Genomic DNA, 113577 nt, shown 5'->3' on the forward strand with positions numbered 1-113577 from the left:
GCCGAGATCTGGCGCGAGCATTGCCGGCTGTCGTCGTATGAGAATAACGGCACGCGGCTGTTCGCGCTTCCTGGTCATGCGGCGAAGGGCAATGCGGAATATGATGCGATGACGCCGTTCCGTTGGGGTGGCGCGCCCTTCGCGGACGGCCGGTTCTCGACGCCCGATGGCCGTGCGCGCCTCGTGCCGGTGGCGCAAAAGCCGGTTGCCGCCCCCCTTACGCAATGGCCGATGACGCTCAACACCGGGCGTTACCGCGACCAGTGGCATACGATGACGCGCACCGGCCTGTCGCCCAAGCTCGCGCGCCACCGCGAGGAACCGCTGGTCGAGATTCACCCCGACGACGCGGTGCGGCTGGGAATCGTCGATGGCGGCTTGGCGCGCGTGACGACGCCGCAGGGCGACAGCGTCTTCCGCGCGAGCGTCGTCGCAACGCAGCGGATCGGCGAGCTGTTCGTGCCGATCCACTGGACCGACCAGACCGCGACCGGTGGCCGTGCCGGGCTTCTCCCTCGCCCGCTCGCCGACCCTGTCTCGGGTCAGCCGGGTTTCAAATCCACGCCGGTGCGGATCGAGCCCGTCGCGACCGAATGGCGCGGCTTCGTCGTGATCCGCGGCGAACTGGCGACGCGCCCCGATTGCCTGTGGGCGACACGCGTCGCGGTGTCGGGTGGAACGGCGTGGGACATGGCGGGCAACGGCGCCGCCGCGGCACTCGACGCGCTGCTCCCCAAGGGCCAGCGGATCGAGGCGGTCGATGCGGCTCGGGGCTCGCGCCGGATCGCGATATTGGAGAGCGGCAGGCTCGCCGCCGTCCTGTTCGTTACCCGGGACGGCATGCTCCCGCCCCGCGACTGGCTCGTCGCGCAACTGAGCGAGGCCATCGCTGCGCCCACCTTGCTCGCCGGCCGCGCGCCGGGTGCTCAGGTCGATCGTGGCCCGATCGTCTGCGCGTGCTTCGACGTCGGGCTGAAGACCATTCTCGCCGCGATCGCCGACCAGCAGCTCGCCAACGTTCCCGCAATCGGTGCGGCCTTGAAAGCCGGCACAAATTGCGGATCGTGCCGCCCTGCCCTCGCCAAACTCCTCGTCACGCAAGGATCAGCAAATGTCGCATGATTTTCCACCCGGTTCGGTCTGGCTGGTCGGTGCCGGGCCCGGCGATCCCGACCTGCTCACGCGGAAAGCCGAGCGACTGATCGCGGCGGCCGACATCGTGTTCTACGACGCGCTGGTCGGCGCAGGCGTCCTTGCACTCATTCCTGACGGCATCGAGCGGGTAAGCGTCGGCAAGCGATCGGGGCGACATTCGAAGGACCAGGTCTCGATCAACGTCCTGCTCGCCAGAGCAGCGCTCGCGGGCAAGCGCGTCGTCCGGCTCAAGGGCGGCGATCCGTCGATCTTCGGCCGCTCGACCGAAGAGCTCGACCACCTCGCCGCGCAAGGCATCACGGTACGGATTTGCCCCGGCATCACCGCCGCCAGCGCCGCAGCGGCCTCGGGGGGCGCCTCGCTGACGCTGCGCGGCCTCGCACGAAAGCTGACGTTCGTCACCGCGCACGCCCGCGCCGACGAAGCGCTCGATCTCGACTGGACCGCGCTCGCCGCGCCCGATGCCACGCTCGCCGTCTATATGGGCCGCGCCGCCGCCGGCGAAGTCGCGCGCAACCTGATCGCGGCCGGGCGGGCGCCCGACACGCCGGTCATGGTCGCGGTCAACGTCTCGCTCCCCACCGAGCGCATCCTGCGCGGCCGGCTGTCGGCACTCGCGTTCCTGGTCGAGACGATCAGCGATCACGATCCGGCGCTGCTGCTGATCGGCGAGGCGATTGCGGTATCGTCGATCACGGCTGCGAACACTGTGGCGCACACGCGGGACTTCGAGGCCGGGGTGGCATAACGCCCATACGGGTATCAACGGACGTCGCCTGCGTCGAAGCTCGAGCGGTTCCGGCGCGGCTACGCGGCAATGTCGTCCCAACTGCATTCGCGCAGCCGTGCCGCTACTGGCGTCAGTCGTTCAACGTCAGCACCTGCCCCTCGCCGTCCAGACGGGCGCGCAGCGCGGGATAGGGTACGTCCTGCACTGCGACTTTGCCTCGGATGGCGAGGTCTGCGGCGGCGGCGGCGGACTGGCCGAGGATCATGAAGACGGGCTCCATGCGGATCGTGCCATAGGCGATGTGCGATGCGGAGAGCGCGACCGGTACGAGCAGGTTCGTCGCCTGCCCGCGCCTGGGTATGATCGCGTCGTAGCCGATCGGGTAGGCCTGCTTGACCGGCACCTCGATATTGCCCTCGTTGCGCGCGAAACCGCGGGCGTCGACGGTGCGCTGCACGTTATGCGAGTCCATCTGGTACGATCCCATGCCGATCGGTCTAGGCGTGGACTTGATGCCGCGCACGTGCGGTTCGGCCATCACGAAGTCCGACACCATCCGCCGCGCCTCGCGGACGTACATCTCGCGCGGCCAGCCGCCGTTGGCGACGAACTCGTCCCTGCACAGTCCCCAACTGGACATCGTCGTGCGCGTGTCTTCGGGAACGCCCGGATCGTTCGCCATGAACCAGAGCAAGCCCTGCTGGTAGCGCGTGTGCTCCTGCGCGATCGCGGCGCGTTCGGCGTCATTGCCCTCGGGATAGCCGTAATTCATGCCGATATCGTCCATCGAGAACGCACTGAAATTGTTCACGTCGGCCTTGCCGTTGGGAATCCGGTCGAACTTCCCAAAAAAATCGCGATACCCCGCATCCATGTAGCGCTTGAGCAGCGCATACTGGCCCGGATCATAGCCCGGCGGCTTGGGCAGGGTGATGCGATTGCCGGGCACGTCGGTCAGGCACAGTCGATAGGTGTACGCCTGGATCTTCGTATCCGCGCTGCCGTCCGGCGCGGTCTTCGCGGCACTGATCCTTGGCAGCAGCCCGCTCTTCGGATCGCCCGCCACGCGGTAGGGATCGATATCGAGCATGAACTGATGGCTCTCCGCATTCTTCGCCTGCACGCCGTTGAGCGTTTCGCCGTACGTCGCATTCGCCTCCCGCCCGGTCGTGAACGAGACGCCGGCGCCGGCCATCAGGTCGCCTTCGTAGCTGGCGTCGATGAACACGTGCCCGGCGAAGCGCTGCCCGCCGATCGAGCGAAACGCGACGATCCGCCCGTCGTGCAAGTCCACGCCGCCGGTCCGATCGAGCGGCCGGTTGCGAACGACGGTCACCCCTTCGGAGCGAACCCAGTCCTCCAGGATGCGTTCGGCGACCTTCGGTTCGAACTGCCACATCGCCTCGTTATCGACGAAGTTCTCGCCGCGGGCCGGGCGCGGTGCCTGTACCCATGCGGCAGGATCGTCATAATGATGCTTCACCCGGCGGTAGAATTCGAGCGCCAGTCCGCCGATCGCGCGGTGGTTGCCGGTGTCCGACCAGCTCAGACCGTTGGTCGTCATCCCACCGAGATGACCGTCGCGACAGACCAGAGTGACGGACCGCCCCAGCCGGCGTGCCTCGATCGCGGCGATCACCCCGCCCGCCGTGCAGCCGTAGATGACGATATCGACTGTTTTCGGAGCGATGGGCCCAGCGGACTGGACAGAAGCGGACTGGGCCGGAAGCGCCGTGCCGAGCAGGACAGTGATCGTCGCGAGGAAGCGGATACGCATGGGGCTCATCCTCAAAACGTTGCCGCGACGCCGAAGAACACGCGGCGGTCCTCACGCGCCGAGTAGAACAGGCGTTGCGGCGTCTGCAGATATTGCCGATCGACCTCGCGCGTCAGGTTGATCCCTTCGATCGTCAGCCTGACGGTCTTGGTCAAATTGACCTGCCCGGACATGTCGAGCTGCCCCCGTGCCGCGGCGTAGGGGCTGCCCCCCGAGTTCGCGCCACCCTGGCCGATCAGATACTTGCTGCGCCGGATATAGGCGACCCGCAGCATGAACGTCTTGTCCTCGTAGAACCCGATCAGATTGTAGCTGTTCTTCGAAAGCCCGGGCAGTGGCCGCGCGGTCTTCGTCGCTTCGTCGATCAGCGGCGTCTTGCTGTCGACATGGGTATAATTGGCCTGGACACCGAGATTGTCGAACGGAGCCGGGAGAAACCGCAGCGACTGTTGAAACGCGACCTCGAACCCCTTGATCTTGCCCGAAGACCCGTTGATCGGTTGGGTGATCTGGAACAGTCCGTAAGGTTGCCCGGTGCTGGGCTCGATCTGGTCGGAGAGTCCGCCGATGAACTCGCTCTGCGTGACGTTGATCGTGAAGGAATCGACGTTCTTGTAGAAGCCGGCAACCGTCAGCGCGCTGGACGGCGCGAAATACCATTCGAGCGTGGCGTCATATTGCGTCGCCTCGAACGGACGCAGCGTCGGATTGCCGCGCGATCCGGTACGCGAGACCAGCAGGGGCACGAAGCTGACCCCGACATCGTTCAGATTGGGGCGCGCCACCACCTTGGCCGCTGCCAGCCGAAAAATCAGGTTGTTGCGCAGGTCGAGCGAGGCGTTGGCGCTCGGCAACCAATAGTCGAACCGCGATTTCGCCAGCGTCGGCTGCGTGTCCGAAAGGTACCCGGACGATATCCGTTCGAACGTGATGTAGCGCACGCCGGCATTGCCGGCGAGCGGCAAGCTACCGATCGTCCCGGCGACATTGGCGCGTGCGTAGAAGGCGAGCGTGTCCTGTTCGACGTCCTTGATCGATACCCGCCCGAACGGGATGGCATCGGCGCGCGGCACCGGCAGCCCGAAGGCATCGCGTGCAACATTCTTGTCGACCGTGCCGCCGAGGATATCGCGCGGGAAATCTCCGCCCACCCCGGGGAAGAAGCTGCCCTGCCTGCCGTTATAGTCGAGCCCCGGGAGTTCATCGACGGTGATGATCCCGTCGCCATTGCGATCGTGTTTCCCGACCAGGCTCGCGGCGGAAGGCAGGCTTTGCGGGGTCTCCGAATAGAATTGGATCTTCTCGTAGCGACTGCCGACCTGGATCGATTGCAACGGCCCCCATCTGGACAGGATCGTGAAATCGACGCGTCCGTCATACCCGGTGTTGTTGGTGACGTTGTCGCCGTCGAACACCGACGCAAGCTGATATTGCGCGGGATCGTTGACGTCGAAGTTCGACGTCAATGCGAGGTTCGGGACCGAATTCCCCTTGCTGAAATCGATCGCGGCGCTGGCGACCCGTCCCGCGCGCGGCACGACGACATAGGTGAACGACGCCCCCGGCCCGCCATCGGTGCCGCGTCCCTTGCTGTAGGACGCATCCGCGCTGACCTTGACGATGTCGCCGTCGTACTTCGTCGAGGCGCCGAGATTGGTCGATCGGAATTCGGTCGGTTCGTCGTAGACGAGCGGCCGGACGATGACGTTGTTGAACGTCCCGCTGACGATCGTGCCATCCTTGTCCGCGACCGCGCCGACATCGTTGTCGTTGAGCAGCACCTGATAGTTCGCGCTCTGCCGCTCGCGCTTCAGCCGCGAATAGGTGCCGTCGAGAACGATCTCCCATTTGTCGGCGGGACGATACTGGATCGAACTGTTGAGTGTCAGCCGCTGCTCCGCGCGGTCGAAGATCCGCGCCATGAAGCGGTTCGGCCGGAACAGGCCGGGATCGTTCACCCCGTCGCCATTGCCGTCGATATTGTTGGTCCGCGACCAGCCGCCGGAGTCGAACGAATAGCCGCGCGTGTGCGTGTTCGAATAGGCCGCACTCGCGAGCACCCCCAGCGTATCGCTGAAATTCTTCGAGACCAGCGCCGACCCGCGATAGCCCCGATGATCCGCCTGATCGGTATAGGCGCCTTGCAGCCGACCGCTCACGACCAGATCGGCGAGATCGAGCGGTCGCTTGGTCTTCAGATTGACTGTCGCGCCCAGCGCGCCCTCAGGCATGTCGGCGGTCGGCGACTTCGAGACGACGATACTCGATATGATCTCCGGACTGATCGATTCGAGCGACGCGTTGCCGCCCGCGCCCGGCCCCAGCAGCGTACGACCGTTGATCTCCAGCCGGTTCTGCGAAATGCCGCGCACGGTGAAGGTCGATCCGTCGCCCTCGCGCCGCGTGATCTGCACGCCGCTGATCCGGCTCATCGATTCCGCGACGTTCTGGTCGGGCAGCTTGCCGATGTCCTGTGCGGTGATGACGTCGACGATATTGCTCGCCGCGCGCTTGACGTTGATCGACTCCTGCAACGAGGCGCGGATACCGGTGACGACGATGTCCTGCTCCGTGGTGGGAGAGACGACCGCGGGCTCCTGCTGCGGCGGTGCCGCGATCTCATTCACGGGCGCGGCGATCTGCTGCGCCACGACGGGCATGAGGGCGATCCGCGACGCGACAGGTTGGCGTCGCTTGAGCGTGATCGCCCCGCCGGTCTTGACCGGAACCAGGTTCGTACCGGCGAGAAGCATCTTCAACGCGGCGGACACGTCCATCGCGCCCTGCACGCGATTGGTCGTGACCCCGGCGGCGACCGGCGTGGAAACGAGGATCTGGATGCCCGCCTGATGCGCGAACAACAGGATGCCCGAGCTTGCGGGTTGCGCCGGGACGTCGAAGCGGCGCGTCTGCGCGCTTGCCTCGACGCTGGTGGCAGAACAACAAATTGCTGCGGCGCTTGCGCCGAACAGCCACGACCGTACGATTCTCATCCCGGCATCCCCCTAATATGGAGGCGCCTGTTTCCGGCGCTCTCCACCATAAGAGCCTGACACCGGCGGTTTCCGTCAGTGCGTCGGCAGTTTGGTCCGCTCGATCCGTATTTCATCGGGCGAAACGGTCACCGCGACGCCGAGCGAGGCGGCCAGCGTCGCCGCAAAATCCTCCGGCTTGTCGATCTGGAACAGCCCGATCAGCCGTTCGCGGGCAAGTGTCGGATCGACGACCACCAGTTGCTGGCGATTATACCGGTTGAACTGCTCGACCGCATGACCCAGCGTATCGTTCTCGAGCGATATTTCGCCGTTCCGCCACGCCAGCGCGCGCGTGATCTGCACCGGCGCGGTCCCCACTTCGGGCGATACGCCGCCGGCATGGAAACTGGCATATTGCCCCGCCTGCAGGATCGTCAGCGCGCCGCTCTCCCCGCTTGGCCAGACGGCGACGACGCCCTCCGTTACCGTCACCTGCACGCCGCTTTCGCTGCGATCGACCGAAAAGGCGGTGCCGACCGCACGCACCTGCGCGATGCCGGCATCGACGATGAAGGGACGCTTGCGATCCTTGGCGACCTGGAACCAGGCCTGTCCGCGATCGAGCACGACCCGGCGGCTGTCGCTCACGAACGCGACGCGCAGATCGCTGTCGGTGTTGATCGTCGCCACCGAGCCATCGACCAATGGCAGACGTCGGATCTCGCCGCGTCCGGTCGCCACGTGCTCGCTCGTGACGCTCGACCAGCCGATCAGTCCGACCGCGGCCGCCGCGATCGCGCCGCCCATGCCGATCAACATCCGACGCCGAGCCGGGCGCGCTTCGAACGCATCGGCGATATCGTCCGGCGCAGGCGCCAGCGCAGTATCGAGCGCGCTCAGCGCGGCCATTGCCCGCAACAGCATCCCCGCATGACGGGGGTCGCTCGCCAGCCATGCCTCGAGCTCGTGCTGCCGGCCGGGGTCCAGCGGATGGCGCAGCGCCCATGACGCTGCGGTCTGTTCAGCGCGATCGGACACGCGTCTCTCCGTTGGGCAGGAGGAAATCATTCTCCGCGGGCGGGTCTGTTAGCGTCTTCAGGATCGCGCGCAGGCTCCGGCTGGCCTCGTTCTCGACGATGGTCTCCGAGATGCCGAGCGTGTGGGCGATATGCTTCTGGCTGAGACCGTCGACCCGGCGCATCACGAATATACGTTGCGCGCGCTCCGACAGCTTGGCCAGCGCGGCCCGAACGCGCGCAAGTTCGTGCCGGGCCGCCACCGCGCGCTCGGGCGACGGCAAATCGCTTTCGAGCGTTTCCGCCAGTGCATCGGACATCGATTCGATCCGGACGACGCGCGTCCGTTTACGTTGCGTGTTCAGCAGGTTGCGCGCCATCACGAAGACATAGGCGCGTGGCGAGGTGATGTGCGAGACATCGGAAAGCTGCGCGAGCCGGCAGTAACATTCCTGCACGATGTCCTCCATGTCCTCCGAAACGACCAGCCGACGGCGCAGCCAAACGCGAAGGTCGCGTTCATGCGGCAGGATCTCGCGTCCCACCCATTCGGCCAGCACCTCGCGTTTCGTCGCCCGTCTCCTCTCCCTATACCATGAGCTTCGACGACGCCGTTTCCGTCAAACTCCCTGATCTCACGCCCGACCATGGTCCTCGAATACGAGGTAAGTCGAATCTGCTTGTTGCACACTGCGCCCCGAAACCAGCCGATGCTCCGTCTCGATTGATCACTACCGGTCATGCCAACTCATGATCAATTGCCGGCTGATGCGTGAAAACAGCGGCACGCGACGGGGCGCGACTATCATGAAGACGCGATCCGCACTCTGCACCGATACGGTGTGAAGAAGGTCGAACGACCAGACCATCGTGTCGATCCTTACACGACAAGCTGACGTCAAAACCGCATCCGAACGGTTCGACGACCGCGAACAACGCCGATTGAATGATGAGCAAGACTCATCATCGCATCAATTTCACGGCAAATTGTCCGACCCGTCGAACTCCCCTATTTGGGACGTATCGGCCTCGACACGGGGCCGTCAGTACCCAGCGAAAACGCGGGCCGCCGATGATTATCCTTCGGCTACATTCCAGATCGAACAAGGACTGCCGCATGGCCACCCTCGTTGCTGCCCCGGCGAACACATCCGACACCTCATCCGATGGCGCCCGCTCGGCGCATTGGGGCGCCGTCTACGCGATGGCGCTGTGCAGTTTCGTGCTGGTCGCCTCTGAATTCCTGCCCGTCAGCCTGCTCAGTCCGATCGCGGAGACGCTGCGCCTGACCGCGGGCCAGGCCGGACAGGCGATCGCCATTTCGGGCGTGTTCGCGGTGGTCACGAGTCTCGGCCTCTCCGTGGTGCTCGGGCGCATCGACCGGCGCCGCGTCGTGCTGGCGCTGATCGCGGTGCTGATCGTGTCGGGGGCGATGGTCGCGTTTGCCCCGAGCTACCTCGTGTTCATGACGGGGCGCGCGCTGCTCGGCACCGCGATCGGCGGGTTTTGGTCGATGTCTGCGGCGATCGCGATCCGGCTTGTCCCCGCGGAGGCGGTGGGCAAGGCACTGGCGATCATGAGCGGCGGCACCGCGCTCGCGACTGCACTCGCCGCCCCGCTCGGCAGTTTCCTCGGCACCATGATCGGCTGGCGTGGCGCATTCTTCTGCGTGGTACCGGTCGCGGTCGCCGCACTCGTCTGGCAGGCGATCGTGCTGCCGAAGCTGCCCGTCGCCGAACGTCAATCGGCGCGCGCGATGCTCGGTTTGCTGCGGAACCGCGCGGTCCTGCTCGGGCTGTTCGCCGTCGCCATGCTGTTCGTCGGGCAGTTCGCCCTGTTCACCTATCTCCGGCCATTCCTCGAACAGGTCACGCACGTCGGCGTCACGATGCTGTCGGTCATGCTGCTGATCGTCGGCGCATCCGGCTTCGTCGGCACGGTCGTGATCGGTCGGTTCGTCGTCAAGCGCCTCTTCCTCACGCTTTGGCTGCTGCCCGCGGCGATGGCATTGGCCGCGGTTGGACTCGCGCTGGCGGGGGCATCGACAGCCGCGACCGCAGCGCTGCTCGCGGTGTGGGGCTTTGCCGGAACCGCGGCGCCGGTCGGCTGGTGGACGTGGCTCGCCCGAACCCTGCCCGACGATGCCGAAGCGGGCGGTGGCCTGATGGTCGCAGTGGTCCAGTTGGCGATCACGCTCGGCGCCACGGTCGGCGGCGCGGTGTACGACACCATCGGCGCAGGGCCCGAGTTTCTCAGTAGCGCCGCATTGCTGGCCATAGCCGCGATCGCAGCCCTCGCCGTCGCACGGCATGATCGCCCTGCGCAGGCTTGAAGGGACAAAGTTGGCAGTAGAGAACGAACGATCCACCGCACCCGCACCGATCGCTCTTCTCCCACCGCCGGGTGCGGGAACGCGCATGCTTTCCGGAACGAAGCGCCCGAACGCAATTCATCGCGCGCTCCAGTGCAGCGAGCGCATCCGCGCCCGGCATAGTCTGGACGCTTGATCGCGGACACGCCAGCACGGCCGCCTACCGGGGGCCGGAGACAGTGATTGTGTTGAAAACCATGTGGAACATGCCTGCCGCGTTGTTGCGGACGAGCACCTCGAACGACGGAACAGCGTGCGGCGACGAGCAACTCGCGTCGGGATCGCTCGAACAGATGATCGGGGCTTTCGACGCGCACGACGGCACCGATGTCGACGCGATCGTCATCAAATGCGCAGGCCGCGATCGACCGATCACGGCACAGGAAATTCGAGACCTGCGGCGGGACCGCGTCACGACGAAGGCGGCTTGAGCTGCGCCGCCAGGTCTAGCCACGCTCGCCTGAACGCGCGGGTACATCCGTCTGGCGCAATCGCTGTTGAACACAATGCAGTTGCACCCCGCCGGGTGGACGACCACGTGGAGGATTGATGCTGCGACGCAGCAATGTTTCTCCCGAGGTTTCCATGTTTTCCCTGATCGCCCTCTACTTCGACTATCGCCGTCTGCAGGCCGCACGCGCGCTCACGCCCGCTACCGGTGCTGCGCAACCGATCCAGCCGGCGAACGATCGTGGATCGAACCGAACCGTGGCAAGCGCCGCTTAACGCGACGTTGCCACTGGTGCGCTCGCCCCGCTGAGCTATGCAGGGTGGAAAGCGACATCGAGGTACACATGGCAGCAACGATCATCACCCCGACCGGCCCCGGCGCAATGGAAGCCGGCTTGGTTCTCGACGAAGACGGCGGCCGCTTCGTCGTGCTGACGTTCAAGGAACCCGCGGGCGAACCGACGCTGGTCACCTTCACGGTCCCGATCTTCCGCAACTATGTCGAGCACCTCGTGCGCACGGCAAAGGCGGCGGATGACGAAGCCAATTGGGGCATACCCGGCTGACAATGCAGACCGGCTGGGTATGCGCGCATTCCAGCAGTCGAAACCGCGGCCATCGGCGGGGCGCAACTATCGGCGGGGCGCAATTATCGGCAACACGATATGATGCGACGAGCGTCGAGCGGCAGGCCGCTCAAACAGTCGAGAACGACGACGCCGGCGACGCGAGATCAATTGCTGTCGGCGTCGTCGTCTTGACTGAAAAGCAGCACCGCAACACCGACGACCCCCGCCAGGATACCGCCGGCAATATAGCCCCCTCCCGGCACCCCGCGTGCCGGGCGAGCGGTGGTGCCCGAGGCGACCGTGTCCGGTGCGGTCGCAACGCGAAGTGGAGCGGCGACCAGCCCGGGATCCGCCATCGCGGCGCCCGAAACGCTAGCGAAGGCGAACGCCACTATGATCCGGATAGTTCTCTGCATTTCGCTCCCCTTTCGGCATGGTCGAAATGTTGCACGGCATACGCATAGAGTCCAGCGTACCGGGCAATAGATTTTGAGACCCTCGGACATCCTCCCGATTATATCGAGCATTTATACGAAGCTACGCGGAGCTTGATGATAATCATCGGTGCCGCAGTACACCGACGAACTTATCCATCAAATCAGAGAATACCCCACTTCGAAGACGCTGCTTTCTTTTCCGCTGCAGCAGATATCTGAAAGCCATTTTTTTCAGGATCGCGAGCGAATCTCAACGATCCTCCCGTCTCAACGCTTACGGGCGACCTTGCCCGGAATTGGCGCAGCGCCGTAGACCGCATATCCGACATCTCGCGCCGCTTTCCATTCACCGGGTATTCGGCCAGAAACGCCTGGATGATCGATCGCCCGACCCCGCTGCACGTGCGCGCATACCCGTGACGACGACAACCGAACTGAAGGCACGGGCCGTGCGGGCGCTGCGGGCCGGGCAAGTTGACGACGGCATTGCCGCGTACGGCGCACTGCTTGCGGTGGCGCCCGGCGACGCGGATTCCTGGTATAATCTCGGGTATCTATTGCGGTGCGCGAGGCGGTTCGAGGAGGCGGTGGCGGCGTATGCCACCGCGCTCGAGCACGGAATCGCGCGCCCCGAAGAGGTGCGACTGAACCGCGCGATGATCCTCTCGGAATTTCTCGAGCGAACCGATGAGGCAGAGGCGGAACTGCGCAACGCGATCGCGATCGCGCCGCGGTTCGTGGCAGCGCGATTGAACCTGGGCAATTTGCTCGAGGACCGTGGCGAGGCCGGCGCCGCGCGCGCGGTGTACGGCGACGCGTTGGCGATCGATCCGCGCAACGGGCGAGCGCTGGCACGACAGGCGGCCATCGACGTCTTCGAGGGGCGCGCGGCGTTGGTTCCGGAGCGGTTGCGCACGGCGCTTGCGGATGCACGGTTACCGGTCGATGCACGGACGGAGATCGGGTTTGCGCTGGGTGGCGCGCTCGACGCCGGGGGTGCGTATCCGGATGCGTTCGCAGCATATGCCGAGGCCAATCGGGCGGCGGCGGCGGGCGCGCATCCCTCGCTGCGCTATGACCGTGCGGCGCATGAACGGTTGGTCGATGCGTTGATCGCCCTGCCACCAAGTTCCAGCAAGACACGCGGTGAAGCACCGGTATTCGTATGCGGGATGTTCCGATCGGGGTCGACTCTGGTCGAGCAGATCCTGGCGCGGCACAGCCAAGTGACGGCGGGTGGCGAGCTGGACGTCATTCCAGCAATGGCAGCGGCAATCGACGGGTATCCGGGTGCGCTTACAACCATGGACGACGATGCGTTCGGCATGCTTGCGGCACAGTATGTAGCAGAAACGCGCGCGCTACATCCGGACGCTGCGATGCTGACCGACAAGCGACCCGACAATTTCCTGCACATCGGCCTGATCAAGCGGATGTTCCCCAATGCGCGGATCGTCCACACCACCCGCGCACCGCTCGATACGATGCTGTCTGTCTATTTCCTCTATTTCGACGACAGCATTACGTATGGCCATCAGCTCGGCGACATTGCGCATTGGTATGGTCAGTATCGGCGGCTGATGGCGCATTGGCAGGCCTCGTATCCAGGCGATATCCACGACGTGTCGTATGACGACGTCGTCCGTGCGCCACAGCCGACGATCGCCGCGTTGCTCGAATTCTGCGGATTGCCATGGGAAGACGGGGTGCTGTCGCCAACGCAATCGCGGGCGACGGTGCGCACCGCGAGCGTGTGGCAGGTCCGCCAGCCGCTCCACCAGCGATCGTCGGGGCGATGGCGAAACTACGCAGCCGAGTTGAGAGCGCGTCGGCCCGAGCTGGGAATATTTGCAGCGGATCTCGACGACTAGATCGCCATGCAGCACCCTGTTTGGCCGACCTCAGGGGGCGACGCCCCCCTGCCCCGTGATGCGAAATACGTCCTTCAGCATGGCCTGCTCCGCAACGGTGAGATGCGGGTTCCAGACATCGAAGATCAGCACGATGCGTGCATGGTCGCTGTCGTTCCAGGCTTCGTGCTCGATCGTGTCGTCGAACCCGAATGCCTCGCCTTCGCGCCATGCACGCGTCTCGCCGCCGACGCGAAAGCGGCAATCCTCAGGGACGACGAGCGGCAGGTGGACGATGGTCCGCGTGTTGGTGACGCCGGTGTGCGCGGGGATGTGGGCATGCGGGCGCAGGATCGAGAAGAACGCGGTAGGCGCCTTGCCGGGGATGTCGGTCTGCGGAACCGAGGCGAGCGCAGCGGCGGTCTCGGGGCAGCGTTCGCAGACCTCGTCATTGCGAACCCCGTATTCCCAGAGGAAACACGCGCTCCAATCGAGATTGTTGTCGAGCGCGGTCCAGCGGTTGTGCGGCGTACCACTGTCCATGCGGACATATGGGCGGATCGCGGGAATGCCGTCGGCAACGAGCGCGAGTGCCTCGGCGCGGATTGCCGGAACGCGTGCTTCGAGATCGCCGAACCACGGAAACAGCGCGCGGTCGAAGAACTCGTCGGCAGGCAGGAAGGGGAAATGCAACCCGGTGCACTGGTTGGTGTAGATCGCGCGGCGACCGAGCATGTGATCGACGCAGGCGGCCATCCGTCGCGATGCGGAGCCGGCCAGCGCGGTGTCGATCTGACGGCCGAGAGCAGCGGTGTGTTCGGCCAGGAACGCACGTCCGCGGGCCAGCGCGTCCTCGATCGCCGGCGGGCGATCGGGCATCGCCGCGGCCATCTGGACGACGCCAGACCAGCCCGTCGCTGCCGCGATCATATCGCCGCGGCGCTGATGAAGTTCGGTCATCCGCAGATGCGCCGTGAAGTTGAGACGATCGATCGACAGCGCACGCGCGAGACTGTCATGCTCGGCATCGTCCGCGCCGCGCGCACGGTGCACTGTGGCCTGATTGATCCACAGCACGGGCTGGCCGGGATCGGCGGCGGCCGCACCGGCAAAACAGCGCAAGGCGAAGTCGAGATCCTCATCCGCAAGGGCGCGCATACCACGGGCGTTGAGGATTTGGGGGTGGTCTGGTGCAGCCTGAAGCGCCTCGTCGAGCAGGCGGCGTTCGTCCGCGGTCCTTCCCTGCTGACGCGCGGTCATCGCCGCTCCGATGAGCGAGTGCGCGCGGGGGGGAAGCGAGGCCATGCTTCGCGCTATCGCCAACGTCGGGGCGGTGCAAGCAGGAGTGCGGATCGTTGCACGGGGGCGATGCGCATCGGGCCGATCGTCGGTCGAGCCGCTTCTGGCGCACATCATGCCGACGAGCGTGTGGCGTCGAGTATCAGGATCAGCGTTCGCTATCCCGGAGCCTCTCGCCGCCGAAAAAGACCGGCAAAATCCATCGGTCCGTCCTGCCTTCACGCCGCGCCGGAATCGCCAGCAGCCTCTGGACGCAGCGTTACCGTTTCCGTCGGGGCCTTATCTTCACGACACGGGATCTTCTCAACACGGGATATCGCGGATGCAGTGCCTTTCGTCGAGCGCGGCAAAGTGATTTGCGGCGTTCGTTTTGCTCGGAAGTAGCCTGGACGACGACCCAACGAAAAAGGGGGCGGCCGCGAAGCCACCCCCTTTCCGATAGTTTGGATCAAGCCGCGATTAGAAGCGGAGCTTGCCCGACACGGTGAACAGACGACCGATCGCGTCGTAGGTTGCCGGGTAGGTGTTGCCACCGTTGTACGCGGTCGAACCAGCCGACGAACCAACCAGCGGCGCGTCCTTGCCAGTCAGGTTGCGGACGCCCGTCGTCATCGTGAAGTTGTCGTTCACTTCGAACTGAACCGACAGATCGAGGTAGTTGTAAGCCTTGATCTTGTTGAAGTTGTACGACTGGCCTGCGAGCGGCGAAGGTCCGGTGACCGTGCCGTTGAACAGGTTGCGCGACGTAGCCGAGAAGCCACGTGCGGCGAAATCGTCCGCCTGGCCCTCATACTGTACCGCACCCAGATGGCGCCAGAGCAGCGACACCGTGCCAGGCCCGAACGACAGGCTGGTACGCTGGTTCCACTGATATTCCGGCTGGATCGATGCGCAGTTGGTGCTGAAATAGCCTACGCAATCGCGGTTGTAGCCGGTCGGCGACGCCTGGAACTTGCGATGCGCGGTCCAGGTCCCCTGGAAGCCGATGTTCAGACCGAAATCACCGAACTCATGCGCGTAGTTCGCAGTCAGATCAATGCCGTCGGTCGACAGGCGCCCACGGTTGGTGAGCGGCTGAGGCAGGCCGGGGATCGTTGCGCTGGATCCGCTCAGACGACCGTTTCCACCACGACGGATCGAGGTACATGCTGCCGACGCAGCCTGTGCCGCGGTGATCGCCGTCGGGTTCGTCCCGAAGCACTCGCCGAGGATGTCGCTCGGCACAGCCGAAGTGATCGCGTTCTTCACCTTGATGTTGAAGTAGTCGACCCCGATGCTCAGGCCCGGAACGAGACCACGCGGCTGGATGAGGACACCGAACGTGTAGGTGTCGGCCTTCTCCGGCAGAATGTTCGGGTTGCCACCACCGGTGACGTTGACCTGGCCCGACGACGGCTCTTGGATCAGGCCGATCGAACCAGCCCCGGCACCCTGGCCGATGCAGGCTGCGGTCAGGTTGGCATTGCCGAGCGGACGCGCACCGACGCAGGGGTCGAGACCAGGTGCCAGATTGTCCAGGCCGGTCGAGACGGGCGAGAACAGCTCCTCGATGTTCGGCGCACGTACCGCACGCTGGTAGTTGCCGCGGAACTTCACTTCCTTGACGGGCTCGAAGCTACCACCGAACTTGTAGGTGGTGGCGTTGAAGCTCGGGTTGTTCGCAGCCTGGACCTTGTAGTCCGAGTAGCGGACGCCGGCTTCGAGCGTCAGCGAATGGAAGAACGGACGATCGGCGACCAGCGGCGCGATGATTTCGCCGAACAGTTCGCGAACGTCGTAGCTTCCCGAGAACGGCAGGACTGCACCACCGGCACCACCCAGCTCGCCTGGCGAAAGGGCATAGGCGTCGGGGATACGATCGTAGCTGTACTTGCGATACTCTGCACCACCAGCGAACGCGATCGGTTCGTTGGCGAACGGCGAGGTCGTGCCGAAGTCACCGTTCAGAACGGCCTTTGCCTGCGACAACGCGGTCTTGATCTGGATCGTGCTGCGCGCGTTCAGGAACGCGGCCTGACCAGACGAAATCGAACCGGCTGCACCGAACAGGTTCAACGGTACGCAGCCATTGGTGATGACGTTGCAGGTCGTCGTATTGGTCGCGTTCAGCGCCTGCTGGACGCGCGACGTGAGAACATAGCCCGACTGGGTCTGGTTCAGTTCGCTTTCGCCATATGCGCCCGAAACGTCGAGCTTGACGTGATCGGAGAAACGGAGACGCAGGCCAGCCTTATAATCGAAGATGGTCGTCGTGTAGTCCGAAACGCGCGGTCCGAGCTCGACCGAACGGCGATACACTGCAGGCAGCAGGATCGCAGGGTTGGTGTTGCATGCCGCACCCAACGCGATGCCGTTATTGGTGCAAAGCTGATCGCGGATGCCCGCAGGCAGATACGGATTGTTGCCGGGGATGGTCAGCTCTTCACCGAAGATGCCCGACGGTGCGATGATCGTGCTGACCGTGTTCTTCGAGAACAGGCCACGCGTGTAGACTTCGAGATTGTCGTTAATCTCGTAGTTCGCCTGCGCGAAGATGTTGTAACGCTTAAACGGCGTCTGGAAGATGTTGTACGGGTTGAAGTTGAACCCCTGGTACTGCGGGACCAGTGCGGTGCCGCCCGGATTGACCTGGAGATCGGCGGTCGGGAACGAGATCGTGGTCGGCACCGAGGTGAACGACGAGCCTGCCGCGACACCGGTTGCCGAGTTGATGCCGAATACCGAGACGTCGCGTGCGCCCTGATACAGGGGATCGGCTTCCTGGTAGCCGACGCTCAGTACGGCGTTACCGCGACCGTCGTCGAAGTTGGCGCCGATCGTGAGATCCGCACGGAGGTAGTTCGTATCACCCTGCTCGCTGATCTGCTGGCTGGCCGAAGCCTCCATACCCGCGAAGTTCTTCTTGGTGATGAAGTTCGCGACACCCGAGACGGCGTCGGCACCATAGGTGGTCGATGCACCGCCGGTCAGGACGTCGACGCGCTGGAGCAGCGCGACCGGGATGTTGTTCAGATCGACGGTGCCGCTGGCGGCTGCCGGGACGAGACGATCGCCGTCGAGAAGGACGAGGTTACGCTGCGTACCGAGGTTGCGCAGGTTGATCGATGCGAAGCCGCCATTGCCGTTGTTGGTGGCCGACCCGATGCCGGCGACCGCACCCGGAAGCTCGCGGATGACCTGCTCGACATTGTTGATGTTGCGCAGCGTCAGCTCGTTCTCGGAGACCACGTTGACCGGGCTCGACGAAACGAGGTTGGGATTGCTGATGAGCGTGCCGGTGACGACGATGTCCTGGCCTTCTTCAGCAGGCGCAGGCGTGTTGGCGTTGTTCGAAACCTGCTGGGTTTCCTGCGTCGCCGGAGTGACCTGCGCGAGTGCTGGCGTGGCGGCCAGCGCGGCACCGGCGAACAGCGTCGTGTTCAGCAAATGAGAACGAAAGCGTAGCGTCATGATAAAACCCCTTAGTGCTGCCCCTGATCGGCAGCCGCATGTAGCCCGGACGTACGTGCGCCCGGTTCTGCCCCGTGTGTAAGCTGGGAACCATTTGGTCCGCAACGGGCGTTTACTGCGCTGCAACGCTTTACGACACATTGTTGCGAATAGGACACAGCACGACGCCGTGCTGCTGCGTCGCTCTTGCGCGCCAGCAAGATCCGGTCGAAGCAGCCGATGTTGATCGCGCCCGTCGCGATGCCGATCGGTTGCGCAGCGGGTCGATCGAACCCCGATAGGAATTGACAAATGACCGACCGACCGATCCGGATGCCGACCTTGCTCGCATCGGCGTTCATGCTGCCATTGGCCGCGATGGGGCTGACCGGATCGGCGCACGCCGCCCCCCGCGGCGCGGAATCGGTCAAGGCTGGCGGATCGGCGTCGACGATGCTGATCGATCAATTGACCGATTGCCGTGCGCAGACCGTCGACGCGGACCGTCTCGCCTGTTTCGATCGTACCGTCGCTGCGGTTGTAGATGCGCGGCGCAAGAAGGATATCGTGATCCTCGATCGCACCGAGGTCCGCAAGGCCAAGACCTCGCTGTTCGGATTTTCGCTGCCATCGATCAAGCTGTTCGGCGGCGGCAAGGACGACGAGCAGTTGAAGCAGCTGGTCGGAACGATGCGCAGTTCGACCGTGTTGCAGGGAGGCCTTATCAGGTTCGAACTCGGCGATGTCTCGACGGGCGAAGGCACCGCGAAGGACGCCGGCAATACGAGCCTCTGGGAAACCGTAGAGCAGGTGATGCTGCCGCCACGCCGCGGCGACACGGTGACGATCAAGGCCGGCGCGCTGGGCAGCTATGTCGCGACCGCACCGGGACGGCGCTCCGCTCGCGTTCGCCGCATTCGCTGATACGGCGAACGTCGCCGTCCGCCTCGCCGACGGCTCAACGGTGGGCATATCGAGATTTCGCGAACAGGACCCGATTGCGATCGGGCCGCTCCACCACCGAATGGAGGAACAGCCCAAACGCTACATGACTCCCCGTCCGTTCGTCCGGAACCGCTTCAAAAAAGCAGCTCCGGACGAACCATCGGGTTTCGATCAGGCGGCGCCAACCCCGCCGCGCGTCACCAGATATGCACGCGCTGCGCTGGCGCCAGATACAGCGCCGCGCCGGGCTTCACGTTGAACGCGGTGTACCAGGCGTCGACGTTCCGGACGATGCCGTTAACGCGGTAGAATGGCGGCGAGTGCGGGTCGGTCAGCAACCGTGCCCGCGCTGCGCCCTCGCGCAACTTCGCCTGCCACGCCTGTGCATAGGACAGGAAGAAACGCTGGTCGCCGGTCAGCCTGTCGATCACCGGTGCCTTGCCGTGCACCGCCTGATATTTCTGGTACGCGGCATAGGCCGTCTCCACGCCGCCGAGATCGCCGATATTCTCGCCGAGCGTCAGCGCACCCTTCACGTGCACGCCGGGAATCGGCTCATACGCGTCATATTGCTTCGAAAGCGCCGCCGTACGCTGCGTGAACGCGGCCCGAGCCTCCGGCGTCCACCAGTTCTCGAACTTGCCGGACGCACTGAACTGACTGCCCTGATCGTCGAAGCCGTGGCCCATCTCGTGACCGATGATCGCGCCGATCGCGCCGTAATTCACCGCGGCATCGGCCTTCGGATCGAAATACGGCGGTTGCAGGATCGCCGCCGGGAAGGTGATCTGGTTGTTGAGCGGATCATAATAGGCGTTCACCGTCTGCGGCGTCATGCCCCAGAGCGTACGGTCGACCGGCTTGCCAAGCCGCGACAGTTCGAGCTGATGCTGGAACTCGCCCGAACGGATCGCATTGCCGAGCGGATCGCCGCGCACGACCTTCAGCGATGCATAGTCGATATACTTGACCGGATGACCGATCCGCGGATCGAATGCAGCGAGTTTCGCCAGCGCCTGCGTCTTGGTCGCCGGATCCATCCAGCCGTTCGCGCCGATCCGCTCCTTGTACGCGGCGCGCAGATTGGCGATCAGCTCGCCCATCTTCGCTTCGCTCTCAGGCGGATAATGGCGCTTCACATAGACCTCGCCGACGGCCTCGCCCATCGTGCCGTTGACCATCGCGATGCCGCGCTTCCACCGAGCACGCTGCTGCGGCTGGTCGGCGAGCGTCTTGCCGAAGAACTCGAAGCTCGCCTGGTCGAATGCCTTGGGCAGCACGTTCGCGCTGGACGACGCGAGGCGGAACTTCATCCAGTCCTGCCACGTCGATACGGGCGTGCCGGCGAACAGCTTGCCGAGTTCGGTCAGCGCGGTCGAATTGGTCATGTAGACGATCGGGAAATCGCCATAGCCCGCGGTCGACATCAGCAGCGGCCAGTCGAAGTCCGGCGCGAGCGCCTTGCGACCAGCGGCATCCATCGGCTTGAGCATCGCCTTCAGGTCGCGCGACTGGACCGGCGACCATTGAACCTTAGCCATCGCGGTTTCGAGCGCGACGATCCGGTCCGCCCTCGCCGACGCATCCGGTATGCCCGACAACGTCAGAATCTTCTCGACATACGCGCGGTACGCGGTGCGGAAAGTGTCGTACTTCGGACCCTGTTCCAGATAATAGTCGCGCCCGCCCATGCCGAGCGAGCCCTGCCCCGCGGCAACCGCATACCGCTTCGGATCTGCGGGATCGGGCAGCTGGCCGACCTCGACCGGCGCGGCATAGCCGACCGTCGAGAACAGCACCTGAAGCTTCTGCTTGTCGGTCGCCGCGTCGATCTTTGCGAAATAAGGCTTCAGCGGTGCGGCACCGGCGCGCTCGATCGCCGCCTCGTCCATGAAGCTCGCATAGAGATCGCCGAACTGCTTGGCGCCGGGGCCGACCGCCGCCGGATCACGCGCCGCATCGTCGAGGATCGTGCGGACCTGCTGCTCGGCCTGGTCGGCCAGGATGACGCTGCCGCCGGCCGATGTGCGATCCGCCGCGATCTCGGTCCGCTTGTTCCAGCTTCCGTTGGCGTAGGTCCAGAAATCGTCGCCCGGCTTCACCGACGTGTCGGCGGCGGTGAGATCAATCCCGAAACTGCCGTAGCGCGTGCCGGCCGGCGCGGGCGGGGCAGCCTGTGCGAACGCCGGCACCGATAGCGTCAGCGTGGCAACGCTCAGCAACAACCGCGAGATGGATGTGATCGCCATTAAAACTCCTTGAGGACCGAAAGAGAGAAAGCGGGTTTGCCAAAAACAGGGCAGATCGATGCACGGTTCGCGCGTCGATGAGACGAGCAAGCGTTGCGATCGGCCAGTTGGAACAGGTCGGATACGAAATATCCAGAGCAAACTGCAAAGGCTCCCGAACGAGCGATGACAGCCCTCTGGCCGGGAACGATACATCTCCCTTATTTTCATGAGCATATGTAAGCGTTTGTGCCTGTTGCCAGACTCGTACGAGCAAACCGACGTTGCCAAAAACCGCATCACGGCGTCAAAATGCAACCGATTGCAGAAAATGTGTTGCAATCGGTTGCAGTGGAAATATGGAGGCCTTGCAGATCGCGTGGCACGCGACGATTCCAAAGGGAGAGGCATAATGCGGATCACGAATTTGCTCACGGGTACGGCACTGATGCTGGTTGCTCAGGCGGGCGCGGCACAGTCTGCCCCGGCCGTTCAGGCGGGGACCACGGACCAGGCGACCAGCCAGACTGCAGCGCAACCCAGCGACCAGTCGGCTACCACGGACAATAACGCCGACATCGTCGTCACCGGCGTCGCGCGCGGCACGAACCGGCTGGACACGTCGGTATCGGTCAGCTCGATCAGCGGCGACCTCACGACCAAGCTCGCACCGCGCAGCACCGCCGAAATCCTGCGCAACCTCCCCGGCATCCGGGTCGAGGCGTCGGGCGGCGAAGGCAATGCGAACATCTCGGTGCGCGGCCTGCCGGTCGCGTCGGGCGGTTCGAAGTTCCTCCAGCTTCAGGAAGACGGCCTGCCGATCCTCGAATTCGGCGATATCGTCTTTGGCAACGCCGACATCTTCCTGCGGACCGACCTGTCGCTTTCGCGGATCGAATCGGTGCGCGGCGGTTCGGCGTCGACCTTCTCGTCCAATTCGCCGGGCGGCATCATCAACTTCATCTCGAAGACCGGCGAGGAGGATGGCGGCGCCTTCCAGATCTCGAGCGGGATCGACTACCGCGAATTCCGCACCGATTTCGCCTATGGTGGCCATATCGATCCGTCGACCCGCTATGAGCTCAGCGGGTTCTACCGGCTCGGCGACGGCCCGCGCAACGTCGGCTACGACGCGATGCGCGGCGGGCAGATCAAGGCGAACATCACCAAGGAATTCAACGGCGGCTATGTCCGTTTGTACGGCAAGTATCTCGACGACCGCGGTATCGCATACCTGCCCAACCCGGTCCGCGTTACGGGCACGAACAGCGATCCGACCTATACCAACCTGCCGAACTTCTCGATCAACGAGGATACGCTCCACAGCCGCTATATCCAGAACGTCCTGACGCTCGATGCCGACAACCAGCCTACCCGTCGCGACCTTTCCCAGGGCATGCACCCGGTCGTGAAGTCGGTCGGGTTCGAGGGCCAGGTTGAGATCGCCGACGGCTGGAACCTGACCGATCGGTTCCGGTATTCGGATATCTCGGGCGACTTCACGTCGCCCTTCCCCGCCAGCGTCGGCGATGCACAAACGACCGCCAATGGGCTGGCCGGCGCCGGTGCGCAGCTGTTCTACGGCAGCGGCCCGCTGGCGGGACAGCGGATCACGACGCCGTCGACGCTGGGCGGCAACGGCCTGCTCGCCAGCGTTGTGCTGTTCGACGTCGACCTGAAAAGCCTGAACAACATCACCAACGATCTGCGCCTCAACGGCGATTTCGCGCTCGGCGGCGGCAAGGTCAGCGTCACCGGCGGCTTCTATGCCTCGCGACAGGACGTGAAGACCGACTGGCTGTGGAACTCGTTCTTCCAGTCGGTGCAGGGCAATGGCGATTCGGTGCTCGTCGACGTCCGCACCGCCGCCGGCGTTCCGGTCACGCAGAACGGCTCGCCCGGCTATTCGGCGACGTTCTTCGGCAATTGCTGCCGCCGGTCGTACGACATGCAGTACGACACCTACGCCCCGTTCGCGCAGCTCGGCTACGAGATCGGCAAGTTCAACGTCGACGGCAGCGTCCGCTATGACTTCGGCCGGGCGCATGGCAGCATCTCGGGTGCGGAAGTGACGGGGGTCAGCGGGCTCGAAACGCTCGATCTGGACGGCAACGGCGTCATCAGCGCACCCGAACGCTCGGTCGCCTTCATCCCGGCGAACACGACCGCACGGATCAAGTACGACTATGGCTATCTGTCCTACTCGTTCGGCGCCAATTATCGCCTGTCGCAGACGATGGCGCTGTTCGCACGGTACAGCCGCGGCGGTCGCGCCAACGCCGATCGCCTGCTGTTCGGTCCGCTCGTCAACACCACCACCGGCGATCTGGTCGACGGCGCCAAGCCATACGATTTCGTCCGTCAGGCCGAGGGCGGCGTGAAGATCAACGTCGGTGCCGCCGCGTTCTACGCCACCGTCTTCCACGCCAAGACTCAGGAAACCAACTACCTCCTGTCGCAGCAGCAGTTCACCAGCCGCGACTACAAGGCGACCGGCGTCGAGCTGGAGGGCCGCGTGCGGCGCGGGATCTTCTCGCTGGCGGCGGGTGGCACCTATACCGATGCCAAGATCACGCGCGACGCGACCGATGCGACGATCGACGGCAACCGTCCCCAGCGGCAGGCGAAGTTCGTCTATCAGGCGACGCCGCAGATCGATCTGGGCCGCTTCACGATCGGTGCCAACGTGATCGGCACCACGTCGAGCTACACGCAGCCGGTCAACCAGCTGAAGATGCCCGGCTATACACAGGTCAACGGCTTCCTGTCGGTGCGCCCGACCGACGGCGTGACGCTCAACGTGAACGCCAACAATCTGTTCAACGTAAAGGGCATCACCGAGGCGGAAGACGCAGCGATCCCCGCGAACGGCATCGTCCGCGCGCGTTCGATCAACGGTCGCACGATCTCGGCGTCGGCGCGCTTCGACTTCTGAACCGACCACCACCAGGCCGGCCCGCGCGTTTCGAGACTTTCGATCCGCGTGGTGCCGGCCTAGTGTACGGCATGGACGAATTGACGCTCAGCGTGGTCGGCATCGACTTTCCGAACGCAGACAAGAGCAAGAGCAACCGACGGATGCAGCTGTTGCTCTGTCAGCCCGGCGAACCGGTCGACCTGCGGCGCGAACCCAAGAACCCGCACGACGCCAACGCCGTAGCCGTCTTCAGCCTGCGCGGCGTGCAGATGGGATATCTGTCGGCCGAACGCGCGCCGCTGATCGGGCGGCGCATGCAGCAGGAGGAGCATGTCGCAGTCTTCCAGGCGCTGACCGGCAGCATGGGCTATGTCCGTATCCGCTTCGGCGGCGGCGCGCCTACCCTGCCGGAACCGGGCGAGTCCCCGCCGCCCTCACGCTCCGCGCCATACGATCCCGACGTCTTTTATCCCGATCCCGACGGACCCGAATGGGGCGCCTGAGCCGCGTCAGATACCCTGTGCGGTAACGACCCGACCGGTCGCTTCGAGATCGCGCGTCAGGTCCGCGAGGCAACGATCGACCAACGCCTCGTCCGAACTCCGCACCACGAAGTTCGCGCCCGTCCTGCCATCGCGGAAGAACGGATAGCTCCCGATCGCGACGCCTTCGTGCGTCTTTTCGGCGTCGCGCAGGATATCCGCGACCTCGCTCTCCGCGACCCAGCACCCGATCGTCTTCGAGACCACCGGACGCCCACCCTCCAGCGTGCCGGTCAGCGCATCGAGCATGCCTGCGGTAATGTGCGGCACGCCCGCCATGATGAAGATGTTGCCGATCCGGATCCCGGGCGCGCCCGACACCTTGTTGTCGATCAGGTCCGCGCCGACCGGCACCCGCGCCATCCTCGCACGCGCTTCCGTAAGCCCGCCGCGCGTCGCGTAATAGGCCTCCAGCACCGCCATCGCGCGCGGATGATGCTCGACCGCGACGCCCAACGCCTCGGCGATCGCGTCCACCGTGATATCGTCGTGAGTCGGCCCGATCCCGCCGGTCGTGAACAGGTAATCGTTGCGTGTCCGCAAGATGTTGACCGCCTCGACGATCGCCTCGGTCTTGTCGGCGACCACGCGCACTTCGGCCAAGCGGATGCCCTGCACATTGAGCCACGCCGCGATCTGCGCGACGTTCTTGTCCTGCGTGCGGCCCGACAGGATCTCGTCGCCGATGATCGTCAGCGCGGCCGTCCAGATGCGTTCCTCTACCATGCCCCTCGCATAGCCTCGCAAAACCGCGCCCGCCACGCTATATCGCGCGTCATGACCGAATATGTAACCGTCACCTCGGACCAGCCCGACGCGCGCACCGGCGCGATCAAGCTGCACGGCCCCGCCGCATTCGCCGGTATGATGAAAGCGGGGCAGCTCGCCGCCGAGACGCTCGACATGATCGTCCCGCACATGGTGCCGGGCGTGACCACCGCCGAGATAGACCGGCTGATCTACGACTTCATCGTCGCCGGCGGCGGCGTCCCCGCGACGCTCGGCTATCGCGGCTACACGCACAGCGTCTGCATCTCGATCAACCACGTCGTCTGCCACGGCATCCCGAGCGAGAAGACGCTCAAATCGGGCGACATCGTCAACGTCGACGTCACGCCGTTGCTCGATGGCTGGCACGGCGACACGAGCCGGATGTACCTGATCGGCGACGTACCCATCAAGGCGCGCCGGCTCGTCGAAGTCACCTACGAATGCCTGATGATCGGCATCGAGCAGGCGAAACCCGGCAACCGCATGGGCGACGTCGCCAACGCGATCCAGCGGCATGCGGAAAAGCACCGCTACGGCGTGGTCCGCGATTTTTGCGGCCACGGCGTCGGCCGCCTGTTCCACGACGCCCCCGAAGTCGTCCATGTCGGCAAGCCCGGCACCGGCCCGGAACTCCGCCCCGGCATGATCTTCACGATCGAGCCGATGATCAACATCGGTCGCCCCGACGTGAAGCTGCTCGACGACGGCTGGACCGCGGTCACGCGCGATCGCTCGCTGTCCGCGCAGTTCGAGCATTCGATCGGGATCACCGAGACGGGGTGTGAGATCTTCACGCTCAGCCCCAAGGGCTATACGCAGCCGCCTTATGTCTGATGCGAACGGGGCGGATCGATTGCTCGACCGCCCCATATGGTCGGCGCTGACGACGCGCCAAAGCGCTGTGAGCCTCGGCGGTCCGGACGCGAAACGCATGTCCGCCGATATCGGCATATTCGCAGCGTCGGTGGATGCGTCGCTCGACAGTCTCGTAGCTCTTGCCGCGCTGGTGCCCGCTGGCGGCGAGATCGCGTTGATGGAGGCGGAGGAAAGCCCCCTGCCCCCTGGCCTGACCGTCCATAAAAGCGCGCTCGGTTGGCAGATGATCGCGCCCACCATAACTCCCGGCGAACCTGCCTTCGAAATCACCACGCTGACCGACGCCGACGCGCCCGCCATGCTCGCGCTTGCGACGCTGACCGAGCCCGGTCCGTTCTTTCCGCGCACGAATACGCTCGGCCGCTTCGTCGGGGTAAAGCGAGACGGTCGCCTTGTCGCAATGGCCGGCCGACGCCTGTCAATGTCCGGCCATTGCGAGGTCAGCGGCGTGTGCACGCATCCCGATCACCGTGGCAACGGCTATGCCGCCGGGCTGATGCGCGTGGTCGCGCGGTCGATCCTGGCGGAAGGCGACACCCCAATTCTCCACGCCTACGCCAGCAATCGTGGTGCCACCGCTCTGTACGAGACGCTCGGCTTTGCCCTGCGCCGCGAAATGCACATCACGATCCTGGGCCGCGCTTGATCCTCCCCGGCACGGGGAGTGGGACCAGCGCAGCTAATGGAGGGGGGCTTCCACTAAGGGTACGAGCGCGGCGATCCCCCTCCACCCCGCATCTGCGATGCGCGGTCCCCCTCCCCGTCCCGGGGAGGATCGACGCTGGCAAGTCCGGCGTCACCCCGCTAAAGCCCGCCCCATGACCGAGATCACACCGCAGATCGTCGCCGACCACGGCCTGTCCCCCGAAGAATATGAGCGCGTCCTGCGCGCCATCGGCCGTGAGCCGAACATGGTCGAGCTCGGCATCTTCTCGGTCATGTGGTCCGAGCATTGCAGCTACAAATCCAGCAAGATCCACCTGATGAAGCTGCCCACCAAGGGTCCGCGCGTCATCTGCGGCCCGGGCGAGAATGCCGGCGTCGTCGATATCGGTGACAACCAGGCGGCGATCTTCAAGATGGAGAGCCACAACCACCCGTCCTATATCGAGCCGTACCAGGGTGCTGCGACCGGCGTCGGCGGCATCCTGCGCGACGTGTTCACGATGGGCGCGCGGCCGATCGCCAACCTCAACGCGCTCCGCTTCGGCCGCCCCGATCATCCCAAGATGCGCCACCTGATCTCGGGTGTGGTCCACGGCATCGGCGGCTACGGCAACTGCGTCGGCGTCCCGACCGTCGGCGGCGAAGTGAACTTCCACTCGGCGTATGACGGCAACATCCTGGTCAATGCGATGACCGTCGGGATCGCCGACCAGGACAAGATCTTCTATTCCGCAGCCTCGGGCATCGGCAATCCGATCGTCTACGTCGGCAGCAAGACCGGCCGCGACGGCATCCACGGCGCGACGATGGCCTCGGCCGATTTCGGCGAGGATTCGGACGCCAAGCGCCCGACCGTGCAGGTCGGCGACCCGTTCACCGAGAAGCTGCTGATCGAGGCGTGCCTCGAACTCATGGCGACCGACGTCATCGTCGCGATCCAGGACATGGGCGCGGCCGGCCTCACGTCTTCGGCCGTGGAAATGGCCTCGAAGGGCGGCGTCGGCATCGAGTTGACGATGGACGACGTGCCACAGCGCGAGACCGGCATGACGCCGTACGAGATGATGCTCTCGGAATCGCAGGAGCGCATGCTGATGGTCCTGAAGCCCGGCCGCGAAGCCGAGGCCGAGGCGATCTTCAAGAAGTGGGAACTCGATTTCGCGGTGATCGGCCGCGTTACCGACACCGGCCGCATGGTGCTGAATTTCAAGGGCGAGACCGTCTGCGACATTCCGCTCGGGCCGCTCGCCGACGAAGCGCCGCTGTACGATCGCCCGCACGTCCCGACGCCGAAGCCCGCACCGCTCGCCAACGCGCCGCACAGCAGCGACATCGCCGCCGACCTGCTCACACTGATGGGCTCGCCGGACGTTGCCTCGCGCCGCTGGATCTGGGAGCAGTACGACCACATGGTCGGCGCCGACACGGTGCAGCGCCCCGGTGGCGACGCCGCGGTCGTCCGCGTCCACGGCACGCAGAAGGCGCTGGCGATGACCACCGACTGCACGCCGCGTTACTGTTTCGCCGACCCGGTCGAGGGCGGCAAGCAGGCGGTCGCCGAAGCCTGGCGCAACCTGACCGCGGTCGGCGCGCTGCCGCTCGCCGTCACCAACTGCCTCAACTTCGCCAACCCGCAACGCCCCGAGATCATGGGCCAGATCGTCGGCTGCCTCGAAGGCATGAGCGACGCCTGCATCGCGCTCGACTTCCCGATCGTCTCGGGCAACGTCTCGCTCTACAATGAATCCAAGGCGACCGGCGGCGGGTCGGCGATCCTCCCGACGCCGGCGATCGGCGCGATCGGCCTGCTGGCGGACTGGCAGAAGAATGCGACGATCGCGTTCAAGGGCTCGGGCGACATCATCCTCGCGGTCGGCACGCGCGGCGGCCATCTAGGCCAGTCGCTGTGGCTGCGCGAATGCCATGGCCGCGAACAGCTCGACGCCGGCCCGCCCCCGCCGGTCGATCTCGCCGCCGAGCGCCGTGTCGGCGACCTGATCCGCGAAGCGATCGCGCTGGGCCAGCTGACCGCGGTCCACGACGTCTCCGACGGCGGGATCGCGGTGACGCTCGCCGAGATGGCGCTCGCCGGCGGCATCGGCGCGATGATCGACCGGAAGCAGCCCTTCGACTGCGCGCGCTCGTTCTTTGCGGAGGACCAGGGCGTCTACATCGTCACCGTCGACGACCATTCGCTGCTCGACTTCCTCGGTGCAGCGCATGCGGCGGACGTCGAGGCCGAACCCTTGGGTCGCACCGGCGGCAAGCGCCTGATCTTCGAACGCCCCGACCGTGACGACGTCATCGCGTTGGATACGTTGCGGACTGCGCACGAGGGGTTCTTCCCGAAGCTGATGGGGGTCGACGCGGCGCTGGCCTGATGAATTCGGGAGCGGTGGCCTGCCGTTGCTAGATCGCCCCCGCCCCGCTCCGCCCCAACGCAAAGCAAATTAAAGCAAAGCAAAGCAACCACCCCGGCGAAGGCCGGAGCCCAATTGGGATGGCCGCAGTAACGAAGCGATGCCCGCAGCCATGATCGTCCCCCAATTGGGCCCCGGCCTCCGCCGGGGTGGTCGCCCTTCTGGGTGAGGCAAGAATACGAACCATGTTTCCCCGCGAAGGCGGGGACCCAGTCTGGGCTCCCGCCTTCGCGGGAGAACAAGGAGCAGAGAGTTGTCGTGCGACCAAGCTCAAGTAGGACACGGCGACCTCCCCCCTCTCTGTCATCCCAGCGAAAGCTGGGATCTCCCGCACCGGGCCGCAGCGCTCGCCAACAGAGATACCCCAGCGTTCGCTGGGGTGACGGGGGCGGATCGGCTTCGGGTGCGACAGCCGAGAAGGACAACAGGCGAGGTACGGCAGAGTATTGCGCAGGGATGGCAGGTCAAACAGATGACCTGCCGACTGGCCCACACACCAATCCGCAAGGCATCTGACGCCTAGATGCCCCTCAAAGTGGCCTGTCCTACACCACCTCGATATGCCAGCGTCGAACCATGACCGAAGCATTCCAAGCCTACAGCGCTATCAAGACGCGTCGACCGGATCCGAGCGTAGATCGAGCGCCACCTGTGTCGGCCAGCCTCCGCCGAGGCCGCCACTACCGCAGCGGCGCCGAGCTCAATCATGCCGTCTTCCAGCATGTACGACGGTCTCACCGAAATGCTGCGCGAGCGTCTGCACTTCCTATACTTCACTTTTCCCGCAAGCCCTCTGCCCCCGCCAGAACCGCCACGCTCGACCTCGTCCGCGGCGTCGCCGTCAGCAGCATGCTCGCCGTCGAATTCGACTCATGTCAGGCGATGCGACGCTCCCACGAAACGCCGCGCGAGCGTCTGCACTTCCTATACTTCACTCTGCCCGCATGACCCCCGCCCCCACCCGGATCGCGACGCTCGACCTCATCCGAGGGGTCGCCGTCATGGGCATCCTCGCCTCAAACATCGCCGCATTCGGCTTCCCCGAATTCGCCTACATGACCCCCGCCTCGATGGGCTGGCCAAGCACGCCCGACCTCATCGCCTGGACCACCACCTTCATCGTCATCGACGGCAAGATGCGCGGGCTCTTCTCGTTCCTGTTCGGTGCGTCGATGCTGCTGGTGCTCGACCGCGCGGAGGCGAGCGGCGAAGACCCCGCGACCGTCCACCTGCGCCGCATGGCGTGGCTGTTCGTGTTCGGCGTCGCGCATCTGTACCTGCTGTGGTGGGGCGACATCCTCGCGCACTACGCGCTGGTCGGCGCGATCGCGTACATGTTCGCGCGGTTGCCGGTGCGCTGGCTGATCGGCGTCGGGCTCGCCTGCATCGCGTTCCAGACGGTCGAGCTGACGACGCTCGTCGCCTACACGTTCGACCTCCACGGCGCCGCGCACCGGCCCGGCGCAACGGCACGAGTCATCACGAACTGGCAGCTGTTGGCGGATCAATTCGGCCAGCCCTCCCCCGCCTCCGTCACCCGCGAACTTGCCATCGGTCGTGGCGGATGGCGCGATCTGGTCGCGTGGCGCTGGACGCACGCCGCTGGGCCGATCACGTCCCTCACCGCCACTGGTCCGGAAACGCTAGGCTTCATGCTGTTCGGCATGGCGGGGCTACGATCGGGGTTCCTGACGGGGGAATGGTCGCGGCGACGCTACACCGTGATTGCAATCGCAGGGATCGGACTCGGCTGGATCGGCTATGCGGCCATCGCGGCGTTCGACATCGCCCACGGGTTCGACGCGCGCTATGTCGCGCTGTCGTGGCTCGCGCTCGCAACCCCGCTTCGGCCACTGACGATCATGGGGTACGCCGCGGCGATCGTCCTGCTCGCACGGCCCGGCGGCTGGCTGACGACCCGAGTCGCGGCGGCAGGTCGAATGGCGTTCTCCAACTATCTCGGCACGACAATCCTCTGCACCATCCTGTTCTACGGGTACGGCTTCGGGCTGTACGGCACATTGTCCCGAGCCCAGCTCTATCTCGTGGTCGTACCAATCTGCCTGCTGATGCTCCTCTGGTCGAAGCCTTGGCTCGATCGATTCCGCTACGGGCCACTCGAATGGCTGTGGCGCAGCCTGTCGCGATTCGCGTGGCAGCCGATGCGCGGTTCGGCGTTCACGACGAACCGATCGGACTAGTTGCGAATAAGACGCAAAACAGCTTGCGAGTGGTTCGCATTATCCGTATCCCGTGCTTACAGCTAGGGAGTTCCCATGGTCGTCTGCGTTTGCAATGCCATACGAGAATCCGACGTTCGCAACTGCGCACGCGGCGGTTGCACTACACCGTGCCAGGCCTTCCGATCGATGGGTCGGAAACCCAAATGCGGCCAGTGCACATCGATAGCGCGAGCTATTATCGACGAGGAACGCGCCGCTGCATAAGCGTCGCAACAGCTAAGAAAGCCCGGAAAACCGCCATTTTTGGGGGTTGTGCTAATCTGTGTCAGGCCGCTACATGACCGTCAGAGGTGACGGAGATATGGCCATGCGCGGCGACCCACAAGTAATCGAATTCCTGAACGAGGCGCTCAAGAACGAGCTGACCGCGGTCAATCAATATTGGCTCCATTACCGGATGCTTGAGCATTGGGGCGTCTACAAGCTCGCTCAGTACGAGCGGATGGAATCGATCGACGAGATGAAGCACGCCGACTGGTTGTCGGAGCGCATCCTGTTCCTCGACGGCCTGCCGAACTTCCAGCTGCTCGGCCGCCTCCGCATCGGCGAGACCGTCGAGGAGGTCCTGAAGTCGGATCTGGCGCTCGAAGTCGAGGCCACCGTCCAGCTCAAGGGCGCGATCGCGTATTGCGAAGAGGTCAAGGATTACATCAGCCGCGACCTGTTCGCCCGCATCCTCGCCAGCGAGGAAGAGCATGTCGACACGCTCGAGCGCCAGTTCGAGATGATCGCGCGGATGGGTATCCACAACTACATCCAGCTCAACTCGATCTCGGAGCATGATTCGCCAAAGGCTGGCGCGGCGCCGTATCTGAAGGGCTGATCTATCCCCCTGTCATCTCGCTGAAAGGCAGGGTGACAGGGAAATCAGCGGTATTCGCTGCATTTTTTGCGCCAGTCTGGCGCCGAATTTATTCCTCGCCGAACCCGGTGGGGACGGCACGACGACCAAACCCGCCCCCCGCGACGGGCTTGCGCGCCACGATTGGGTTGGCTTCACGCTCCAGCAGCGTCAGCGTCTCGACGAACAACGGCCGCAACCGTACGATATGCTCCAGCGCCTCGTCCGGGGTATCCTGCATCTCGACACAGTCGCGCGCGATGACCTCGATGGCTTCGGCCAGATCGGCGAGCGGCTCCGCCCCGAACTGCCGCGCCTCACCCTTCAGCGTATGCGCCGGGATCACCATCGCCGCTGCATTGAGCGCGCGCATCGCCGCCTCGATCGCAGCGACCGACTTCACGCCGTCCTCGCGAAAATATCCGAGGATGCGGCCGAACCCTGCGCCCAGTTCGCTACGCGCCTGCAGGAACGCGGGCCAATTGATCAGGGTGCTTCCCTCGAACGACACAGTCGCCTTCTCCCGTTCGGCAACCGCGCCATGAAGGTCAGGGCTGCATTTATACAGCTAGAGTAAATACAACGTTGCGGTTCTACCGGCGGGTAATCCGGAAGGCAGGGTAAATCGCATCCAAAACGATCTCTATTTCCGCATCGGCCTCGGTCGCGACCACGGTCAATTCCGCCTGCGCACGCGGATCGTCGGCGAATACCTCGATCGTCGTGGCACCGTCGCGCAAGGCCCGCGCGAGCCGCACCGCGGGCCAGGGACAGCGCATGCCCCTGGCATCGATGCGGACCACGCTTGGCATCACCGCCTTAGTTGCCGCCGCCGCCGCCCCTGCCGTTGTCGTCATACGGATTCTTCGGTGCGCGGAACATCAGGCGCACCGGGACCGCGCCGAAGCCCAGGTCCTTTCGCATCGAATTGACCAGATAGCGCTCGTAGCTCGCCGGTAACTGATCGACGCGCGTGCCGAAGATGACGAAGCTGGGCGGACGCGTCTTGACCTGCGTGACGTAGCGCATCTTGATGCGCTTGCCGCCGGGCGCTGGCGGCGGGGTCGCCTCGATCGCACGCTCGAACCAGCGGTTGAGTTCGCCGGTGCCGACGCGCTTCGACCAGGCATCGCGCGTGTCGAAACACGCTTGCAGCAACTGGTCGATGCCCTTGCCGGTCGCGCCCGACACGGTCATCACGGTGACGCCCTTGACCTGACTCAGGCCGTCTTCAAGCGCCCGCTTGACGCCGTTGAACAGCGACGACGCACTCTCGGCGATGTCCCATTTGTTGAGCGCGATGACGAGCGCGCGGCCCTCCTGCAGCACCTTGTCGGCGATGCGGAGATCCTGCGCTTCCAATCCCAGCGTCGCGTCAAGCAGCAGCACGACGACCTCGGCGAAGTCGACCGCATGGAGCGCGTCCTCGACGGACATCTTCTCGAGCTTGTCCTGCACCTTGGCACGCTTGCGCATGCCTGCCGTGTCGATCAGGCGGACTTTGCGCGCTTCGCCGCCGGTCGGGTGCCAGTCGTAATCGACGCTGATCGAATCGCGGGTGATGCCGGCTTCGGGGCCGGTGATCATGCGGTCTTCGCCAAGGATGCGGTTGACGAGCGTCGACTTGCCGGCGTTCGGGCGGCCGACGATCGCGAGCTTCAGCGGCCCTTCATATTCGTTGTCCGGCTGTTCCTCGGGCGGCTCTTCCTTGCCTTCGAGCAGTGGGAGCAGGCCTTCGAACAGGTCGCCCAGGCCTTCGCCGTGCTCGGCCGAAAGCTGGACCGGGTCGCCGAAGCCGAGCGCCAATGATTCGAGGATGCCGTCTTCGCCCGCGCGACCTTCGGCCTTGTTGGCGACGAGGATGACGGGGACGTCGGCGGTGCGCAGCCAGCGTGCGATCTCTTCGTCCAATGGCACGATGCCGGCGCGCGCGTCGAACAGGAACAGCGCGACGTCCGCCTGCTCGACCGCGGCTTCGGTCTGCTGGCGCATGCGGCCGGGCAAAGTCTGTGCGTCGTGGTCTTCGTATCCGGCGGTGTCGATGATGCGGAATTCAAGCCCGATCAGCGATGCGTCGCCTTCACGGCGATCGCGCGTGACGCCGGGCCGGTCGTCGACCAGCGCGAGCTTCTTGCCGACGAGGCGGTTGAAAAGAGTCGACTTGCCGACATTTGGGCGGCCGACGATCGCGACCACGGGGAGTTTGGACATGAGGGGGCCTTAGCGCGTGTCGCGCCAAAGGTCACCTAGTCCCTCGCCCCTTCGGGGAGAGGGAGGGAGGAGCCTTAGGCGACGGAAGGGTGAGGGGCAGTTGGGGCGCGATCCGAGCCTCACTCCCCTCACCCTTCCCACGGCAAGCGCCGCGGGCCCCTTCCCTCTCCCTGGCGGGGAGAGGGAGTCCAGGTCACCGGTACGCGGTGACCTTGCCCTTCTGGTCGAGCGTGTAGAGCGTCGAGTTCGCTACGATCGGTGGCAGCGAGAACGGCGTCTTGGTCTCGATCGTCGAACTCATGGTACCGTCCGTCGGCGAGACGAAATTGATCTCTCCGCGCGAGTTGGTCAGGACGAGACGGTTGCCGGCCAGGATCGGGCCGAACCACGTAATCGCGTTGCTACGCTTCTTCTCGTTCTGGAAGCGCGGCAGCTGGGCGATCCAGCGGGCCTTGCCATTCGAACGCGACAAGCAGACGAGCTTGGCATCGTCGGTCACCACGAACAGCCACTCGCCCGCGATCCACGGCGTCGAGATGCCCGCGAAGTTCTGCTCCCACAGCCGCTGACCGGTCGACAATTCAAGCGCGACCATGCGACCACCCTGCCCGACCGCGTAAACGCGACCACCGTCGATCACAGGCGCGGCGTCGATGTCCGAAAGGCTCGATACCGACGTGGTGACAGAGGTGCGCGAGAGTGCGTCCTGCCACAAGATGCGGCCGTTCTCGTAACGATACGCGCTGAGTTCACCGCTCGAGAAGCCCGCGACCACAGTGCCCTGGCTCACGGCGGGGGCCGCGACGCCGAACACGCCCTGCGTTTCGAGCGTACCCGACTGGACCCACTGCACCTTGCCGTCGGCTTGGTTGAGCGAAAAGACCTGGTTGTCCTGCGTCAGGACATAGACCGCGCCGTTGGCGACGGTCGGCGAACCGCGGAGCGGTGCACCCGGCTTGGCGCGCCACAGGATCGCGCCGTCGGCGGCGTTCATCGCGACGACATCGCCGACGCCATCGGTGGCGTAGAGTTTGCCGTCGTCATAGCTGACGCCGCCGCCAAACCGCGCAGCCTTGTTGAGCTTGCCCTCGGTGATACCCGCGGTCCACAACGGCGCGCCGGTGTCGGCGGTGAATGCGTGGATCGTCGCGGTGACGTCGGTCACGAACAGCTTGTTGTCGGCGACGACCGGCGCGGCGCCGAGCCGCTCGCGGTTCGACCCACCGTTGATCGAAGCCTGCCACGCGCGCTTGGGCTGTTCGCCTAGCGCGAGCTGGCCCATCGACTTGGCGGGGTTGCCGCCGGGTTGGGCCCAGGCGTCGTTGACCGCGGGAGCCGGCAGCAGGACCTGGACGTCGGCGATCGTCTTGTCGGTCTCGACCTCGTTTTCGGAAACGAGGATCGACACACGGTCGCCTACGGTCGGCGTCTTCTTCACGCTGCCCTTGAAGATCCCGCAACCGCTCAGCGCCATGAGCGCGGCGACGGCGACCGTCACCCGATATGTCTTCATCATTGCGCCTTGGTATCCTCGTTTGATGCAGCCAGGGTGATCACCCTGGCAGTAGCGCCCGTGCTGGCAACAGCGTCCACACCCAGTACGCCGGCCATCTGAACCGCGCGTTGACGGATCGTCTCGGGCACGCCGGTATCGCGCGCGATCTGGCCGAACAGCGTTCCCGCCTGCTGGCGCTGGTTCATCCGGAGATAGGAGATGGCGACCATCTCGCCCGCACTACCGAGCCACGGACCACCGGGCACTGCCAGCGGACGAAGCCGCTCGACAACGACTTGTGGCTTCAGCGTATCGAACTCGGCCGACGTCTGGCGAACCAGCGCGAGATCGCGGAATGGCTTTGCTAGCGACGTATCCGCCGCGATGACGCCGAGCTTGGCCGCGGCGCCCTTGAGGTCGTCCTTCTGGAGGAGGACGTCGGCCTGCGTGAACAGCGCGAGTGCGCGGTAGCCGTCGCGGTTCGACTTGGCGAGTTCAGCCAGCGGCTTCGCAGCGGCTGCGGCGTTATTCGCGCCGAGCGAGTCGTAGGCGGCCTGAAGCTGCTCGCCCTCGACACCAGCGGCCTCGCCATTGTGATGCTGCCAGTAGAGGAAACCGGCGAGTGCGGCGAGTGCCGCGACGATGGCGACCCCGACCCAGATGCCCCAGTTCGTCCAGAACCCGGCGAGCTGATCGCGTCGCAGTTCTTCGTCGACCTCACGCAGGAATGCTTGATCGGTTTTCGGCGGGAGGGCCAAGGAATGCTCCGGGAATAGTGAGGGGGTGGGCGGCGCGGACCTTAGCCGCGCCGGAACCGAAACGGAAGCGGATCAATCCTTGGGCGCGTAGACCTGCTCCGCGCCGGGAAACGCACGCGACCGAACGTCGTCGGCATAGGTCTGCGTCGCGGAGGAAATCGTGTCGGCGATGTCGGCGAACCGCTTCACGAACTTCGCGGTACGCTCGAACATCCCGAGCATGTCCTCGGTCACCAGCACCTGTCCGTCGCACTGCGCGGACGCACCGATGCCGATCGTCGGGCACGCGATGGTTTGGGTGATCTCGATCGCGATCGGCTCGACCACGCCTTCGATCACCAGCGAGAACGCGCCCGCCTCAGCAATGCTCTGCGCGTCGGCGACGATCTTGGCGGCTTCTTCGGGCGTACGACCGCGGGCGCCGTAACCGCCGAGAACGTTGACCGCCTGTGGGGTTAGGCCGACATGGCCCATCACCGGAATGCCGCGCTCGGTCAGGAACTTGACGGTCGGCGCCATCGCGGTGCCACCTTCGAGCTTCACCGCGGCTGCACCGGTCTGCTTGAGCAGGAACGCCGCGCTCTCGAACGCCTTTTCGGGCGACGCTTCGTAGCTGCCGAACGGCATGTCGATCACGACCACCGCATGATAGCTGCCGCGCACCACCGCCGCGCCGTGCGCCGCCATCATCTCCAGCGTTACGGGTACGGTCGAGGGCAGTCCGTAGATCACTTGTCCCAAGCTATCGCCGACCAGCAGCATGTCGCAGTGCGGGTCGAGCAACTGCGCCGTCCGCACGGTGTAGGCGGTGAGCATGACGAGCGGCGCCTTGCCCTTCTGGCGGCGGATCGCGGGAATCGTCAGCCGCTTGAGCGGCGCAGGCGTCGGGTTGGCGCGACTCGTCGCGGTGTCGAGGGTATAGGTCGTGGACATGGCGGCGCTAATAGCGTGCGGCGTCGCGCTCGCCCAGTGTCGTGCGTGTCATACTGCCCACCCCTTCGACCGGGCATGGCCGACGAGCCAGAGCGTGAAGGCCGCGACCGCGATGATGACGAAGGGCAAGCCGAGCGTCTCGCTCGCGCCTTTGTGCGCGACGATGTCGGTCGAGGCGAACAACCAGCCGAACTGCGCGATCGTCGCCACGAGTGACGCGATCAGGAACGGACGCGCGTTGGCGCGGCGCATGAACAAGAGGATCGCGCCGACGAGGCCGGTCAGCACGGCGATGGCGAACAACGGATCATACCAGTTGGGCAATGCTGCATAGAGCGCCCGGTCATAGGCGCTCGCCTGCCCCATCGCGTCGGCGCCGAGCCTGAGTTGTTGTAGGCACATGAAGCATCCGACGAGTCCCCATAGAACGAGGACCCCCGTCGTCATCCTGAACCACAACGGCCCCTGTCGTACGAAGAACATGCCGCCTCCCCTGAAACTTCAGGCAATAGCGTGCGCTCGCGGCGACGTTCCGGCAATAGACAGCGGCAATATGGGAAGCCGAGCGCCGATCCACTCGGATACGTGCCGGACCGGAAAGAGATCGGGAGCTTCCAACTTCGATCTCCATCCGGCTTCGGCGTGTGGATCATGCGCTTTTCACATGAACGTGAGCTTAGCGCATTCAGAACGAAAACTTGATCGTGCCGCCCCACGTCTGCGGGTCACCCAATTGCGCGGAGATCAGTCCGGTGTTGCCTGGTGTTACAGCCAGCGATTCGAAATAATCCTGGTCGAAGGCGTTGCGTACCCAGCCGAAGATATCGAACGTCTGGGTACGAAATCCTGCGCGGAAATTCTGGATCGAATAGCCGTTGATGTCGGTGTAGATCGACCGCGAGGCGTTGGACGAAAATTTCGAGCGATAGTTCGCGTCGTATCCGGCATAGGCCTGCCCATCGCGGCCGAAGACCTTGGCGGGGAGATTATATTCGCCGCCCCACGAGAACGCCCATTTCGATACGCCGGGCAGCCAGCTGTCGGAGACGTCGCAATTGGCCGGGCTGTTCTGGCCCGCAACACCGGCCGGGCCGACCGGCGTGCCCGTACCACCGCCCGCGAGTTCGGGCGGGCAAGGTGCATTGGTGAACTTCACGAACTTAGCGTCGGTGAAGGCGCCACTGACGTAAGCGCTGAACCGGTCGCTCGGGCGGACCGAGAAGTCGCCCTCGATGCCCCGCGTGCGAACCTTGTCGGCGTTGGCAAGATAGCCGCGCAGGACGTTGCTGCCACTGACATTGCTGATGACGCTCGCCTGGAAGTCCTTGATCTCGGTCCAGAACGCCGAGAGATTGAGCGTGGCGCGACGATCCCAGAACTGCGTCTTCAGACCGAGTTCGAAGTGGTCGACCTTCTCTGGCTTGATGACCGCGACGTCGAGTTGCGGGAGGCCGTTCGCCTGGCTCGGCACGCCGTTCAGGTTGACGCCGCCGGTCTTGAAAGACTTCGCATAGGTTGCGTAGGCGTTGATATCGCGGGCGACCTCGTACGCGAGGTTGAGATCGTAGGAGAGGTTCCAGGCGCTGTAGGGGACCTCGAAGAACTGCGAGGCCTGTACGCCGCGCTGCGCCGCGGTCCAGGGATCCCTGTAGGATGCACTGGTCGGATCGTTGCTGACGATCTGGCGGGTGCCGTTCGACGCGGTGCCGACGACGACCGAATCGTAATAACCGCTCTTCTTGTCGTAATTCACGCGGATACCGGGCGAGACGGTGAAGCGATCGGTCAGCTTCCAGTTCACCTTGCCGAATGCGGCCAGGCTCGTGTTGTCGAGTCGAATGTCGTTGGTCGCGACGACGCCGTTGAGCACCGCCGGATTGTTCGACAGCGCGTTGCTCGGCGCGAGCAACCAGGCGCTGGCGGCGGTGCCTGTTTCCTGCACACCGCTGGTGCGGATCTTCTGGTGGAACGCGAACCCGCCGAGCACGAAATTGAGGCGGTTACCCTCGTAATTATAGCGTAATTCCTGCGTGTACTGGTCCTGCTTGGTCGGGTTGTTGACCTTCGTGTAGATCGGCAGACCGGTGAAATCGCGGTCGTTCTTCGGGCCCCAATCCCAATAGCGCCATGCGGTGACCGAGGTCAGCGTGCCGGGCCCGAGGTCCCATTCAACGCGCGCCGACGCACCGCCATGTTCGTTGCGCGCGGCGATATCGGCATCGAGATCGGTCACCCGGTCGAACGGATCGGTGCTGGGTAGGCGGTAACCGGAGAACCGCGCGATCAATGCGGCATATTGGCGGTCGAGCGCGCGCTGGGTGGTACCGACCCGCGCATAGGTCTGTACGCAGCAGATCGGGTTCTGCAGATTGTAGTCGCCGGACAGCGTGATGTTGAGGGTGTCGGTCGGCTTCCAGAGCAGCGATCCGCGGACGCCCAGATTGTCCTGCGAATTGACGTGCTGGTTCGTGACGACGTTGTAGATCGTGCCGCGGCGATCGGTATTCGACACGCTGATGCGCGCGGCGAGATTGCTGGTAATCGGGCCGGACACCGAGGCCTTGCCCTGCTTGAAGCCGTAATTGCCGAGCGATATCTCGGCCTTGCCTTCGAAATCGAAGCTGGGCGGACGCGTGGTGATGTTGATCGCGCCGGCGGTCGTATTCTTGCCGTACAGCGTCCCTTGCGGACCGCGCAGCGTCTCGATCCGCTCGACATCGACGAAGTCCAGCGTCGCCGATGCGATGCGGTTGTAATAGACCTGGTCGATGTAGATGCCGACGCCCTGCTCGAACCCGTCGTTGGTCAGGCCGAACGGCGCGCCGATGCCGCGGATGTTGATGAAGGTGTTGCGCGGGTTGGTCGAATAGAATTGCAGCGTCGGCTGGAGCTGGGTCAGCCGGTTGATGTTGTAGATGCCCTGCGCCTCGAGCGTCTTGCCGCTGGTCACCGAGATCGCGACCGGCACCTGCTGCACGTTCTCCGCTCGGCGCCGCGCCGTGACGAGGATGTCGCCGCTGTTCTGGTCGACGTCGGGTTCGACTTTCGGATCGGCTTTTGAATCGCTTGAGGTCGGCTTCACCACGGGAGGCGTTGGGTCCGATACGGCCGTCGGCGTAACGGCATGACCGGCGAGCAGCAGCGCGAGCGTAAGCGACATTATTGAATCCCCCAGAACTTCGAGCGCAAACTCTACTAATCCGGGGGATGTTCAATGCGAGCATGTCTTGGGTGGCCGAAAGCGCGGCTTCGTGGCGCTTCCGCGGGAGTGGAGCATCATTCAACCACTTCGTCACCCCGGGCTCGTTCCGGGGTCCACGGCGCCGCAAACTCACGTCTCTCGATTGCGCGGAACGGTGGATGCCGGAACAATCCCGGCATGACGTAGCGGTTCAGACCAAGCGGCTCTGCTTGACCGCGGCTTCGATGAAGCTCGCGAAAAGCGGATGCGGGTCGAACGGCTTGGACTTCAGTTCGGGGTGGAACTGAACGCCGACGAACCAGGGATGGTCGGGGCGTTCGACGATCTCGGGGAGCGTGCCGTCGGGTGACATGCCGGAGAAGACAAGGCCGCCCTGTTCGAGCGCTTCCTTGTACCCGGTGTTGACCTCGTAACGGTGACGATGGCGCTCCGAAATCTCGGTGCCGCCGTAGATTGATGCCACCACGCTGTTGCCGTCGAGCTTCGCGTCATAGGCGCCGAGCCGCATCGTGCCGCCCATGTCGCCCTCGGCCGCACGCGTTTCGAGGCCTTCGCGGCCCATCCATTCGGTGATCATGCCGACCACCGGCTCGTCGGTCGGGCCGAACTCGGTCGACGACGCATTGGGGATCCCGGCGAGGTCGCGCGCGCCCTCGACGCAGGCCATCTGCATCCCGAAGCAAATCCCGAAATACGGGATTTTCCGCTCGCGGGCGAACTTGACCGAGGCGATCTTGCCCTCCGCCCCACGCTCGCCGAACGCGCCGGGGACCAAGATCGCGTCGCAGGGCTCAAGCTGGCCGGCGATGTCGCTCTCGGCGTTCTCGAACAGCTCGGCGTCGATCCAGCGAACGTTGACCTTCACGCGATTCGCGATGCCGCCATGGACCAGCGCTTCATTGAGCGACTTGTATGCATCCTGGAGCCCGACATATTTACCGACCACGCCGATCGTGACCTCGCCCTGAGGATTGGTCAGGCGGTCCATGATCTCGGTCCAGCGCGACAGGTCGGGCGCCTCGGCGGGCTCGATCCCGAACGCACGGAGCACTTCGATGTCGAGGCCTTCGCCGTGATACTGGAGCGGCACCGCGTAGATGCTCTTCGCGTCGAGCGCGGGGATGACCGCGCTGGCGGGGACGTTGCAGAACAGTGCGATCTTGGCGCGCTCCGACGGCGGCAGCGGATGTTCGCAGCGGCAGACCAGCACGTCGGGCTGCACGCCCAGCGCGGCAAGTTCGCGAACCGAATGCTGCGTCGGCTTGGTCTTCAGCTCACCCGCAGCCGCGATGTACGGCACCAACGTCACATGGATGCTGATTGCGTTGCCGCGACCTTCCTCGTTCTTGAGCTGGCGAATCGCTTCGATGAACGGGAGCGATTCGATATCGCCGACGGTGCCGCCGATCTCGCAGAGGATGAAGTCGATGCCGTCGGTCTCGGCGCGGGCGAATGCCTTGATCGCGTCGGTGACGTGCGGGATGACCTGCACGGTCGCGCCGAGATAGTCGCCGCGACGCTCGCGCGTGATGATCTGCTGATAGATGCGGCCCGAGGTGACATTGTCCGACTGGCGCGAGGGAACACCGGTGAAGCGCTCGTAATGGCCGAGGTCGAGATCGGTCTCGGCGCCGTCGTCGGTGACGTAGACCTCGCCGTGCTGATACGGCGACATCGTGCCGGGATCGACGTTAAGATACGGATCGAACTTCCGAATCCTGACGGTATACCCGCGTGCCTGGAGGAGAGCGGCAAGCGATGCCGCCATGAGACCTTTACCGAGCGACGAAACCACGCCCCCGGTGATGAAAATGTACCGAGCCATGGGAAGAGTCTCGTAGCGTGTGTTGGGGACGAACGACAAGAGCCCCGCGGATCACGCAGGGGCCTTTTATCGGCGAATGGAGTATTTAGCGGGCGAGCGGGACCGCGGAATTGTCGGCGGGCGTGGTGGTGCCGGCGGGGACACCGGCGTTTTCTGCGCCGCCAGCGAACGGAGCCGCATCGCCCTTTGGCTGCGCGGTCGGAACGGCAGTTGCCGCCGCCGGGGTGCGGGCGAGCGACGTGTCGATCGTGGTGGTGCGGTGATTCGCCGCAAGGACCGCGAGCAGGATCGAGAACAGCACGAACATCGTCGCGAGGACGCCGGTCGCGCGGGTCAGGAAATCGGCTGCGCCGCGGGCCGACATCAGGCCCGACGGGCTGCCGCCCATGCCCAGACCGCCGCCTTCCGAGCGCTGCATTAGGATCACCGTTACGAGGGCGGCCGCGATGATCGCGTGGATGACGAGCAGAAAGGCGAACATTGCGCGGAAAACCCCGGAACTTTTGCGAAGGCGCGCACATAGGCGACGTCGCGGTTTCGATCAACCGGGCGATCGACCGCGGCGCTGGCTCCGCATATCGCAAACCAATCGCAAAGCTACGGAAACATGACGTCCGGGCGGCGTTGTGAACCCGTAATGACGCTCATCAGTGGGTATCGTGCACATAAATTCAGATGGCGGATCAACGCTGTGGCATCAATGGCAGCCAATACCTTATCGACCTGGATGACCGCTCTGGTGGATTATGTCCGCTCGGGTGAACCCGATCTGACCAATCGTCAGATGGCTCTTCTTCTGCTCGTTTATCTCAAACCAGGGCCTCATACGGTGCGCGGCCTCGCCCGTGCGCTGAACGTATCGAAGCCGGTCGTCACGCGCGCCTTGAACAGATTGGGTGCCCTCGGCTATCTGCGCCGGCAACGCGACGATAGCGACAAGCGCAACATCTTCGTCGCGCGCACGACCGAAGGGGCAGATTTTCTTGAAGAGTTCGGGCAATTCATCGGCGACGGCCCCGCCCCTGCTGGTTCCAACGGGCGCGCAGCCGCTCACGCTTGAGCCGTTCGACGACCAGGCCCGCACGAGCTTTTCGCTGACGGGCCGCTCGGTCGACCTCGACCCGCGTACCCACGCGGTTCGCCGCGATATCGCCGACATTCGCCTCGCCGAATACGTATTCGCTCCACACTATGCCGTGCCGATGATACGGCCCGTCGTGCGCACAGCTTTGTTGCGCAGTGGACGAGACGAAGCGAGCGATACGATGGTCGACCTCAACCCTGGCGACAGTTTCGAAGTGCTGGAGATTGCCGGCGTGTCCGCATGGGGCGTTGCGCGCCCGAGCGGGTTGGTCGGCTATGTCGAGGCCGCTGCGCTCGACCTTTCGACGACGGACGCGGCATGACTACGGTCTTCATCGATGGCGCAGTCGGCACCACCGGGCTCGAAATCCGCGACCGGCTTGCCGGACGGACCGACATCACGCTGGCGTTGCTGGCCGAGGACCGGCGCAAGGATCCGGCGGCACGGCGCGAGGCGCTGAACGATGCCGATTTCGTCATCCTCTGCCTGCCGGACGAGGCGTCGCGCGAAGCAGTCACGCTGATCGACAATGCGCGTACCCGCGTTATCGACGCATCGAGCGCACACCGCGTCGCTGCCGGCTGGACCTATGGCTTCCCCGAGTTGCCGGGCCAGGCCGAGAAAGTCGCGACCGCGATGCGCGTGTCCAACCCCGGCTGCTATCCCACTGGTTTCCTTGCGCTCGTCGCGCCTCTGGTTGCGGCTGGTCTCATCCCCGCCGACCTCGCGCTGAGCGTCAATGCGACCTCTGGTTATTCGGGTGGCGGCAAGGCGATGATCGCGGCGTTCGAGAATGGCGAGCCGGCGACGGCCTTCCGCGCCTACGCGCTAGGCCTCGCACACAAGCATATCGCAGAGATGACGCAGCATGCGGAACTCAAGTACGCGCCTATCTTCGCGCCTGCGGTGGCGAACACCTACCGCGGCATGGTCGTCGAAGTGCCGTTGCATCTCCACGCCCTGCCCGGCCGCCCGACGCTCGCGGCGATTGAAGACGTGCTGCGCGCTGCGTTCGATGGCTCGAAGCTCGTCTCGGTTGCCTCCGGCGATATCGGCTCGGTCGATATCGAGGAGAACGCAGGCACCGATCGACTGACGCTGCGGGTCTGCGGCAACGACGCGGTCGGCCATGCGCGGCTGGTCGCGACACTCGACAATCTGGGCAAGGGTGCCGGCGGTGCCGCAGTCCAGAACCTCAACATCATGGCCGGGGTCGATCCCGTAGCCGGCCTCGTTTTCTAGGACCGGCGTTTTCCGCCCGGCCCATCGGCAAATCCAGGAGCTTTCATGCACCGTAATCCCGTAGCCAAGCTGCTCCTGTTCGGCGCGACCGGCGATCTCGCGCAGCGCATGCTGCTGCCGTCGCTCTATGGCCTGCACGCCGACGGGTTGCTGCCCGAGGAGTTGACGATCACCGGCGCCGCGCGTCACGAGCATGACGACGAGGATTACCGCAAGTTCGCCAAGAAGGCGCTCGACGAGTTCCTGCCCGAGGATCGCAAGGACGAAGCTGCGATCGGGACGTTCCTCGACCGGATCTTCTATCAGCCGACCGACCTGTCGGATCCGGCGAGCTTCCAGCCGCTGGCGGACAAGATCGGCGATATCTCGGGCGGTCTGGCGATCTATCTGTCGACCGCTCCCTCGTTGTTCGAAGCCGCGATCGAGGGGCTGCACAAGGTTGGGCTTGCTGGCGAGACCGTGCGCGTCGGGCTGGAGAAGCCACTCGGCTACGACCTGGAGACGAGCCGCGAGATCAACGATGCGGTGGCGAAGGCTTTCCCTGAGGAGCGGACCTACCGGATCGATCATTATCTCGGCAAGGAAACCGTCCAGAACATCCTCGCGCTGCGCTTCGGCAACTCGTTCTTCGAGCCGGTGTGGAATGCGCAGGGGATCGACAACGTCCAGATCACGATCTCCGAGACGGTCGGGCTCGAGGAGCGCGCAGGCTATTACGAGACCGCGGGCGCGCTGCGTGACATGGTCGCCAACCACATGCTCCAGCTGCTCGCGCTGATCGCGATGGAGCCGCCTGCGCGCTTCGAGGGCACCGACGTACGCGACGAGAAGTCGAAGGTTTTCCGATCGTTGCGACTGATCAAGCCCGAGGAAGTGCCACACGTTACCGTCACCGGCCAGTACGGCGACGGCGCGGTGAAGGGGAAGATCGTCAAGAGCTACTCGGACGAACTGGGCAAGCCGTCGACCACCGAGACGTTCGTCGCGATCAAGGCGCATGTTGATAACTGGCGCTGGCAGGGCGTGCCGTTCTACCTTCGCACCGGCAAGCGCATGGCCACGCGCCAGAGCGAGATCGCGATCCAGTTCAAGGCGGTGCCGCACTCGATGTTCGCGGGTCGTGGCGGGTTGTTGCAGCCCAACATGCTGATCATCCGCCTGCAGCCGGAGGAGTATGTCCAGCTGCTGGTGATGGCGAAGGAGCCGGGGCTCGATCGCGAGGGCGTGCGCCTGCGCGAAGTGCCGCTGAACCTGAGCCTGGATGCCGAGTTCGCAGGCTCGCGTCGGCGGATCGCGTATGAACGTCTGCTGCTCGACCTGATCGAGGGCGACCAGACGCTGTTCGTCCGCCGTGACGAGGTCGAGGCGCAATGGACCTGGATCGACGCGATCCGCGAGGGCTGGAAGGCCAACGCGATGAAGCCCAAGAGCTATGCCTCGGGCAGCTGGGGTCCGTCCGCGGCGATCGCGCTGACCGAACGCGACGGCGTGACTTGGCAGGACGACTGAGTTTGGTTTCTTCCGTTCGTCCCGAGTAGCCTTCGAGCGAAGTCGAGAAGGCGTATCGAGGGATCGGCCCGTTTGTGGCATTGTACCTCGATACGGGATCTCGACTTCGCTCGATCCCTACTCGGCACGAACGGCATTTTTGACAGCAATTTTCTGAGTGAGTTCAAGTTTATGACCGAAATCGAATGGTGGGAATATGACGACGCGGGCGAGCTCGCCAACGCGGTCGCGGGCGATATCCAGTTCGTCATCGAGAGCGCACTCGACGCGCGCGGCTCGGCGGTGATCGCGCTGGCGGGCGGCAAGACGCCGTTCGCCGCGTACGAGAAGCTCGCCCAGGCGAAGCTCGACTGGAAGAAGGTCACGATCATTCCCGGCGACGAACGTATCGTGAAGCTTGGCGATCCGATGTCCAACGTGACGGCACTGGCGAAGATCTTCCTACCCAAGGGCGCGCGCGTGAAGCCGATCGTCCCCGAGGCAATGTCGGACTACAAGGCTGCCGGTCGTTCGGCGGATGCGCTGATGCAGGACCTGCACTGGCCGCTCGATTTCTGCCTGCTCGGCATGGGCGGCGACGGTCATACCGCGTCGATCTTCCCCGGCCCGGATTACGACGAGGCGCTGAGTGGTCCCAAGGAGCGTCGTGCGCTCGGCGTGATGCCCGATCCGCTACCGCCAGAGGCACCGCTCGCACGCGTGACGTTGTCGGCGGCGGCGATCGCATCGTCGAAGGCGCTGATGATCATGATCACCGGCGACGCGAAGAAGAAGGTCCTCGAGCAGGCGATCGAACAGGGGCCGTCGTCGTCCTACCCGATCGGCCGCGTGCTGGCCGAGGTCGAGCTGCCGGTCGACGTGCACTGGGCGCCGTGACGATGCTCAACGCCGTCGTCTCCGCGGTGACCGACCGGATCATCGAGCGCTCGCGCGAAAGCCGTGCCGCCTACCTCGCACTGATCGAGCGCGAGGCGGCGGCGCAGGTCCGACGTCCAGGTCTGGGCTGCGCGAACCTCGCGCACGCCTATGCCGGGACCGAGGAAGACCGCGACGCGATGAAGGCCGATGCCGGCATGAACATCGGTATCGTTACCGCGTATAACGACATGCTGTCGGCACACGCGGTCTATTATCGCTACCCGGAACTGATGAAGATCTGGGCGCGCGAAGCGGGTGCGACCGCACAGGTCGCGGGCGGCGTGCCAGCGATGTGCGACGGCGTGACGCAAGGGTATCCGGGCATGGAGCTGTCGCTGTTCAGCCGCGATACGATCGCGCTGAGCACCGCGATTGCCTTGTCGCACGGAACGTTCGAAGGCGCGGCGCTGCTCGGCATCTGCGACAAGATTGTGCCAGGTTTGCTGATGGGCGCGCTGCGCTTCGGGCATCTGCCTATGGTGCTGATCCCCGGCGGACCGATGCCGACCGGCTTGCCCAACAAGGCCAAGGCGGCGGTCCGCGAGAAGTTCGCCGAGGGATTGGTCGGGCGGGACGAACTGCTCGAGGCCGAGATCGGCGCGTATCATTCGAAGGGCACGTGCACCTTCTACGGCACGGCGAACACCAACCAGATGATGATGGAGGTCATGGGCCTCCACATGCCGGGCGCGGCGTTCGTCAATCCGGGTACCAAGCTGCGCCAGGAACTGACGCGGGCGGCGGTGCACCGGCTGGCGAAGATCGGCGCGCGCGGCGATTCGTATCGGCCGCTCGGGCATTGCGTCGACGAGAAGGCGATCGTGAACGCCGCGGTCGGCCTGCTCGCGACCGGCGGCTCGACCAACCATCTGCTCCACGTGCCGGCGATCGCTCGCGCGGCGGGGATCATCATCGACTGGGAGGATTTCGATCGCCTCTCCTGTGCGGTTCCGTTGATCGCGCGCGTGTATCCCAATGGCTCGGCGGACGTGAACGCGTTCGAGGCTGCGGGCGGCATGCCCTATGTGATCCGCGAACTGCTCGGCGAAGGGCTGTTGCACGGCGATATCATGACGATCGGTGGCGAGGACCTGTCGGCCTACGCGAAGACCGCGGTCGTCGAGGGCGATACGCTCGGCTGGCGCGACACGCCGGACAGCGGCGACGAGACGATCCTGCGCCCCGCGACCACGCCGTTCTCTCCGGATGGCGGGATGCGGATTCTCGCGGGGAATATCGGCCGGGCGTGCATCAAGGTGTCGGCGGTCGAGCGCGAGCGCTGGATCGTCGAGGCACCCGCGATGGTGTTCGACGATCAGCTCGACGTGATCGAGGCATTCAAGCGCGGCGAGCTGGAGAAGGACGTCGTCGTCGTCGTGCGCTTTCAGGGGCCGCGTGCGAACGGCATGCCGGAATTGCACAAGCTGACGCCGCCTTTGGGGGTGTTGCAGAACCGCGGGTTCAAGGTTGCGCTGGTCACCGATGGGCGGATGTCGGGAGCGAGTGGCAAGGTGCCGTGCGCGATCCATTGCTCGCCCGAGGCGTTGCTCGATGGCGCGATCGGGTTGATCCGGGATGGCGACATGATCCGGGTCGATGCAGTCAACGGTACGCTCGAGGCGCTGGTCGACGCGGATGTGTGGGCGACGCGCGAGATGGTTGCCATACCGCCGCCGGTGAGCGGCATGGGGCGTGAGCTGTTCGGCATGTTCCGCGGGCTTGCCGACGAGGCCGAGAAAGGCGCGTCGGCAATGCTGGCGGGGGCTGGGCTTTAGAACGTCACACGAACCGCCGTCGCCGTGGCCACATCTCCGTCATCCCGGCGAAAGCCGGGACCTCGCTCCAAAGGGACGGACTATGCAGCTTGATATCCCAGCTTTGGGATGACGGGGGTGGCGGCAATGATGAAACCGGACGGAGGATGACATGGAAATCGTAGCGGCAGATATCGGCGGAACGCACGCCCGCTTTGCGATCGCCGAGGTCGAGAACGGCCGCGTCGTGTCGCTCGGCGAGCCGGTGACGCTAAAGACCGCGGACCACGCATCGCTCCAGACCGCGTACCAGGCGTTCGAGGCGGGGCTCGGGCGCCCCCTCCCCCGCGCGCTCGCGATCGCGGTCGCCTCGCCGGTCGCGAACGACGTCATCCGGCTGACCAACAACCCCTGGATCATCCGCAAGTCGCTGATCACCGAGCGCTTGAAGGCCGACCAGTGGGTGGTCGTCAACGATTTCGGCGCGGTCGGCCATGCCGTTGCGCAGGTGCCGAGCAGCGACTTCATCCATCTCTGCGGGCCGGATACGCCGCTGCCGTCCGAGGGCATCACGACGATCTGCGGCCCCGGCACCGGGCTCGGCGTCGCGCAGTTGCTGCGGCGCAAGGACGGCTATCAGGTCCTTGAGACCGAGGGCGGGCATATGGACTTCGCCCCACTCGATGGGATCGAAGATGCTCTGCTGAAGCGGCTGCGAAAGACGTTCACGCGAGTATCCGCCGAGCGCGTCGTTGCTGGGCCCGGCATCGTCGCGATCTACGAAACGCTTGCCGCGCTGGAGGGCCGCGCGGTGCCGAGCCATGACGACAAAACGATCTGGACCGAAGCGATCGACGGTACCGATTCGATCGCGCTTGCCGCGCTCGATCGGTTCTGCCTCGCGCTTGGCGCAGTCGCGGGCGACCTCGCGCTTGCACAGGGCGCCAAGGCAGTCGTGATCGCGGGCGGCCTTGGCTTCCGGATCAAGGATCGCCTGATTCGCTCGGGCTTCGACCAGCGCTTCGTCGCCAAGGGTCGCTTCCAGGGCATGATGGCGGCGATGCCCGTCAAGCTCATCACCCATCCCCAGCCCGGCCTGTTCGGCGCCGCGGCCGCCTTCGCACAGGAACATACCCAATGAACGCAACTATCGCAGACATCATGCAGACCAGCGCCGTCATCCCGGTGCTGGTGATCGAGGACGCGGCGCTCGCTCGTCCGCTCGCCGAGGCGCTCGTCGCCGGCGGCTTGCGCGTGCTGGAAGTGACGTTGCGCACCGGCGCCGCACTGGAGGCGATCGCCGAGATGAAGAAGGTGCCGGGCGCGATCGTTGGCGCAGGCACCGTCGTCAACACGCAGCAGTTCGCGCAGGTCCGCGATGCGGGGGCGGAGTTCATCGTGTCGCCGGGGCTGACCGAACGCCTCGCTATGCCGATCATCGAGAGCGGCATTCCGTTCCTGCCGGGGATCGCCAATGCGGCGGATATCATGACCGGACTCGACCTGGGGCTGACGCACTTCAAGTTCTTTCCGGCCGAGGCGAATGGCGGGTTGAAGGCGCTCAAGGCTCTCGCCGCGCCGTTTTACCAGTGCAACTTCTGCCCGACCGGCGGGATCACCGAGGCGAGCGCCCCCGAATGGCTGGCGTTCAAGCCGGTGCTCTGTGTGGGTGGTAGCTGGGTGACAGGCGGGACGATGGCCGAGATTGAGATCAAGGCGCGCGCGGCGAACGCGCTGCGGGGGTAACTCCTCCCCGGCACGGGGAGGGACCGCGACGCGCAGCGGCGGGGTGGAGGGGGAGCGCCACGAGCGTACCGCCTGCCGTATCCCGCCACTGACGGTACGCGCGCGGTGAGCCCCCTCCACCATCCTGCGGATGGTCCCCCTCCCCGTTCCGGGGAGGATTACATCTCGCCGCGGGCTTTGCGGATGGCGTACCATTTCTTCACGTTGGCGTTGTGTTCGGCCAGCGTGTTCGCGAACACGTGCCCGCCGGTGCCGTCCGCGACGAAATACAGCGCTTGGGTCTGCGCCGGATCAAGCACCGCGTCGATCGAGGCGCGGCCGGGGTTGGCGATCGGGCCGACCGGCAGACCGGCTTCCGCATAGGTGTTGTAACCGTTTTTAGCGTGCAGTTCCGACCGCAGGATACGGCGGCCTAGCGGGCGGCCCTTGGTGATCGGATAGATCACCGTGGGGTCCGCCTGAAGCGGCATGCCGTTGCGCAGGCGATTGCCGTAGACCGCGGCGACGGTGCGGCGTTCGGAGGGCTTGCCGGTTTCCTTCTCGACGATCGAGGCGAGGATGACCGCCTGTTCGGGCGTCGTCACCGCTATGCCGGGCTTGCGCGCGGCCCAGGCGGTGGCGAGGTAGGTCTTCATCGCCGCCTGCATCCGCACCACGACCGACGCGCGCGTGTCGCCGGCCTGGAAGGCGTAGCTGTCGGGGAGGATCGAGCCTTCCGCAGGAATGGGCACGGTACCGGTGAGGCCGTCCGCCTTCGTCAGCGCGTCGTGGACGAGGACGGAAGGATAGCCCTCGGGGACGACGACGAGGCGCTGGACGACCTTGCCGCCCTGCATCAGCTTGAGGATGTCGGACTGGCTGGTGTGCGGCGCGATGCGGTATTCACCGGCCTTGATCGGATCGCCCGAGCCGAACACGCGGGCGTAGAGGCGGAAGCGGCGGGCCGAGGGAATCGCGCCGGCCTTTTCGAGTTCGGTGGCAGCGCCGGCCAGCGTGCTGCCTTCGCCGATCTGTACGGTCAGCGTGCGCGGGGCTGGGCCAGCGCCGCCCCAGCCTTGGACGACCAGGAACAGCGCTACGACTGCCGCCAGGCCTAAGACGAGTCCGAAACAGCCGACCTTGCGCATTGGTACTCCTTGGATCCCCGCGAAGGCGGGGACCCAGTCTGGGCCCCCGCCTTCGCGGGGGAACAACTTCGTTACTGGACCTTCGTCATCACCAGCGACGCGTTGGTGCCGCCGAAGCCGAACGAGTTGTTCAGCACCGCGCGGACTTCACGCTTCTTGGCGACGTGGGGCACGAGGTCGACGCCCACGCAGCTGTCGCTCGGATTGTCGAGGTTCAGCGTCGGCGGGACGATCTGGTCGCGCAGCGCGAGGATGCAGAAGATGCTCTCGACCGCACCGGCACCGCCGAGCAGATGGCCGATCGCGGACTTGGTCGACGACATCGACAGACCCGAGATCGCATCGCCGAACAGGCGGCGGACCGCACCGAGTTCGAGCTCGTCGCCGAGCGGCGTCGAAGTGCCGTGCGCGTTGATGTAATCGATGTCCTCGAGCTTGAGGCCCGATTTCTTGATCGCCATCTGCATCGAGCGGAACGCGCCGTCACCTTCCGGATGCGGCGCCGTCACGTGGTATGCGTCGCCCGACAGGCCGTAGCCGATCACCTCGGCATACATCTTCGCACCGCGCGCCTTGGCGTGTTCGTATTCCTCGAGCACCAGCACGCCGGCGCCCTCGCCCATCACGAAGCCATCGCGGTCCTTGTCGTAAGGGCGCGAGGCCTTCTCAGGCGAATCGTTGAAGTTGGTCGACAGCGCGCGTGCCTGCGCGAACCCGGCGATGCCGAGCGGGCAGACGGTGCCCTCCGCGCCACCCGCGAGCATCACGTCGGCGTCGTCCATCGCAATCATCCGCGCGGCATCGCCGATCGCATGTGCGCCGGTCGAGCAGGCGGTGACAACCGCGTGATTCGGACCACGCAGGCCGTATTTGATCGAGACCTGACCCGAGATCAGGTTGATCAGGCGGCCATGGACGAAGTGTGGCGAAACGCGACGCGGGCCCTTGGTATGGAGCACGATCGCCTCGCTCTCGATACCCGGCAGACCGCCGATGCCCGAGCCGATCGAGACGCCGGCACGCCAGCTTTCCTCGAGCGTCATGTCGAGCAGACCGGCATCCTCGAGCGCCTGACCAGCTGCGTCGATGCCGTAGATGATGAACGGATCGACCTGGCGCTGAACCTTGTGGTCGACGCGCTTGCCGGGGTCGAAACCGTACTCGTGGTCGGCAGGCTTCACCTCGCAGGCGATGCGGCACACCTGATCCGACGCGTCGAAGCGCGTGATCGGGCCCGCACCCGACCTGCCGGCCAGGATATTCGCCCAGGCCGTTTCAACATCCGCCCCAAGGGGGGTGACCAGGCCTAGCCCGGTTACGACGACACGCCGCATGGCTTCAAACTCCGTCTGCTCTCAAAACGAAACGGCTCCCCGCCCTCTTTGCCCAAGGACGGGGAGCCGCTCAAATCACACCCATCAGGGCAGGTCCAAAGTCTCGGACCCTATACCCTGATCAGGCCTTGTGCTCGTCGATGTAGGTGATCGCGTCCTTGACGGTCGCAATCTTCTCGGCGGCATCATCGGGAATCTCGACACCGAACTCTTCCTCGAACGCCATGACGAGTTCGACGATGTCGAGGCTGTCTGCGCCCAGGTCGTCGATGAAGCTCGCGTCCTCGGTCACCTTGTCGGCTTCGACGCCGAGATGCTCGACGACGATCTTCTTCACGCGGTCAGCGGTCTCGCTCATGGTAGTTCCCTCTTCAAATCTGGGGGTTTTCGGTATTTCCTGAACGCACCTAGAACGCGGTAGTTCAGCGCGCAAGTTCAGATCATCGCCATCCCGCCGTTCACGTGCACGGTTTGTCCCGTGACGTACCCGGCTTCACGGCTAGCGAGGTACACGATCGCCGCGCCGATGTCTGCGCCTTCGCCGAGCCGACCGGCAGGAATCTTCGCGGTGAGCGCGGTCTTCTGCGCGTCGGGCAGCGCGTCGGTCATCGGCGAGGTGATGAAACCGGGCGCGACGCAGTTGACGGTGATGCCGCGGCTGGCGAGCTCCTGCGCCATCGATTTCGACATGCCGATCAGGCCGGCCTTCGATGCGGCGTAGTTCGCCTGGCCAGGGTTGCCGGTGACGCCGACGATCGAGGTGACCGAGATCATGCGACCGAAGCGCGCCTTCATCATCGGCTTGGCGGCGGCGCGCATGAGGCGGAACGCGGCTTCGAGATTGACGCGGATGACGCTGTCCCACTCGTCGTCCTTCATCCGCATCGCGAGATTGTCGCGGGTGACGCCGGCGTTGTTGACGAGGATGTCCAGCTTGCCGCCGAGTGCTTCGACGGCTTTCGGGACGAGCGCGTCGACGGCAGCGGCGTCGGAGAGGTTGCACGGGAGCGCGACGTGGTCGCCGTTCAGGGTGGCGCGAAAGGCTTCGAGCTTGTCGGCGTTGGAGCCGGATACGGCTAGGCGCGCGCCTTGCGCGGCGAGGGCCTTGGCGATCTCGGACCCGATCCCGCCGGATGCCCCGGTGACGAGGGCGGTCATGCCTGTGAGGTCGAACATTTTGGTCAGTCTCCAAGAAGGTTGTTCACGCGGAGACGCGGAGCCGCGGAGGGGCGATGGTCATTTACGATCCGTCGCACGCCTTCTTTTAGCGTTGCGCCACCGAAGTTGATCAGCAGCCCTACGGGCTGTCTGGTAAGGCGGAGATAGGTCAGCAATTGTTTGCCGTGGACTGCGTTCAACTGCTCTACCGATTTGATTTCAACGAGAAGGCGTTCGTCGACCAGCAGATCGATCCTGAAGGCCGCTTCGAAGCGCATCCCTTCAAACTCGATATCTACCGCTCGCTGCCGCGCCACGTGGTAACCCAGACTGGCAAGCTTACCCGCCAAGACCAGCTCGTAGACGCTTTCGAGGAGACCCGGACCCAGCTCGCGGTGGATGCGAAGGGAGAGATCGAGCACGTCGCCACTGATCTGATCGATTTCTCTCAAATCTTCTCTCCGCGGCTCCGCGTCTCCGCGTGATCACATCTTCTTCACGAGTTCCTCGATGTCGTCCATCGTGATGACGCTGGCGGTCTCGACGTCGGGGGTGATGCGCTTGACCATGGGGCTGAGCACCTTGCCGCCGAATTCGACGAAGTGGTCGACCCCCGCCGAATGCATCGCCAACACCGATTCGCGCCAGCGGACCATGCCGGTGACCTGCTGGACCAACAGGTGACGGATCGCGCCGGGGTCGGCGACGGCGGTCGCGTCGACATTGGCGAAGACCGGGACCAAGGGCGCGCGGAGGTCGGCGTCTAGGAGCGCGGCTTCCATCGCTTCGGCCGCGGGCTGCATCAGGGGGCAGTGGAAGGGGGCGGATACGGGGAGCAATACCGCGCGCTTGGCGCCGAGGTCCTTGGCCAGCGCGATCGCCTTTTCGATGACGAGGCGGTGGCCGGAGATGACGACTTGCGACGGGTCGTTGTCGTTGGCGACGGTGCAGATCAGTTCGGGGCCGCCTTCCGCGAGGATCGCGTCGACCGCGGCACCGGCGATGACCTGCGCCTTTTCGAGGTCGGTGCCGAGCAGCGCGGCCATTGCCCCCTCGCCTACCGGTACCGCCGCCTGCATCGCACGGCCGCGGAGTTTCAGGAGGCGGGCGGTGGTGGACAGGTCGAGCGCACCGGCGGCACACAGCGCGGTATATTCGCCGAGGCTGTGGCCGGCGACGTAGTCGGCCTTGTCGGCAAGGCGGATGCCGCCTTCCTTCTCGGCGACGCGCAAGGTGGCGATCGCGTTCGCCATGATCGCGGGCTGCGCGTTCTCGGTGAGGAGGAGGTCGTCGGCGGGACCTTCGCTCATCAGGCGGAACAGGTGCTGGCCGAGCGCCTCGTCGACTTCGGCGAAGACCTCGCGGGCGGTGGCACTGGCGTCGGCGAGCGCCTTGCCCATGCCGACAGACTGGCTCCCCTGGCCGGGGAAGATGAACGCGCGCATGGCCTCTCCTCTGTGTTAGGTCTTCGTTTGAGCGCGGGGCCTATAAAGGTGCGCGTCGAGTTGCAACCTGAACGAACCCGGCGGCCTTGAGACAATATGCGACCATTTCGCCGACCTTGCGACAATCGCCTGCGACAATCGGCTCCCAGATTATGGAGGACGCCGCAGCAACGGCGCCGTGTTTTCAACGGGAGATTCTCATGAAAAAGTTCATTCTCAGCGCACTTGCCGCTACCCTCGTCGCCAGCCCGCTGCTCGCCGCAGCGCCCGCCGAAGCGCAGCAGCGTCGCGAAGTCACCACCGTGCGCCACAACGACAATGGCCGCACCGTCGTCACCAAGCGCACCGTCGTCCGCACGCCGCAGTATCGCAACTGGCGCGCTGGCCAGCGCTTCGATCGTCGCCAGGCCCAGAACTACCGGGTCATCACGACGTACCGAAACTATCGTCTCGCACCCCCGCCCCGCGCACATCAGTGGGTCCGCTCGGGTCGTGACGCGATCCTGATCGACGGTCGCGGCAACGTGGTCCAGGTCCGTGGCGGCGCGTTCCGGTAACACCTACCATTACCTTGCCTTTGCCGGATAATCGGCTAAGGCCCTCTGCAACCGGGGTGAGAGATTCGCGTCTCTCGCCCCTGTTTGCATTCTAGACGACAGCCGGAGGGGTGCACGCATGGGGCGTGTATCAGCGATCGGCCAAGACGAAGGACAAGACATGGCTCTTTACGAGCACGTGTTCCTTGCGCGCCAGGATCTGGCACAAGCGCAGGTGGACGCACTGGCGGAAATCGCCACCAAGATCGTGAACGACAACGAAGGTCGGGTCGTAAAGACCGAGAACTGGGGCCTGCGTTCGCTGGCGTACAAGATCGCCAAGAACCGCAAGGCGCACTATGTCATGCTCGAGATCGATGCCCCGGGCAGCGTGATCGCAGAGCTGGAGCGCCAGACCCAGATCAACGAAGACATTATCCGTTACATGACGGTCAAGGTCGACACCCTCGAAGAGGGCCCGACCGTGATGATGCGCAAGCAGGATCGTGACCGCGAGCGTCGTGGCGACCGTGAAGGTGGCCGTGAGGGCCGTCCCGATCGTGGCGATCGTCCGGACCGTGGTCCCCGTCGTGACCGCGAAGAGGGAGCTGAATAATCATGGCACGTCCATTCTTCCGCCGCCGCAAGAGCTGCCCGTTCTCCGCCAAAGACGCTCCCCGGATCGACTATAAGGACGTCCGGTTGCTGCAGGGCTTCGTGTCCGAGCGTGGCAAGATTGTCCCGTCGCGTATCACTTCGGTGGCCGCAAAGAAGCAGCGCGAACTGGCCCAGGCCATCAAGCGTGCGCGTCATCTGGGCTTGCTGCCCTACATCGTTAAGTAAGGAGCGCCCACATGGACGTCATTCTGCTTGAGCGCGTCGAAAAGCTTGGTGCTATCGGCGACGTGGTGAAGGTCAAGGACGGTTACGCACGTAACTTCCTGCTTCCCAACAAGAAGGCGCTTCGTTCGAACGAAGCCAACCGCAAGGTGTTCGAGTCGAACCGTGCGAAGATCGAATCGGACAACGCATCGCGTCGCAGCGATGCCGAGACCGAAGCGAAGACCTTCAACGACGCGACCGTGACCCTGATCCGTCAGGCGTCGAACACCGGTCAGCTCTACGGTTCGGTCGCGGTTCGCGATCTGGTCGATGCGCTGGTGGCCGACGGTCACAAGGTCGGCAAGTCGGCGATCGTGCTCGACAAGCCGATCAAGGCGATCGGTGTCTATACCGTCAAGGTATCGCTGCACCCCGAGGTGTCGGTGGCCGTCAAGGTCAACGTCGCCCGCTCGCCTGAAGAGGCCGAGATGCAGGCTTCGGGCGTCGACGTGATGTCGTCGATGTTCGAGCGTGACGAGGCCGGCTTCGTCGAGGATTACGATCCGAACGCAGAGCCCGGCGCGACCGCCGAAGCTCCTCGCGACCAGGAGGAAGAGGCGCAGGGTTGATCCCTTCGCTTCCCTTCTNGGGTGTCAGGGGCAGGTTACGCAGGCGCCAATCATTGCTGCGAAGGGGATGAGGGCGCAGAGGATGGGGACTAGGTGTTTCATGACCGGGTGACTCTTGGGGGTGTTATCCGGTTAATGCTCGGGATGTGGAAAGGTTGCCGGGAGGTGAATGATTTTTGTACCGATCGGTTTTCGGTGCGGGAGAAGCCACCCTCCACCACCACCCCGGCGGAGGCCGGGGCCCAGTTGGGAAAGCTTGAGTAACGGATCGCAGCGTCCATCATCCGCTTCCCCCAACTGGGCCCCGGCCTTCGCCGGGGTGGTGGTACTCAGAGGTCAGCTTTCGACGTTTTCAGGCTTTTCGATCAGCGCAGGCCCCTCGCCTAACGCCAGCGCATCGACCGACGACACATCCTCCAAGTCCCGCGCGCCAGTCTCGATGTTCAGGTCGCGGAACTTGCGCCCCGTCACCATCAGGCGGCCGTTGAACGAATTGGTGAAGCCGTTGAAGTTCTTCACCGCGCTGTTGAGGCCGACGCCGACCTTCCGCAGGTCGTCCGCCACCTTGGCGAGGCGGTCGTGCATCTCCTTGCCGAGTTCGCCAATCTTACGCGCTTCGTTGGCGAGCTTTTCCTGACGCCACACCGCCGCGACCGTGCGGGCGATCGCGATCAGGTTGGTGGGCGTTGCCAGCAGCACACGCTTTTCAAAGGCGAAATCCCAGAGCGTCGGGTCGTGTTCGAGCGCGGCGGAGAGGAAGTGCTCGCCCGGGACGAACATGATGACGTAGTCGGGCGTGTCGGCGAACTGGCTCCAATAGGCCTTGTTGCCGAGGCCGTTGACGTGCGCGCGCATCGAAGCAGCGTGGGCGGCGAGGCCGATCAGGCGTTCGGCGTCGTCGACCGCGCCGAATGCGTCCTGGTACGCATTGAGCGAGACCTTTGCGTCGATCACCAGTGCTCGACCGCCGGGGACGCGGATGATCGCGTCGGGACGCAGGCGGGCGCCGTCGTCGCCTACCGCGACCGAGACCTCGGTCTGGAAGTCGGTGTGCTCGCTGAGCCCGCAGGTTTCGAGGACATTCTTCAGCTGCTGCTCGCCCCAGCGGCCGCGCGATTTCGGGGCGTTGCGGAGCGAGTTGACGAGTTTGGCGGCTTCGGTGGAGACCTTTTCCTGGCCGAGGCGCATCTGTTCGATCTGCCCCTTGAGGTCGCCAAATGCGTCGCGGCGCTCGGCCTCGACCTTTGCGACGCCCTCTTCGTAGCGTTGCAGGCGGTCGCTGACGGGTTGCAGCATCGACTTGAGGTTCAGGCCGGCGGACTCTTCGGACTGGCGGAAGCGGGCGTCGGCGCGTTCGAGGAAGGTCTTCTGCGCGTCGCTGAGCAGCTTGTTGGCGACGTCGCCGAACTGGGCGGCCATGACGTCCTTCGCCTCGCGGAGTTCGAGCAGGCGCGCTTCGAACGCCTCGCCTTGCGCCTTGAGCGTGGCGATTTCGGTGCGGGCGGCGTCTCGGTCGGCGCGGATCGTGGCTAGGTCGAGGCGCAAGCGATCGGTGTCGGTGGCGCGCTCGGCGTTCTGTGCTCGGAGCGTCGCGAGATCCTGCATCGCGGCGTTGCGTTCGCGTTCGACCGCGTCGCGCGCGGTGCGGATGAGGTCGGCGTCGGCGACTTTGGTTTGGGCGACGGCGAGTTCGCTGGCTAGGGTGGCGGCTCGGCGGGAGGCCAGGAGCCAGCCGAGGAGGATGCCGGCGGCTAGCGCGAGGACGGCGATGATGGCGAACTCAGCCACTTTGCGCGGCCGAAACTGGAGTGAAGTATAGGAAGTGCAGACGCTGGCGCAGCATTTCCTTGGGAGGAGATGGGGGCGTTAGCGGGCGGGTTTGGGGGGCGAATGGGGACGTCATGCTTGGAACATACGTCGAACGGTTGATGTAGGACAATCGGAATATTGTTTTGCCGCGGAGGCGGGAGTCTAGGGTTACTGAAGGTGGTGATTGTGGTCCTGGGCCCCCGCCTTCGCGGGGGAACTAGAGGAGGGCTTCCATATCCTCGCGGAATAGCACCACCCCGGCGGAGGCCGGCGCCCAATTGGATAGGTCGCAGTAACGAAGGACTGCGCTCAGTCGGCGACGTCCCCCAATTGGGCCCCGGCCTTCGCCGGGGTGGTAACTTGCTAGGCGCGCGGGTGGCTAAACAATCGCAACACCTCCCCTCACCCCAGCTTGCGTTGCTTCGCCAGCTTCTTCAGCACCATGTCGCGCTTGAGGCGGCTGATGTGGTCGATGAACAGCACGCCATCGAGGTGGTCGATCTCGTGCTGCATGCAGGTCGACAGCAGGCCGTCGAAATCTTCCTCATGCGCCGCACCGGTCTCGTCGAGCCACTTCACGCGGCACCGCGCCGGGCGTGCGACTTCCGCATATTGCTCCGGGATCGAGAGGCAGCCCTCGTTGTAGGTGGAGACCTCGTCGCTGACCGACAGGATCTCGGCGTTGATGTACGCCTTGGGGTTCTTGATCGGCTTGTCGTCCTCGTCCTTCTCCTCTTGGAGATCGATGACGAGGACGCGCTTCTGCACGCCGACCTGGGTCGCGGCGAGGCCGATGCCGTTGAAGTCGTACATCGTCTCGATCATGTCGGCGACGAGCGTGCGGGTGGAGTCGTCAACCGTCTCCACCGGCTCGGCGACGAGGCGCAGGCGGGGATCGGGGACTTCGAGAACGGTCATGACGGTCATAGCGCGTCCGCTAAGGTACGCGTGGGCATCACGTCAAGCCGATGGGCGTCAAGCCATTGGCCTTCTGGCCCTTAGTGCCTGCGCCAGCGTGCCCTCGTCGAGATAGTCGAGTTCGCCACCGACCGGCAGGCCGTGCGCGAGCTGCGTGACGCGGACGGGGAAGCGTTCGATGCGCTCGGCGATGTAGTGCGCGGTGGTCTGGCCTTCGAGCGTGGCGTTCATCGCGAGGACGACTTCGTCGATGCCGCCGGCTTCGATGCGGCGGACAAGGCTGTCGATGCTGAGGTCCTCGGGCCGGATGCCTTCGAGTGCGGACAGGCGACCGCCGAGGACGTGGAAGCGGCCGGGGAACAGGCGAGAGCGATCTAACGCCCAAAGGTCGGCGACTTCCTCGACGACGCACAACGAGCGCTGGTCGCGGCGCGGGTCGGCACAGATCGCACACGGGTTGGTGGTGTCGACGTTGCCGCAGGTCGAGCAGTTCTCCAGCCGCTCGTCGACTGCGGTCAGAGCCTCGCGCAACGGCCCCAGCGCCGCGTCGCGCTTCTTGAGCAGATGAAGCACGGCGCGACGTGCGGACCGGGGGCCGAGGCCGGGGAGCCGGGCCAGCGCCTGCGTCAGCGCCTCGATCTCGGGGGATGCCATCTGGAACAGATAGGGGGTTGCGCGGCTCCCCGCCAGCGTGTTCGAGAGGGCCATGCGGATCATCTTCATGGGAACGCCGGACTTCGCAGTGCCGGTGCTGGAGGCCCTCGTCGCGGCGGGGCATGACGTGGTGGCGGCGTATTGCCAGCCCGCGCGGCCGGGCGGGCGGCGTGGGCGCGAGCTGGTGCCGTCGCCGGTGCAGGTCCGAGCAGAGGCGCTGGGCATCGAGGTGCGGACGCCGGTGTCGTTCAAGGCGTCTTTGCCGGAGGGGCTGGAGGCTCGCGAGGCGTTTGCGGCATTGGGCGCGGATGTTACGGTGGTCGCGGCCTATGGTCTTATTCTGCCGCGCGCGGTGCTGGAGGCGCCTCGGTTCGGGTGCCTGAACGTGCATGGGTCGTTGTTGCCGCGGTGGCGCGGGGCGGCGCCGGTGCAGCGCGCTATCCTCGCGGGCGATGCCGAGACGGGTGTCGGGATCATGCAGATGGAGGCGGGTCTGGATACCGGGCCGGTAAGGCTCGAGGGACGGACGCCGATCGTCGGCAAGACCGCGGGGGATCTGACGTCCGAACTCTCGGCGATGGGGGCTCGGTTGATGGTCGAGGTACTGGGCGATCTCGACGCCTACCCTGCCCGGCCGCAGCCCGAGGAGGGCGTCACCTACGCCGCCAAGATCGACAAGGCGGAGGCGCGGATCGATTTCGAGCGGTCGGCGGTCGAGGTCGAGCGACTGGTGCGGGCGATGAACCCGGCGCCGGGGGCGTGGTTCGAGGTTGCTGGCGAGCGGGTGAAGGTGCTGGCGGCGGACGTGTTGCCGTTCTCGTTTCTCGGGTGCGAGGGGCTGACGGTCAACGCGGAGCTGACGATCGGGTGCGGTGACGGGGCGATCCGGCCGACCTTGGTGCAGCGGGCGGGGCGCGGCGTGACCTCGGCCACGGAATTGCTGCGCGGGTTTCCGATCCGCTCGGGGACTCAGCTTTGACGCGGTTCGCGTTGACGGTGGAGTTCGACGGGCGGCCGTTCATGGGCTGGCAGCGGCAGAAGCATGGGCCGAGCGTGCAGGCGGCACTGGAGGCCGCCGTGCTCAAGATGACCGGCGAGACCGTATCCGTACAGGCCGCGGGGCGGACCGATGCGGGCGTCCACGCGATGGCGATGCGCGCGCATGTCGACATCGCGAAGCCGCTCGCGGCGTTTCGGTTGATGGAGGGGCTGAACGCGCTGGTGAAGCCCGCGCCGGTGTCGGTGCTGGCGTGCGAGGTGGTCGACGACGATTGGCATGCGCGGTTTTCGTGTGTCGGGCGGTCGTACGAGTACCGGATCGTCAACCGGCGCTCGCCGCTGACGTTCGAGGCGGGGCTGGCTTGGCAGGTGCCTCAGTTGCTGGATGCGGACGCGATGGCGGAGGCTGCGGGGGCGCTGGTCGGGCGGCATGACTTTACGACGTTTCGATCGGCGCATTGCCAGGCGGATAGTCCGGTGCGGACTTTGGACCGGCTCGAGGTGGTGCGGGAGGGGGAGCGGCTGTTCGTTTACGCGGCGGCGCGGTCGTTCCTGCATCATCAGGTGCGGTCTATGGTCGGGTGCCTGGCGCTGGTGGGTATGGGGCGTTGGGCGGTTGGCGACGTGGCGGCGGCGCTCGCGGCGAAGGATCGGGCGATGCTGGGCCTGAATGCGCCGCCTGATGGGTTGTTCTTTGTTGCGGCCGTCTACCCTTAAGCTTGTGTCCCCGCGAAGGCGGGGACCCAGTCTGGGCCCCCGCCTTCGCGGGGGAACACGCTTCTTCGGTTAGCGGACGAACTTCGCGGCCAGCTCGACATGCGTCGACCAGCGGAACTGGCCGACCGGCTGGACCCAGTCGATCCGCCAGCCGGCGTCGCACAGCTCCTTCGCATCGCGCGCGAAGCTGGCCGGGTTGCACGAGACATAGGCGATCACCGGCGTCTTGCACTCCGCCAGCGCAGTCGCCTGTTCGCGCGCGCCGGAGCGGGGTGGATCGATCACCACCGCGTCGAAGCGGTCGAGTTCGGCGACCGTCAGCGGGCGGCGATAGAGATCGCGGTGCTCCGGGTAGACCGGACGTTGCGTGCGGTGCGCGGCGGCCTTGAGCGAGCCGAGCGCGTCGCGTGCGCCTTCGGCCGCGTAGACCTTGGCGGGGATCGCGAGCGTGAAGGTGCCGAGGCCGGCGAACAGGTCCGCGACCGTCGCTGGTTTGCCGATCGCTTCCAAGACGGCGGCGGTGAGTGCGGCTTCGCCATCGGGGGTGGCCTGGAGGAACGACGCGGGCGGCAGCGGTACGGGGACGCCGCCGAGCGTGATCGTTACCGCGTCGGGCTCCCAGCGCGTCTCGGGGCCGAGACCGTCGTCGAACGCCACGCGGGCGATCTTGTGATCTTCGCAGAATTTGGTGAGCGCTTCGGCGGCGGGCAGGCCTTCGGGGGCGAAGCCGGTGATCAGGATGTCCGCGCCCTGGTCGGCGAGCGTCAGGTGGATGTCCGCGCGACGGCGGAAGTTGAGGCGCTTGAGCAGCTGGCGGAGCGGCTGGACGAGCGCGAACAGGCGCGGATCGAGGATCCAGCATTCCTTGATGTCGACGATCGTGTGCGCTTTCTCCGCGGTGAAGCCGAGCGTGATCTTGCCGCCCTTGGCCTCGGCGTGGAGCGTCGCGCGGCGGCGGCTGCGCTCGGGCGAAATGTGCGGCGTGCGTATCGGCGCGGACAGGTCCTGGCCGTCGAGTGCGGAGGCGATGCGGTCGGTGACGAACTCGGCATAGGCCTGGTCGTCGAGATGCTGGAGCTGGCAGCCGCCGCAGGTCGGGAAATGCACGCAGGGGGGAATCTGGTGGTGCGGGCCGGGGATCACGGTGCCGTCGGCCGTGAGCGTGTCGCCGGGGGCCGAGAAGGCGGCGTGGCGTCCGTCGGCGGTCATGCCGTCGCCGCGTGCCGCGACGCGGACGATGGTGTCGATATTGGGTTCGGAAGTCATAGCGACGCTCTGGCGGACCGGAGCGCTTCCGCCAAGTCGTCGGCGATGAACGCAGGCCCCAATCGGCGGGCAGCGTCACTGTGGAGCCACACTCCGGCGCAGGCCGCGTCGATCGGATCGAGCTTCGCGGCGAGCATCGCGCCGATCGCGCCGGCGAGGACGTCGCCGGTGCCGGCGGTGGAGAGCCAGTCGCTGGACCCTTGCGCGATGCGGACGCGGCCGTCGGGGGCGGCGATGACGGTGTCGGCGCCTTTGAAGACGACGACCGCGTTGGCGCGGGTGGCGGCGTCGCGGGCTCGGGTGATCTTGTCGGTGTCGGATTTGCCGAACAGCGCGTCGAACTCGCCGGCGTGCGGGGTGAGGATGACGGGGACTTTCAGGTCTTTGATCCGGTCGGGGTCGAGCAGGCGGAGGGCGTCGCCGTCGATGATCAGCGGGTGGTTCGAGGTCAGCGCAGTGTCGAGACGAGCTTTGGCGGTATCGTCGCGACCAAGGCCGGGGCCGATGACGAGCGCACCAATGCGATCGTTGGCGAGCGCGTGGTCGGAGAATGGCGTGCGGACGAGCGCATGCGGGGGGCCTTGGCTGCCCCCGAGCAGGGTCACGTAGCCAGCGCCGGCACGCATCGCGGCGAGTGCTGCGAGGTCGGCGGCGCCGGACATGGTGCCAGCGACGATCGCGACCATGCCTCTGGTATATTTGTGCGAGTCTGGGCCCGGGGTCGGGAGAATTGGGGTTCTGAGGACCTCGGCTTGGCTGGCGGTGGCGACGCCGATGTCGAGAAGACGGATCTTGCCGCAGTAGCGCGCGGCAGGTTGGAGGAGGTGGGCCGGTTTTACAGCGCCGAGCGCCAGGGTGAGGTCGAAGACCGGCGGCGTGCTGCGCGCCTCGCCAGAGTCGGTGGCGAGCCCACTGGGCAGGTCGACCGCGATGCTGAGCTGCGCGGCGTTCGCGAGGGAATGGAGACACTCGACCACAGACCGTTCCCCCGCGGACGCGGGGGCCCGGGATAGGCCGCTAGGTAAGCCCTCGGGATTTAGCTGGGCCCCCGCGTCCGCGGGGGAACGGTTGGGGGTCGGCGTTGTACTGGCGTCGAGCGGGCGCGTGAGGCCCGTGCCGAACAGGGCGTCTACCAGGATCGGCGCGGGTTTCGCCTCCACCAGCGTTTCGACCGAGCCTCTCCACCCTGCCCTCGCCGCCTTCGCCGCATCCGTCTCGGGTTCCGACAGCGCCGCGACCCTGACCGCAACGCCCATTTCCGCCAGCACGCGGGCCGCGACGTAGCCGTCGCCGCCGTTGTTGCCGGGGCCGCAGAGGATCAGGACTTCGTGTGCGCCAGCCAAACGGCGAACAGCGCCGGCGATCGCGGTGCCAGCGCGCTCCATGAGCGTCTCCACAGAGACGCCGGTGGCGATCACCGCGTCCTCCGCTGCGCGCATTTCGGCGGCGGTGAGGACCGGCTGGCCTTCGATGCCGATCATGAGGGCTTCGTCGTACCCTTGACGGTGGCCGGGAGGCGGTAGCGGTTACCGCCGAGCGCGACCTCGATGCCGTCCGTGCCGGTGATCGTGACCTTTGCCACCTCGGCGCCGTCCGCCGCGATCACCCCGCGGCCGTCCTGCGTCACCAGCAACCGGCGGAAGGCTCCGTCGGGATGGCGGATCGTCAGGATCAGGCCATCCTTGCCTTGCGCCTGCTCGACTGTGCAGGTCGACGCGAACGCGGCGTCACCCCGCGCACACGCGATACGGCTGTCCCCAGCGGTTTCGGTGCGCTGCTTTGCCGCGACCTGCTCGCTGCTCGGCTGCCCCCGCCCGCATGCCGAGAGCGGGAGCGAGAGAAGCGCGGCAACCGCCAGTGTTTGCTTAGATATCCGCGTAGACATGGGTTTCGGCTGCCGCTCCAGGGTGCGTGACGGCACCCTTGTACGCGGGGCCGACGGTCTTCGCATAGCGCCAGAGTGCGCCCGACCCGTAATCGTTGGTGCGCGGCACCCACGCGGCGCGGCGCTCCGCCATCACGTCCTCGGGAACGTCGAGGTCGATCGTGCCGGCCTCGGCGTCGATATGGATGATATCGCCGTTCTCGACCAGCGCGATCGGGCCGCCGTCCGCGGCTTCGGGGCCGACATGGCCGATGCAGAAGCCGCGCGTGCCGCCCGAGAATCGGCCGTCGGTGATCAGCGCGACGCTCTCGCCCATGCCGAGGCCGTAGAGCGCGGCGGTGGTCGACAGCATCTCGCGCATGCCGGGGCCGCCCTTGGGGCCTTCGTAGCGGATGACGATGACTTCGCCTTCGTTGATCTCGCGCTTCTCGACGGCGGCGAAGGTGTCCTCCTCGCAATCGAACACGCGCGCCGGGCCGGAGAACTGGAGGCGGTGCATGCCGGCGACCTTCACGATCGCGCCGTCGGGGGCGAGACTGCCGCGCAGGCCCACGACGCCGCCGGTTGGGCTCAGCGGTGTCTTGATGTCGTAGATGACCTTCTGGTCGGGGTTCCACGTCACCTGGTCGATGTTCTCGCCTAGCGACTTGCCGGTCACCGTCAGGCAATCGCCGTTGAGGAACCCGCCCGCGAGCATCGTCTTCATCAGCATGTAGACGCCGCCGGCCTCGTACATGTCCTTCGCGACGTACTTCCCACCGGGTTTGAGGTCCGCGATGTACGGCGTTGTCTTGAAAATCTCGGCGACGTCGAAAAGGTCGAATTCGATCCCGGCTTCGGACGCCATCGCCGGCAAGTGGAGCGCGGCGTTGGTCGAGCCGCCGGTCGCGGCGACGACGCGCGCGGCGTTGATGAACGCCTCGCGCGTGCAGATGTCGCGCGGGCGGATGTTGTCGGCGAGACACTCCATGACCTGCGCGCCGGCCGCCACCGCGATCTGTTCGCGCGTGGTGTAAGGAGCTGGTACCATGTTGCTGTTCGGGATCGACAAACCGATCGCTTCCGCGACGCAGGCCATCGTGTTCGCCGTGTACTGGCCGCCGCACGCGCCGTGGCCGGGACATGCGACCTTCTCGATCGCGTGGACTTCGGAGAGCGGGCACGCGCCGGCGGCGTATTTGCCGACGATCTCGAACACGTCGACGACGGTGACGTCGCGGTCCTGATAGCGGCCGGGCAGGATCGAGCCGCCATAGACAAATACCGACGGGATATTGAGGCGAAGCATCGCCATCATCATGCCGGGAAGCGACTTGTCGCAGCCGGCGAACCCGACGAGCGCGTCGTAGCAATGGCCGCGGACCGAGAGTTCGACCGAGTCGGCGATGACTTCGCGGCTGACCAGCGAGGCCTTCATGCCCTGATGGCCCATCGCGATGCCGTCGGTGACGGTGATCGTGTTGAACCGGCGCGGCATGCCGCCGCCCTGGATGACGCCGGCCTGCGCCGCATCGGCCTGCGCGTCGAGCGTGGTGTTGCAGGGCGCGGAGTTGTTGCCGGCGGACGCGAGCGCGACGAACGGGCGCGCGATCTGCTCTTCGTCGAGGCCCATCGCGTAGTAATAGCTGCGGTGCGGGGCGCGTTCTGGGCCGACGGAGACGTGGCGGCTCGGCAGGCGCGATTTATCGAATGTGCGGGTCATGGCGAACGCCTATGTCGCGGGAGGGGGTATTTGCGCAAGAGAGTTGCGAGGCTTACCAAGGAATTTAGTGCGTGATCGCCATCAGCGCGATCAGCAGGACCATGATCCCGATCGTGATGACCAAGAGCGTTGCGAGGATCAGGAAGGTGCCGCTGTCATTGTCGAAAGTCCAAGCCACAGCGGGAAGCGCCAGAATCCCGAGCGCAACGGCAACACTGGTTCCGCCGAAACCATATCCCGTAACCAGTGCCAGCAGCATGGAGGAGAGCGTGGCCGTCCGGGCTCGCGAAAATCGCATCAGGTCTGATGTAGCAGATACATAGGAACGCAGCGTGAGGCTAAGGAAGCGTTTGTGCAATACGGTGGCATCGTGTTGCCAACGTGGGTCATCCTGACGAGGTCAGAATCCAGGGCTACTGACGATGCGCTACTTGGCTCTGGGTCCTGACTTTCGTCAGGATGACGGTGGAGATGGAAGTTGCTCTCACCAAGCGCTCCAGGCCTCACCCCTTCAAGGAGGAAGGAGTTAGAGGCCTTCGAGGGCCTTCGCGACGCCGTCCATCGTGAACGGCTTCTGCAACCGCGGACGATCGCGGAATTCGGGTGCGACGCCATCATCGCCGCCGCCGGTGGCGAAGACGAAGGGGACGCCCTTGGCTGCCAGTGCCTCGGCGACCGCGGTGCTCTTCTCGCCGCCACGCAGGTTCACGTCGAGGATCGCGCCATCGACGCCGCCCTCTTCGATCCGCTTCAACGCATCTGCGACGGTGTCGACGGAGCCCGCCACACCCTTGTCCAGCACTTCGAGAAAATCCTCGAGCATCATGGCGATCAACGGTTCGTCTTCGACGATCAGAATCTGCTGGGGAGCGGTCATGTCATGCGCATAGTCGGGATTGTTACGACTTGCCAACATCTTGTTCGGGTCAGCCCGGTTTAGGCTCGGCGCGTCGCCAGCACGTCTCGTGCCGCTTCGGCGAGTTCCTGGACCGAGAAGGGTTTCGGCAGGAACGCGACGTTGTCGAGGTCGATCGACTTGCGCAGCTGCTCCTCGGCATAGCCCGACATGAACAGGATCGGCAGGTCGGGGAATTTCTCCCGCGCATGCCGCACCATCGTCGGGCCATCCATCTGCGGCATGACGACGTCGCTGATCAGCAGGTCGGGGCGGCCGTGTTTCTCCAGCACTTCCAGCGCGATTTCGCCGTTTTCTGCAGTCAGGACTGTATATCCCTGCCGCGTGAGCGCACGCTCCGCGACGGCGCGGACCATGTCCTCGTCCTCGACCAGCAAGATCGTGCCGGTGCCCCACAGGTCGACTGGCTTCGGCGCGGGCTTGATCACCACGGGGCGAGTCGCGGCGGGCGCCGAATGGACCGGCAGATACATCGAGAAGGTCGCGCCCTGCCCCGGCTTGCTGTCGGCGAAGATGTAGCCGCCCGACTGCTTGACGATGCCGTAGACGGTCGAGAGGCCGAGCCCGGTGCCCTTGCCGAATTCCTTGGTCGTGAAGAACGGCTCGAAGATCTTGGGCAGCACGTCGGGCGGAATACCGGTGCCGGTGTCCTGGACGGTCAGCGCGGTATAGTCGGCGACGGGCAGGATGTCGGACGCCATCTCGCGCACTTCGGCGGCGGGAACGGCGCGCGTCGTGATCGTCAGCACGCCGCCGCCGCGCGCGTTCGCCGAGACGATCGCGTCGCGCGCGTTGACCGCGAGGTTGACGACGACCTGCTCGAGCTGGCCAGGATCGGCGCGGACGGGTCCTAGATTGCGGCCGTGCGTCATGTCGAGGCGGACGTTCTCGCCCATCAGGCGCTTGAGCAGGTTGGACACCTCCGAGACGACGTCGGGGAGCTGGAGTATCTGCGGGCGGAGCGTCTGCTGGCGCGAGAAGGCGAGCAGCTGGCGGGTCAGGCTGGCGGCGCGATTCGAATTGGTGCGGACCTGCTGGATGTCGTCGTAGTCGCTGTCGCCAGGCGAATGGCGCATCAGCATCAGGTCGCAGTGGCCGATGATCGCGGTGAGGATGTTGTTGAAATCATGCGCGACGCCGCCCGCGAGCTGGCCGACCGCCTGCATCTTGGTGGCCTGCGCCACCTCGCGCTTGAGGCGGCTTTCCTCGCTATTGTCCTTGAGGCTGAGCAGCACGGCCGCGTCGCCCAATCCGCGCGCGCCGGCGATGGTGAGCGCGACCGGCTCGTCGGGGTGATCCTTGAGCCGGACGGCCATATCGGCGGAGTGCGTCGCGCCGTTCGCGAACTTGCGGATCGCGTCGGCGACCGCGGCCTTGTCCTCGCGGACGACGAGGTCGCCTGGATAGAGCGGTGGCGCGACCGAGTTGACGCCGGCGGCGCGCAGGAACGAGTCGTTCATCTGCAGGAAGCGCCCGTCGCGGTCGACCAGCGCCATGCCGAACGGCATCATGCTGACGAGGCTGCGGACGTGCGCGGAAGCGCTGGCACCGAGCGCGGGCGCGTTCTCCTCCTCGTCGAGCAGCGCGACCAGCACGGGCGCGTCGTCGCCGTCGAGGAACGGGATCTGGAGGACGCGGAGCGGCGTGCCTTCGAGGCCTTCGCGTTCGAACCGGACGAGACCGCGGCTGTCGGTGATGAGGAAGCGGGCGAAGTCGCGGCCTTCGATCGTATCGTATTCGTCGCCGCACGCCCTCGCGCGGAGGACACGGTTGGCGGTGCGGACGCGACCATCGGGCGAGAGCAACGCGGCCATGATGCCGCTGCCGCCGAGCCGGTCTCCGGTCGGGCCGGTCAGCAGCGCGGCGAGCGTCTCGGCGAGGTCGTGTTCCTGCGCGGTGACGAAGCGCCAGACGAGCATGTCGGCATCGTCACCGGCGCGCGCGATCTGTGCGGACAGGCAGACGCCGCGGGCATTGAGACGCTCGACCTGCGCGGTGCCGTCGCGCCACGCGGAGCGGCCGGCGTCGGCGAGTGCTGCGTTGCCGGCTTCGTCGAGCGGCAGGCCGGGAGGTGTCGGAAAGCCTTCGAACAGCGCCTCGTATGCGTCGTTGGCGCAGACGAGGCGCCCGGCGCGGTCGGTGATCGCGAGGGCGTCGGTACCGGCTTCGGCGACGGTGCGCGTGAGGTCCCAGTCTACCGGCCGCGGCGCGTCCTTGGCGACGGGATTGAGCAGGCGCCACGCGATCAGCGCGCCGATGACGATGACGGCGGCGGCGAAGAAACCGGCGGCGGCGATCCAGCTGCCGACGAGCAGCAGCACGATCGCGGCGGCGGCGACGCCCGAGGCTATGGCGACGAGTGCTGCGTTGCGGGCGGGGGTGGGTAAAGCGAGCGATGCCATCGCGGGGAGTCATCCGCTGTTGCGGGGTTGGGCGTCAAGCGGGTTGGTGGGTTTAAGGGGCCGAGCTTGTCTCGCGGGCGGGAGGCGGGAGGCGGGCACTTCCCCTTGTGCCTCCCCTTGCAGACTAGCTCTCATACCACCCCGGCGAAGGCCGGGGTCCAATTGAGGAACGTTGCTAACGAAGGACCGCGCTTCGTTACTGCAACCTTTCCAATTGGACCCCGGCCTTCGCCGGGGTGGTAGCCAAGATAATTTAACCTCCTGCTCCCCCGCGGAGGCGGGGGTCCAGGGTTACGGAGGAAATCCCTTGCGATCCCTAGCCCCCCGCCTCCGCGGGGGAACCAGAAGTGTGCGATCCGTCCCTTACCAGATCCGAACGCGCTGCTCCGGCGTCAGGTGCAGCTTCTGCCCGGGCGTCGGCTTGTACGCCGCGTACCAGGGGTCGAGGTTCCGCACGACCCATGCGCGCTGCTGCGACGGCGAGTGAGGATCGGTCAGCAAGCGATTGCGAAGGTTGGCTTCGCGGTAGTTGCGACGCCAGACCTGCGCCCAGCCGAGGTAGAAGCGCTGGTCGCCGGTGAAGCCGTCGAGGACAGGCGCGGTCTTGCCGCCGAGCGCGGTGTGGTAGGCGTCGTACGCCACCGTCAGGCCGGCGAGATCGGCGATGTTCTCGCCCATCGTGAGCTGACCCTTCACGTGCATGCCAGGAAGCGGTTCGTAGGCGTCATACTGCGCGCCGAGCTGGCCGGTGAGCGCGTTGAAACCGGCGATGTCCTTGGCCGTCCACCAGTCGGTCAGCTGGCCCTTGGCATCATACTTGGAACCCTGGTCGTCGAAATGATGGCTTAGTTCGTGGCCGATCACCGCGCCGATGCCGCCGTAATTGACCGCGTCGTCGGCCTTCGGATCGAAGAACGGCGGTTGCAGGATCGCGGCGGGGAAGACGATCTCGACCATGCCGAAATTGGCGTAGGCGTTCACCGTCATCGGCGTCATGCCCCATTCCCAGCGCTGCAACGGCTTGCCGAGCTTCGAGATATTGTCCTGGTGCTGCCATTCGTTCGCGCGCCATTCGTTGCCGAACGCGTCGCCCGACGTGATCGTCAGCCCGGAGAAATCCTTCCACTGGCTGGGATAGCCGATCTTCGGGGTGAAGGCGGCGAGCTTGGCGTGCGCCTTGACCTTGGTCTCGGGCGCCATCCATTCGAGCTTGTCGATCCGGCGGCCCATCGCGGCGAGCACGTTCTTGACGAGCTTGTCGGCCGCGGCCTTGGTCTCGGGCGGGAAATACTGCGCGACGTAGAGCTTGCTGACCTCGTCGTCGAGCGCGCCGGAGGTGAACTGGACGCCGCGCTTCCAGCGAGCTTCCTGCTCGGGCGTGCCGCCGAGGACGGTGCCGTAGAACGCGAACTGCTCGGCGTCGAACGCCTTGGGGAGGACGTCGGCATAGCCGTCGAGCGAGCGCAGGATCAGCTGGTCTTTCAGCACGCCGATCGGTGCGGTCGAGACCAGCTTGGCGATGCCGGTGATCGCGGAGGGCTGCGCGACGATGACGGTCGGGACGGGCGTGCCGATGCCCTTGAAATACGCCGCGAAATCGAAGCCGGGCGCGCGCTTGGCGAGATCGGCGACAGTCATCTTGTTATAGGTCTTGGTGGCGTCGCGGCTGTCGACGCGGGTCCAGCTGACCTTGGCGATCTCGGTCTCGAACGCGAGCAGCGCGGTGGCGCGCGCCTCGGCATTGGGTTCGCCGGCGAGCGTGAGCATCTTGACGATGTGAGCGCGGTAGGCGTTGCGCGCCTCGACCAGTTTGGCGTCGGTACTGAGGTAGTAATCGCGGTCGGGGAGGCCGAGGCCGGACTGCCCTAGCGAGAGCGCGTATTGCTCAGGAAGCTTGTCGTCCTGGCCGACGCCGCCGCCGAACGGGCCGCCGATACCGGCGCGGTCTGCTTCGGCGAGGAGTGCCGGATAGCCGGCGCGGTCGTTCAGCGCGGCGATCTTGGACAGCCACGGCTTGATCGGGGCGAGGCCCTTGCCTTCGATGGTGCCGGTGTCGAGGAACGTCGCGTAGGCGCGGCCGATCTTCGAGTTGGAGTCCTTCGCGGCGGTGTCGAGGATGCCGCGGGTGCGGCTCTCGGACAGGTCGGAGAGGAGGTTGAACGAGCCGTAGTTCGACTTGTCGGCGGGGATCGGGGTGGTCTTTGCCCAATTGCCGTTGGCGAAGGTGTAGAAGTCGTCGCCGGGCTGGACGGTCTTGTCCATGCCCTTCTCGTCGAAGCCGAACGTCCCGTATTGCGCGCCGGTCGGGGCGGCGGGAGCGGGCTTTGGTTCAGAGGTTTGCGAGATAGCGGCGGTGACGCCGGTGATGGCGGTTGCGGCGAGTAGGCCGGCGACGATGAACGACTTCATGGGGTTCTCCGGGGGGTGGTGCGTGTCGTGCGAGAACCGTCCTCACCCTTCCCACGGCCAAGTGGCCGCGGGCCCCTTCCCTCTCCCAATTGGGAGAGGGAGAGACGCCGAAGGCGGCGATGGGTGAGGACAGTCTGCGTTACCAGATGCGGACGCGGTTGGCGGGGGCGAGGTAGCTGGCCTCACCCGGCTTGGCGCCGAACGCGGCGTACCAGGGGTCGAGGTTGCGGACCGTCAGGACGCGCTGGTGGCCCGGCGAATGCGGATCGGACAGCAACGTCTGCTGGAGCGCGGCGTCGCGGAACTTGGTGCGCCAAACGCCTGCCCAGCCGTAATAGAAGCGCTGGTCGCCGGTGGTGCCGTCGATGATCGGCGCCTGCTTGCCGCCGAGCGACTTGTGGTACGCGTCGTAGGCCACCGTCAGGCCCGCCAAGTCGGCGATGTTCTCGCCGAGCGTCAGGCCGCCCTGGATGTGCTGGCCGGGGAGCGGTTCGTACGCGTCGTACTGCTTCACGAGCGCATCGGTGAACACCTTGAAGCGCGCGACGTCCTGCGGCGTCCACCAGTCGGTGAGCTTGCCGTTGAGGTCGTATTTGCGGCCCTGGTCGTCGAAGTGATGGCTGATCTCGTGACCGATCACCGCGCCGATGCCACCGTAATTGACCGCCGGGTCCGCCTTCGGATCGAAGAACGGCGGCTGCAGGATCGCGGCCGGGAAGACGACCTCGTTCATCGTCGGGTTGGCGTAGGCGTTGATCGTCATCGGCGTCATGAACCATTCGCCGCGATCGATCGGCTGGCCCAGCTTCTTCAGGTCGCGATCATATTCGAACGCGTTGGCGCGCGCGACGTTACCGACGAGATCGCCGCGCTGGATCTGAAGCGCGGAATAATCGCGCCACTTGTCCGGATAACCGATCTTCGGCGTGAAGGCGGCGAGCTTGGCGAGCGCCTTGGTCTTGGTCTCGGGCGCCATCCATTCGAGGTTGCGCAAGCGCTCGCCCATCGCGGCGATGACGTTCTTCACCAGATCGTCGGCAGCGGCCTTCGACGCGGGCGGGAAATACTTCGCGACGTACTGCTGGCCGATCGCCTCGCCCATCGCGCCCGACACGGTCGTGACGCCGCGCTTCCAGCGGACCTGCTGCTCGGGCGTGCCCGACAGCGTGGTGCCGTAGAACGCGAAGTTGGTCTTGTCGAAATCGCTCGACAGGTACGGCGCATACGAACGCAACACCTTCAGCATCGCATAGTCCTGCAGGACGTTCAGCGGCGTGTCGGCGAAGACCTTCGCCTCGCCGGTCACCGCGCTCGGCTGTGCGACGAGGTAGAACGGCCGGCCGGTGACGCCCATCGCGGTCATGTACTGCGCCCAGGGGAAGCCGGGTGCCTTCGCGGCAAAGTCGGCGGCGGTCCATTTGTTGTAGGTCTTGTCGGCGTCGCGGCTCTCGATCCGCGTCCAGTGCGCGGTCGCGAGCCCCTTCTCCATATTGAAGACGGCAGCAGCGCGAGCGGCGGCGTTGGGCTCGCCGGCGAGCGTCAGCATGCGCGTGAGATACGCCTGGTAGGCGGTGCGGATCGTCGCGAGCTTGGCGTCGTCCTTGAGGTAATAGTCGCGATCGGGGAGGCCGATGCCGCTCTGCCCGAGGCTGACTACGTAGGTGGTCGGGTCCTTGTCGTCCTGCTGCACGCCGACGCCGACGAGGCCGCCGACGCCCATGCGCTGGAGCTTGGCGATCTCGGTAGCGAGCGCGGTCTTGTCCTTGGTCGCCTTGAGTGCGGCGAGCATCGGCTTGACCGGCGTGGCGCCCTTCGCGTTGACCGCGGCTTCGTCCATGAAGCTGGAATAGAAATCGCCGACCTTGTCGCCGGGCGTCTTGGCGGAGACGTCGAGGATCGTGCGGGTGCGTTCCAGCGACAGGTCCTGGAGGACGTGGAACATGCCGTAGGACGAGCGATCGGCGGGGATCGGCGTCGTCTTCACCCAGCCGCCGTTCGCGTAATCGAAGAAGTCGGTGCCCGGCGTCACGCTGGTATCGCGGCCAGCCATGTCGAAGCCGAAATCGCCGATCTGCGGCTTGTTGGCATCCTTGGCGGCGACGGGGCCCTTGGCAGCCTTGGCGAGGGTCGGCGACGGGGTGTTCGTTTGGGCGAAAGCCGATGCGGCGGACGCGAGCAGGATCACGGTAACAATCGACTTACGCATCTAAAAAACCTCGGGAAGGACTTCAGGATACCGCGTGTTCTACGCCGATAGGACGGTCCGTCAATTCGGGTAGGTCAATATTAGTGACGATTGTTACGATCCGCGATTGTCGTGGCGATTGCGCCACTTGCGCGCGATCCACAACCGCCAGCCGAGCGCGCTGAGCGCATAGCCGCCGACCGAACAGACGATCGTGATGACCAGCAGGCCGAGCGCGGTGGCGGGGCCAGCCTGCATCAGCCACGGGATCCATTCGGTGCGCGCCGCCGCATCCGCGACGGGCTGGCCGGGGACATGCGCGTCGAGGCGGAGCAGCGACGAGCCGATCCAATAGGCCGCGATCCAGAGCGGCGGCGTGGTCAGCGGGTTGGTGATGAAGGTGGTCAGCGCCGCGGTCGGCACGTTGGCGCGGAACGGCAGTGCGAAGATCGCAGCGACCGGGGTTTGCGCGACCGGGATAAGGATGCCCGCGACCATCCCGAGCGCGACACCGCGCGGAACGGAACGACGGGTGAAACGCCAGAGCTCGGGCGCGAGGACGCGGTGCGCGACCGGCCGGAGGAGACGGTTCCGCTCCATCGATTCGCGGGTCGGCAAGTTGCGATGCGACCACGCCGCGAGGCGCCCGAAGATACTGCCCGGCGCCTTCGACACAGGCTATCCGCGATCCCGCATGATCCGGCCCTGCTCGCGCTTCCAGTCCTGTTCCTTCACCGAATCGCGCTTGTCGTGGTTCTGCTTGCCCTTGGCGAGCGCCAGTTCGATCTTCGCGCGGCCCTTCGAATTGAAGTAGATCATCAGCGGCACGAGCGTCATGCCCTGGCGCGCGACCGCACCGAACATCTTGTTGATCTCGCGCTCGTGGAGCAGCAGCTTGCGGGGGCGCTTGGGCTCGTGGTTGAAGCGATTGCCGTGGCTAAATTCGGGGATGTTCGAATTGACCAGGACCACGTTCTTGCCCTTCACCTCGGCATAGGCCTCGGCGATCGAGCCCTCGCCGCCGCGCAGCGCCTTCACTTCGGTGCCGGTGAGCGCGATGCCCGCCTCGAACACCTGCTCGATATAATAATCATACCGCGCGCGCCGGTTCTCGGCGACGATCTTGGTCTTCTCGAAGGTCGGGGGTTTGGGACGTGCCATGGGACGCGCGATGTAGGAGGTCGGAGGGCTTAGGGGAAGCGGTGGGGTGCTATTCGCGCAAACAAACGCCGTTCTCCTGCGAATGCAGGAGCCCAGGGTTACACGCGGCGGTCTCCGCGATCCTGGGCTCCTGCTTTCGCAGGAGAACACGCAAGGGGTTCAGGTCAGACCGGCATGCGCCAAAGAGGCATCGACGGCTGCGCGCGATGCTTCGCCGGCGGGGGTCATCGGCAGGCGTAACGTCTCTGGGAAGCCCGCCCGCACCTTCGTCATCGCGTACTTCACCGGGCCCGGCGACGCGTCGGTGAACAGCGCTTCGTGCAACGGATAGAGCTGATCCTGATAGGCCAGCGCCTTGACGAAATCGCCCGCCTGACACGCCGCCTGGAACTCCGCGCACAGCTTGGGCGCGACGTTGGCGCTTACCGAGATGCAGCCGGTGCCGCCCATGACGTTGAACGCCAGTGCCAGATCGTCATTGCCCGACAGCTGGCAGAAATCCGGCCCGCACGACGCGCGGTGCTGCGAGACGCGGGCGAGGACGCCGCTGGCATCCTTCACGCCGACGAACACGTCCGGGAACGCCGCGACGATCCGCGCCAAGGTCGCTGGCTGGATGTCGGTCACCGTCCGCGCGGGGACGTTGTAGAGGATGATCGGCAGCGGGGTCGACGTCGCGAGCGCCTCGAAATGGCGGAAGATCCCCTCCTGCCCCGGCCGGTTGTAATAGGGCGGCACCATCAACGCGGCGTCGGCGCCGGCTTCCTTCGCGGCGCGCAGGTTTGCCGAGGCAACGCGCGTGTCGTTCGAGCCCGCGCCGGCGATGACCGGCACGCGGCCCTTCGCCTGGTCGACGCAGACGCGGACGACGTGGAAATGCTCGTCGTACGACAGGGTCGCCGCCTCGCCGGTCGTCCCGCAGGCGACCAGCCCCGACGAGCCCTCGACGATCTGCCATTCGATGAAGTCGCGATAGGCGGTTTCGTCGAAGCTGCCATCGGCGGCGAACGGCGTGACGAGCGCCGGAATAGATCCTGAAAACATGCGGTGGCCTGCGGTCCTGTTGCGCCGGACGTCTTGCAAAATCCGGATTTCGTTCAGGACAGATACGGGTTCGGGGCGTATGCTGTCCACATGGTAGCATCGATGTTTAAAACGAGCCTTCTCCTTGCAGTCGTGGCGGGGACGGTCGCCGCGTCGGGGGGCGGGCAGCAGACGCTGGATCGCTACAGCACGCAGCTGGCCAACATGGGCCCCAATGCGCAGCCGATGGCGACGCCCACGATGAGCGACGGCGCGATCGCCTCGACCATCGCGCAGTGGCGGGCGTTGCAGCAGACCGATGCGCTGCCGTTCGACAGCTATGCGGGCTTCCTGATGGCGCATCCGGGCTGGCCGAACGAGACGGCCAACCGGCGGGCGGCGGAGCGCAAGGCGGCGACCGGATCGCCGACCAGCGTCGTCGCGTTCTTCCGCCGCTATCCGCCGCAGTCCGCGTCGGGCGGTGTCGCATATGCGCGGGTTTTGCAGGCAACGGGTGCGCGCGATCAGGCGTATGCGGCGGTGCGGACGGCATGGCGGAGCAGCGGACTGACGCCGACCGACGAGGCGATGGTCGTGTCGGGCTTTCCGGGTGCGCTGACGCCGGACGATCAGGATGCGCGGATGGATGCGCTGTTGTGGGCGGGCCAGACCGGCGCGGCGCAGCGGCAATTGGTGTGGACGAGCGCGGCGCGGCGGCCGATCTTCGAGGCACGGCTGGCGTTCCGGACGAATGCGCCAAACGCGTCGGATATCTCGGCCTCGACGCAAACCTTGTATGCGAACGACGCGGGCTATGTCGCGGACCGGGCGCAATGGTTGCGCAATTCGGGGGCGAGCCCGTCGGCGCGCGCGTGGTTGGCGCGGCCTCGGTCATTGGTAACGCGGCCGGGCAATGCCGCCGAGTGGTACGAAGTGCTCGTCACCAACGCCAATGGCGCGGCGAACGACGGGCAGTATCAGGTCGCCTATGACATCGCGCGGCAGATCGACGACGCGTATCCGTTTGGCGCGGACATCGCGGCGAAGTCGTATGCCGAGCGCGACGAATATACCAATCTCGCCTGGCTCGGCGGGCGCGTGGCGATGAAGCAGCTCGGGCGGCCGGCGGATGCGATGACGCTGTTCGACCGGTACGCGCGCGGCTCGCGCTCGCCGCAGGTCCGGTCGAAGGGGTATTACTGGGCGGGACGTGCGGCGGAGGCGGCCGGGTTGGCGCCTCAGGCGGCGGCGTTCTACGGCCAGGCGGCGGGATATCGCGATCAGTATTACGGGCAGCTGGCGAACGAACGCACCGGGCGTGCGCTGGTCGCGCCGCCGTCCGTTGCTTCCGTGGCGATCGACCCGGCGACACGCGCGGCGTTCGATCGGCGAGAGACGGTGCGTGCGGTCAAGTTCCTCGGGCAGATCGGCGACTGGCAGGACCAGACCGCGTTCGTCCGCCAGATCGCGGCGGATGCGACGACCGACACCGATCACCTGCTCGCCGCCGAGCTGTCGAAGAGCATCAACCGGCCGGACCTGGGCGTTATGGTCGGGCGGAGTGCGCTGGCTAACGGCCTCAGCGATTATTCCGCGGTCGGCTTTCCGATGGTCGCGGTGCCGGCGGGGTACGAGGATAACTGGACGATCATCCACGCGATCTCGCGGCAGGAGAGCCAGTTCGATCGTGCCGCGGTGAGCCACGCCGGCGCGCGCGGGCTGATGCAGTTGATGCCGGCGACCGCGCGCGAGCAGTCGGGGAAGATCGGGCTGGCCTACAACCAGGCGGCGCTGACGACCGATCCGAACATGTCGATCATGCTGGGGTCGAGCTATTTCCAGCGGGTGTATGCGAATTACGGCAGTTATCCGCTGGCGGTGGCGGCGTATAATGCGGGCGGCGGCAACGTGAACAAATGGCTCCGCGCGAACGGCGACCCGCGGACTGGCGCGGTCGATATGGTCGATTGGGTCGAGGCGATCCCGTACCAGGAGACGCGCAATTACGTACAGCGCGTGCTGGAAAATGCGGTGGTGTACGACCTGATGAACCCTGCGCGGGCGAAGAGCCGGGGGGCGGCGCGGTTGTCGTGGTATCTGGGGAAGAACCGGCCGGGCTGAGGCTGTTCTCCCGCGAAGGCGGGAGTCCAGACTGGGCTCCCGCCTTCGCGGGAGAACATGGTAGGCAAGCGCATGGATCGCCCCAACTACATAACCCCCGCCGGCTACGCCGTACTCCGCACCGAATACGAGCAACTCCTGTCGACCGAGCGCCCGGCCTTGGTTGAAGTCATCTCGTGGGCGGCAGGCAACGGCGACCGGTCCGAGAACGGCGATTACATTTACGGCCGCAAGCGCCTGCGCGAGATCGATCGCCGGCTCGGCTGGCTGTCGAAGCGGATGAGGGCGGCCAAGGTCGTCGACCCCGCCGCGCAGGAAGATCGCTCGCGCGTGTGGTTCGGCGCGTGCGTTACGGTCGCGGACGACGATGATATCGAGCGGGTCCTGACCCTGGTCGGCGACGACGAGACGGACGCGAGCAACGGGCGGATCGGCTGGAACTCGCCGTTCGCACGCGCCTTGCGCGGCGCTGCGATCGGCGACGTGCGTCGCGTGGATTTGCCCGCCGGCGAGCGCGAATATGAGGTGATGGCGATCGCCTACCCCTGACCTTGCGATCCTCCCCCGCCAGGGGGAGGTGTCGCCGAAGGTGACGGAGGGGGCGGACGCACAACAGTGGTCACCCCTTACCTCCCCCTCCGTCTGGCAAGCGCCAGCCACCTCCCCCTAGCGGGGGAGGATCGTGAGAGCGCCTCCCGTCAACGATCCGTTTCGATCTACGCGAATTGACCTCGGCCCGCCCCCGTGTGACGTTTCGCCCACGCAACGACACTTGAGGATTCCCCATGCCGATACCCGCCACCTGGTCCGCCCGCCTGCTCAGCGTCATGCGCATCGTCGTCGCGCTCGTGTTCTTCAGCCACGGCATCTCGAAATTCTTCGGTCTGCCCCCCTTCCCGATGCCGATGAACCCGTTGCTGTACGCCGCGGGCGGTCTCGAAGTCGTTGGCGGCGGTCTGCTGATCGTCGGCCTGTTCACGCGGCCGGTCGCGTTCGTGCTGTCGGGCATGTCCGCGGTCGCGTATTTCATGGCGCACATGCCGAAGGGCCCCTTTCCGATCGCCAATGGCGGCGAGGCGGCGGTGCTCTACTGCTTCGTCTTCCTGTACCTCGCTGCGGCCGGTGGCGGCGTCTGGAGCGTGGACGCAGCGCGCGCGCGGGGCTAACCTTGCGCGCATGATCGATACCACAACGCGCAACGTCGCCCTCCTGATCGACGCGGACAATGCGTCCGCGGCGACCCTCGACCCGGTGCTGACCGTCCTTGCCGAGCTCGGCACGGTCAACGTCCGGCGGGTCTACGGCAACTGGTCCAAGCCCGCGCTGAAGGCGTGGAGCGACATGTCGATCAAGCACGGCATCGAGCCGCAGCAGCAGTTCGACCTGACCAAGGGCAAGAACGCGACCGACATGAAGATGACGATCGACGCGATGGACCTGCTGTTCCGCGGGCGCATCGACGGCTTCGGGATCATGTCGTCGGACAGCGATTTCATGCCGCTCGCGACGCGCATCCGCCAGGACGGGATACCGGTCTATGGCTTCGGCACTTCGCGGACACCGGAAGGGTTTCGCCAGGCGTGCACGCGGTTCATCGACGTCGGCGCGCTGAACGAGACGTCGCAGCCGATGCAGGTACCGGCGCCTGCTCCGGTGGCTGGCGAGAAGCCTGCTACGCCGGCGCCGGTCGCTCGGCCGAAGACAGCGCAACCGATCGACGAGCAGGTGATCAAGCTGCTGATCGACGCCTACAACGCGGTGAAGCGCGACGAGAAGGGGTATGCGAGCGTTGCTGAACTGGGGCAGCTGGCGGGAAACCGGTCGAGCTTCGATGCGCGTAATTACGGGTTCAACCGGCTGTCGGACCTGATCGAGACGATCCCGAACTTCCAGCATGAGCGCCGCGAAGGTGGGCGGTCGTTCGTCAAGCGGCTGCGGTAGGCAGTTCAAGCCTGACTAAAAGGTGAACCACCCCGGCGGAGGCCGGAGCCCAGTTGGGGAACATTGCTAACCAAGCGCCGTGCTTCGTTACTGCAACCTTTCCAACTGGACCCCGGCCTCCGCCGGGGAGGTGACTTTGATCTAGCGAGGCCAGATTTCGGTCTTACCCGGTTGGCTGCAACCGCCCGCCCGGCTCGCTCATCCCATGCGCCTGTTCCTCGCTGTCGTCGGGCACGACCAGCGCGCCCTTCCGCCAGTTCCCGTGGCGATAGTACCAGGCCGCGATCGCCAGCGTCGCGAGCGATCCAAGCGGGAAGCTCCACCACAACGCGTCCGCCCCCAGCCACGGTTTCGCGAGCAGCGCGAAGCCGATCCGCACCGGATACAGCGCGACGATCAGCGCGATCAGCGGCGCGATCACGGCTCCGTTCGCGCGGACGGTCGAGAACAGCACCATCGTCGCGCCGAACAGGATGAAGTTCCAGCTCGCGATCAACTGGATATGCCGCGCGATCGGCAGTGCGGGGCTGGCCGCGCCGATGAACAGCGTCATCACTGGGCGGTCGAACAGGATGACGACCCCGACCATCGCGCCGGTCAGCGCGACGTTGAAGAGCAGGCCGTACTTCGTAATGTCGCCGACGCGGTCCCAGCGGCCCGCACCGATATTCTGCGCTGCCATCGAACTGACCGCGGCGCCGATCGCCAGCGCGGGCATCTGGATATAGGTCCAGAGCTGCTGCGACACGGCGTACGCCGCGGCGGTATCGACGCCGAGCCGGTTGACCAGTCCGACCATCGCAAGGCCGGCGGTCGACATGACCAGCATCTGCGCGCCCATCGGCAGGCCCTTCCGGACGATTGTGCCAGTCAGCGCGCGCTCGGGGATGAGGTAGCGGAGTTCGTTGCCGCGCAGCCGCAGCGGCAGGTCGCGCCTGTAGATATAGGCGATCAGCCCGAGCAGCGAGACGTGGCTCGCGACCAGCGTCGCCATCGCGGAGCCGGCGATGCCCATCTGCGGGAACGGTCCGATGCCGGCGATCAGCAGTGGGTTGAGCCCGCTGTCGAGGATCGCGCTGAGCAGCATGAACCAGAGCGGCGTCATCGAATCGCCGGTACCACGCAGGCCCATCATGAGGAGGACCATCATCATCGACGCCGGCAGCCCAAGGAAGATCACGCGCAGATATGCGAGCGCGAGCGGCATCGCGTCGCCGGGGGTGGCGAGCAGATGCAGGATCTCGGGCGCGAACACCCAGCCGAGTGCCGCGATGACGATCGCCCCGCCGAGCACCAGGCCGACCGCGGAGCCGAACGCCCGGCGCGCGCCCTCCAGATCGTGGCGGCCGAAGCTCTGGCCGACCAGGATCGTCGCCGCCATCCCGAACCCGAACACCGCGCCGAAGGTGAGGAACATGATGATGTTGGCGTTCGACGTCGCGGCGAGTGCGCCTTCACCGAGGTAGCGGCCGACCCAGATCGCGTTGATCGAGCCGTTGAGCGACTGGAGGATGTTCGAGCCGAGCGTCGGGAGCGCGAACGCGAGTAGCGTGCGGCCGATGTGGCCGGTGGTGAGGTCGCGTTGGCCTGGCTTGCCGCGGGGGCGGTCGGATTTTGTGCTTAAAGACTCACGAGGAACGGGGCCGGTCTCGACGTCGGGTGGAAGGTCGCTCACACAGTCTCTCCGTCAGGCCGAACTCGGTCCGGCATATACCGGCGAACGGGCAGGCGCCCTGTCATGTCGACGCCTAGCCGCGGAGTGAACTCCGGAACAAGGTGGTAGGTCCCGAGCCCCGACCGAAGCGTATTGTGTTTCCCCGCGAAGGCGGGGACCCAGACTGGGCTCCCGCCTTCGCGGGAGAACAAGAAGGCGGTCGGATACTCTGCGCGGCAGAGCCACCCCGCCCCGAACCGTCACCTCAGCAAAAGCTGGGGTATCCCCGTTGTTGGCTGGCCGGTGCGCTTTCCAACGAGGATGCCCCAGCTTTCGCTGGGGTGACGGGTGTTTGGTTTGAGTCAGACGGCGGTACGGCACACATTCCCCTCCCGCTTGCGGGAGGGGTCAGGGGAGGGCCTGACGTACGTACTGGCGTCCGGCTTCTTGGGGCACGCCCCTCCCCCAACCCCTCCCACAAGCGGGAGAGGAGCAGGTTAGCCCAGGCGGCCCAGTGCCGCCTGCAACCGCGCAGCCTCGGCGGCCTTGTCGGCGTGGTCGGCCTTGGCCTTTTCCACCGCTTCGGGCTTGGCACGTTCGACGAAGCTGGCGTTGCCCAAGCGACCCGACAGTGCGTCGCGCTCCTTCTCCGCCGCCGCGATCGCCTTGGTCAGGCGGGCGCGTTCGGAGTTGAGGTCGATGACGCCTTCGAGCGGGAGGACGAACGTTGCTTCGTCGACCACGACCTGCGCCGCGCCGCCGGTGGCTTCGCCTTCGGCGTGCGTGACGCGGGCGAGACGCGCGAGCGCAGGCGCTTGGCGTTCGAGCCGCGCCAAGGTCGCCGTACTCGCATCGCGGACGTGGAGCGGCAGGCGCGCGCCCGGCGGCACGTTCAGCTCGTTGCGCGCGGTGCGGATTTCCTGAACCAGGCGGATCAGCCAGTCGACTTCCTTGCTCGCCTTGGGATCGAGTGAGCGCGCGTCGGCCATCGGCCACTGCGCGACGATCAGGTCGTGCTCGCGCGGATGGGCGGGGTCGGCCATTGCGTGCCAGAGTTCCTCGGTGATGAACGGCATGAACGGGTGGAGCAACACCAGGATCTGGTCGAGCACCCAGCCGGCAACTAGCTTCGATTCGGCATCGATGACGCCGCGCTCGTCGCCGACCATCTGCGGCTTGATCAGTTCGAGATACCAGTCGCAGAACCGGCTCCACGCGAACTGATAGATCGCGTTGGCGGCGCCGTCGAAGCGGTAGTCGGCGAGCGCGAGGTCGACCGTCTGCACCGTCGCGATCGTCTCGGCGATGATCCACTTGTTGACGGCGAGGTCCGCGCGCGGTGCCTCCAGAGTGGTGCTCGCGACGATGCCGTTGGCCTGCGCGAACCGGGCCGCGTTCCATAGCTTGGTGGCGAAGTTGCGATAGCCCTCGACGCGCTTCTCATCCATCTTGATGTCGCGGCCCTGGCTCTCCATCGCCGCCATGAAGAAGCGCAGCGCGTCGGCGCCGTAGGTGTCGATCAGCCCGAGCGGGTTGACGACGTTGCCCTTCGACTTCGACATCTTCGCGCCATCCGCCGCGCGGACGAGACCGTGGAGGTAGAGCGTGCGGAACGGCACGTCCTTCATGAAGTGCAGCCCCTGCATCATCATCCGCGCGTTCCAGAAGAACAGGATATCGAAGCCGGAAATCAGCACGTCGTTGGGGTAGCGCCCGCCTAACTGCTTCTGCACTTGCTCCCTCTCCCCTCCGGGGAGAGGGTTGGGGTGAGGGGCAGTACCGGGCGTTGCGCTGCTTGGCTGCCCCTCACCCTGGCCCTCTCCCCGGAGGGGAGAGGGAACGGCACCCTCCTCGGGCCAGCCGAGCGTGGCGAAGGGCCAGAGGGCGGAGGAGAACCACGTGTCGAGCACGTCGGGATCGCGCGTGAGCCTCACGCCCTTACCCGCTAGAGCCTGCGCTTCCGCCTCGGTCTCCGCCACATACGGCGTACCGTCAGGGCCGAACCACGCCGGAATCTGGTGGCCCCACCACAATTGCCGCGACACGCACCAAGGCTGGATGTTGTCCATCCAGTTGAAGAACGTCTTCTCCCACGTCTTCGGGACGATATCGATCGCGCCGGTCTGGACCGCCTCGATCGCGGGCTGCGCGAGCGTCTTCGCGTCGACATACCACTGGTCGGTCAGCCACGGCTCGATCACCACGCCCGAGCGGTCGCCATACGGCGTCTGGATCGTGCGCGGCTCGGCGTCGTGCTCTTCGCCGTCCTTGTCGACGTGCGCGATCAGGAAGCCTTCATCCTTGAGCCGCGCGACCACGACTTTCCGCGCCTCCGCAGTCGTCAGCCCGAGCAACTCGGCCGGGATCAGCCCGTCGGACACCTGCACGACGCGGGCCTTCGCATCGAGCATGTTAAGCATCGACCCCGCGGCCATCCCTGCCCGCTTGCCGACCTCGAAATCGTTGAAGTCGTGGCCCGGCGTGATCTTCACCGCGCCCGAGCCGAGTTCCGGATCGGCATGGTCGTCGGCGATGATCGGGATCAGCCGGCCGGTGATCGGCAGCTTGACCTGCTTGCCGATCAGCGCGGTGTAGCGCTCGTCCGCGCCGTTCACCGCCACCGCCATGTCGGCGAGCATCGTCTCTGGCCGCGTGGTCGCGACTTCGATGAAGCCCGATCCGTCTTCGAGCGGATAGCGCAGATGCCAGAAGCTGCCCTTGATCTCGCGCGTCTCGACCTCGAGGTCGCTGATCGCGGTGCCGAGGCCCGGATCCCAGTTCACGAGACGCTTGTCGCGGTAGAGTAGCCCCTCCTTGTGGAGGTCGACGAACACCTTCAGGACGGCCTTCGAAAAGCCCTCGTCCATCGTGAAGCGCTCGTTCGCCCAGTCCATCGAGCAGCCGAGCCGGCGGAGCTGCTGCGTGATCTCGCCGCCGCTCTCTTCCTTCCACGACCAGACCTTCGCGACGAATTCCTCGCGCGTCATGTCGGTGCGCTTCTGCGGCGGGGTCAGCGCGCCCATCTGGCGCTCGACCACCATCTGCGTGGCGATGCCGGCGTGATCGGTGCCGACCACCCACAATGCATCCTTGCCCTTCAGCCGCGCGTGGCGCGTGAGGATGTCCTGCAGCGTGTTGTCGAGCGCGTGGCCGATGTGCAGCGAGCCCGTCACGTTGGGCGGCGGGTTGACGATCGTCCACGGCTCGGCGTTCGGACGGTCGGGGCGGAACTGGCCGCTCGCCTCCCAATGCGCATACCAGCGCGATTCGATGGAGGCGGGGTCGAAGGTTTTGGGAAGCTCGCTCATGCGCCGAGCCTTAGCGAGCGCGACGCGAGGAAACCAGCCTCGCGTCCGCGCCCGTTACTTCAGAGCCTAGGGCTGCTGGTTCATGATCTTGGCGATCTCACGCGAGACCATGTCCTCGACCATGTTGGGAAGGTTCGCATCGACCCACTCGCGCAGGATCGGGCGGAGCATCTCGCGGACCAGCCCTTCGAGCGTACCGTCGCTGGTCGCATCGGGGGTCGCTTCGGGTTTTACCATCATGCGCGTCAACGCTTCGAGCGGCGCGCGCGTTGCAGCGGCCGTTTCACGAGACACGATCGGACGCTCGGCTGGCGCTTCGGCAGCCGGCTGCGGGGTCGGCTGTGCCCGTTGCGGCTGAGGTGCGGCCTGACGAGGCTCGGGTGCGGCATCGACGGAGGACAGCACGGGCGATTTCGGCGTGCGGGGGGTACGATCGGCCATCGGCATCGGGTCGCTCAATTCGAGGATCTCGTCTTCGTCCATCTCGCCGTCCAGATCATGCGGATCCAGATAGGCGGGTTCGCGATCGACCGCCGACTGCATGGCGCGCGACGGGCGGCGCGACCGACCCGGCACGTCGCCTTCCTCGGCGATGATGCGTTTGATCGACGAGAGGATTTCCTCCATCGACGGCTCGCCGTTCACGTCCCCCATCCGGACCATCCCAAACCCCGTAGCCGCACGCGTCCCTATTGACGGCTCGGCGCGTCCATACCTTTGGTTAAGGTGGGGTTCCTGTCAACCGGCGTATCGAGCAACGGGTCGCGTTGCGGCGCAACGCTGGCGTCCTGCGCGGGCGACTGCGCGGTGCGGGTACCGACCGGGAGGGGCTCGCCATCGCCGCCGAAATCCCAGGTCTTGTGATGCACCCGCTGATAATTCGCGACCGGATCGTACAGCACGCCGCCATCGAGCCCAAGGTCGCGCGCCTCGGCCTGGCCCATCGCGGCGAGCAACGCGAACCCGGCAACGTACGCGTCGCGCCGCGCGGTCACGAGCGTCACCTGGCTGTTGAGCAATTCCTGCTCGGCGTTGAGGATGTCGAGGATCGTGCGCGTGCCGACGCTGTTCTCTGCGCGCACGCCTTCGAGGCTCAGCTTGTTGGCGTTGACCGCGGTCTCCGATGACTGGATCACCTGCTCAGACGAGCGCCAGACGGCAAAGGCGGAGCGCGCCTGCGCGATGACGTTGCGCTCGGTCGCGGTGACGTTCTCGATCGCGCGCGCCTGAAACGCTTCGGCCTGGCGAACCTGCGCCGCGGGGCGCCCGCCCTGGAACAGCGGCAACGTCAGCGACAATCCCGCCTGGACCGCCTTGTTTCCGTTCGGGATCGTGCTGGCACTGCCATCGGCGGTCGAGATCGAGCCGAGATAATTGGTGTAGCCGGCGCCGCCGACGGCGCTGATCTGCGGCAGCCGGCTCGCGCGGGCGACACCGACGTCGTAGCGACTCGCGTCGCGCTCCTTGGCGGCGGCGATCAGTACCGGATTATTGTCGATCGCGACGGTGACGGCCGAGGCCGGGCTGTCTGGCAGATGCGGCAATGTCGGCGGCGTATCCAGCGTGCCGGCGGGCGTGCCGACGAACCGGATATAATTCTCGCGGCTCGAAATCAGCTGCGCCTGCGCCGACTGAAGCTGCGCGCGGGCAAGTGCGAGACGAGCTTCGGATTGCGCGACGTCGGTCCGCGTCAGGTCGCCGACCTGGAACCGGTCCCGGCTGGCTTGCAGGTTGACGTCGAGAACGCGGACGTTCTGCGTGTTCAGCCCGACGATCGCTTCGTCCCGGATCACGTCCATGTAGGCCGCGACGACGTTGGTGAAGAGATCGGCCTCGGTGCCGCGCAGGGTCGCGCGGCCTCCCTCGACACGCGTCTTGGCCGCCGCGACCGAATTGCGGACCTGGCCGCCAAGGTACAGCGGCACCGACACGTTGGCGCGCGCGGTCGCCTGACGCGGCAACGCGACGAAGCTGTTCGCGGCCGTGACGAGAAATTCGGTATAGTCTGCGGTCGCGTTGACCGACGGCAGACCCGCCGCGCGGGCGATCGGAACGTTCTCGTCCGTCGCCCGCAGCGTCGCGCGCTGGCCGGTCAGCGTCGGGTTCGTGTTATAGGCCTTGGCCAGCGCCTCGCGGAGTGTCTCCGCCTGCGCTGGTGCACCGATATACACCAGCGCAACACTCAAAAGCAAAGGACGGAAGCGAGTGGTGCGCGGCATGATGTGGCTCAGAACTTGAAGGGTTTGGGCGCGTCGAAGCCCGGCAGGCCGACGCATTCGACATCGACGAACGCCGCCAGCGCAAAGCCGCCGTCGGTCTTGCGGCCCGACGCCAGCCGGGTCAGCCCGCGCTCCGCGATTCCCGTGACGACACGGCCGCCCGAGCGGACCTGCGCGATCAGCGCGTCGGGCACGGTCTCGATCGCGCCGTCGACGATCAGCACATCATAGGGCGCGCTGGCGGCATGGCCGTCCTGCATCGGTGCTTCGACGAGATCGACATTGCCGATCCCGGCAAGCGCGGCGTGCGCCACCGCGAGCAAGGCCGGATCACTCTCGACCGCGACCACCGATCCGACGATCTCGGCGAGCACCGCGGCGGTGTAGCCGGTCGCCGCGCCGATCAGCAGGACCCTGTCGGTCGCGGTCAGATACGCTTCGGTCAGAAGACGCCCGGTTGCCATCGGCAGATTGGCGTAACGACCGCCACCAAGCGGAATGGCGGTGTCGCGGTAGGCCAGTGCACGAACGTCGGCGGGCAGGAACTCTTCGCGGGGGACGCGTGCCATCGCCGCGACGACGCGCTGATCGCTGACCGCGTTGGTCCGCAATTGGCTCGCCACCATCGCGTGACGCATCGTCTCGAACGAGACCGATGTGCCGCCGTCGGTGCGCAGGGTGCCGGTTTCGAGAGCGGGAGTATCGAGAATTGTCGTCGTCATGGCCTATCCTGTCGCACAACTGTTTTAGCCACGCAATACACTAGTTTCGCGTCGACCGATCGCGCGGCGTGATATCGCGGGGTTGCCGCAACGCCAAGCGCCGGTTGGCCGGTTTCGATAGCTGTGGTCGCGCGTGCCAGTGCGGGGAAGACGCCCCGCCCGCCCGTGTGACACCGAAATGCCGCGAACGGGGCGCCGAGGGTGCACGTGGAAATCCCCGGCAACACCTCTGCCCGCGGCCCTAGCACCCTATTGCGGGACCGTCGCCGGAAATGACCGGCCGCGACGCAGACGTCCTCACCGATTCGCGGGACGCCGCGTTGCGCGCCGGCGCCGTCTCGATGTCGTGCAGCACCTGAGTCGGCGATCCCAGCACGGCAGCGCGGGCGCGCAGGCTCGCGTCGAGGAAGGGCTTGGTCAGAGCCATGAAACGGCGCGGCGTCATGCCGAGAAACGTGCCCGAATCGCGCAGGAAATGCGATGCGTCGAAATAGCTGCCGTCGATCCGGGTGTAGTCGGCATCGGCACCAGCCGCCATGAACCGCACGAACGAGCGCAGGAACCGCGCACGCATCAACAACATCTTGGGTGGGAACCCGAAATGCCGGACCGACAATCGCCGCAGGCCGTGCGTCGGGATATCGAGCTGATGCGCGACGGACACGATGTCGGTGGGCCCGTCGGTCGCCAGGATCTCCATCAATTGCCGGATCTGCGGCGCGTCGGCATGTGGTGTACCGAGTCGCGCAAGCAGCAGCGTATCGAGGATGGGCGCGATCTCGGCGTCGCTAGGCGCCTCCTGCAACGCAGCGACGAGGCGGCGGGTGAAACCATGGCCCAGCACGTCCTGCAACGGCACGATCCGGTTGCGATAGTCTCCCGCCGGACGGTTGAACAGCCGCGCCCAGCCGAGTGCGCTGATCCCGAAACCGATCATCGTGCCGCCGTGCGTCGTCGCCTTCAGCGCCTGGCTGGTCGGGCCGAACAGGCTGGCAGGCGGTAGGGGATCGTAGGTCCGTCGCCCGATCGTCACGGCGATCGGCCCCGCATCGATCGCGATCCGCACGTTCGCGGTCGCAGGCAGGAACCAGTCGACCTGCCCTGCCGCACTCGCGTCGATCGATCGGTAGACGTGATAGCCGGTGATGTAATCCGCGAGCGCCGCGGCCGGGCGGTCATACCGGATCGCCATGCCCTGCGGCATATCGAACACCGCATCGTCGACACCGGCCGTATTCGTGCCGCCCGCTAGCCTGTCCATCGTCAAACGCCCCGCCCCCAAGCCGTTATGCTGTTCCGCCGCACTGTAGGCAAAGAACCATTCCGGTGCGAGTCTCGATACCTCCGATCCCGACGTGGAGGATGGCGCTCACGAACCGCGCGGATCGCTCGACAAGATTATTCCACATCCGATCGCAACTGCCGGTTGACCGCGTGCCAAAAACGAAGCATTTGCGCCGCCTTCACGCAATCGGGGCCCGATGGCGGAGTGGTGACGTAGAGGACTGCAAATCCTCGCCAAAGTCGCACAGGACTGCGGTAGTTCGCAATCTTCAGCCGGTTTACGGCTCACCCAAAATCAATGACTTACAGGTCGAGTGCGAACTATTGCGCCCCCTGTTTGCTTGCTTTTGCCGTGCCGTGACTGCCCGCCCCGCACCCCGGCCGATGGGGAAGCGCCCGTTTACTTCCGTGCTGAAGTCGGCGTTTGCACCCGGACCCGGTGAGAAAATGGAAGTACGGCTACTTCCGCTTGGAAGTACGTTTGGAACCACGAAAACGGCTGTTTTCCGGGGCTTTGGAAGGGGTGGAATAGGTTTCCGTGGTCCCCTCGTACACATGCGCGCCCGCGCATGTGTACGAGACTACCCTAAATTATCATTCCACTCCTTCCATAATCAAATCTCTTAGCAACTACTCGACCAAGAAACGGCGGATTTGCGCCGTTTTTTGCCGTACTTTGGCTCACTGAAATGGAAGGTGCATCCATGTCTCACGACTTCCCACTGGAAGGGCGTCCCCTTCCACTCACCCTCGCCTCTTCGTTCGAGCGCTTCTACCGTTCGTCGGTGCGCAACGTAGGTGGCGCTCGCATCCGCGCCCGTGACCTAAGCGATGCGTACCACGCATGGGCTAGCCTGAACGGCGAGCCGACCATGACGTTCAGTGCGCTTCGCCGGCAGATGGAGCTAGCCGGGCATCGCCGCATTCAAAGCAACGGCGTTCATTACATCGATGCCGGTCTAGCCACGTTATATCCGGATATCGCGGACAACCTGCCGAACCCGTTTCGAGGAACTGCACAACCGGTAGCCGCTGGATCGAGCGCGCTACTGGTTAAGCTCGACGTGGCGCTCGCGGCACTGCTCGACCTTCGCCACGCGATCGTAGCGGATGGCGAGCGCGCGAACCCTGCGGAGGCCGCACAGCGCATCCTAGGGCTGTTCGACCGATGATCCGCGCCGAAGGCCATGTCGTGCCACCCGAGGCGACAAGCCGACCGATCGCGGCAGGCCGACCCGAGGGGGGGTGGGTCAAAGTCGGGAGGGCTCGGCCGAAAGACCGGTGGTCAGCAACGAAAAAATCGGCGCACAAATGGCCGAATGTTTTTTTATTGGGGCGGTCTCTAAGCCCGACTTGGCGCCAAAAACTGGAAGCCTTGCCGACCTAGCGAGGGTTGCGGGCATGCCGTGCGCTCGCACCTTGGGCCGCGTCCTTCGCTCGCACCCGGCTTTCCCAATCGTCGGGCGTTCAGGCTCGCGGTTCATTCTCGAACTGGGGCCAGCGGCTGAGTTCGTCGCGAGCGTCTGGTCTGATGGTCGCAGCGGCGATCTGCGCCACGCCGCGCGCAAGGGCACGACGATCGAGGCCCTGTCTGCCCTCCCCGGCATGCCCTCGCCTCGCACAATCCGGAAGCTGATCGAGCGGCACACTGACTTCCCGCTGGTCAAAAGCGGCGGTGTCGGCCGCGCCTACGAAGTCGACTTGGGCGCTGCTGTCGCATTCGTTCGAGCTCACTGGCGCGACGGGCGGGGTCTCTGGCGCAGAGCGGACGAAACTCAACCCGACCTATTCAAAGGGAGTACCAACCATGTTGGACAATAAGCCTGTCGATTATCCGACGAACGTCGCGCAAATCCTAGCCGAAGAAATCCTCCTTGTGATCGCGCGAGCGCAACACCTGGTCGCCGTCGAGCCAGCCCTGATCGTTGCCGCAATCAATGCATGTGCCGTGCACGTGCATTGCCGCTTTGGCTCCGGAGCGTCGCTTCCGATCGTCCTGCGAGCCGAAGCCGACCGCCTTGAGCGGATGGACGCGCTAGATAGCGCCGCCGCGAGAGGAAAATGATATTGTTGCATTTACTTTTTGGTGCTGCTACCAACGCCATCGTTGCCCGTGTGAGATGCACGGCGACACACCGCTTACCGCGTGAGATGCGCGCCCGGCGATGGCTTAATCAACGTCCTTCGGGGCGAGCTATCGGACTGAGCGCATGACAATTTTCCACGCACACCTTTCCATCGCAAGCATCGAAGAAACCGGGGTCGTTTCAGGCATCGGCGCGACTTGGGCTGTCAATCGCAACGGGTTCACGACCGATCCCGGCGCTTTTGCGAAATCGCTCGCGGAGCACCGCGCTCGCGGGTCGATGCCCGCAATGTTGCTGCATCACGATCACAAGCGGCCGATAGGTCGTTGGACGCACATGGAGCCTCGCGCTGAGGGTCTTTATGTCGCCGGCAAACTAGCACGCGACACCCAAGATGGCGGGGAGGCATACAACCTCTTGAAGGCCGGCGCGCTAAGCGGGCTGTCGATCGGCTTAAACCCCGGCCCAAACCTCAAATATGTCGACGAGCGAGGCGAAGGCGGCACCCGCTTTCGTCGGTACACGCAAGCCGATCTAACCGAGGTCAGCCTCGTGACCGTTCCGGCCGATCCCGACTCTCTCGTGTTGACGGTCGCATCGCTCAGAAGCGCCCGCGATATCGAAGACATCTTTCGTCAGGCTAACGTGTCCAGCCGCAAGGCCAAAGCAGCAGCAACAGCCGCGTGGCGCGCGATCGACGCGACGGCCGAGCCCGACACATCCGAAATTCAACAAATTCTCAGCGCCGCTTCCGGTTCGCTGAGCCGTTTCCACAGGAGCAAGTAAAATGAGCGAGATCGAAGACCTGTTGCGTCAGCACACCGCCAGCGTCGACCAAGCACTGGAAGGGTTCGAAGGCCAGATTACGACGATCGCGGACGCGGTCGCCGCCCTGGGGAAGCGTTCGACCGGCTCCGTTGCCGGACGGCGCGGCCCTGCCTTTGCCAGCGAGCAGGGCCCCGACTTGACCGCCGCTGCGACGATCGGCCCGCGGTTGAACATCCCGGCTGAAGAGCGCGAGATTGTCGCGTCGGTCCTTCGTGGGAGGGTTACGGCCGCTATGCGCGAGTCCGGCGAGTCCGATGGCGGAATCCTCGTGCCGGAAGTTCTGAGGGCGCAGATCGAGGCCCTTGTTCTCAGGCAATCCCCGATGCGGCGGGTCGCTCGCATCGTGAATTTCACGAGCGGCAAGACGACGATTCCGATCAACAAGCGCGGTGCGACGGCCGGCTGGGTTGGCGAGGATGACGAGCGCAATGAGACCGCAACGCCGCAGCTGGTTGGCATCACGCCGCCCGGTGGCACGGTTTACGCTTTGCCGAGCGCAAGCGAAGAACTCGTCGATGATGCCATCGTCAATCTGGAAGGCTTTATCGAAGAGAACGTGGTCGACGCGATTGCGGAGCAGGAAAGTCAGGCCTTCGTCGCCGGCAACGGCGTCAACAAGCCCGCCGGCTTCCTGAACCCCGACGGCGTCGCGCCGACAGCCATTGCGGACGCAACGCGACCGTTCGGCTCGATCCAGTTCATTGCGGGCGGTGCGCCGGATCTGACGAACCTTCTGCCGCTTCTCGTTTCGATGGTTTTCGCGCTTAAGGCTGGTTATCGCCAAGCTCCCGGCACGGCTTGGCTGGCGTCGACCGACTTCATCTCGCACGTTGCGCGCATGTCGGACGGCGACGGCAAGCCGATCTATATCCCGTCGCTTCGGGAAGACGTGCCAGGCCAGTTGCTCGGGTATCCGGTTATCGAGTTCGAGCACATGGCGAGCGTCGCCGCCGGGTCGTTCCCCTTGGCGTTCGGGAACTGGCAGCGCGGATACGTCATTGGCGACCGCACACAGCTTAATATTCTTCGCGACCCGTACACGCGGAAGGGTACCATCAAATGGTACTTCCGGAAGCGAGTGCATGGGGCGGTGCTGAACTCGGAGGCCATCAAGCTGCTGAAGATCAACCCGGCTGCGTAACCGAATTCGCCCCTATCTCCGAGGCTGCAACGGCGCGGCCAATAGCGAAAAGTCCGATGCCTGGGGCGACTGCAAAGCAGGCATAGGGTTCAATCGGACAACGCCGTGAAACAACGAAAAGGGGACGTAGCTGCTGGTCGCTACGTCCCCTTTTTAGTGCCTGCTAAATTGTAATCTCTGGCGGTGCCTGCGGCCGCAGATATTCCGGCATATCCGTCCAGCGGGCCTCTTCCTCTTCCGCTGTCATTTCTCTTTGCGCCTGAACGAACGACGGCGACGAGGTGTTAAAAACGGTCTCTTGGCCTCTCGCCGTTACTTTCAGCAGCGGAAATTCAAAGGCGACAACCTCGAAGGTCGAATAACCTTCGTTCTCGCCTACGCCGGTTGTGATCTTATAGCGCCTACCAACGTCAAACATGGGAATGTCCTACTTACTACGGCCTTCAAGATAGTTTTGCAGAGCGGCCTGGGCGCCAACTACCACAGCATCTGGAAACTCACCGGTACGGGAATAGTTCTTTTCCCAATCCCTCGTTATTTTCAGATCGCTACCGTCATGCTCAAATCTTACCTGACCGCCTCTTGTGCCATCATATTCAGCGGGATGGGCTATACTGAGATCATAGCATTGGAATGTGGCGACGTAGACAGGTTTGATATTTGTTACACTGTAGCTGATAGCAAACCCGGTCTGATGTGCTACAACGCAACCAACACCCTCTAATTCAAAAGCGCGCTTGGCATCATCTAAAAGTGGGACAACCTTTGTGACGATGAATGCACGCGCTACTTCCAGCCTATCGATTTCAACTTGATCCGCAGCAGCTTTATCGGCGTCCAGTTTTACCTTGTCTGCGTCAGCCTTAGCCTTCGCTGCGCGGGCCATCTCTCGAAAATCAGTCATAAAACCTCATTATCGGCAGTAGCAGTTATTCGGCTTACGTGGCGCATAGAGCGCAAAATGAGCAAGCTACTCGAGAATACAACTGTCAAGATGCCACCGAAAAGTGGAAGTTAGCCTCGCTCCTTGAAGCGGGGTACGGGGGAGGCATCTCCCCTGCGATCCGGCGACTGCGCGATGCATCGTTAGCTCAATAGCCGGCACACCTCTAGCAGAGCGCATAGCCTTTCGTCGGCCGCGATCCTGCTACCGAGCGACGATTGACGCCCAGGCTGAAGCCGTGTCTCATTCCACAATGTCAGAAATCGATCGCCGAGCCGTCACCTTCCGCCAAGCGCAAGGCCTAGAGCCACTGCCGCAGCCTTTGCAATTAGAGGACCTCTCAAGAGAGGCCAGGATATTGCTTTGGGAGAAGTTCGATCTCTTGCTGCCGTTCGGTTCATACGCAGATGAAAGTAGCGGATACGACACCGTCATCGGGACAGAATGGAATTCCGTCATGCGACGGTGGCATGTGCGTAAACTTCTTTTACCATCGGATGAATATGATCGCCGTTTAAAGACGGTTTCAGCCTATTCAAAGTTTTTAATTCTTAATCGCCCGTACGACGAAGTATTTGACTATTTAACCTTCATTATGCGCGACGAAAATATGAAGGTTATGGAACCCCATTTTGCAAGCTCGTTCGCTGAGGCGCGCATGGCTTACACAATAGAGGATGCAACTATCTTTCCAGCGGCGACGCCCGAGGAAGGCACTTCGGTAAGGCACGCGTTCGAGGTCCTTACCGCAAGCGAGTTTGGAGGGGCGCGTAGCCACCTCAGGCTCGCTGGAGAACTGATATCATCGGGCGATTGGGCTGGTGGCGTACGCGAGAGCATTCATGCAGTAGAAAGTGTAGCGAAGGTAATCGACCCGTCAGCTAAGACACTGTCAGACGCATTGAAAAAACTAGCCAATGCAAATGCTATGAATCCAAATCTTAAACGAGGCTTGGAAGCACTATACAATTACTCAAGCGACGAAAAAGGCATTCGGCATGCGATGGTATTTAATGCACAGCCCAATGTTGATCGAGCCGATGCTGTTTATATGTTCGGCGCATGCGCGGCTTTCGTGAGCTTCCTCATAGCTCGGTCTAAAACAATCACGTGATTGATTACGATACTATTAGAGAGAAGTATACGAAGCCCCGCTAACGTTCGGACCCGACCTCTAGTCATCGTGTTATTGTCGCGCACGTTGCGCGTCTGCGCGCCCAATCACTTTCAGAAAACCGCGGAGGCATTGAAGGGCCATCCCTTGATGATGTTCAACCTGCATTACGGCGATCGCGAGCATTATGCAGAGTTTCGCCCCTCCCTCGCGCCGCTCAATGCCCTCAAGAGTAGCAAGGCTAACGGGTAAACCAGCATCGTGCGCGTACAGGATGCGATTACGGCCATTCGCCTCGGCCGCGATAAGCTTGTCAACCTTCCTCGACCCGGCAACTTTCCGCACAGCAGCGTCAAAATAGTCGTCGTCGGCTATCCCGGGCCGAGATCCTATTATGCACAGTGGCTCAGCGAGCTCCAATTGATAGCTTTGCATATCCGGGGGCAGCTGGACGAATTGTCGGATAGGAAGAGCGACAGTTATTTTCGGCGGGTCCGCAGAAAGCGTCACGGTTAAAGTTATTTCTCGATGCTGCGCAATTTCATGACGGACGGCATTCAGAAAAAAGTAAACTGCCGCTTTATGCGGATGCCTCCACAAATCGATGTTGTCTGCATTAGGATAGTTGCGCAGCTGAAGGCTGCGAATGAGGGCCGAAGCGGCCTCCTCGGCCGCCGTGATCGCACGGAAAGAGGCAATTTCCCGATCTAGCGGTAAAAGCTCTTTTGCGCGCGTGAAGCCGTCGAGCGCGTTCTCAGCACGGTAGCGGATTGGCCCTGGAAGATTTTTGATCGCCTTAGGCAGAAGGCGCCACATGGCATCCGGACCCTGAATTTCAGTGGTCACGGTATGAGGATCAGACGCCAAGCCGATCTTTCAAGATTGCTCGAATAGCCTCGGGGCGAGATTGACCAGCGTTTTGCTCCTCAATCCACGCATCGAGAGCACTCAACTGCGCAGGCTGGAGGCGAACCATGACTGGAGTGCCTTGGCCGGTCGGCTTCGGCCCACGTTTCCTTGGTAGCAAAGTTTCTTGATCAGTCACAACAACCTTGCTATCAGAGATGTGAGCCGAACGGAAGCTACCAACGACCGCCCGGCTCTGACCCATCGCACGGAGATCGACCATGCAACAGGCTACCAGCGCCCATAGCGGCGAGTGCACCGGCACGTCACCGGAAAATTTTTCTTAATTTCCCAATCCAAGCCGTCGCGCCTTGCTCGGCCTTGTTGGTGTCGCCGCGATCACGGCGACCGCCGCCCTACCAACCCTTGCCGCTGCGGCGAGCCCTTGGTCGCCTGCTGACTGGCTCGACCGCTGGGGACGCCTCGGATGCGGCGCTCGGCTCGATGGACATCGACTGCTCCAGCTGACGCCACGCGCCGATCAGGAGGGCCCTGCCGGAATGATGCTCGGCGAACTAGGCACACCAGGCCGTACCGAATCCATTAAAGCGCTGCTCGACAGCATCTACGACGAAGACGGGGCGGTTCGCGCTGTGCGGCTGTGCCGGCAGATCGATAGCGAGTGCATTCTCGAAGACGAAGATGAAGCCGGCCACAAAGCATGGTTGGCCCGCTCAAACGCCGCCGAAGAACGGCTTCTCCTTGTTCCGGCTCGTACCGGGCAGGGATTGGCTGACAAGCTACGTCTCGCGTTGGAGATGAATGGCTCGGACCTAGGTGATCGCATTGTTGCGCAGGTGCTCGGGCAGCTGGAGCGCATGGCATGAATCTCTATATTGCAAATTCTCCGATTTGCTTATATTGCACAATCTGCGATTTGGAGATTGTGATGACCGTACGTGACATGGAACGGCTGCTCGCCACGTTCGGCATCTCGCCTTCCCTTCTTGATCAGATTAGCCGACGGCTGCGAGAGGATGGCCGCATCCCAAACGCCGGCCGTGGGGCGACCGCGCCTGATATCGGCCCGCGCGAGGTCACGTTGATCTTGCTTGCGCTCGCGGGAAGCGAGGTAGCGGCTCGGCCCCGGATCGCCCTGGCACGTCTCGCATTGCTGGAAATCGAAGCCGACGGTCCACCGCGTCATGCTCGGGGTTTTATCCCTGCCGTTGAGGCCTTGCTGTCGAACGCGGCCAACGCCGGATCGGTAGCTGAGATCCGGGTAGGCCGTGGGGACTGCGCTTCATCTATCGTCTATGACGACGGACACGTCGAGCGCTTCGTCCCTGCCGATCGTCCCAAACCGCCTGTTTTGCATACCGAGGGGGTCATTTGGGGAGGGCTGATCGGCGAACTCGAAATCGAGATGAGCAGTGCTCGCAATTCGTGCGCGCCCGCCCCGTTGGAATATGCCTCAGTCGAGGATGCGGGCTGATGATCGTCCATTGCCTCCTTCCATACGGAAAGACCGCAAGCTCGGCATCAGCGATGGGGTTCGGGGGGCGCCAGGATGGCTGACAGGGCAACCCTCCCCGACTGGCCTCGCTGGATGCCGATCAACCTTGCCGCCGCATATTTGAGCGTGAGCGAGAACACGTTCCGTTCGTTCGGCATCGTACCGATCGAGCAAGGCCGCTGCGTTCGCTACGATCGACGCTCACTCGATCTATACGCCGATCGCGTTGCAGGCCAGCCGATGACGCCGGCCGAAGGCAAGCGCGCCGCGAAGGACGTTGAGAGCGCGTTCTTGGAGCGTCGCCGAAACCGTGGGTAAGAACCTAAAATACACGTATCTGGCAAAGGGCCGGTACTGGCGTTTCCGCCGCGCCGAACTGGACGTGCCTTTGCCCGGTTCGCCCGGTGATGCCGAGTTTCATGCGCGGTACGCCGTCCTGTTGGCGATGGCTCAAAGCACCCCAAAGGCCGCGCCGTCGCGATCGTCGTGGACGTGGCTGGTTCGGCAATACCTCGCCAGTGCCGAGTTCGCCGCGCTCGCCGAACCTACCCGCGATGACTATTCCGGGACGTGCGAGCTGATCATCGAAGAGCTTGGCGAAGAGCCCTTCGCGCTGACGACTAGGAAGATGATCAAGGCCGTCCGTGATTCGTATCGGGCAACGCCGCGTAAGGCCGACAAGATCCGGCAGATGACTAGCCGGCTCTACAGTTGGGCCGACGAGGCGGAGCTAGTTCCGGAGGGCTTCAACCCGGTGAAGGGGCTTAAGAAGCTCAAGCACAAGGTCAATCCTTACGTAGCGTGGTCGGACGAGGAAATCGAACTGTACCTCGCTCACGCCCCTTCGCATGTCACTACGCCGGTATTGCTGGCGCTCTACACCGGGCAACGTGCCTCGGATGTGGTGGCAATGACGTGGAACGACTACAAGGGTCACACCATCCGCGTTCGACAGGATAAGACAGACGAGTTTCTGGATATCTACTGCCATCCCCGCCTACGCGACCACCTAGACCGCCTGAAGGCCTCTGGGGGGAAGAAGGCGGTCGTGATGGCTCTCAGCATCGTCGGCAAGTCCTACACCGCTGGAAGCCTCTCCCAAGCGCTCGCACGATCGATCCTCGCGATCGAGGAGATGCCGCATCGAACCATGCACGGCCTACGATATGCTGCTGCCGCGCAACTGGAAGAGGCTGGATGCACGATCGCCGAGATCGCGGCCGTCCTGGGGCATCGGACCTACCAGATGGCGATGAAGTATATCGAGCAACGCAAGGCCTCGAAACGAGCCGGTGAAAAGCTGGAGGCGCGGGCGTGATTGCGAACCTCCCCCAAAAAAGTGCGAACTATCTTCACACGGCCGTTGACGCCGGGGCAGAAACCACGCATTTGCGCCGCCTTCACGCAATCGGGGCCCGATGGCGGAGTGGTGACGTAGAGGACTGCAAATCCTCGCACCCGGGTTCGATTCCCGGTCGGGCCTCCATCCTCTTTATCCGAGGTTGCGTAGAAAACGCCTGCAGCTTGAGGGTTTGGCGGCCTTGGCCACGAACAGCCTTTTCGCCCATCGCTGGCTAAGAGCCTTGAAATTCTAAAAAAATTTGAGCGCCAGAGCTTGTTACCTCGTGACAGCGGAAACGGCTCGCGCGAGAAAAGGGAATAACGCGTGCGAGCCGTAGTCTGGCTAGCCGGATACGGTCTTGGGGACGTAACCGGCACCGCCGACCATGCGCGTGCTCGACGCTCCGATCAAGTCGAAATTTGAATAGGGAGTATGCCGACCCGCCATGGTGACGAGCCAAAGGTTGAGCGGCGCGCCGACATACCCTTGCATCAACCATCAGGCCCCCTGTTCGGATGCATGCAGGGCGCGCCTGTGCCCGCCTGGTCCTCAGATCAGCGCGTCGAGCAGACCGATCAGCGGCCGATCGGCCGGCGGCATGGGCAGGGCATGCATGTCCGTCGGCCTGACCCACCGCAGCGCGGTCGCCTCGATCGCGCGAGGCACCCCACTCCATTTACGCGTTATATAGAGCAACAGCAGCAGGTGACGATCGCCGAGCGGGGCGCTGGCGAAGGCGGCAGGCGCAAGGCAGGCGTGCGGCACGGCAATCGCCAACTCCTCCTCCAGCTCGCGAATCAGCGCTGCCTCCGGCGTCTCGCCGGGCTCGACCTTGCCGCCAGGAAACTCCCACAAGCCCGCGAGCGATTTGCCCTCGGGCCGCTGCTGGAGCAGGACGCGCCCCTCGATATCGACGAGCGCCGCCGCCACGACAGGCAAGATCAGGTCGTTCGAAGACGCTCGGCTGCGACCCGGTGGATCGTTGGTCATTCCTTAATTCCCCCGTGAATAAATAGCAGCCATGAGCCGGATACGTAACGCAATGAGCGAAGTCACCCGAACGATCGTGCGCGCGTTGCGCGAGCCGCGAGCGGCGACGGCCATCGAATACGGGTTGATCGTCGCTCTCGTGGTCGTTGCCATGTTCGCGGGCCTGACGGCGCTTGCCGGTTCGACCACTGGCATGTGGAACAATGTGAGCAGCAAGGTGACGAAAGTGCGCTGACGCCAGGAAAAAGAATCCGCGTCCGCCTTAAACCTTTCTCAACCCACCACTTGTATTTCTCGAACTGCTGATCCGGTCCGTCCGGTGCAGCCGGGTGACACTGAAGCAATCCAACGATGGAGACCGGAATGAAGACGATTCGCAAGTTTTTCAAGGACAGCAAGGGCGCGACCGCTATCGAGTACGGCCTGATCGCCGCGCTGATCGCCGTTGCCGCCATCGCCACGATGACGACGCTGGGCACGAACCTGAACAAGACGTTCAAGAACGTCTCGAACAGCTTGGGCAGCGCGACCCCCGCCACTTAACGATCTACCGATCGACAAGCTAATGTTGGGCGGCGGAACCTCGGTTCCGCCGCCCTCTTTACGTGAAAATTACAGGCGTCCCATTTTCAGGAACTTGGTCTGACGGTCCTTGCGAAGCTCGGTTGGGGTAAACGGCGCTAGCTCGCTCAGCGCGGAGGAGAGCGCATTGCCGAGCGACTCGATCGCCATCGCCCAGTCGCGGTGCGCGCCACCCAACGGCTCCGGCACGATATCGTCGATCACGCCGAACGACTTCAGGTCCTGCGCGGTGATGCGCATCGCTTCGGCGGCCTCCGGTGCCTTGTCGGCAGTGCGCCATAGGATCGAGGCGCAGCCTTCGGGGCTGATCACCGAATAGACCGCGTGTTCGAACATCAGCACGCGGTTGCCCGCGGCCAGCGCGACCGCGCCACCCGAACCACCTTCGCCGACGATCGCCGAAACGATCGGCACGCCGGCATTGAGGCAGGCTTCGGTCGAACGGGCGATCGCCTCGGCCTGGCCGCGCTCTTCCGCCTGGATGCCGGGGAATGCGCCAGAGGTGTCGACCAACGTGATGATCGGCAGGCCGAATCGGTTGGCGAGTTCGATCAGGCGGATCGCTTTGCGATAGCCCTCGGGCTTGCCCATGCCGAAATTGTGGCGGAGGCGGCTTGCGGTGTCGTCGCCCTTCTCGTGCCCGAGCACCATGATCTTCCGCCCGCGGAAAGTCGCGAAGCCACCGATGATCGCCTGGTCGTCGCCGAAGGCGCGGTCGCCGGCGAGCGGTACGAACTCGTCGAACAGCGCGGCGACGTAATCCTTGAAGTGCGGACGCTCGGGATGGCGCGCGACCTGCGTCTTCTGCCACGGGGTCAGGCGCGCGAACGTGTCCTTCAACAGCTTGTCGGACTTAGCCTGCAAGCGGGCGATGTCGGTGGCGAGGTCGACGCTGCCTTCGGCGGCGGTGTCGCGGAGTTCGTCGATCCGGCCCTGGAGTTCGGCGATCGGTTTCTCGAAGTCGAGGAAGCTTGGCATCAGCGGCGGTTACGGCGCGCCGCCGCCCGCGTCAACGCGGCGGCATATCCGCCAGCGGGTGGCGCGTGTTGACCAGCTCGACGAGGCGGCTCGAATCGACGTGCGTGTAGATTTCGGTGGTGGCGATATCGGCGTGGCCGAGCATCGATTGCAGCGCGCGCAGATCGGCGCCGCCGGCGAGCAGATGCGTGGCGAAGGCGTGGCGCAGGACGTGCGGGCTGACGCGGTCGGGGGGGATGCCTGCCTCGGCGGCGATCGCCTTCACGAGCTGATACAAGCGGATGCGCGAGAGATGGCCCTTGCCCGAGGGGAACAGCCAGAGCCGGTCGGTCGCGACGTGGGTGCGCCAGATCGCGACGGCGGCGCGCGCTCGGTCGGAGATGGGGACGAGCCGCTCGCGCCCGCCCTTGCCGCGCAGGATCAGGAATGGGCGATCGGGGTGAACGGCGTTGCGCGGCAGGCTGACCAGCTCGGTCGCACGCAGGCCGGATCCGTAGAGAAGCTCGAACAGAGCGGAGAGACGGAGATCGTTGGGGTCGAGCGGATCGCGTGCGGCGCGCTGGGCGATCGCGACGAACAAACGGTCGACGTCGGCGTGGCTGAGGATTTTCGGTAAGGTGCGTGCGGTGCCGGGTCGGGGCAGCGCCTTGCCGGGTTCGTCGGCGCGGTGGCCTTCGTCGGCGAGGAACGCGAAGAAGCGGCGGAGCGAGGCGGACTTTCGGCCCACGGTCGAGCGGGACAAGGCCGACCACCCGCTCGCCAGCCTGGCCAGCGCGTCGGCATCCGCGTCGGCCAATCCGCCATCCAGCGCCTGCGAGGCAAGCGTCAGGTCACTGCGATACGCCGCCACCGTGTTCGCCGCGGCACCGACCTCCGCGGTCATCATTTCCAGGAACCGGTCGATCAGCGCGCGATCGCTGGCATGGCTCACGCGCGCGCGATCGCCTCGGCCGCGATCATCCGCGCCTCGCCGTCGAGGCCGACCCCGCGCAACGCGCCGACAATGCGGTACAGCGCTTCCGGAGGGATATCCTTCCAGCTCCCCGCCTGCATGCCGACCGCCGCGAGCAGGACGACCGTCCCCGCTTGGCCGTCACGGGCGGCACGATCGAGCGCGCGGGTCCACGCATTGTCCGCGCCGATCCGCACGCCCAGCGACTGTGCCGCGCGCTCGATATCCCCCTGGTTGAGGCGGCCAAGCCCTGCGAGCCCCGCGAACAGCATGCGCTGCTTCAACGCCGAATCGCCTTCGCCACCGGTATAGGACGCAAGGTCGGAATAGCTCAGGCGGCGATACGCGTCGGGATCGCTGAGCATTATCATCGCCCAGGCGTCGCTGCCGGCGGGTACCGAGCCCAGCCAGCGCGCGGCGGTCCGATCGAGCCCGGCGGACAGCATCGATGCGACCAGCAGATCCGCGTCAGCCTTCACAAGATTGGGGTTCAACCGGGACGCCGCCCGCGCCGTCAGCACGAGGCGCGCATAGCTCGGACGCGCGTTCGCGCCGCCCCACAACTGACGCAGCGCGGTGAGCCGCGAATCCGGGTTGCGATCGGCATAGGCGGTCTGGAGATCGTTGGCGGTCGCGGTCGCGCCACTCTGCGTATCGTCGTCGGTCGCCGCCGCAGCGTAGAGATCGACGAGCGCCGCGCTGGACAGCACACCCTGCCCCGCCGCAGCCTCCGCCGGCGCCAGCCGATCGCCGAGCGCGACGGAAGGCGACAGCGCCTGCCAGTATTTCACCTGCGGACCCGCCGTGCCGTACAACTCGTCGGGCACCGTGACGCCGGTCGCCATCGCAAGCCCGAACCGCCACGCGGTCAGCCGGTCGACGCCGTCCCATTCGATCGTCACGGCCTGACGCCCCTGCGCGCCCGCGCCTACGACTTTCTGCGCGAGCAGCAGGTCGACACCGCTGGCGACATTGCGGCGCTTGGCGGTCGCGATCAGCGGGCTCGCCTGCGCAGGATTGCCCGACAGCCCGGCACACATCGCCTGCGCCATCGTCCAGCCGCGCGCCGGGGCATAGCGCATCGCACCCGTCACCAGCGGGCACAGGCCCGCCGGATCGCCCGTCGCCAGCGCGGTGTTCATCGCGACCTGATAGAGTTTCGGCGTGTAATTGTCGGTGTCGACGTTCTGCGCAACAGCGCGCGCCGCGACCGATTCGCCCATGCGCAGCAACAGCCACGCGCGCTCGGCAGCGAAGTCCGCGCCGTTCGTGCGGCTGGGCGTGTCGACATGCGACACCAGCGCACGCCGCAACAGGATCGACATCCAGCGCGACGGCAGCGGCGCACTGAGGCGGCGCATCAGCGTCTCGACATACTGGCCGTCCGCCTCACCAAACGCGTCGGTATCGAGACCGCCTTTGCTAGCCGTAACAGGACCGACCGTCGCGAGCGAGCGACGCGCGGACGCCGGCATCTCGTACTGCGCGAGCACCGCAGGATCGACCGGTGCAGGCGTCGCGACAGGGGGCACCAGCGGCGCGTCGCCCGGCGTCGTCGGCGGCAGCGGCTGGATCATCGCGCCCGATTGTGCGGGGGACGGAGCCGGCTGCGGCGCGCTCGGCTGCGTCGGACCCGTCGGACGGGGCGCCTGCGTACCGGCAGGCGGCGTCGGTCGCGGTGCGGGCGCAGGCGTCGGCTCGCCGAACCCCGGCGGCAGGATCGATTCGGGACGATCCTGGCCGGTTGCGGGTGCCAGCGCGACCAAGGCTCCGACGGCAACTGCCGCCGCTAAGGATGCCTTAAGAGAGGTTCGCAAGCGTCACGGCCTTCTCGACGTGGCTCTGCGGACGCTCGGTCGCGCGCCCTGCCAGCAGGAACAGGCCGCCGACCACGACCACGAGAACGACGACGACCGAGACGATGAAACGGGACATACGACGTAACCTTGTAGTGGACGGGGGTAGTGAACGGGGCAGAAAATCGCACGCCAAGAGCTTTTGCCCTCGCGCGGAGCCGCTGTATAGCGCGGGCTACGATGTTGCAAAGCCACAACCCTTCAGGCGGACCCTCGGGCAGTCGCCGCCCTGCCCCGATCGATCGTCCGATCGTGCTCGTCGGGCTGATGGGCGTCGGCAAGACCACCGTCGGCCGCCGCCTCGCGCTGCGCATGAACCTGCCGTTCGTCGATGCCGACCACGAGATCGAGGCCGCGTCTGGCATGACCGTCGCCGAGATCTTCGCCAAATACGGCGAGGACTATTTCCGCGATGGCGAGCGCCGCGTGATCGCGCGGCTGATCGACGGTACGCCCAAGATCATCGCGACCGGCGGCGGCGCGTTCATCAACGACGACACGCGGGCGCTGATCCTGCGCGATGCGGTGTCGGTGTGGCTGAGTGCACATCCCGACATTCTCGTCGAACGCGTGGGGCGGCGCGACACCCGCCCGCTGCTGCGTAACCGCGACGCGGGGAAAGTGCTCGCCGAACTGGCGCGCGTCCGCAACCCGATCTACGCGCAGGCGCAGATCCATATCGTCAGCAACAAGACGCCGCACGAAGCGACCGTCGCCGCTATCCTGAGAGCGCTTGGCCGATGAAGACCGTTACCGTTGAGCTGGGTTCGCGGACCTATCCGATCCATATCGAGGCGGGGTTGCTCGCGCGGGCGGGCGAGTTTCTTGCGCCGCTCGCGAAGGCCAGGCGCGTGGCGATCGTCACCGACGAGAATTTGTCGGTCCACCTAGCGACGTTGCAGTCTTCGCTGACCGCGGCGGGGGTCGTGTCCGAGGCGATCGTCCTCGCGCCGGGCGAGGGCAGCAAGAGCTGGGCGACGCTTGAATTTCTCTGCGACCGCCTGCTCGAACTCGGTGTGGAGCGCGGCGATCACGTCGTTGCGCTCGGTGGCGGCGTGATGGGGGATCTGGTCGGGTTCGCCTGTTCGATCCTGAAGCGCGGGTGCAACTTCGTGCAGATCCCGACGTCGCTGCTCGCGCAGGTGGACAGCTCGGTCGGCGGCAAGACCGCGATCAACACGAAGGCCGGCAAGAATTTGATCGGCGCGTTTCACCAGCCGGTCATGGTGCTGATCGATCCGCAGGTGCTGGATACGCTGCCGATACGCGAACTGCGCGCAGGTTACGCCGAGGTCGTGAAATATGGGCTGATCGACGACTTCGCGTTCTTCGAATGGTGCGAGGCGAATGGCGCCGCGTTGCTGAGCGGTGACATCGGCCTGCGCGAATACGCGATCGCGCACAGCGTTTCGGCCAAGGCGCGGATCGTCGCGGCGGACGAGCATGAGACGAACGGGACGCGCGCTTTGCTTAATCTCGGGCATACCTTTGGCCATGCGCTCGAGGCGGAGACCGGGTTTTCGCAGGCGCTGATCCACGGCGAGGGTGTCGCGGCGGGCTGCTCGCTGGCGTTCGGGTTTTCCTCGGCGCAGGGCATCTGCTCAGGTCAGGACGCTCAGCGAGTAGCGGCGCATTGGCGTGACGTCGGGCTGCCGGATAGTCTCGTGGCGGCGAAAGTCGACGCGAACGGTGCGCGGCTGGTCGATCACATGCGGCACGACAAGAAGATGGCGGCGGGCACCCTCCCCTTCCTGCTCGCGCGCGGGATCGGCCATACGTATCTCGACAAGACGGTCGACCTCGCCGACGTCGAAACCTTCCTCGACGCGCAGCCTCGCTGATGCCCAACGGTGTCGCCAAGCAGAATTTGCCGACGAAGGTCTGCCCGGCGTGCGAGCGGCCGTTCACGTGGCGGAAGAAATGGGCGCGCGACTGGGACAGCGTGATCTACTGTTCGGACGCGTGCCGGAAGAAGCGATAGCGTTCCAGGACCCGCAAGAAGGTTGTTCACCCGCGAAGGCGGGTGCCCAGACTGGGCACCCGCCTTCGCGGGTGAACAAGGAGGTCAGGGGCGGGCTGCGCTCCACGCCAGCCACAGCCATCCGCCGATCAACAATGCGCCACCGATCGGCGTGATTGGACCGAGCCATCGCCCACCACCAGCAGCCAGGCCGTAAAGCGATCCAGCGAAGAGCAAACCACCGACAACGAAGAGCCAAGCCGGGCCACGTGCATCCATCTTGAGTGCAACCAGCGCCGCGACCGCGTGGACCAGTTGATAATGGCTGCCGGTCTTCAACAACTCACGCGCAGCATCACCCGCCCAATGCGACCCCATGGCTCCCGCCGCAACCGCGATCGCGCCCGACAAGGCCGCTAGAATGGCGATAATCATTGCGTATCATTCCCCCAGGGAAAGCGTTTGGCGGTCTCCGCACGTGCCGCGCGCATGTCGCCGGAGTCGATCTGCAACTGCAACCGCTCCTTGTCGCGCGACCGGTATTGCTCCTCGGCACGGTCGATATCGGCAGGCGACACGTCCAGCCCGCGTAGCGCCAGCCGCGCCATCTTCACCGCGGACTCCATCACTTCGCGCACAACCGCGGTCGCCGACGTGTTCTTCAGCTTCACGAGCGCGCGGCGATCGAACGCGCGGACGTAGATCGCGGCGTCCGGGAAGGCCTCGTGCACGCCCTCGATCGTGTCCGGATCGAGCTGGTCGCCGTCCATGCAGAAGCAGATGATCTCTGCCTCCGCCGCGCCCGCCTGCCGCAACAGGTCGAGCCGCGTGCCGTCGCCGTAATAGACCTTCGCGCCGAACTCGCCGGCGATGTCGATCATCTCGATATCCGTGTCGATCAGCGTCACCGGGATATCTTGCGCAAGCAGCATCTGGCCGACCGTCTGGCCGAACCGCCCATAGCCGACGATGATCGCGTTCGCGCCGTCGACCTTCGGGCCGTCGCGCTCCTGCCCCTCGGCGATCGGTTCGGTCCGGAAGCGGCGCGTGATGCCCATCAGGAACGGCGTCGTCGCCATCGACAGCGTGATGATCGCCCCGAACAGGCTGGCCGCCTGCGGTTCGATCAGCAGCCCGGCCTGCGCCTGCGCGAACAGCACGAAGCCGAACTCGCCGCCCTGGCTCAGCAACAGGCCCAGCGCAAACGCCTGCCGCCACGTCATCTTGAACGCCATGCCGATCAGCATGATGACGCCGGTCTTGGTCGCGATCAGCGCGGCGGCCATCGCCATGACGAAGAACGGGCGTTCGGCGATCGCGTTAAGGTCGAGCACCATGCCGACCGCGAGGAAGAACAGGCCGAGCAGGATCGAGCGGAACGGCTCGACATCGGCTTCGAGCTCATGCCGATACGGGCTGTCCGCGAGCATAACGCCGGCGATGAACGCGCCGAGCGCAGTCGACAGCCCGAGCCATTCCATGATCGCGGCGCTGGCGATGACCGTGAACAGCCCGGCGAACACGAACATCTCGCGCTCGCCCAAATTGCCGATCAGGCGGAAGAACGGGCGCAGCAGAAAGCGTCCCGCTACGACGAGTCCGACGACCGCAAGCACGGTGTAGATCGCGAGCAGCCACCCGGGAGGCGCATTCGCATCGGCCGGATTACGGCTCATCGCCGCGACGATCGTGATCAGCGGGACGATCGAGAGATCCTGGAACAACAGGATCGAGAACGCGCGCTCCCCGAACGGGGTCTTCATCCGCCCCGACGAGCGCAGCATCGGCAGCACCTGCGCGGTCGACGACAGCGCGAGCGGGAGGCCGAGCGCGAGCGCAGCGGGCAGCGAGAACTTCGCGCCCACCCATACGATCGCGGTGATCGCCAAGCCACAGATCGCGACTTGAAGGAGCCCCAATCCGAAGATCTCCTCCTTCATCTTCCACAGCCGTGACGGATTGAGTTCGAGCCCGACGATGAACAGCAGCAGCGTGATGCCGAGTTCGGCGAACCCGAGCTTCGACTCCGCATCGCCGACCAGGCCAAGCACGTGCGGCCCGACGACCGCGCCCGCGACCAGATACCCCAGCGTCGCACCGAGCCCGAGCCGGCGGAACAGCAGCACGAACATCAGCCCGAACCCGAGCAGTACGACGCCGTCGCGGAGCAGCGACGGCGACGTGCCCTCCGCCATCAGACCTTCGCCTTTGCAGCGGCATCGGCAGCCTCGGCCGCGGCTTCGAACGCGAGCCGGATCGAAGGGTGGCGCGCGGTGTAGTCGAGTGCGGGGGTGAAGATATCCATCCCCGGCCAATCGGGCGCATCGCCCTCGCGCGCAAGCCACGCCGTCAGCGCGTCGCGCGCGGCGGCGAGTTCGGCGGGGGTGCGACCGAGGATGTTCGACGCCAGCAGCGACGACGACGCCTGGCCGAGCGCACAGGCGCGGACCAGCAGGCCGACCTCGCTGACCTTGCCCTCATCATCGACCGCGACGTCGATCGTCACGCGGCTGCCGCAGATCGGCGAGCGTTTCTCCGCGGTCGCCATCGGCTCGGGCAGGCGTTCATGGTGCGGGATCGTCGCGGCAAGGCGCAGGATTTCGGCGTTGTAGAGGGGCGCGCTCATGGCTTCGACTCACTTGCACTATCGGATCGGGAAGGCGGCGTGGTTGCGCCGAAAACAGGTTTGCCACGGCGGCGGCGGTCGACGAAATCGGCGATCCCCGCGCTCGTCGCGTTGAGCAGCGGGTAGGTCCGTGACGTCGTCATCCAGCCGGGCCGGCGCGACGGTCCGCCACTCATCGTGTCAATGACGAGCGTCGCGAGCAGGAAGACGAGGCTCGCGAGGATAAGCCCCTTCAACGCGCCGAACCCGAAGCCGAGCGCACGGTCGACCGGCCCGAGGATCGATGTCCGCGTCCGCGCACCGATCGCGTTGGCGACCAGCCGCCCGCCGATATAGGTGACGCCGGTGATGATCGCGAACGCGAGCACCGCGGCGCCGCCAACCGTGCCGACCATCGGCGACAGCGCGGCGGCGAGCGGGATGTGGAACAGCTTCAACATCGCCACCATCGCCACCCAGGCGAACATCGACAGCACTTCGGTGACGAACCCGCGCACGAGCCCCAGCACCGCGGACCCGGCGACGGCGATCAGGACGACGATGTCTAGGGCAGTGAGGTTCATGCTGTCTGGAATAGGGACGCTGGGCGCGAACCGCTAGTGCGAGCGTTCTCGCTGGCGCTGCCCACTCCCGTCATTCCCGCGGAGGCGAGAACCCATAATCGCGAACGACGCGATCCATGTCTCAACCTTGGGGTTATGGATCCAAACCTTCGCAGCGGAACGACGCGCCGCTGCCCCCTGCGATAAACTTACCCCCGTCCCATCATGTGATCGACGAACGACGCGAGCGTCTTGAAGCCCGACAGCTTCATGCCGCTCTTCTCCCCAGTCATCGACGCTGGCACCAGTGCGCGTTCGAAGCCCAGCTTGCTGGCTTCCTTCAAGCGCAGCGGGCCATGTGCGACCGGGCGGATCTCGCCAGACAGCGCGACTTCGCCGAACGCCACTGCATCGACCGGCACGGGACGCTCCGACATCGCCGAGATCAACGCCGCCGCCACTGCGAGGTCCGCCGCCGGGTCCTGCACCCGGTACCCGCCGGCGATGTTGAGATACACTTCGGCGTTGGAGAAACTCAGCCCGCACCGCGCTTCCAGCACGGCGAGGATCATCGCGAGACGCCCCGAATCCCAGCCGACCACAGCGCGCCTTGGTGTGGCCCCCGACGCCAATCGGACCGTCAACGCCTGGATCTCGACCAGTACCGGCCGTGTCCCCTCCAGCGCCGGGAACACCGTCGCCCCCGTCATCGCGTCGTCGCGGTGCGTCAGGAACAGCGACGACGGATTGCCGACCTCCGCCAGTCCTTCCGTCTGCATCGAGAAGACGCCGATCTCGTCGGTGCCGCCGAAGCGGTTCTTGATCGCGCGGAGGATGCGGTATTGGTGGCTGCGCTCGCCCTCGAACGACAGCACCGTGTCGACCATATGCTCGAGCACGCGGGGGCCAGCGATCGAGCCGTCCTTGGTGACGTGCCCAACCAACACGACGGCGGTGCCGCGCTCCTTGGCGAACCGGATCAGCTCCTGCGCCGACGCACGCACCTGGCTGACCGTGCCGGGCGCGCCCTCGATCAGGTCGGAGTGCATCGTCTGGATCGAATCGATCACCAGCATCGCGGGCGGCTTGGTCTGCAACGTCGTCAGGATGTCGCGCGTCGAGGTCGCCGCCGCCAACTGCACAGGCGCGTTGCCCAAGCCTAGCCGTCGCGCGCGCAGACGCACCTGATCCGCAGCCTCCTCTCCCGAAACATATGCGACCGACTGGCCGGCGAGCGCCATCTTCGCCGCCGCCTGCAACAGCAGCGTCGACTTGCCGATACCGGGATCGCCGCCGATCAGCGTCGCCGAACCCTCGACGAACCCGCCGCCCAGCGCACGATCGAGTTCGGCGATGCCGGTCGCCATCCGATCGGGCAGCTTGATCTCGGCATCGAGCCCGACGAGCTGGATCGCGCGGCCGCCGGTCTGAAGATTATGCTTCGAATGGAACGGAGTAGCGCCGGTGTTCGCCTCCTCGACCAGCGTATTCCACTCGCTGCAATCGGCGCATTGCCCCGCCCAGCGGTGCGACACCGATCCGCAGGCCTGACACACGTAACGCTTCTGGGGTTTCGCCATGCCACCGATGTACGAGAACGATACGGGAACATCAATGGCGCGCGCGTGCGACAAGTTGCGGATTTAGTGGCGCTTCGGGAAACCCGGCGTTATCCGCGCGACGATGCAAGCCACCGACCTGCGCATCGCCCTGTTCAGCGGCAACTATAATTACGTTCGCGATG

108 protein-coding genes and 1 tRNA gene (2 of these 109 running past the window's edge) are annotated in these 113577 nt (G+C 65.2%); 50 read left to right on the forward strand and 59 right to left on the reverse strand.

The features are described from left to right. Both IFT67_RS13965 and cobA read left to right on the forward strand, forming a co-directional pair. On the forward strand, window positions 1-1122 hold the final stretch of the coding sequence (locus IFT67_RS13965) for a nitrate reductase (RefSeq protein ID WP_192238840.1). 1473 nt of this gene lie to the left of the window's left edge; the window shows 1122 of its 2595 coding nt (coding positions 1474-2595); its start codon lies off the left edge, out of view; its stop codon occupies window positions 1120-1122. Continuing rightward, a complete protein-coding gene (cobA, locus tag IFT67_RS13970; RefSeq protein ID WP_192238841.1) occupies window positions 1112-1903 on the forward strand; it encodes a uroporphyrinogen-III C-methyltransferase in 792 nt (263 codons plus the stop codon). The genes IFT67_RS13965 and cobA overlap by 11 nt, the downstream gene beginning before the upstream one ends. Window positions 1904-2015: 112 nt before the next feature. On the opposite strand, the gene IFT67_RS13975 is transcribed toward cobA, so the two are convergent. From IFT67_RS13975 to IFT67_RS13990, 4 genes are all read right to left on the reverse strand, one after another. Beyond that, window positions 2016-3662 carry an FAD-dependent oxidoreductase gene (locus IFT67_RS13975; RefSeq protein ID WP_192238842.1) on the reverse strand — a complete coding sequence of 549 codons (1647 nt, stop codon included), beginning with the start codon at window positions 3660-3662 and terminating at the stop codon, window positions 2016-2018. A gap of 11 nt (window positions 3663-3673) precedes the next feature. Next, window positions 3674-6655, reverse strand: a complete 2982-nt coding sequence (locus tag IFT67_RS13980) for a TonB-dependent receptor (RefSeq protein WP_192238843.1) — start codon at window positions 6653-6655, stop codon at window positions 3674-3676. A 75-nt stretch (window positions 6656-6730) separates the two neighbouring features. Beyond that, entirely contained in the window at window positions 6731-7675 is a 945-nt protein-coding gene (locus tag IFT67_RS13985) for a FecR domain-containing protein (RefSeq protein ID WP_192238844.1), read from the reverse strand. Then, a complete protein-coding gene (locus IFT67_RS13990; protein ID WP_342450624.1) occupies window positions 7659-8213 on the reverse strand; it encodes an RNA polymerase sigma factor in 555 nt (184 codons plus the stop codon). Before IFT67_RS13990 ends, IFT67_RS13985 begins: the two co-directional genes overlap by 17 nt. Window positions 8214-8770: 557 nt before the next feature. Between IFT67_RS13990 and IFT67_RS13995 the strand changes: the two genes are divergently transcribed. From IFT67_RS13995 to IFT67_RS14010, 4 genes are all read left to right on the forward strand, one after another. After that, window positions 8771-9985 (forward strand): MFS transporter, encoded by a 1215-nt coding sequence (locus IFT67_RS13995; protein WP_192238845.1) that lies wholly within the window; start codon window positions 8771-8773, stop codon window positions 9983-9985. A gap of 224 nt (window positions 9986-10209) precedes the next feature. Further along, window positions 10210-10455, forward strand: a complete 246-nt coding sequence (locus tag IFT67_RS14000) for a hypothetical protein (protein WP_192238846.1) — start codon at window positions 10210-10212, stop codon at window positions 10453-10455. Between the two features lie 118 nt (window positions 10456-10573). Next, complete coding sequence (locus IFT67_RS14005) at window positions 10574-10750, forward strand: hypothetical protein (RefSeq protein WP_192238847.1); 177 nt, start codon at window positions 10574-10576, stop codon at window positions 10748-10750. A 68-nt stretch (window positions 10751-10818) separates the two neighbouring features. Beyond that, on the forward strand, window positions 10819-11040 hold the full coding sequence (locus IFT67_RS14010) for a hypothetical protein (protein WP_146168603.1): 222 nt from the start codon (window positions 10819-10821) through the stop codon (window positions 11038-11040). 167 nt (window positions 11041-11207) lie between these two features. Here the strand turns inward: IFT67_RS14010 and IFT67_RS14015 are convergent, their stop codons facing one another. Then, window positions 11208-11459 (reverse strand): hypothetical protein, encoded by a 252-nt coding sequence (locus tag IFT67_RS14015; protein WP_192238848.1) that lies wholly within the window; start codon window positions 11457-11459, stop codon window positions 11208-11210. A 437-nt stretch (window positions 11460-11896) separates the two neighbouring features. On the opposite strand from IFT67_RS14015, the gene IFT67_RS14020 reads away from it, so the two are divergent. Beyond that, window positions 11897-13351: a sulfotransferase gene (locus tag IFT67_RS14020; RefSeq protein WP_192238849.1), complete on the forward strand. Its 1455-nt coding sequence runs from the start codon at window positions 11897-11899 to the stop codon at window positions 13349-13351. 30 nt (window positions 13352-13381) lie between these two features. Here the strand turns inward: IFT67_RS14020 and IFT67_RS14025 are convergent, their stop codons facing one another. Together IFT67_RS14025 and IFT67_RS14030 are read right to left on the reverse strand one after the other, a co-directional pair. Continuing rightward, window positions 13382-14635 carry an aspartyl/asparaginyl beta-hydroxylase domain-containing protein gene (locus IFT67_RS14025; RefSeq protein WP_192238850.1) on the reverse strand — a complete coding sequence of 418 codons (1254 nt, stop codon included), beginning with the start codon at window positions 14633-14635 and terminating at the stop codon, window positions 13382-13384. A gap of 453 nt (window positions 14636-15088) precedes the next feature. Continuing rightward, a complete protein-coding gene (locus tag IFT67_RS14030; protein WP_192238851.1) occupies window positions 15089-18079 on the reverse strand; it encodes a TonB-dependent receptor domain-containing protein in 2991 nt (996 codons plus the stop codon). A gap of 291 nt (window positions 18080-18370) precedes the next feature. Between IFT67_RS14030 and IFT67_RS14035 the strand changes: the two genes are divergently transcribed. Beyond that, the gene (locus tag IFT67_RS14035) at window positions 18371-18982 is read left to right on the forward strand and encodes a hypothetical protein (RefSeq protein ID WP_192238852.1); all 612 of its coding nucleotides are present in this window, start codon (window positions 18371-18373) and stop codon (window positions 18980-18982) included. Window positions 18983-19200: 218 nt separating this feature from the next. Here IFT67_RS14035 and IFT67_RS14040 read toward each other — a convergent pair whose 3' ends face one another. Continuing rightward, on the reverse strand, window positions 19201-21252 hold the full coding sequence (locus IFT67_RS14040) for a M13 family metallopeptidase (RefSeq protein WP_192238853.1): 2052 nt from the start codon (window positions 21250-21252) through the stop codon (window positions 19201-19203). Window positions 21253-21643: 391 nt separating this feature from the next. Here IFT67_RS14040 and IFT67_RS14045 point away from each other — a divergent pair, with 391 nt between their 5' ends. Both IFT67_RS14045 and IFT67_RS14050 read left to right on the forward strand, forming a co-directional pair. Then, the gene (locus IFT67_RS14045) at window positions 21644-24166 is read left to right on the forward strand and encodes a TonB-dependent receptor domain-containing protein (RefSeq protein ID WP_244647399.1); all 2523 of its coding nucleotides are present in this window, start codon (window positions 21644-21646) and stop codon (window positions 24164-24166) included. Window positions 24167-24237: 71 nt separating this feature from the next. Continuing rightward, a complete protein-coding gene (locus tag IFT67_RS14050) occupies window positions 24238-24651 on the forward strand; it encodes an HIRAN domain-containing protein (RefSeq protein WP_192238854.1) in 414 nt (137 codons plus the stop codon). Between the two features lie 6 nt (window positions 24652-24657). Here IFT67_RS14050 and IFT67_RS14055 read toward each other — a convergent pair whose 3' ends face one another. After that, window positions 24658-25416 carry a competence/damage-inducible protein A gene (locus tag IFT67_RS14055; protein WP_192238855.1) on the reverse strand — a complete coding sequence of 253 codons (759 nt, stop codon included), beginning with the start codon at window positions 25414-25416 and terminating at the stop codon, window positions 24658-24660. A gap of 51 nt (window positions 25417-25467) precedes the next feature. Between IFT67_RS14055 and map the strand changes: the two genes are divergently transcribed. The 6 genes from map to bfr all read left to right on the forward strand — a co-directional run bounded on the left by map (window position 25468) and on the right by bfr (window position 32489). Continuing rightward, on the forward strand, window positions 25468-26295 hold the full coding sequence (gene map / locus IFT67_RS14060; protein ID WP_192238856.1) for a type I methionyl aminopeptidase: 828 nt from the start codon (window positions 25468-25470) through the stop codon (window positions 26293-26295). Further along, window positions 26288-26983, forward strand: a complete 696-nt coding sequence (locus tag IFT67_RS14065; protein ID WP_192238857.1) for a GNAT family N-acetyltransferase — start codon at window positions 26288-26290, stop codon at window positions 26981-26983. Before map ends, IFT67_RS14065 begins: the two co-directional genes overlap by 8 nt. 172 nt (window positions 26984-27155) lie before the next feature. Further along, window positions 27156-29384: a phosphoribosylformylglycinamidine synthase subunit PurL gene (gene purL / locus IFT67_RS14070; RefSeq protein WP_120299102.1), complete on the forward strand. Its 2229-nt coding sequence runs from the start codon at window positions 27156-27158 to the stop codon at window positions 29382-29384. 983 nt (window positions 29385-30367) lie between these two features. Beyond that, window positions 30368-31624 carry a DUF418 domain-containing protein gene (locus IFT67_RS14075; RefSeq protein WP_192238858.1) on the forward strand — a complete coding sequence of 419 codons (1257 nt, stop codon included), beginning with the start codon at window positions 30368-30370 and terminating at the stop codon, window positions 31622-31624. Between the two features lie 75 nt (window positions 31625-31699). Beyond that, window positions 31700-31870, forward strand: coding sequence for a (2Fe-2S)-binding protein (locus IFT67_RS20655; protein WP_082441433.1), 171 nt, complete (start codon window positions 31700-31702; stop codon window positions 31868-31870). A 103-nt stretch (window positions 31871-31973) separates the two neighbouring features. Beyond that, window positions 31974-32489 (forward strand): bacterioferritin, encoded by a 516-nt coding sequence (bfr, locus tag IFT67_RS14080; RefSeq protein ID WP_093399561.1) that lies wholly within the window; start codon window positions 31974-31976, stop codon window positions 32487-32489. An 88-nt stretch (window positions 32490-32577) separates the two neighbouring features. Here bfr and IFT67_RS14085 read toward each other — a convergent pair whose 3' ends face one another. From IFT67_RS14085 to secG, 10 genes are all read right to left on the reverse strand, one after another. After that, window positions 32578-33018: an Hpt domain-containing protein gene (locus IFT67_RS14085; protein ID WP_107962948.1), complete on the reverse strand. Its 441-nt coding sequence runs from the start codon at window positions 33016-33018 to the stop codon at window positions 32578-32580. A gap of 82 nt (window positions 33019-33100) precedes the next feature. After that, window positions 33101-33319, reverse strand: coding sequence for a sulfurtransferase TusA family protein (locus IFT67_RS14090; protein WP_107962947.1), 219 nt, complete (start codon window positions 33317-33319; stop codon window positions 33101-33103). 7 nt (window positions 33320-33326) lie between these two features. After that, a complete protein-coding gene (gene der, locus IFT67_RS14095) occupies window positions 33327-34718 on the reverse strand; it encodes a ribosome biogenesis GTPase Der (protein ID WP_107962946.1) in 1392 nt (463 codons plus the stop codon). A gap of 193 nt (window positions 34719-34911) precedes the next feature. After that, window positions 34912-36234: a BamB-related PQQ repeat family beta-propellar protein gene (locus IFT67_RS14100; protein ID WP_192238859.1), complete on the reverse strand. Its 1323-nt coding sequence runs from the start codon at window positions 36232-36234 to the stop codon at window positions 34912-34914. Further along, window positions 36231-36971 (reverse strand): tetratricopeptide repeat protein, encoded by a 741-nt coding sequence (locus IFT67_RS14105; protein WP_192238860.1) that lies wholly within the window; start codon window positions 36969-36971, stop codon window positions 36231-36233. The genes IFT67_RS14100 and IFT67_RS14105 overlap by 4 nt, the downstream gene beginning before the upstream one ends. 72 nt (window positions 36972-37043) lie before the next feature. Then, the gene (panB, locus tag IFT67_RS14110; RefSeq protein ID WP_192238861.1) at window positions 37044-37904 is read right to left on the reverse strand and encodes a 3-methyl-2-oxobutanoate hydroxymethyltransferase; all 861 of its coding nucleotides are present in this window, start codon (window positions 37902-37904) and stop codon (window positions 37044-37046) included. Between the two features lie 48 nt (window positions 37905-37952). Next, complete coding sequence (locus tag IFT67_RS14115; RefSeq protein WP_244647400.1) at window positions 37953-38306, reverse strand: hypothetical protein; 354 nt, start codon at window positions 38304-38306, stop codon at window positions 37953-37955. Between the two features lie 283 nt (window positions 38307-38589). Then, entirely contained in the window at window positions 38590-41064 is a 2475-nt protein-coding gene (locus IFT67_RS14120; protein ID WP_192238862.1) for a TonB-dependent receptor, read from the reverse strand. Window positions 41065-41296: 232 nt separating this feature from the next. Continuing rightward, entirely contained in the window at window positions 41297-42931 is a 1635-nt protein-coding gene (pyrG, locus tag IFT67_RS14125) for a CTP synthase (protein WP_060526950.1), read from the reverse strand. Window positions 42932-43016: 85 nt separating this feature from the next. After that, on the reverse strand, window positions 43017-43412 hold the full coding sequence (gene secG, locus IFT67_RS14130; protein WP_133030593.1) for a preprotein translocase subunit SecG: 396 nt from the start codon (window positions 43410-43412) through the stop codon (window positions 43017-43019). 246 nt (window positions 43413-43658) lie between these two features. On the opposite strand from secG, the gene IFT67_RS14135 reads away from it, so the two are divergent. From IFT67_RS14135 to eda, 8 genes are all read left to right on the forward strand, one after another. Beyond that, window positions 43659-43991: a MarR family transcriptional regulator gene (locus IFT67_RS14135; RefSeq protein ID WP_056050858.1), complete on the forward strand. Its 333-nt coding sequence runs from the start codon at window positions 43659-43661 to the stop codon at window positions 43989-43991. 142 nt (window positions 43992-44133) lie between these two features. After that, complete coding sequence (locus IFT67_RS14140) at window positions 44134-44337, forward strand: hypothetical protein (RefSeq protein ID WP_244647401.1); 204 nt, start codon at window positions 44134-44136, stop codon at window positions 44335-44337. Continuing rightward, window positions 44334-45257 (forward strand): N-acetyl-gamma-glutamyl-phosphate reductase, encoded by a 924-nt coding sequence (gene argC / locus IFT67_RS14145; RefSeq protein ID WP_192238863.1) that lies wholly within the window; start codon window positions 44334-44336, stop codon window positions 45255-45257. The genes IFT67_RS14140 and argC overlap by 4 nt, the downstream gene beginning before the upstream one ends. Before the next feature lie 45 nt (window positions 45258-45302). Beyond that, a complete protein-coding gene (gene zwf, locus IFT67_RS14150; RefSeq protein WP_192238864.1) occupies window positions 45303-46766 on the forward strand; it encodes a glucose-6-phosphate dehydrogenase in 1464 nt (487 codons plus the stop codon). 171 nt (window positions 46767-46937) lie between these two features. Further along, window positions 46938-47642: a 6-phosphogluconolactonase gene (pgl, locus tag IFT67_RS14155; RefSeq protein WP_192238865.1), complete on the forward strand. Its 705-nt coding sequence runs from the start codon at window positions 46938-46940 to the stop codon at window positions 47640-47642. 2 nt (window positions 47643-47644) lie between these two features. Then, window positions 47645-49459: a phosphogluconate dehydratase gene (gene edd / locus IFT67_RS14160; RefSeq protein ID WP_192238866.1), complete on the forward strand. Its 1815-nt coding sequence runs from the start codon at window positions 47645-47647 to the stop codon at window positions 49457-49459. Between the two features lie 151 nt (window positions 49460-49610). Next, window positions 49611-50579 (forward strand): glucokinase, encoded by a 969-nt coding sequence (gene glk, locus IFT67_RS14165; protein ID WP_192238867.1) that lies wholly within the window; start codon window positions 49611-49613, stop codon window positions 50577-50579. Further along, window positions 50576-51184 carry a bifunctional 4-hydroxy-2-oxoglutarate aldolase/2-dehydro-3-deoxy-phosphogluconate aldolase gene (gene eda / locus IFT67_RS14170; RefSeq protein WP_192238868.1) on the forward strand — a complete coding sequence of 203 codons (609 nt, stop codon included), beginning with the start codon at window positions 50576-50578 and terminating at the stop codon, window positions 51182-51184. The genes glk and eda overlap by 4 nt, the downstream gene beginning before the upstream one ends. Before the next feature lie 158 nt (window positions 51185-51342). Here the strand turns inward: eda and mltG are convergent, their stop codons facing one another. From mltG to fabD, 6 genes are all read right to left on the reverse strand, one after another. After that, window positions 51343-52311: an endolytic transglycosylase MltG gene (gene mltG, locus IFT67_RS14175; protein WP_192238869.1), complete on the reverse strand. Its 969-nt coding sequence runs from the start codon at window positions 52309-52311 to the stop codon at window positions 51343-51345. Window positions 52312-52382: 71 nt separating this feature from the next. Further along, window positions 52383-53645: a beta-ketoacyl-ACP synthase II gene (gene fabF, locus IFT67_RS14180; RefSeq protein WP_192238870.1), complete on the reverse strand. Its 1263-nt coding sequence runs from the start codon at window positions 53643-53645 to the stop codon at window positions 52383-52385. 121 nt (window positions 53646-53766) lie between these two features. Beyond that, window positions 53767-54003 carry an acyl carrier protein gene (locus IFT67_RS14185; protein ID WP_031393971.1) on the reverse strand — a complete coding sequence of 79 codons (237 nt, stop codon included), beginning with the start codon at window positions 54001-54003 and terminating at the stop codon, window positions 53767-53769. 77 nt (window positions 54004-54080) lie between these two features. After that, window positions 54081-54821 carry a 3-oxoacyl-[acyl-carrier-protein] reductase gene (fabG, locus tag IFT67_RS14190; RefSeq protein WP_192238871.1) on the reverse strand — a complete coding sequence of 247 codons (741 nt, stop codon included), beginning with the start codon at window positions 54819-54821 and terminating at the stop codon, window positions 54081-54083. 5 nt (window positions 54822-54826) lie between these two features. After that, window positions 54827-55255: a GxxExxY protein gene (locus tag IFT67_RS14195; RefSeq protein ID WP_192238872.1), complete on the reverse strand. Its 429-nt coding sequence runs from the start codon at window positions 55253-55255 to the stop codon at window positions 54827-54829. A 33-nt stretch (window positions 55256-55288) separates the two neighbouring features. Next, entirely contained in the window at window positions 55289-56248 is a 960-nt protein-coding gene (gene fabD, locus IFT67_RS14200; RefSeq protein ID WP_192238873.1) for an ACP S-malonyltransferase, read from the reverse strand. A 200-nt stretch (window positions 56249-56448) separates the two neighbouring features. On the opposite strand from fabD, the gene IFT67_RS14205 reads away from it, so the two are divergent. The 4 genes from IFT67_RS14205 (at window position 56449) to rplI (ending at window position 58235) form a co-directional block, all read left to right on the forward strand. Then, complete coding sequence (locus tag IFT67_RS14205) at window positions 56449-56805, forward strand: RcnB family protein (protein WP_192238874.1); 357 nt, start codon at window positions 56449-56451, stop codon at window positions 56803-56805. A 160-nt stretch (window positions 56806-56965) separates the two neighbouring features. Further along, the gene (gene rpsF, locus IFT67_RS14210; RefSeq protein WP_056050884.1) at window positions 56966-57400 is read left to right on the forward strand and encodes a 30S ribosomal protein S6; all 435 of its coding nucleotides are present in this window, start codon (window positions 56966-56968) and stop codon (window positions 57398-57400) included. Window positions 57401-57402: 2 nt separating this feature from the next. After that, window positions 57403-57627, forward strand: a complete 225-nt coding sequence (rpsR, locus tag IFT67_RS14215; protein WP_031393978.1) for a 30S ribosomal protein S18 — start codon at window positions 57403-57405, stop codon at window positions 57625-57627. 11 nt (window positions 57628-57638) lie between these two features. Next, window positions 57639-58235: a 50S ribosomal protein L9 gene (rplI, locus tag IFT67_RS14220; RefSeq protein WP_056050886.1), complete on the forward strand. Its 597-nt coding sequence runs from the start codon at window positions 57639-57641 to the stop codon at window positions 58233-58235. Window positions 58236-58571: 336 nt separating this feature from the next. On the opposite strand, the gene IFT67_RS14225 is transcribed toward rplI, so the two are convergent. From IFT67_RS14225 to recR, 3 genes are all read right to left on the reverse strand, one after another. Next, a complete protein-coding gene (locus IFT67_RS14225) occupies window positions 58572-60023 on the reverse strand; it encodes a DNA recombination protein RmuC (protein WP_107962929.1) in 1452 nt (483 codons plus the stop codon). A 423-nt stretch (window positions 60024-60446) separates the two neighbouring features. Next, window positions 60447-60971 (reverse strand): peptide deformylase, encoded by a 525-nt coding sequence (gene def / locus IFT67_RS14230; protein WP_056062589.1) that lies wholly within the window; start codon window positions 60969-60971, stop codon window positions 60447-60449. A 48-nt stretch (window positions 60972-61019) separates the two neighbouring features. Continuing rightward, window positions 61020-61616 carry a recombination mediator RecR gene (recR, locus tag IFT67_RS14235; RefSeq protein ID WP_056052820.1) on the reverse strand — a complete coding sequence of 199 codons (597 nt, stop codon included), beginning with the start codon at window positions 61614-61616 and terminating at the stop codon, window positions 61020-61022. A gap of 52 nt (window positions 61617-61668) precedes the next feature. Here recR and fmt point away from each other — a divergent pair, with 52 nt between their 5' ends. Together fmt and truA are read left to right on the forward strand one after the other, a co-directional pair. Beyond that, the gene (gene fmt, locus IFT67_RS14240) at window positions 61669-62595 is read left to right on the forward strand and encodes a methionyl-tRNA formyltransferase (protein ID WP_192238875.1); all 927 of its coding nucleotides are present in this window, start codon (window positions 61669-61671) and stop codon (window positions 62593-62595) included. Next, window positions 62592-63332 carry a tRNA pseudouridine(38-40) synthase TruA gene (gene truA / locus IFT67_RS14245; protein ID WP_192238876.1) on the forward strand — a complete coding sequence of 247 codons (741 nt, stop codon included), beginning with the start codon at window positions 62592-62594 and terminating at the stop codon, window positions 63330-63332. Before fmt ends, truA begins: the two co-directional genes overlap by 4 nt. Window positions 63333-63401: 69 nt before the next feature. Here truA and IFT67_RS14250 read toward each other — a convergent pair whose 3' ends face one another. The 12 genes from IFT67_RS14250 to dapA all read right to left on the reverse strand — a co-directional run bounded on the left by IFT67_RS14250 (window position 63402) and on the right by dapA (window position 78302). Beyond that, window positions 63402-64598: a class I SAM-dependent RNA methyltransferase gene (locus IFT67_RS14250; protein WP_192238877.1), complete on the reverse strand. Its 1197-nt coding sequence runs from the start codon at window positions 64596-64598 to the stop codon at window positions 63402-63404. Continuing rightward, a complete protein-coding gene (locus tag IFT67_RS14255; protein WP_192238878.1) occupies window positions 64595-66079 on the reverse strand; it encodes an NAD(P)H-hydrate dehydratase in 1485 nt (494 codons plus the stop codon). The genes IFT67_RS14250 and IFT67_RS14255 overlap by 4 nt, the downstream gene beginning before the upstream one ends. Next, a complete protein-coding gene (locus tag IFT67_RS14260; protein WP_192238879.1) occupies window positions 66076-66483 on the reverse strand; it encodes an invasion associated locus B family protein in 408 nt (135 codons plus the stop codon). Before IFT67_RS14260 ends, IFT67_RS14255 begins: the two co-directional genes overlap by 4 nt. Further along, window positions 66464-68185: a dihydroxy-acid dehydratase gene (ilvD, locus tag IFT67_RS14265; protein WP_192238880.1), complete on the reverse strand. Its 1722-nt coding sequence runs from the start codon at window positions 68183-68185 to the stop codon at window positions 66464-66466. Before ilvD ends, IFT67_RS14260 begins: the two co-directional genes overlap by 20 nt. Window positions 68186-68249: 64 nt before the next feature. Beyond that, window positions 68250-68543 (reverse strand): hypothetical protein, encoded by a 294-nt coding sequence (locus IFT67_RS14270; RefSeq protein WP_192238881.1) that lies wholly within the window; start codon window positions 68541-68543, stop codon window positions 68250-68252. A 168-nt stretch (window positions 68544-68711) separates the two neighbouring features. Further along, window positions 68712-69062, reverse strand: a complete 351-nt coding sequence (locus IFT67_RS14275) for a response regulator (RefSeq protein ID WP_093399563.1) — start codon at window positions 69060-69062, stop codon at window positions 68712-68714. A 59-nt stretch (window positions 69063-69121) separates the two neighbouring features. Next, complete coding sequence (locus IFT67_RS14280; RefSeq protein WP_192238882.1) at window positions 69122-71503, reverse strand: hybrid sensor histidine kinase/response regulator; 2382 nt, start codon at window positions 71501-71503, stop codon at window positions 69122-69124. 363 nt (window positions 71504-71866) lie between these two features. Beyond that, entirely contained in the window at window positions 71867-73912 is a 2046-nt protein-coding gene (locus IFT67_RS14285; protein WP_192238883.1) for a M13 family metallopeptidase, read from the reverse strand. A 139-nt stretch (window positions 73913-74051) separates the two neighbouring features. Further along, a complete protein-coding gene (locus IFT67_RS14290; protein WP_192238884.1) occupies window positions 74052-76118 on the reverse strand; it encodes a M13 family metallopeptidase in 2067 nt (688 codons plus the stop codon). Window positions 76119-76211: 93 nt separating this feature from the next. Then, entirely contained in the window at window positions 76212-76697 is a 486-nt protein-coding gene (locus tag IFT67_RS14295) for a DUF2062 domain-containing protein (RefSeq protein ID WP_192239146.1), read from the reverse strand. A 78-nt stretch (window positions 76698-76775) separates the two neighbouring features. Beyond that, the gene (smpB, locus tag IFT67_RS14300; protein WP_055879372.1) at window positions 76776-77258 is read right to left on the reverse strand and encodes an SsrA-binding protein SmpB; all 483 of its coding nucleotides are present in this window, start codon (window positions 77256-77258) and stop codon (window positions 76776-76778) included. A gap of 159 nt (window positions 77259-77417) precedes the next feature. Next, window positions 77418-78302, reverse strand: coding sequence for a 4-hydroxy-tetrahydrodipicolinate synthase (gene dapA, locus IFT67_RS14305; RefSeq protein WP_192238885.1), 885 nt, complete (start codon window positions 78300-78302; stop codon window positions 77418-77420). Window positions 78303-78392: 90 nt separating this feature from the next. Between dapA and IFT67_RS14310 the strand changes: the two genes are divergently transcribed. From IFT67_RS14310 to IFT67_RS14325, 4 genes are all read left to right on the forward strand, one after another. Continuing rightward, the gene (locus IFT67_RS14310; RefSeq protein WP_192238886.1) at window positions 78393-80402 is read left to right on the forward strand and encodes a lytic transglycosylase domain-containing protein; all 2010 of its coding nucleotides are present in this window, start codon (window positions 78393-78395) and stop codon (window positions 80400-80402) included. Between the two features lie 72 nt (window positions 80403-80474). Continuing rightward, entirely contained in the window at window positions 80475-80951 is a 477-nt protein-coding gene (gene greB, locus IFT67_RS14315; RefSeq protein WP_192238887.1) for a transcription elongation factor GreB, read from the forward strand. 236 nt (window positions 80952-81187) lie between these two features. After that, the gene (locus IFT67_RS14320) at window positions 81188-81568 is read left to right on the forward strand and encodes a DoxX family protein (protein ID WP_192238888.1); all 381 of its coding nucleotides are present in this window, start codon (window positions 81188-81190) and stop codon (window positions 81566-81568) included. Between the two features lie 10 nt (window positions 81569-81578). Beyond that, complete coding sequence (locus IFT67_RS14325) at window positions 81579-82343, forward strand: NYN domain-containing protein (RefSeq protein ID WP_192238889.1); 765 nt, start codon at window positions 81579-81581, stop codon at window positions 82341-82343. Window positions 82344-82506: 163 nt separating this feature from the next. Here the strand turns inward: IFT67_RS14325 and IFT67_RS14330 are convergent, their stop codons facing one another. The 6 genes from IFT67_RS14330 to IFT67_RS14355 all read right to left on the reverse strand — a co-directional run bounded on the left by IFT67_RS14330 (window position 82507) and on the right by IFT67_RS14355 (window position 91507). Then, window positions 82507-83904, reverse strand: coding sequence for an MATE family efflux transporter (locus IFT67_RS14330; RefSeq protein WP_342450633.1), 1398 nt, complete (start codon window positions 83902-83904; stop codon window positions 82507-82509). Window positions 83905-84494: 590 nt separating this feature from the next. Then, a complete protein-coding gene (locus tag IFT67_RS14335) occupies window positions 84495-87305 on the reverse strand; it encodes a valine--tRNA ligase (protein ID WP_192238891.1) in 2811 nt (936 codons plus the stop codon). A 66-nt stretch (window positions 87306-87371) separates the two neighbouring features. After that, window positions 87372-87968 (reverse strand): DUF2497 domain-containing protein, encoded by a 597-nt coding sequence (gene popZ, locus IFT67_RS14340; protein WP_308811343.1) that lies wholly within the window; start codon window positions 87966-87968, stop codon window positions 87372-87374. Between the two features lie 26 nt (window positions 87969-87994). After that, window positions 87995-89524: a TolC family outer membrane protein gene (locus IFT67_RS14345; protein WP_192238892.1), complete on the reverse strand. Its 1530-nt coding sequence runs from the start codon at window positions 89522-89524 to the stop codon at window positions 87995-87997. Window positions 89525-89532: 8 nt separating this feature from the next. After that, window positions 89533-90246, reverse strand: coding sequence for a protein-L-isoaspartate O-methyltransferase family protein (locus IFT67_RS14350; RefSeq protein WP_192238893.1), 714 nt, complete (start codon window positions 90244-90246; stop codon window positions 89533-89535). Window positions 90247-90487: 241 nt separating this feature from the next. Further along, complete coding sequence (locus tag IFT67_RS14355) at window positions 90488-91507, reverse strand: helix-turn-helix domain-containing protein (RefSeq protein WP_192238894.1); 1020 nt, start codon at window positions 91505-91507, stop codon at window positions 90488-90490. Window positions 91508-92234: 727 nt separating this feature from the next. Between IFT67_RS14355 and IFT67_RS20475 the strand changes: the two genes are divergently transcribed. From IFT67_RS20475 to IFT67_RS14375, 4 genes are all read left to right on the forward strand, one after another. Then, window positions 92235-92702 (forward strand): hypothetical protein, encoded by a 468-nt coding sequence (locus IFT67_RS20475; RefSeq protein WP_206757932.1) that lies wholly within the window; start codon window positions 92235-92237, stop codon window positions 92700-92702. Between the two features lie 635 nt (window positions 92703-93337). Further along, window positions 93338-93595 carry a hypothetical protein gene (locus IFT67_RS14365; protein ID WP_192238896.1) on the forward strand — a complete coding sequence of 86 codons (258 nt, stop codon included), beginning with the start codon at window positions 93338-93340 and terminating at the stop codon, window positions 93593-93595. Between the two features lie 145 nt (window positions 93596-93740). After that, entirely contained in the window at window positions 93741-94403 is a 663-nt protein-coding gene (locus tag IFT67_RS14370) for an HK97 family phage prohead protease (RefSeq protein ID WP_192238897.1), read from the forward strand. A 1-nt stretch (window position 94404) separates the two neighbouring features. Then, window positions 94405-95586 carry a phage major capsid protein gene (locus tag IFT67_RS14375; protein WP_192238898.1) on the forward strand — a complete coding sequence of 394 codons (1182 nt, stop codon included), beginning with the start codon at window positions 94405-94407 and terminating at the stop codon, window positions 95584-95586. Between the two features lie 163 nt (window positions 95587-95749). Here the strand turns inward: IFT67_RS14375 and IFT67_RS14380 are convergent, their stop codons facing one another. Together IFT67_RS14380 and IFT67_RS14385 are read right to left on the reverse strand one after the other, a co-directional pair. Further along, window positions 95750-96004: a hypothetical protein gene (locus IFT67_RS14380; RefSeq protein ID WP_192238899.1), complete on the reverse strand. Its 255-nt coding sequence runs from the start codon at window positions 96002-96004 to the stop codon at window positions 95750-95752. A gap of 9 nt (window positions 96005-96013) precedes the next feature. After that, complete coding sequence (locus tag IFT67_RS14385) at window positions 96014-96490, reverse strand: hypothetical protein (RefSeq protein WP_192238900.1); 477 nt, start codon at window positions 96488-96490, stop codon at window positions 96014-96016. 292 nt (window positions 96491-96782) lie between these two features. On the opposite strand from IFT67_RS14385, the gene IFT67_RS14390 reads away from it, so the two are divergent. After that, window positions 96783-97643 (forward strand): AbiJ-NTD4 domain-containing protein, encoded by an 861-nt coding sequence (locus IFT67_RS14390; RefSeq protein ID WP_192238901.1) that lies wholly within the window; start codon window positions 96783-96785, stop codon window positions 97641-97643. A 72-nt stretch (window positions 97644-97715) separates the two neighbouring features. Here the strand turns inward: IFT67_RS14390 and IFT67_RS14395 are convergent, their stop codons facing one another. Further along, a complete protein-coding gene (locus IFT67_RS14395) occupies window positions 97716-98489 on the reverse strand; it encodes a hypothetical protein (RefSeq protein WP_192238902.1) in 774 nt (257 codons plus the stop codon). Between the two features lie 560 nt (window positions 98490-99049). Between IFT67_RS14395 and IFT67_RS14400 the strand changes: the two genes are divergently transcribed. From IFT67_RS14400 to IFT67_RS14420, 5 genes are all read left to right on the forward strand, one after another. Beyond that, window positions 99050-99376 (forward strand): hypothetical protein, encoded by a 327-nt coding sequence (locus tag IFT67_RS14400; protein ID WP_192238903.1) that lies wholly within the window; start codon window positions 99050-99052, stop codon window positions 99374-99376. Beyond that, window positions 99373-99984: a hypothetical protein gene (locus IFT67_RS14405; protein ID WP_206757933.1), complete on the forward strand. Its 612-nt coding sequence runs from the start codon at window positions 99373-99375 to the stop codon at window positions 99982-99984. Before IFT67_RS14400 ends, IFT67_RS14405 begins: the two co-directional genes overlap by 4 nt. Before the next feature lie 75 nt (window positions 99985-100059). Next, window positions 100060-100323: a hypothetical protein gene (locus tag IFT67_RS14410; RefSeq protein ID WP_192238905.1), complete on the forward strand. Its 264-nt coding sequence runs from the start codon at window positions 100060-100062 to the stop codon at window positions 100321-100323. After that, window positions 100316-101323 (forward strand): tyrosine-type recombinase/integrase, encoded by a 1008-nt coding sequence (locus IFT67_RS20935; RefSeq protein ID WP_192238906.1) that lies wholly within the window; start codon window positions 100316-100318, stop codon window positions 101321-101323. Before IFT67_RS14410 ends, IFT67_RS20935 begins: the two co-directional genes overlap by 8 nt. 94 nt (window positions 101324-101417) lie before the next feature. Further along, window positions 101418-101491, forward strand: a tRNA-Cys gene (locus IFT67_RS14420). 405 nt (window positions 101492-101896) lie between these two features. Here the strand turns inward: IFT67_RS14420 and IFT67_RS14425 are convergent. Then, window positions 101897-102337: a (deoxy)nucleoside triphosphate pyrophosphohydrolase gene (locus IFT67_RS14425; RefSeq protein ID WP_192238907.1), complete on the reverse strand. Its 441-nt coding sequence runs from the start codon at window positions 102335-102337 to the stop codon at window positions 101897-101899. Window positions 102338-102389: 52 nt separating this feature from the next. On the opposite strand from IFT67_RS14425, the gene IFT67_RS14430 reads away from it, so the two are divergent. Then, a complete protein-coding gene (locus IFT67_RS14430) occupies window positions 102390-102572 on the forward strand; it encodes a Flp family type IVb pilin (RefSeq protein WP_107962853.1) in 183 nt (60 codons plus the stop codon). A 128-nt stretch (window positions 102573-102700) separates the two neighbouring features. After that, window positions 102701-102880, forward strand: a complete 180-nt coding sequence (locus IFT67_RS14435) for a Flp family type IVb pilin (RefSeq protein WP_192238908.1) — start codon at window positions 102701-102703, stop codon at window positions 102878-102880. A 69-nt stretch (window positions 102881-102949) separates the two neighbouring features. Here IFT67_RS14435 and IFT67_RS14440 read toward each other — a convergent pair whose 3' ends face one another. The 4 genes from IFT67_RS14440 to IFT67_RS20875 are packed head-to-tail and all read right to left on the reverse strand — an operon-like array spanning window position 102950 to window position 106784. Then, entirely contained in the window at window positions 102950-103897 is a 948-nt protein-coding gene (locus IFT67_RS14440; RefSeq protein WP_192238909.1) for an acetyl-CoA carboxylase carboxyltransferase subunit alpha, read from the reverse strand. Window positions 103898-103928: 31 nt separating this feature from the next. Further along, on the reverse strand, window positions 103929-104828 hold the full coding sequence (locus IFT67_RS14445) for a tyrosine-type recombinase/integrase (protein ID WP_342450625.1): 900 nt from the start codon (window positions 104826-104828) through the stop codon (window positions 103929-103931). Then, a complete protein-coding gene (locus IFT67_RS14450; protein ID WP_192238910.1) occupies window positions 104825-106666 on the reverse strand; it encodes a serine/threonine-protein kinase in 1842 nt (613 codons plus the stop codon). Before IFT67_RS14450 ends, IFT67_RS14445 begins: the two co-directional genes overlap by 4 nt. Beyond that, window positions 106650-106784, reverse strand: coding sequence for a hypothetical protein (locus IFT67_RS20875; protein WP_258191373.1), 135 nt, complete (start codon window positions 106782-106784; stop codon window positions 106650-106652). The genes IFT67_RS14450 and IFT67_RS20875 overlap by 17 nt, the downstream gene beginning before the upstream one ends. 101 nt (window positions 106785-106885) lie before the next feature. Here IFT67_RS20875 and IFT67_RS14455 point away from each other — a divergent pair, with 101 nt between their 5' ends. From IFT67_RS14455 to IFT67_RS14465, 3 genes are read left to right on the forward strand one after another with little or no spacing between them, the layout of a single operon-like run. Beyond that, entirely contained in the window at window positions 106886-107449 is a 564-nt protein-coding gene (locus IFT67_RS14455; protein WP_192238911.1) for a shikimate kinase, read from the forward strand. Continuing rightward, on the forward strand, window positions 107446-108546 hold the full coding sequence (gene aroB, locus IFT67_RS14460; RefSeq protein WP_192238912.1) for a 3-dehydroquinate synthase: 1101 nt from the start codon (window positions 107446-107448) through the stop codon (window positions 108544-108546). Before IFT67_RS14455 ends, aroB begins: the two co-directional genes overlap by 4 nt. Continuing rightward, a complete protein-coding gene (locus IFT67_RS14465; protein WP_082444318.1) occupies window positions 108546-108686 on the forward strand; it encodes a DUF2256 domain-containing protein in 141 nt (46 codons plus the stop codon). Before aroB ends, IFT67_RS14465 begins: the two co-directional genes overlap by 1 nt. A gap of 84 nt (window positions 108687-108770) precedes the next feature. On the opposite strand, the gene IFT67_RS14470 is transcribed toward IFT67_RS14465, so the two are convergent. The 5 genes from IFT67_RS14470 to radA form a co-directional block, all read right to left on the reverse strand. After that, window positions 108771-109100, reverse strand: a complete 330-nt coding sequence (locus IFT67_RS14470) for a DUF423 domain-containing protein (RefSeq protein ID WP_192238913.1) — start codon at window positions 109098-109100, stop codon at window positions 108771-108773. Next, a complete protein-coding gene (locus tag IFT67_RS14475) occupies window positions 109097-110860 on the reverse strand; it encodes a cation:proton antiporter domain-containing protein (RefSeq protein WP_192238914.1) in 1764 nt (587 codons plus the stop codon). The genes IFT67_RS14470 and IFT67_RS14475 overlap by 4 nt, the downstream gene beginning before the upstream one ends. Beyond that, window positions 110860-111291, reverse strand: coding sequence for an iron-sulfur cluster assembly scaffold protein (locus IFT67_RS14480; protein WP_192238915.1), 432 nt, complete (start codon window positions 111289-111291; stop codon window positions 110860-110862). Before IFT67_RS14480 ends, IFT67_RS14475 begins: the two co-directional genes overlap by 1 nt. Continuing rightward, entirely contained in the window at window positions 111288-111854 is a 567-nt protein-coding gene (locus IFT67_RS14485) for a CvpA family protein (RefSeq protein WP_192238916.1), read from the reverse strand. Before IFT67_RS14485 ends, IFT67_RS14480 begins: the two co-directional genes overlap by 4 nt. A gap of 188 nt (window positions 111855-112042) precedes the next feature. Further along, window positions 112043-113413 (reverse strand): DNA repair protein RadA, encoded by a 1371-nt coding sequence (radA, locus tag IFT67_RS14490; protein ID WP_192238917.1) that lies wholly within the window; start codon window positions 113411-113413, stop codon window positions 112043-112045. A gap of 103 nt (window positions 113414-113516) precedes the next feature. Here radA and IFT67_RS14495 point away from each other — a divergent pair, with 103 nt between their 5' ends. Further along, on the forward strand, window positions 113517-113577 hold the start of the coding sequence (locus tag IFT67_RS14495; protein ID WP_192238918.1) for a glycosyltransferase family 4 protein. Its footprint extends 1091 nt past the window's final position; the window shows 61 of its 1152 coding nt (coding positions 1-61); it begins with the start codon at window positions 113517-113519; its stop codon lies off the right edge, out of view.

The sequence above is a fragment of the Sphingomonas sp. CFBP 13728 genome, assembly GCF_014841895.1.
Classification (GTDB): domain Bacteria; phylum Pseudomonadota; class Alphaproteobacteria; order Sphingomonadales; family Sphingomonadaceae; genus Sphingomonas.

Excerpts from the sequence above, each read along its gene's own strand:
- IFT67_RS14370 (WP_192238897.1), top strand. The coding sequence starts at position 93,741 with ATGACAATTTTCCACGCACACCTTTCCATCGCAAGCATCGAAGAAACC.
- pyrG (WP_060526950.1), bottom strand. The coding sequence starts at position 42,931 with ATGGCTCGGTACATTTTCATCACCGGGGGCGTGGTTTCGTCGCTCGGT.
- IFT67_RS14090 (WP_107962947.1), bottom strand. The coding sequence starts at position 33,319 with ATGCCAAGCGTGGTCCGCATCGATGCCAGGGGCATGCGCTGTCCCTGG.
- IFT67_RS14310 (WP_192238886.1), top strand. The coding sequence starts at position 78,393 with ATGGTAGCATCGATGTTTAAAACGAGCCTTCTCCTTGCAGTCGTGGCG.
- fmt (WP_192238875.1), top strand. The coding sequence starts at position 61,669 with ATGCGGATCATCTTCATGGGAACGCCGGACTTCGCAGTGCCGGTGCTG.
- IFT67_RS14430 (WP_107962853.1), top strand. The coding sequence starts at position 102,390 with ATGAGCGAAGTCACCCGAACGATCGTGCGCGCGTTGCGCGAGCCGCGA.
- IFT67_RS14335 (WP_192238891.1), bottom strand. The coding sequence starts at position 87,305 with ATGAGCGAGCTTCCCAAAACCTTCGACCCCGCCTCCATCGAATCGCGC.
- IFT67_RS13980 (WP_192238843.1), bottom strand. The coding sequence starts at position 6,655 with ATGAGAATCGTACGGTCGTGGCTGTTCGGCGCAAGCGCCGCAGCAATT.
- IFT67_RS14320 (WP_192238888.1), top strand. The coding sequence starts at position 81,188 with ATGCCGATACCCGCCACCTGGTCCGCCCGCCTGCTCAGCGTCATGCGC.
- IFT67_RS14185 (WP_031393971.1), bottom strand. The coding sequence starts at position 54,003 with ATGAGCGAGACCGCTGACCGCGTGAAGAAGATCGTCGTCGAGCATCTC.
- IFT67_RS14260 (WP_192238879.1), bottom strand. The coding sequence starts at position 66,483 with ATGTCTACGCGGATATCTAAGCAAACACTGGCGGTTGCCGCGCTTCTC.
- popZ (WP_308811343.1), bottom strand. The coding sequence starts at position 87,968 with ATGGTCCGGATGGGGGACGTGAACGGCGAGCCGTCGATGGAGGAAATC.
- IFT67_RS14275 (WP_093399563.1), bottom strand. The coding sequence starts at position 69,062 with ATGACCGCTCCCCAGCAGATTCTGATCGTCGAAGACGAACCGTTGATC.
- radA (WP_192238917.1), bottom strand. The coding sequence starts at position 113,413 with ATGGCGAAACCCCAGAAGCGTTACGTGTGTCAGGCCTGCGGATCGGTG.
- IFT67_RS14035 (WP_192238852.1), top strand. The coding sequence starts at position 18,371 with ATGACCGACCGACCGATCCGGATGCCGACCTTGCTCGCATCGGCGTTC.
- rplI (WP_056050886.1), top strand. The coding sequence starts at position 57,639 with ATGGACGTCATTCTGCTTGAGCGCGTCGAAAAGCTTGGTGCTATCGGC.
- IFT67_RS14380 (WP_192238899.1), bottom strand. The coding sequence starts at position 96,004 with ATGTTTGACGTTGGTAGGCGCTATAAGATCACAACCGGCGTAGGCGAG.
- IFT67_RS14480 (WP_192238915.1), bottom strand. The coding sequence starts at position 111,291 with ATGAGCGCGCCCCTCTACAACGCCGAAATCCTGCGCCTTGCCGCGACG.
- smpB (WP_055879372.1), bottom strand. The coding sequence starts at position 77,258 with ATGGCACGTCCCAAACCCCCGACCTTCGAGAAGACCAAGATCGTCGCC.
- IFT67_RS14140 (WP_244647401.1), top strand. The coding sequence starts at position 44,134 with ATGATACGGCCCGTCGTGCGCACAGCTTTGTTGCGCAGTGGACGAGAC.
- IFT67_RS14365 (WP_192238896.1), top strand. The coding sequence starts at position 93,338 with ATGTTGGACAATAAGCCTGTCGATTATCCGACGAACGTCGCGCAAATC.
- IFT67_RS14400 (WP_192238903.1), top strand. The coding sequence starts at position 99,050 with ATGATGCTCGGCGAACTAGGCACACCAGGCCGTACCGAATCCATTAAA.
- IFT67_RS14120 (WP_192238862.1), bottom strand. The coding sequence starts at position 41,064 with ATGTCGCTTACGCTCGCGCTGCTGCTCGCCGGTCATGCCGTTACGCCG.
- IFT67_RS14405 (WP_206757933.1), top strand. The coding sequence starts at position 99,373 with ATGAATCTCTATATTGCAAATTCTCCGATTTGCTTATATTGCACAATC.
- fabG (WP_192238871.1), bottom strand. The coding sequence starts at position 54,821 with ATGTTCGACCTCACAGGCATGACCGCCCTCGTCACCGGGGCATCCGGC.
- cobA (WP_192238841.1), top strand. The coding sequence starts at position 1,112 with ATGTCGCATGATTTTCCACCCGGTTCGGTCTGGCTGGTCGGTGCCGGG.
- IFT67_RS14135 (WP_056050858.1), top strand. The coding sequence starts at position 43,659 with ATGACCGCTCTGGTGGATTATGTCCGCTCGGGTGAACCCGATCTGACC.
- argC (WP_192238863.1), top strand. The coding sequence starts at position 44,334 with ATGACTACGGTCTTCATCGATGGCGCAGTCGGCACCACCGGGCTCGAA.
- IFT67_RS14005 (WP_192238847.1), top strand. The coding sequence starts at position 10,574 with ATGCTGCGACGCAGCAATGTTTCTCCCGAGGTTTCCATGTTTTCCCTG.
- recR (WP_056052820.1), bottom strand. The coding sequence starts at position 61,616 with ATGGCATCCCCCGAGATCGAGGCGCTGACGCAGGCGCTGGCCCGGCTC.
- IFT67_RS14390 (WP_192238901.1), top strand. The coding sequence starts at position 96,783 with ATGTCAGAAATCGATCGCCGAGCCGTCACCTTCCGCCAAGCGCAAGGC.
- IFT67_RS14345 (WP_192238892.1), bottom strand. The coding sequence starts at position 89,524 with ATGCCGCGCACCACTCGCTTCCGTCCTTTGCTTTTGAGTGTTGCGCTG.
- IFT67_RS14455 (WP_192238911.1), top strand. The coding sequence starts at position 106,886 with ATGTTGCAAAGCCACAACCCTTCAGGCGGACCCTCGGGCAGTCGCCGC.
- fabF (WP_192238870.1), bottom strand. The coding sequence starts at position 53,645 with ATGCGGCGTGTCGTCGTAACCGGGCTAGGCCTGGTCACCCCCCTTGGG.
- IFT67_RS14285 (WP_192238883.1), bottom strand. The coding sequence starts at position 73,912 with ATGAAGTCGTTCATCGTCGCCGGCCTACTCGCCGCAACCGCCATCACC.
- IFT67_RS14055 (WP_192238855.1), bottom strand. The coding sequence starts at position 25,416 with ATGGTAGAGGAACGCATCTGGACGGCCGCGCTGACGATCATCGGCGAC.
- IFT67_RS14015 (WP_192238848.1), bottom strand. The coding sequence starts at position 11,459 with ATGCAGAGAACTATCCGGATCATAGTGGCGTTCGCCTTCGCTAGCGTT.
- zwf (WP_192238864.1), top strand. The coding sequence starts at position 45,303 with ATGCACCGTAATCCCGTAGCCAAGCTGCTCCTGTTCGGCGCGACCGGC.
- IFT67_RS14290 (WP_192238884.1), bottom strand. The coding sequence starts at position 76,118 with ATGCGTAAGTCGATTGTTACCGTGATCCTGCTCGCGTCCGCCGCATCG.
- rpsF (WP_056050884.1), top strand. The coding sequence starts at position 56,966 with ATGGCTCTTTACGAGCACGTGTTCCTTGCGCGCCAGGATCTGGCACAA.
- IFT67_RS20875 (WP_258191373.1), bottom strand. The coding sequence starts at position 106,784 with ATGTCCCGTTTCATCGTCTCGGTCGTCGTCGTTCTCGTGGTCGTGGTC.
- IFT67_RS14410 (WP_192238905.1), top strand. The coding sequence starts at position 100,060 with ATGGCTGACAGGGCAACCCTCCCCGACTGGCCTCGCTGGATGCCGATC.
- dapA (WP_192238885.1), bottom strand. The coding sequence starts at position 78,302 with ATGTTTTCAGGATCTATTCCGGCGCTCGTCACGCCGTTCGCCGCCGAT.
- IFT67_RS14250 (WP_192238877.1), bottom strand. The coding sequence starts at position 64,598 with ATGACTTCCGAACCCAATATCGACACCATCGTCCGCGTCGCGGCACGC.
- IFT67_RS14045 (WP_244647399.1), top strand. The coding sequence starts at position 21,644 with ATGCGGATCACGAATTTGCTCACGGGTACGGCACTGATGCTGGTTGCT.
- IFT67_RS14355 (WP_192238894.1), bottom strand. The coding sequence starts at position 91,507 with ATGGACAGGCTAGCGGGCGGCACGAATACGGCCGGTGTCGACGATGCG.
- IFT67_RS14065 (WP_192238857.1), top strand. The coding sequence starts at position 26,288 with ATGTCTGATGCGAACGGGGCGGATCGATTGCTCGACCGCCCCATATGG.
- glk (WP_192238867.1), top strand. The coding sequence starts at position 49,611 with ATGGAAATCGTAGCGGCAGATATCGGCGGAACGCACGCCCGCTTTGCG.
- ilvD (WP_192238880.1), bottom strand. The coding sequence starts at position 68,185 with ATGACCCGCACATTCGATAAATCGCGCCTGCCGAGCCGCCACGTCTCC.
- IFT67_RS14475 (WP_192238914.1), bottom strand. The coding sequence starts at position 110,860 with ATGGCGGAGGGCACGTCGCCGTCGCTGCTCCGCGACGGCGTCGTACTG.
- IFT67_RS14375 (WP_192238898.1), top strand. The coding sequence starts at position 94,405 with ATGAGCGAGATCGAAGACCTGTTGCGTCAGCACACCGCCAGCGTCGAC.
- der (WP_107962946.1), bottom strand. The coding sequence starts at position 34,718 with ATGTCCAAACTCCCCGTGGTCGCGATCGTCGGCCGCCCAAATGTCGGC.
- IFT67_RS14040 (WP_192238853.1), bottom strand. The coding sequence starts at position 21,252 with ATGGCGATCACATCCATCTCGCGGTTGTTGCTGAGCGTTGCCACGCTG.
- IFT67_RS14025 (WP_192238850.1), bottom strand. The coding sequence starts at position 14,635 with ATGGCCTCGCTTCCCCCCCGCGCGCACTCGCTCATCGGAGCGGCGATG.
- panB (WP_192238861.1), bottom strand. The coding sequence starts at position 37,904 with ATGTCCACGACCTATACCCTCGACACCGCGACGAGTCGCGCCAACCCG.
- IFT67_RS14465 (WP_082444318.1), top strand. The coding sequence starts at position 108,546 with ATGCCCAACGGTGTCGCCAAGCAGAATTTGCCGACGAAGGTCTGCCCG.
- IFT67_RS14425 (WP_192238907.1), bottom strand. The coding sequence starts at position 102,337 with ATGACCAACGATCCACCGGGTCGCAGCCGAGCGTCTTCGAACGACCTG.
- rpsR (WP_031393978.1), top strand. The coding sequence starts at position 57,403 with ATGGCACGTCCATTCTTCCGCCGCCGCAAGAGCTGCCCGTTCTCCGCC.
- IFT67_RS20475 (WP_206757932.1), top strand. The coding sequence starts at position 92,235 with ATGTCTCACGACTTCCCACTGGAAGGGCGTCCCCTTCCACTCACCCTC.
- IFT67_RS14050 (WP_192238854.1), top strand. The coding sequence starts at position 24,238 with ATGGACGAATTGACGCTCAGCGTGGTCGGCATCGACTTTCCGAACGCA.
- secG (WP_133030593.1), bottom strand. The coding sequence starts at position 43,412 with ATGTTCGCCTTTCTGCTCGTCATCCACGCGATCATCGCGGCCGCCCTC.
- purL (WP_120299102.1), top strand. The coding sequence starts at position 27,156 with ATGACCGAGATCACACCGCAGATCGTCGCCGACCACGGCCTGTCCCCC.
- IFT67_RS14435 (WP_192238908.1), top strand. The coding sequence starts at position 102,701 with ATGAAGACGATTCGCAAGTTTTTCAAGGACAGCAAGGGCGCGACCGCT.
- aroB (WP_192238912.1), top strand. The coding sequence starts at position 107,446 with ATGAAGACCGTTACCGTTGAGCTGGGTTCGCGGACCTATCCGATCCAT.
- def (WP_056062589.1), bottom strand. The coding sequence starts at position 60,971 with ATGACCGTCATGACCGTTCTCGAAGTCCCCGATCCCCGCCTGCGCCTC.
- IFT67_RS14295 (WP_192239146.1), bottom strand. The coding sequence starts at position 76,697 with ATGGAGCGGAACCGTCTCCTCCGGCCGGTCGCGCACCGCGTCCTCGCG.
- IFT67_RS14075 (WP_192238858.1), top strand. The coding sequence starts at position 30,368 with ATGACCCCCGCCCCCACCCGGATCGCGACGCTCGACCTCATCCGAGGG.
- IFT67_RS14255 (WP_192238878.1), bottom strand. The coding sequence starts at position 66,079 with ATGATCGGCATCGAAGGCCAGCCGGTCCTCACCGCCGCCGAAATGCGC.
- IFT67_RS14325 (WP_192238889.1), top strand. The coding sequence starts at position 81,579 with ATGATCGATACCACAACGCGCAACGTCGCCCTCCTGATCGACGCGGAC.
- IFT67_RS14385 (WP_192238900.1), bottom strand. The coding sequence starts at position 96,490 with ATGACTGATTTTCGAGAGATGGCCCGCGCAGCGAAGGCTAAGGCTGAC.
- fabD (WP_192238873.1), bottom strand. The coding sequence starts at position 56,248 with ATGCGCGCGTTCATCTTCCCCGGCCAGGGGAGCCAGTCTGTCGGCATG.
- IFT67_RS14350 (WP_192238893.1), bottom strand. The coding sequence starts at position 90,246 with ATGACGACGACAATTCTCGATACTCCCGCTCTCGAAACCGGCACCCTG.
- IFT67_RS14205 (WP_192238874.1), top strand. The coding sequence starts at position 56,449 with ATGAAAAAGTTCATTCTCAGCGCACTTGCCGCTACCCTCGTCGCCAGC.
- IFT67_RS14030 (WP_192238851.1), bottom strand. The coding sequence starts at position 18,079 with ATGACGCTACGCTTTCGTTCTCATTTGCTGAACACGACGCTGTTCGCC.
- greB (WP_192238887.1), top strand. The coding sequence starts at position 80,475 with ATGGATCGCCCCAACTACATAACCCCCGCCGGCTACGCCGTACTCCGC.
- bfr (WP_093399561.1), top strand. The coding sequence starts at position 31,974 with ATGCGCGGCGACCCACAAGTAATCGAATTCCTGAACGAGGCGCTCAAG.
- IFT67_RS14010 (WP_146168603.1), top strand. The coding sequence starts at position 10,819 with ATGGCAGCAACGATCATCACCCCGACCGGCCCCGGCGCAATGGAAGCC.
- IFT67_RS14115 (WP_244647400.1), bottom strand. The coding sequence starts at position 38,306 with ATGTGCCTACAACAACTCAGGCTCGGCGCCGACGCGATGGGGCAGGCG.
- pgl (WP_192238865.1), top strand. The coding sequence starts at position 46,938 with ATGACCGAAATCGAATGGTGGGAATATGACGACGCGGGCGAGCTCGCC.
- IFT67_RS14100 (WP_192238859.1), bottom strand. The coding sequence starts at position 36,234 with ATGATGAAGACATATCGGGTGACGGTCGCCGTCGCCGCGCTCATGGCG.
- IFT67_RS14485 (WP_192238916.1), bottom strand. The coding sequence starts at position 111,854 with ATGAACCTCACTGCCCTAGACATCGTCGTCCTGATCGCCGTCGCCGGG.
- IFT67_RS20655 (WP_082441433.1), top strand. The coding sequence starts at position 31,700 with ATGGTCGTCTGCGTTTGCAATGCCATACGAGAATCCGACGTTCGCAAC.
- map (WP_192238856.1), top strand. The coding sequence starts at position 25,468 with ATGACCGAATATGTAACCGTCACCTCGGACCAGCCCGACGCGCGCACC.
- IFT67_RS14280 (WP_192238882.1), bottom strand. The coding sequence starts at position 71,503 with ATGGCATCGCTCGCTTTACCCACCCCCGCCCGCAACGCAGCACTCGTC.
- mltG (WP_192238869.1), bottom strand. The coding sequence starts at position 52,311 with ATGCGCAAGGTCGGCTGTTTCGGACTCGTCTTAGGCCTGGCGGCAGTC.
- IFT67_RS13995 (WP_192238845.1), top strand. The coding sequence starts at position 8,771 with ATGGCCACCCTCGTTGCTGCCCCGGCGAACACATCCGACACCTCATCC.
- eda (WP_192238868.1), top strand. The coding sequence starts at position 50,576 with ATGAACGCAACTATCGCAGACATCATGCAGACCAGCGCCGTCATCCCG.
- IFT67_RS13975 (WP_192238842.1), bottom strand. The coding sequence starts at position 3,662 with ATGCGTATCCGCTTCCTCGCGACGATCACTGTCCTGCTCGGCACGGCG.
- IFT67_RS14440 (WP_192238909.1), bottom strand. The coding sequence starts at position 103,897 with ATGCCAAGCTTCCTCGACTTCGAGAAACCGATCGCCGAACTCCAGGGC.
- IFT67_RS14470 (WP_192238913.1), bottom strand. The coding sequence starts at position 109,100 with ATGATTATCGCCATTCTAGCGGCCTTGTCGGGCGCGATCGCGGTTGCG.
- edd (WP_192238866.1), top strand. The coding sequence starts at position 47,645 with ATGCTCAACGCCGTCGTCTCCGCGGTGACCGACCGGATCATCGAGCGC.